The sequence below is a fragment of the Flavobacterium sp. GCM10023249 genome, assembly GCF_042653365.1.
In the GTDB taxonomy this organism is placed as follows: Bacteria; Bacteroidota; Bacteroidia; order Flavobacteriales; family Flavobacteriaceae; genus Flavobacterium.
Genome location: NZ_JBHSHZ010000006.1, coordinates 173,015 through 288,357 on the forward strand (window position 1 = coordinate 173,015; position 115,343 = coordinate 288,357).

Sequence of the window (115,343 nt, forward strand, 5' to 3'; positions counted from 1 at the left end):
TTTTTCGGTCGTTTCTCTCTCTTTCTTAGCAACTACCTTTTTAGTTTCTGTTTTTGCTTTAACCACCTTATCGTTCGCTTCAGCCTTAGTTGTTGTAGCTTTTGTCTTCGCTTTATTCGACTCGTCTTTCACTTTGGCATCCGCCTTATTTGCAGTTGCTTTGGCTTTTCCAGCTGTCGACTTCGCTTTTCCAGTTTCTGAAGCACTGTTCTCTTTCACTTTAACAGCAGCTTTGTCTGCTTTAGCTTTAGTTTCTGTCTTTTTAACCGTTGCTTTTTCCTTAGTCTCCTTCGCATCAGCTTTTTTCGCTGCTGCCTTTTCTTTAGCTTCTTTTGCCTTCTCTTTTTTGGCATCTGCTAATTCTTTTTTGGCTTTCTCAGCTTTCGCTTTTTCTCGCTTTTCTTTTGCAGCTTTTGCTTTTTCAGCCTTTTCAATTTCTGCTTTTGTTTTCTTTTCAGTTGTAGTTTCCTGAGCATAGAAGCTATTTGAGAATACAAACATGAAACACAATACAAGTAACTTTTTCATTTTCAATTCGTTTAGATGTTATAACATTAAAAATACTAATTTTTTAAAGCAAAATACATACCAAAATTAAAAATAGGCCCTCAACTGAATATTCCCGGTATGAATAGCATTGATGGATTCACTTTTGCGTCCTTGATAATTGATATTGATATCCAAAAACTGAGTCAAACTTTTCTGCAACAGTAAACGCCAAGTACTATTTTTACCTGCCTGCAACCCTTCTAACATTTGAAAACCTACAGGAGAAAATTGATTCCCTGTAAATTGATTACTTACCAATGCAATTTCACCATTCAATGTCAATTTCTTTTCGCTCGCCAAATTAAATGACAATCCAAACGTATTTTGTTGCAACGATTCCAAACCATTCAATTGATTTTCTTTGTTTTGGTGTTCATAAAAAACATCCAAACTGGCATTCTTATTGAACAAATACGAAATTTTCGACTCCAACTGTTTCCCTTCGATACTGAAATTACGTGAAGCATAATTCTCGGAAGAATTCCCAGAAGTGAAGCTTTTCCCCGCAGCAGAAATCAACCATGTTTTTCGCAATAAATGAAGGTATTGCAACTGATGTGAACTATTTTCAGCTTCTTGAATTCCCGAAGTCTGTAAACTCTGAATTGAATTGGCGATATAAGTATAGGTAACGGAATGCTTTTGTTTCCCCCGATTGAAAAATAAACTGTTTCGGAAACTCGAATTCAATCCTAGCAAGTCGTCGTCATTTTTTTGAAACGGATTCAAATCAAAATTATCAGCATCTCTTCTAATTTTCCTTTCAATAAGATACGAAGTCTGATTATAGAAGTGCGAAACCAACTTTTTAAATCCTTTTTTATTTTGCCATACTATCGGACTTAAAGTTATCGATTGTGAAAATTTATTCTGATGTGTCTTTACAAAAATCTGATTGGGCAAAAACACTTTGACATATTTTGCCTGATCCGGAAACAAAGCCACTTCAAATTCTTGAATTTCCTGTATTCCGTTATTGTTATAGTCATTCCAAGCATATACACCTCGACCAGGTTCTACTTCCAAAAAAGTAAACTCCTGTTGTGGTAAGGTGCCAGAAGTGGTCTCATACGCCGTCGTAGTTTGCAGGAATTGGTTAAAAAAACGATCGTTGTATAAAATTCTGGAATTTAAAGACGGTTCATCACCTCGTTGATCTTTGAATTTTAAGTTGCGATAATTTACAAAAACAGACAAATCACTTTTATCGGTTTGAATCAATTTCGACTTAATATAATACGATTGTGACGTGTTTACCCGTTTCAATTCACCTAGTTGCAAACTATCATTCACTCTATTTAGAAATCCCAGTTCCATATATACTTTGGTTGAATCACCACGCCCTATGAACATTCCCATTTCGGTGAATTTCTGACTCAAGTCCGACAACAGCTGTGTGTTTTTATCTTTTTGCTGATTGTCTTCTAATCGAAGACTTCCTCCTACCCAATTTTTTTTAAAATGAAATTTGGTTACAGTCTGATTGCGAAGAAAATTGGATTTCATCTGATTGCTCTCACTATTCATCCAGCTACCATCATTCGTGAAAATCCAGTTTTTAGTCTTATAAAAACCTCCAACCACGTGACGCTTACCGGAAAAATTTTCGGAAAAATCCAATTGCTCCAATTGATATTTCCAATTCGACCTTCCATCTAATGAAAACTGCAAACCTGTTACAGCCAAACTCTGATTGCCTAATGGATTAAGAAGATTCCAGTCTCTGTCAAATTCAATCGTAAATAAACGTTCAATAGTTTTAAAATTTTTCTGTATCCACTGGTAATTCCCAAAAGCATCCAATGTCCATTTTTTGGTCCATAGCCGTTGCCTGAAGTTAATTTTCCCAGCCAAACCTCGGTTGTCATCATCATCAATTTCAGAGAATAAGTTTTTATCGTTATTACTTACTCCAATTTCAAAATCAGCCATAGTTTTTTCGTTGGGATTGTATTTGCCCATAACCGTTGCTATCTGAATTTTTGTAGGAGCAATTAAACGAACAACAGGTTCATAATTTCCCTGAGGAACACCAGCGACAGGAGTAACAAACTCGAATACACGACCGTTGGTTGTCGAATTGGAAATAATATAATTGCCTAAATTATTGCCGACATTACTAAATTTCACATTGAAAAGCTGATCATTCGGATTGGTAGAATACTCAAAAGCATCTATGCCATCGATAACCACTTTTCGGTACAATATTTTATTTTCCGAATACGATTCCTCAATGGCTGAAGATGCCGTCATTAAAGCACTATCATCTCCGGCAGCCGCTAAAATTTGAGCTTGTTCAGAAGATAAATTTTGTTGCACCGGCTGATTCTTGACATCATTTTCTGAATACACATAACCTGCCAAACTCCATTTTTCCTGTTCATGATTCACTCCGGCATAGGTAACAAATCGGGTATAATTTCGATCCGAATATTGGTATTCGATACTGATTCGCATCTCGGAAGTAATAGGAAATAATGAAGTAAAGGTGATTTCACCAGCATTGTAATCGATTACATAATCATTATTTTCACCTCGTTTAAGTAGGATTCCATTCACAAAAACCCGTTCCGAACCCGAAATTACGAGTATGTACAACTCTCCGTTCGGTCCTTTAAGTTTGTACGGTCCTTGATTCCCTTCTTGGCCAACAAATGTACTTTTGGCGTATTGGCCTCTCACCAATGCTCCAGAAGCAAAAACTTCTGTCTTTTTTTCTTGCGGTCCAAACACAAAATGGGAAGCTAACCCTTGCACTTTTTTGTTAAAATTGAGGAACTTTGATTTTCTGTTTTCAAGAAACAAATCTCCGGCACGAATATTCCATCGGTCCGAAAACAATTCAATAAAAATTTGGTCGAATTCATCCAAACGTTGGGAATAGCCTCCTTCCTGTAGCGGAATATTGCTATCCTGAATGGATGCTCTCAAACTCACTTTATCCGATAACTTACCAGTAATTTGCAAATCAAGGTTCGAATTTACCGATGCATTTTGATTGTTCCCAATAGTAATTCCTCTGGAAATGCTTCCCGATGTATTCAGCCCGTCAAAAGGAGTTGATTTGTTCAGCGATCCATTCGACACTTGATACAGCTGACCAATATTGTCTGCTGTGGTAACTACTCGACTTTTATCGTAAATGGTGTATTCTTTGGTTAAAAACTCAGGAAATTTCAAATAACGTACCGTCAATGTATCCGTTGATTTGAAATTGTTTTTAAAAACAAGGAGACCTTTTTGAAAATCCATTCTATAAAAAGTCGTATCAACAATTGCACCTTTGCCGTCCAACAGCTTAAAAAAACTTTGGTTGATACTTACTGTGTCAATTCGAATACTGTCTTTTATCGCTACTATTTTTTTGGAATGGTACGGAGTTTCTTGTGCCAATAGAGGTATCGACCATAAAAAGAAAATAAAAAACGCATAAAAAGCAGGCTTTTTAATCATATAAAAAAAACTCCAAAGAGTCAAAGATATTGCAATTCAGGATAAAAAGCTATTGCGTGGTCTAATTAGAGAGTGCGATATGTTCAATTTTGGAATTCTTTTTATCAAAGGAAACAATCAACGAACAAGTTCCATTAGTACAAGAATTATTAGAAATAATTTTCTTTGAGGTTTGAGCACTGTTTACTCCGTTTTCTGAGATTCCCCATGAAAGCGAGAAAATATTCGATTCAAAATCCTCTTTGGCAAATGAATTAACCGTAAAATTGGAAAGTAAAAAAGGTTGATAATCTCGTTTATGCAAAGGAACTATTGTCTTATCCTTATTGACAAGTACGGGCTGTAGCATAACCAATGTGTTTTGAGGCAATTCTTCCCAGTCATTCCAATTTACTTCTTTAACAATCCACGATTTTTGATTATTAATTTCAATAAAAAGTAACTTTTCCTGAGCAGGAAAAAGTAACAGATGTTCATTAACCATACTCATCTTATCCATTTCGTTTCCCACTTTGCGCCCAAAAATCTTAATATTCCTATTATTGATTTGAGCGGAAACCATAAAACAACCGGATAACAGAAAAACAAACAACCAACCGAATGTGAATTTAAACCCCATAATTCTCTCGGAATAAGTATTTTGCATTCTAAATGTAAGAAAAATTAAAGAAAGAAGGCTCAAAAAGAGTAATTATTTGACAAAACGAAAAAATCCCCAGAAGATAAAATTGGTATTCAAATCTTCTGAGAATTTAAGGTATCCTGAATTACACTTTATTTCAGGAGAATTTATGTTCTGATATTGCCTTTACTTTGGACACAAAGCTTGGCCTTGAATGCCTACTCTTTGGTAACCACCTGAAGTGTTTCACGACTCATTTGACGCAACAAAACCGTTTTATTTTGCTCCACCATTTTCATCGCTTTGTCATCAAAATGACGAATGGTGTACAAAGACACATTCTCATTGTAAGACACTTTGAATTTTTTAGCCAGGATTTTGTGCATTTCTTTGAAGTTGCCGAATTTATCTTCTACACAAACAGAAAAACTAATTGCCGAATTCTGAATCAAACTCACTTTGATTTTGAATTGATGCAACAATCCGAAAATTTCACTGATATTTTCTTCCATAATAAATGAAAAATCAATCGATGACAACGAAATTAACAATTGGTCTTTCTTAACGATAAAACACGGTAACTTTGGTTCTAAATCTTCTCCTTTGGCAACACTGGTTCCCGGCAATAAAGGATTGATAAATGATTTCACAAACAGAGGAATTTCTTTTCTTTGAAGTGGTTGCAATGTTTTCGGGTGAATCACACTTGCTCCGTAAAAAGCCAATTCAATAGCTTCGCGATACGAAATCTGATTCAGTAACGTAGCATTTTCAAAATAACGTGGATCCGCATTCATTACTCCGGGAACGTCTTTCCAAATGGTTACACTTTCCGCATTCAAACAATAGGCAAAAATAGCCGCCGTATAATCCGAACCTTCACGTCCTAAAGTTGTCGTGAAACCATTCTCATCGGCACCAACGAAACCTTGTGTAACAAACAGCGATTTCTTTTTCGCAATTTTTCCAATCGTCTTTTGGGTAACTTCCCAATTCACATTGGCATCACGATAGGTATTATCCGTTTTAATATAGTTTCGAACATCTATCCACTCTGTTTTTATTCCTTGAGAACTCATATAATGACTTACAATCGTAGTAGAAATAATCTCACCAAAACTCACAATCTGATCGTATACGAAGTTATAATTTGGCGATTTATTACTGCGTAGGAAATATTCCAAATCTGCAAAATGATCACGAACATCCAAAAACACTTCATGCTCTTCATCTTCAAACAAATCAAGTAGAATTTCGTTATGGTATTTCTTAATTTCCTGTACCGAGGCATTCAATTCTGAAGATTTTTCGAAATAGTGCTTTATCACTACCTCTAATGCATTCGTTGATTTACCCATGGCAGATACCACTAACAAAACATCTTCATAACCTACTTTTTGCAAAACGTCAAAAACGTTTCTCACACCGGCAGCATCTTTAACAGACGCACCACCAAATTTAAAAATTCTCATAGTTGTTCAAATTTCAAAGCATACTGACTTTGATTGTTGTTATTAATTATAATTTATTGATGAATACATTAATTCCTTCCTCACTCATTTGGACTACACGCCAGTCGTCCAATATTTTTGCACCCGATTTTTCATAAAAATCAATAGCATTCTGATTCCAATCCAACACATTCCATTCGATGCGGCGCACATTGTCTTTCTTACCTTGTTGGATAATTTCCTTATACAATGCAAAACCGGCACCAGTACCGCGTTTATTTTCTTTAACAATTAAATCTTCCAAATGAATGGTCTTCCCTTTCCAGGTAGAATAACGATAATAGTACAACGCCATTCCTATAATTTCACCCTCATCTTCTGCAATGAAAGTATGAAACAATGGATGCGCTCCAAAACCATCACGTTCCAAATCGGCCACCGTTACCACCACTGCTTCCGGTTCTTTTTCAAAAATAGCTAGCTCTCGAATGAGTTCCAGCACTTCTGTCATGTCATTTTGAGTTCCTTTACGGATAATCATATTATTTTTTCTTTTTAGCCGTTGTTTTTTTCTTCGTTGCTTTCACATACGGTTTATACAAACCTTCCGCCATTGCTCTTTCTTTTGCTTTCAAAGCTCTGTCCTTTGGATCAGGGTGCGAACTCATCATTTTGGTAATAACATTCGACTCTGCTCCTTCATTGAGTTTCGCCAAAATCGTAAATGCAGATTCCACAGCATTCACATTATACTTATTTCGCTTCATGAATTCATACGAATACATATCGGCATCACTTTCCTGTTTACGGCTATGTGCATTGGACAATAAAGCACTTCCAATTTTACCCAATTGCCCATCAGTCACTTTAGCTACTTTATCAGATTGTGAGCCAACTGCATCCATTAAGGCTTCATTACGATACGCAGCCTTAATTGCATCACGCGAATCGTGATTCACCACGTGGCCAATTTCGTGACCAATAACCGCTAATAACTCATTATCATCCATGATATCCATCAAGCCCGAAAAAACTCTCACACTACCATCAGCCGTTGCAAAAGCATTTACTTCTTTTATCTTGTACACTTTGTAATTCAAGACTAATCCATTCTCGTTTTTATGTTTTCCAAACAATTTATTCAAACGAATGGTATACGGATCCTTAGGACCAGCTACAACATTTTCCTTATCCATCTTGTCTACAGCTTCTTTCGATAATTTAGCCGCATCTTCATCACTAAAGGTGAAACTGGTTACCCCTTTTTGTAAAGCTCCAAGTGCCTTATCTCCTAAATTAATCTGAGCCTGTACCGAACAAACTCCAAGCAGTAACAATGAACAAAATAGCGTTTTAGTTTTCATAATCGTCTTTTTTATTGATTAACAAAGATAAAATAACTTAAGGTGATAAAAATAACCTATTTACAAGTTTTTTGTTATTTCACCTCCTATTTTCAGAACGATGAAATTAGAAATCAAGTATGGCTAATCTTTGAAAATAAATTAGGATATTTGTGCCACTAACTACAACGATTTCTTACATGGAAGAACGCAATAAAACCCTTGGTGAATTTATTATTGAAAAACAAAACGATTTTCAATATTCCTCGGGAGAATTATCCAGAATCATCAACTCAATCCGTTTGGCTGCCAAAGTAGTCAATTACAAAGTAAACAAAGCTGGCCTTGTAGATATCGTAGGTGCCGCAGGCGACCAAAACATTCAAGGGGAAGATCAACAAAAATTAGACGTTTACGCTAACGAAGTGTTCATTCAAACCCTAATCAACAGAGAAATTGTTTGCGGAATCGCTTCTGAAGAAAACGACGATTTCATCACCGTAGCCGGATCAGACAACAGCCACAACAACAAATATGTAGTATTAATGGATCCTTTGGACGGTTCATCTAATATTGATGTAAATGTATCCGTAGGAACCATTTTCTCTGTATTCAGAAGAGTTACACCTATCGGCACTCCAGTACAATTGGAGGATTTCTTACAACCCGGCGTAAACCAAGTAGCAGCCGGTTATGTTATTTACGGAACATCTACCATGCTGGTATACACTACCGGACATGGTGTAAACGGATTTACATTGAACCCTGCCATCGGTACTTTTTACCTTTCACATCCCAACATGCAATATTCAGAAGATGGCAACATCTATTCCATTAACGAAGGTAACTATGTCCACTTCCCACAAGGCGTGAAAGATTACATCAAATATTGCCAGCTAGAGGAAGGCGATCGCCCATACACCTCAAGATACATTGGAAGTTTGGTTTCCGATTTCCACAGAAACATGATTAAAGGCGGTATTTACCTATACCCAACCAGCTCAAAAGCACCAAAAGGAAAACTTCGTCTGCTTTACGAATGCAATCCAATGGCTTTTATCGCCGAGCAAGCCGGAGGGAAAGCATCCGACGGATACCAACGTATCATGGAAATTCAACCCACCGAATTACACCAACGCGTTCCTTTCTTCTGCGGAAGCCGCAATATGGTTGAAAAAGCGGAAGAGTTTATGAAAAACAGCAAATAAAGACAAAAGCCGGAAGAAATTCCGGCTTTTTTTATATCCCATGCAAAAAGTAGTAAAAACAAAAAAGCCCTGATTGCTCAGAGCTTTGTTTGTTGGTCCACTAGGACTCGAACCTAGAAAGACGGCACCAAAAACCGTAGTGTTACCATTACACCATGGACCATTTTTTTTTGCTTAATTCTTCAACACCGTCGGCGTTAATTCCTTATTGCGAGTGCAAATTTACGACGTTTTTTTAATCACGCAAGTTTTTTTTCAAAAAAAATTAAAAAAATGTTTTTTAACCTTTTCTTTAGATAAAAAAATAGTTTCTTTGTGTAGCAAATTACAAACCGATACAGGATCATATGTCATTCAATTTCAACAAGTGGAACACCATTCTCGGGTGGATTTCCTTCTTTATTTCTCTTTTAGTTTACTCTTTAACCGTTGAACCTACCATGAGTTTTTGGGATTGTGGCGAATATATTGCTACAGCTGCCAACCTTGAAGTAGGTCACCCACCAGGAGCACCACTATTCCAAATGATAGGTGCCTTCTTCTCTATGTTTGCCATAGGAAAAGAAAACGTCGCTTTGATGGTTAATATGATGTCGGTATTTTCAAGCGCCTTTACCATCTTGTTTATGTTCTGGTCATCCACCATTATTATTAGAAAAATAATTACCCCTTACACCGATTTAAACAAAAATAATTCAATTGCCATTTTAGGAAGTGCTTTTGTTGGCGTTATGGCTTTCACATTTTCGGACAGCTTTTGGTTTAATGCAGTAGAAGCCGAAGTATACGCTATGGCAACCTTCTTAATCGCTCTTTTATTTTGGCTTGGATTACGCTGGGAACAGGAAATGGACTCACCAAGAGGCAATAAATGGCTTTTAGTTATTGCATTGGTAGTAGGACTTTCTTTTGGAGTTCACTTTATGGCTTTACTAACCATTCCATCTATCGGATTTTTATATTATTTCAAACACTACAAAAAAATCACCGTAAAAAACTTTATTATAGCCAATGTGGTGGTAGTTTCTGTTTTGATGTTCATCTTCAAACTATTACTACCTTGGATCATGACATTTTTCGGAGCTACGGAAGTCTTCATGGTAAACAGCCTTGGACTCCCTTTTAACTCCGGAACTATTTTCGTTACCATTGTATTGGTTGCTTTCTTCTATTTCGGATTGAAATACACACACGAAAAAGGAAAAGTTTTCTTCAATACATTGCTATTGTCTGTTTTATTCATATTAATTGGATTCTCAACTTGGTTAATGTTACCAATTCGTGCCAATGCCCAAACTCCTATCAACGAAAATAAACCTTCAGATGCGCGTGAAGTATTAGCCTATTATAACCGTGAACAATACGGTGAGCAAAAACTATTCTACGGACCACAGTTTTCAGATACGTATGCCGGTTTGGACGAAAACAATCCTTATAGCGATGAGAAACCCAACTACGAACGTGATGAAGCTACAGGAAAATATGTAATCGTTAATAATTTCAAAAACGGAAAACAAAATACTGACGATAACCACAAAGCATTCTTGCCTCGTTTATGGAGCAGTGAACACAATGTAAATTATATGCGCTTCACCAAGCCTTTAGAATTTACCATCAATCACCAAGCTTTTGAAGACGAAAGTGAAATGGAACAAATGACACAAATTGTTTCTGAATTCAGAGCTGCATACGCTTCAGGTAAATTAGATATTGAAGATTACGACAAGTTCCTACGATCTTACGGCCAATACCTAATCGTGGAAAAACCATCCACTTGGGACAACTTACAATTCATGTTCGAATACCAATTCGGATACATGTACTGGAGATACTTGATGTGGAATTTTACCGGAAGACAAAACGACAAACAAGGAGAATACGACCTTAAAGACGGTAACTGGATTAGCGGAATCAACGCGATCGATTCGATTCGCTTAGGTTCTCAAGACAACCTACCAGCCGACTGGAAGAACAACAAAGGAAGAAACACTTACTTCTTTTTGCCTTTCATCCTAGGCTTAATCGGTTTCTTCTTCCATGCTAAAAAAGATTTAAAAAGCTTCTATGTTCTTTTGGCTTTATTCTTATTTACGGGTTTAGCATTAAAAATATACCTGAACGAAAGACCTTTCGAACCACGCGAGCGTGATTATGCTTTGGTCGGCTCATTTTATGTTTTCGCAATTTGGATCGGAATCGGTGTCTATGCCATTTATGATACCATCAAAAAATACATCACACCAAATATTGCTGGGCCACTTGCTATTGGTGTTTGCTTCTTGGCAGCGCCGGTTTTAATGGCATCTCAAAACTGGGACGATCACGATCGTTCTAACAAATACACAGCAACCTCATCAGCAAAAGCGTATTTAGATTCATGTGCACCTAATGCCATTTTATTTACCATTGGAGACAACGACACTTTCCCATTGTGGTACTTACAGGAAATAGAAGGCTACAGAACCGACGTCCGCATTGTAAACACCAGTTTATTAATGACCGACTGGTATATTGACGCTATGAAACGTAAAGCCTATGATTCAGATCCGGTACCGATTTCTTTCGAACACAAAGACTACGTGGGTGAAAAACGCGACTATTTGATTTTTGACAAAGCAACCGATGAGCGAATGGACGTGAATGCCTTTTTTAATTTCATTTCCAGCGACGACCCAAGAACATTGGTAGAAATGCGTAACGGACATAAAATTCAATTCTATCCAACAAATAAAATCCGCATTCCTGTTGATAAAAAAGCAGTATTGGCAAACAAAGTGGTCAACCCAACTTTAAGCGATTCAATCGTTCCGTACATTGACTTAGACATCAAAGGTGATGCGATTTACAAAAACCGATTAATGATGTTGGATATCGTTAGAAATAACAACTGGAAAAGACCTATCTATTTCTCACCAGGCGCTTTCGGCGATGACGATTATATCTGGATGAAAGACTTCTTACAATTGGACGGTATCATCTATAGATTGATCCCAGTAAAAACGCCACTGGATAAAGACGCTTACAGCTTTGAAATGGGAAGAATCGATACGGATGTAATGTACAAAAATGTAATGAAATGGACATGGGGTAACGGAGAAAGAACCGATATCTATCACGATCCTGAAACTAGAAAAAACAGCATTTCATACAGAACTAACTTTACCCGTTTAGCAAACGCACTTATTGCAGAAGGCAAAACAGAAAAAGCAGAGAAAGTGGTAGACTTAGCCATTGCTAAACTACCTCTCGATTATTACGAATTCTATAGCTTGGTAGATCCGTTGGCCGACAATTATTACAAACTGAACAGAAAAGAAAAAGCACGTAAAGTTTTGAAAGACTTGGTAGCAAAATATCAGGATGAACTAAAATATTTCACCGCTCTAAATCCTTCAGAACAAAATGATTTCGCTGTAGATATCGTTACAGACATCGAAAGATACCGCGGCCTATTAGAAATTGCCAAGGAAAATAAAGACCAGGCTTTCTACAATGAGTTAAAACCAACATTCAACAGTTTTGCGCAACGATTTGAGCGTTACGGTGTTGAATTAGAATAAAACAATCCATAAATTTCACTATAAAGCTTTCGGAAGTTCTTTCGAAAGCTTTATTTTTACATTATGTTTTACTGGATAAAAACCCCCGGAATAGTAAAATGGTTATTTCATAATCAAACGTGGTCTATTCCAAACATCCACAATAAAATCTACCTGACATTTGATGACGGACCAACACCGGGGGTCACAGAATGGGTTTTGGATTTATTAAAAAAAGAGAACATCAAAGCTACTTTTTTCTGCATAGGCAAAAACATCGAGCTATACCCTAACCTTTTTCAAAAAATACAACAGCAAGGCCACACCATCGGTAATCATACGTTCAATCACCAAAACGGCTGGAAAACCAAAACCTCTGACTATTTACAAAATATCGAGCAATGCAAAGAAGCGATTGAAACATTTGAAAACACCAAAACAACAACCAAATTATTCCGTCCTCCTTACGGCAAGATAACCACAAAGCAATCTGGAAAACTGCGAAAATTAGGTTATAAAATTATCATGTGGGACGTTCTAACTGCAGATTTCGATACCACAATCACACCAGAAAAATGTTTAGAAAATGCCATTCAAAAAGTGGAACCCGGAAGTATAATTGTTTTCCACGATAGCATAAAAGCAAGAAACAACCTTGAGTATGCCCTACCCAAAGCTATTCGTTTTTTAAAAGAAAAAGGATATGTGTTTGAATTGATTGGATCGGATTAAAGTTGATCTTGAACCAAAGTGATTAAGGTGTTCGCATCCAATTCACCAGATTGACGCCATTTCATCTGACCTTCTTTATAAATCATCAACGTAGGCAATCCTTTAATACGAAGTGCTTCCGCCAATTCTTGATTTTTATCCACATCAATTTTAATGACTTTAGCTTTATCTCCTAACGCCGCTGCCACATCTTTGATAACAGGATGCATGGATTGTGACGATTCGTTCCAATCGGTATAAAAATCGATTAAAACAGGAACATGGGCGTTAATAAGCTCTCCAAATTTTGACATAAGTTTATTATTTTAATTAAACTTTGTTATACAAATATAGTGTTTTTACTAAATTACACTGTATTTTGACCTTTTTTTAACCTAATAACCGTAATTTCCGGCATAATACCAACGCGCCCAGGATAAGCATGATAGCCAAAACCTCTGTTCACATACACATATCTACCCAAATATTCATAACATCCTGCCCATTGTTTGTACATGTATTGGGCTAAACTCCATTTGAAAAAACCCGGTATCTCTATCCCAAATTGCATCCCATGAGTATGACCGCTTAATGTTAACTGATAATGCTTATCGTCATGTTTTACAATTTCTTCCCAGTGACTCGGATCATGACTCATCAACACTTTAAAATCAGATTTAGATAAGCCTTCGGAAGCCTTGACCACATCACCCATAGATCCAAAATGCTTTCCCCAATTTTCCACACCAACAATAGCAATCTCCTGATCGTCTTTCGTCAACTTAATATGCTCATTCAGCAGTAGCTTAAAGTCAATCTGACGATGCAAATCTTTAATCTCCTCAAAATTCTTTGCTTTTTCCTCTTCCGATTTCCAATCCAAATACGCACCGTAATCATGATTCCCTAAAATAGAATACTTCCCGAACTTAGGCTGTTCCAAACGATTAAAAGTAGTAATCCACGGATGCATTTCTTCTGCTTTTGCATTTACAATATCTCCCGTAAACAAAAGCACATCTGACTGTTGCTCGTTGATCAAATCAATTGCATAATTGATTTTTTCGGCATTGTCAAAACTACCCGAATGAATGTCGGAAATATGCGTAATCGTAAAACCATCAAAAGCATCGGGTAAATCAGGAAAGAACAAATTCTGCTTGATTACTTTGTAATTGTATCTTCCAACGGTCACTCCATAAATCAAAGACAAAAAAGGCACCGAAGCCAAACCCAATGCAATCTGACTCACAAATTTTCTGCGCGAAGGCAAAAATTCAGTAGCCGTTTGATTGTTTTTGGAAAAAAACTGCACTACTCCAAAAAACAATCGGAAGACATCTTCAATAAACAAGGTCGAAACGATAACCAATTTCGGCAGAAGAAACAACAAGAGTAAACCTAAAGTAAACAAAGAACTTCTCGTTTGTCCAACACTTCTGTCAAATTTAGCCAGTCCATATACTATCAATACAAAACTGACTATGGAAACAATCCAATAGGCATAAATCAATAACTTATTCTGAAAAACAGTCTTGAATATTAAAAAAGAAGAATATTCTATAATAAAATAGATTTTTACCACAATCAATACTGTCCCAATTACATAAAACAGCTGAAATACATTTGACAATTCCCGTAGTGTGGGAAAAAATCGCCCGGTAACAATCACTAAAAAAAACAAAGCCGAAGTCGCAAAATAACCAACCAACAACCCTTTGTTATTAAACAATGCCTTAAACGCATTGTAGGCATACACCTCAACCAACAATAATAATACTATATAGATGAATTTAGACATTTTAGAAAAATTTAGACAAAATAACGAAGAAAGTCAACACAATAGGTCTTTGTTAATCAAAATTTAACTATTGAAAAACAAAACAATGGAAAACCACAACACCATTCTTGACACATCCTACACACAACCACTACCAAACTGCTCTACTTTTTTTAAAAAACAGATAGATCTAGCGCTGTAGTAGTACTGCAAAGTGTTGCTCAAAGGTTAGACCATTTGATTTTTAATCTTCCCTAAGTTGAGCTTCTTTACCGAATAACTTTCAAACAATCAACATTCAAACAGGACAAACAAGTAACCATAAACTACAAACGGCAAACCCTATCCAACTTAATAAAAGTTTTGTACTTTTGAATGCTTACAAAATAACAATCATGTCAGATCAAAAACGCCTATTCTTACTCGATGCATACGCCTTAATCTTCAGAGGTTATTACGCTTTTATTAAAAACCCTCGTATCAATTCCAAAGGAATGGACACCTCGGCTATCCTGGGTTTCATGAACTCTCTAATTGATATAATCCGAAGAGAAAAACCCAATCACCTAGCGGTAGCATTTGACAAAGGTGGAAGCGATTACCGACTTGAAATGTATACCGAATACAAAGCCAACCGAGATGAAACTCCCGAAGCCATCAAAATTGCCGTTCCCTATATTCAGGAATTGCTTAGAGCCATGCATATTCCTATTATCGAAAAAGCTGGCTTCGAAGCCGATGACTTAATCGGAACATTATCCAAACAAGCAGAAAAAGAAGGCTATCAGGTGTTCATGGTAACTCCCGATAAGGATTTCGGCCAATTGGTTTCCGAAAACATCTTCATGTACCGCCCAGCCCGTTTAGGGAACGATATTGAAATCTGGGGTGTAGAAGAAGTAAAAGCAAAGTTTGAAGTCCAAGATCCGTTACAAGTAATCGATTTCTTGGCAATGATGGGCGATGCCGTAGACAACATTCCTGGATTACCTGGTGTTGGAGAAAAAACAGCTAAAAAATTTATCGCCGAATACGGTTCTATAGAAAACTTATTAGCCAACACACACCAATTGAAAGGTGCGATCAAAGATAAAATTGAAGCCAACAAAGAACAAGGTATTTTATCTAAGAAATTAGCCACCATCCTACTGGATTGCCCGGTTACTTTTGATGCTGAAGACTATGAATTATCCAAACCGGATGTTGAAAAAACAGATGCTATCTTTCAAGAACTGGAATTCCGTCAACTCAAAGCACAGTTCGATAAATTATTTGGCTCCGGTAAAGAATACGACGAAATTGACACCAACGGCAATGGAGACTCTTCTAAACCCGCTAAAAAAACAGCTCCTAAAAACGAAAACCAATTCGACTTGTTCGGTTTTTCAGATGAAGACTCCGACGCTCCTGTTTCCCACTCTGCTTATGCTACTTTAGAGAATACGCCGCATTTGTACCAAATCGTTCAAGGTGATTTACCTATCAAATTATTAATTCAAAACTTAACGAATCAACCTTCTGTATGTTTTGATACTGAAACTACAGGAATTGACGCCTTAAATGCCGAATTGGTTGGTATGTCTTTCTCTTACGAAAAAGGAAAAGGTTTCTATGTACCTTGTCCCGAAAACCAAGAAGAAGCAAAAGCTTTAGTTGAAAAGTTCCGACCGTTCTTCGAAAACGAAGCCATAGAAAAAATCGGTCAAAACATGAAATACGACTTGAAGGTTTTAGCGAATTACGGCATTGAAGTCAAAGGAAATCTATTCGATACCATGATTGCGCATTACCTGATCAATCCGGATATGCGTCACAACATGGATGTACTATCGGAAACCTATCTGAAATACGCACCCAAGTCTATCGAAACATTAATTGGCAAGAAAGGAAAGAACCAATTATCCATGCGTGATGTCGCTTTAGAAGACATCAAAGAATACGCTACCGAAGATGCCGATGTGACTTTACAACTGAAAGAACATTTCCAGCCTATCCTTGAAAAAGTAGGTACTAAAAAATTATTCGACGAAATTGAAATTCCGTTGGTAAAGGTTTTGGCCGACATGGAACGCGAAGGAATCAACCTAGACGAAAACTTCCTAAAAAACATGGCGATTGACATGGAAAAAGAAATTGCCATTTTTGAAGAGAAAATATACGAAACAGCTGGGGAGAAATTCAACCTGGCTTCTCCAAAACAATTGGGTGATATTCTATTTGACAAATTAAAAATTGGTGGTGCCAAACAAAAGAAAACCAAAACAGGTCAATATGCCACTGGTGAAGAGATACTATCCTATCTAGCCAATGACCATGAAATTGTTCGTGATATCCTGGAGTGGCGTCAACTGGTAAAATTAAAAAGTACATATGTAGATGCCTTACCAACACAGGTAGATAAAAAAACCCAACGCGTACACACCGACTATATGCAAACGGTTGCCGCTACAGGTCGTTTGAGTTCCAACAACCCGAACTTACAGAATATTCCAATCCGTACCGAAAGAGGTCGTCAAATCAGAAAGGCTTTTATCGCCCGAGATGAAAACTACACCCTGCTTTCTGCCGATTACTCGCAAATTGAATTGCGCATTATTGCGGCACTTTCTGGAGAAGAGAACATGATTGCAGCTTTCCAAAATAACGAAGATATTCACCGCAGTACAGCTGCCAAAGTGTTCAACGTAGCTTTGGAAGAAGTTACCAAAGAACAACGTAGCAATGCCAAAACTGTAAACTTCGGAATCATATACGGGGTTTCCGCTTTCGGATTATCCAACCAAACGAATTTATCCCGCAAAGAAAGCGCCGACTTGATCGATGCCTATTACAAAACCTATCCGAAGCTAAAATCCTACATGGCCAACCAAGTGGATTTCGCCAGAGAGAACGGTTATGTGGAAACCATTTCCGGAAGAAGACGTTATTTGAAAGATATCAATTCCGCCAATGCCATTGTCCGTGGTGGCGCTGAACGTAATGCCGTGAATGCTCCTATTCAGGGAAGTGCCGCCGATATCATCAAAATCGCTATGATTAACATCCATAAAAAACTGAAAGAAGAAAACTGGCAGTCAAAGATGTTGCTACAGGTACATGATGAATTGGTGTTTGATGTTCACAATTCCGAACTGGAGAAAATCCAACCCATGATCAAACACGAAATGGAAAACGCCTTCAAAATGGCTGTACCGTTAGAAGTGGAAGTTGGACTGGGAAGAGATTGGCTTGAAGCACATTGATTCTAACACATGAAGCATTTCCTTTTCATATTAACAGTAGTATTTCCAATGATTACCTTTGGGCAAACCATTGGAAATACCGACTTGTATGAAAACTACAAGAAAGCACTAAAAACTTCTGATTCTACTGCACCTTCATTTTTAGTGATCACTTACAAAGACCTCAATCAAAACACTACAAAGGAAGTTTGCTTGGAATCACCTGATTTGATTTACGCAATCATGGAAGAGCTAAATCTCAACGATTACACAGTAGAGCAAATGCAAACAGCTTTTGATTTTGCATTAAACAAAAAAGACAGGTATTTTGAGTTTTCAAATCCAAAAACTATTGAAAGAATTTCAGCTTATCAGTATACTCAGGATGAATTAAAAATGTTCACAATCGAAAAGGACATAGTAAAAATTGCAAAGAAATTCCATAGACAAAAGAATGGAAAGATCTTTCCTAAAGACGAATTGGAAACCATGAAGTACGCTCATAGCTTATTTAATCATGGGATCATTATGGGAATCAATAATTGTCAAGGAATGACTATTTTCTGCACTAATTGGAGCAACGAGTAAATCAACAAATATGAAGTATCTTGTTTTATTTTTAAAATTCTCACTTATCCAAACTATAGTTTTTTTTCTATTGCTTGTAGCTGGTTTATGGTACATTGGTGAAATAAAAATCAACAAAACGGTAGGATGGGCCTCTGACATCAATAATTCAATATTTTTTATTTTACCCTTAGGATTGTTCTATGTTTCTCTGCACATCACCACTTTCATTTTCAAATTAAAAACAAATGTGTATTTCACTATCCTAAGCATTGCCTCACTTCTTAGCTGCTACTTCATAAGATACGACCTACTTTTATACATTATCCTTTTTGGATTTAGCATCACTCTTTTTGCAAGCAATATCATTTACTCGTTATGGTCAAAAGCAAAGACCAAATAAGTTTATCTCAACAACAACTCTGATTATTCCTCAATTTTAACTTTAGTAAAAAACCTAATCCTTTTTTTATCCCACTTTATAGAATCAGGATTATATACTTTTTGGTGTTTTTTGTAATACAACACAGAATCTTCTTCTTGAGTTGTTGGATAAACAAGATAGATGTCATTATCTGGCCTAAAACTAAGATATTTATCCAGAGCATGTCTTATTTTAAAATATGCCTTTGAATTCAATGTATCCTTTTGGGAAGCAATTTTAACTTTATTCTTAATACCTCTTCTAAAATTCAACTTAACGAACGCGGCTAAGCTTTCTTTAGGTAATTGAATTAACAAATCCGGTTCCAACCCCTGAAAATAAGGTATATCATCATCCTCAAATGGAATACAACTTTCATATATTTTCGGCTGGAAATGATAATAAAAAACATTCGAACTATCATCTAAAATAAAATTTTCGCTCCCATAAAAATACTTTGGTAAATTCATCAGAACAATTTTATCAATCTCTCCTTTCTCATATAACTCATCCTGCATTTCATACTTTCTTCTTTCTTCTGAAATGACATAAGGCTTATCACTTGACTCACCTACCTTCTTCCCACAGGAAATCAATCCAAAAACAGCACACAAAAAGAAAAGGACTCGCATAGAAAAGGATTTAGAAAATTAAACAGGCTTCCTAACCGAATCACGGTAACGCAATTCAGTTTTTATTATAGTCGTTTTATAAACATTTTTCGCCGCCTTTTTCTCAATACGGTCAATGAGTAGCTTCGCGGCTTCGGCACCAATCTGTGGTCCGTGCTGACTGATAGTCGCTAAACTTGGTGTTAACCTTCTCGACCATGCACCATCGGCAAAACCAACCATTGATAATTCATCCGGTATTTTGATTCCTTTCTTCACGGCCAATTTCATGGCTAAAGTCGAAGCATGTTCATCCAACGCAAAGATGCCGTCCACTTTAATAGTATCAATTAAGTTAGCCAGCTTTTCATCGTATTCTTTTACAGAATTTACCGCTATGATTAAATCTTCATCTCTGGCAATATCATTTGCTTTTAACGTATCCAAATAACCATTGATACGCAATTGCGATACACTCAGATTGGCTTCACAAGTTAATAAAGCAATACGTCGGCAACCGGTGGTAATCAAATGCTGTGTGGCATGTACCGCCGAATCATAATCGTCCACCACCACTTTGTCACAATCCACTATATCCGAGATACGGTCAAACATCACAATAGGCACACCTTCTTTAATCACTTCCTTGAAATGGGAAATCTCATTTTTCTTTTGAGTTTCTTCGGCAATCGACAAGATAAAACCATCCACCGTACCGTTACTCAACAAATCAATTGCCTGTTGCTCTTTGGCAAAAGATTCATTCGATATATAAGTAATCACATTATACCCTTTAGTATTGGCATACTTTTCAATACCACTAAAAACCTTCGCAAAAAAAGGATTCAAAATATTCGGGATAATTACACCTATTGTATTGGTACGCTGTCTTTTTAAGTTTTGTGCCATGCTGTTCGGTTTGTAATTACGGATGGCCGCATATTCTTTGATGCGTATTTTTGAAGCTTCGCTAATTTCCGGACTATCACTCAATGCCTTTGACACTGTTGATACTGAAACTCCTAAGTCTTTCGCTATTTCTTTTAATGTCGCTTTTGGCTTCATAGACTACTTATATATGTTGTAAAAGTAACAAATTAATCATTATTGCCTCATTAATAAAACCTATTGAAAAGCAAGGCAGTTTATTCAAAATAATCCAAAACACCTAACCGATTGAAAAGCAAGGAAGAAAGAATTTTTAAAATGCTATTTGCTTTATAAATAAATAATTGTACTTTTGCACTCCCTTAATTGGGAATGGAATGTTTAATTAAAAAGTAATTATTGTGAACACATTAAGCTACAAGACAATTTCGGCAAACAAAGCTACTGCAGATAAACAGTGGATCGTTGTTGATGCTGAAGGTCATAACTTAGGTCGTCTTGCTTCAAAAGTTGCGATGCTTTTAAGAGGTAAGTACAAACCAAGTTATACACCGCACGTGGACTGTGGAGATAACGTAATTGTTATCAACGCAGAGAAAATCAACCTAACTGGAAACAAATTAGATGACAAAACTTACGTTCGTCACACAGGTTACCCAGGAGGTCAAAGATTTTTAACAGCTAAAGTAATGCAACAAAAAAACCCTGCATTATTAGTAGAAAAAGCTGTAAAAGGAATGTTACCTAAAAACAAATTAGGTGCTCAATTATTCCGTAATTTGAATGTAAATGTAGGTCCAGAGCACAAACATGCTGCTCAAACACCTAAAACCGTTAATTTAAACGATCTTAAGTAATGGCAGTTATTCACAAAATCGGTAGAAGAAAATGTGCCGTGGCACGTGTTTACGTATCAGAAGGTACAGGAAACATCACTGTAAACAAAAAAGCATTTAATGCTTACTTCCCTACTGCAACTTTACAGTACAAAGTAATGCAACCTCTTGCTATGACTGAAAACGCTTCTAACTATGATGTAAAAATCAATGTTTATGGAGGTGGTACAACTGGTCAAGCAGAAGCTGTACGTATGGCTATTGCAAGAGCAATGTGCGAAGTTGGAGAAGGAAACAGAGCAATCTTAAAACCAGAAGGATTATTAACACGTGACCCTCGTATGGTTGAGCGTAAGAAATTCGGTCAGAAGAAAGCTCGTAAGAGATTCCAATTCTCTAAACGTTAATATTTATTATTATTTATTAAAACTAAGTTATTGTTGCTTTTCCGCGCTGAGGCCGGAGACTAGTTTAGCATCTAAATGGTTCAGACCGAGACAATCGCTACTCAACCATTGCTAATTCAACAGAACGTAAACTATTACAAAATGGCAAATAAAGTAGAAGTTAAAGACTTACTAGAAGCAGGTGTTCATTTCGGACACATGACTAGAAAATGGGACCCAAACATGGCTCCTTACATCTATATGGAGCGTAATGGTATCCACATTATCAATCTATATAAAACTGCAGCTAAAATTGAAGAAGCTAACGAAGCTTTGAAAAAAATCGCTGCATCTGGTAGAAAAGTACTTTTCGTAGCTACCAAAAAACAAGCTAAAGACATCGTTGCTGAAAAAGCAGCGGCTGCAAACATGCCTTACATCACTGAAAGATGGCCAGGTGGTATGTTAACCAACTTCGTTACTATTCGTAAAGCTGTTAAAAAAATGGCTTCTATCGACAGAATGAAGAAAGACGGTACATTTGATACTCTTTCTAAAAAAGAGAAATTACAAATTGAGCGTCTACGTGCAAAATTAGAGAAGAACTTAGGTTCTATCGCTGATATGTCAAGATTACCTGCTGCATTATTTGTAGTAGATATCAAAGCTGAACACATCGCAGTAAAAGAAGCTCAAAAATTAAACATTCCTGTTTTCGCAATGGTAGATACAAACTCTGACCCACGTCAAGTTGACTATGTAATCCCTGCGAACGATGATGCTTCAAAATCAATTGACAAAGTATTATCATTAGTTACTGCTGCTATTACTGAAGGTTTATCAAACAGAACTTCAGATAAAGAAGTAGAAGCTACTGAAGAAGCAAAAGTTGAAACTCCAACTGCAGCTTCAGAAGAATAAATAAAATAGATTCCAATCTCAATTCCAAGTTCCAACGAATTGTCAAATTTGACGATTTATTAAAATTGGAATTTGGAATTTGAAGATTGGAATTTTTTACTTTTAAAAAAACTTAAAAATTTAAAACACTATGGCAACAATTACTGCTGCAGACGTAAATAAATTAAGACAAACTACAGGTGCCGGAATGATGGACTGTAAAAAAGCTTTAGTTGAAGCTGATGGAGATTTCGACAAAGCAATTCAAGTTCTAAGAGAAAAAGGACAAAAAGTGGCTGCTAACCGTTCTGATCGTGAGTCTTCTGAAGGTGCTGCTGTTTCTTTTATCAATGCAGACAATACTAAAGGAGCTATCATCACTTTAAACTGTGAGACTGACTTCGTAGGAAAGAATGAAGCTTTCGTAGCTTTAGCTAAAGATTTAGTTGAAAGAGCTATCAACTTTTCTTCTAAAGAAGAATTTTTAGCATCTGATTTCAACGGAATTACTGTTGCTGAAAAACTAATCGAGCAAACTGGTGTTATCGGTGAAAAAATCGAAATCGGTGGTTTTGAAATTTTGGAAGGTGCTTTCGTTGGATCTTATGTTCACGTAAACAAAATTGCTGCTTTAACAGCTATTTCTTCTCCAATTGCCAATGCTGATGTTTTAACTAAAGACATCTCTATGCAAGTTGCTTCTATGGGAGCTGATACTTTATCTTACAAAGATTTTGATCCTGCTTTTGTTGATTCAGAACTTGCTGCTCGTATTGCTGTAATTGAAAAAGAAAATGAAGAAGCACAACGTTTAGGCAAAACATTGAAAAATGTTCCTAAATACATTTCTTACTCTCAATTAACTGAAGAAGTTTTAAAACAAGCTGAAGAAGATGCTAAAGCTGAATTAAAAGCTGAAGGCAAACCAGAACAAATTTGGGATAAAATTATTCCTGGAAAAATTCAACGTTTTATCTCTGACAATACTACTTTAGATCAAGAGAAAGCTTTATTAGATCAAAACTTCATCAAAGATGACAGTAAAAAAGTAAGTGATTACGTTAAAGAATTCAATGTTGAAATTACAGGTTTCAAAAGAGTTACTTTAGGATAATTAATATCTTAAATCAAATACAAAAAACCTCAGTTATTGACTGAGGTTTTTTTATTTATGCAAAACTTATATCTTTGAGAAAACATAAATCATGTTCAAGACTAAAAAAGATATTGTATTCATCATATTAGCAGGTATCTTCATAACTAATGCAATAGTTGCTGAATTAATTGGTGGCAAACTAATACAAATTGGCCCTTTTTTAATGAGCATAGGCATTCTACCTTGGCCTGTAGTTTTTCTCACTACCGATTTAATCAACGAACACTTCGGAAAAGATGGCGTAAAAAAATTATCCTTTATCACAGCTGGACTAATTGCCTACTGCATCCTACTTTTATTCATTGGAACTAAAATCCCAGCATTTGAAACAGGCCAAACAGTGAACGATTCCCAATTTTATGCCGTGTTCGGACAGGGTTTGTTCATTATGATTGCAAGTATTATCGCGTTTTTGGTTTCGCAATTGATTGACGTTTCTGTTTTTTGGATGCTCAGAAATAAAACCGGAAAAAAAATGATCTGGTTACGAAGTACCGGCTCAACTATTGTTTCACAACTAATAGATAGCTTCATCGTATCTGGAATTGCATTTTGGCTTACGGGAAAAGTCACAACAAAAGACTATATCAACATGTCATTCTCTGGATATACATTCAAATTAATTATAGCCATCGCATTGACACCAATGATATATTTAGGACATTTTCTAATTGAAAAATATTTACATTCTGAAGAAAAAAGTACCTAAAAACAGTATTTCTAAAATCACAGATTATCTCTATATTTGCAAGGCAAAATAAACAATCATGAAATACAAAAGAATACTTTTGAAACTAAGTGGCGAAGCACTTATGGGTGAACGTCAATATGGAATTGATCCTAAAAGATTAGGCGAATATGCTGACGAAATCAAACAAATTCATGATTTAGGCGTTGAAATTGCCATTGTAATTGGAGGCGGAAACATCTTTAGAGGTGTAGCCGGAGCTAGTAACGGAATGGACAGAGTGCAAGGTGATTATATGGGAATGCTTGCAACTGTAATCAACGGAATGGCGTTACAAGGCGCATTGGAAGAAAAAGGAATGCTTACACGTTTGCAAACCGCTTTAAAAATTGAAGCTATTGCTGAACCTTACATCAAACGCCGAGCAGTTCGCCATTTGGAAAAAGGTAGAATTGTTATCTTTGGTGCAGGAACCGGAAATCCTTACTTCACTACAGATACCGCTGCTGTTTTGAGAGGTATCGAAGTAGATGCAGATGTTATTTTAAAAGGCACACGTGTTGACGGTGTTTACAATGCAGATCCTGAAAAAAATGCGGATGCCGTAAAATTTGATTATATTTCATTCGAAGATGTATTAAAAAAAGGCTTAAACGTAATGGATACGACAGCATTCACATTAAGCCAAGAAAACAAATTGCCAATCGTGGTTTTCGACATGAACAAAGAAGGCAATTTGCTTAAAATTTGCAAAGGCGAAAACATAGGAACAGTAGTTAATATTTAATGTTTATAGTTTATAGTTCTTCGTTAGGAATTAACTAAAAACAATAAACCAGAAACAATAAACTTATAAAAAATGACTGAAGAAATTAATTTTATACTGGACAGCACAAAGGAATCTATGGAAGGTTCAATTGCCCATTTAGAAAAAGAATTTTTAAACATTCGCGCAGGAAAGGCGTCACCACAGATGTTAGGTGGTGTTTTTGTAGATTATTACGGATCTCAAACACCTTTATCACAAGTAGCAAACATTAACATTCCCGATGCTAGAACCATCACGGTAACACCTTGGGAAAAAAACATGCTACAACCTATCGAAAAAGCGATCATGATTGCAAACATTGGCTTCAACCCAATGAACAATGGTGACAACATTATTATATCTGTACCACCATTAACAGAAGAGCGCCGTAAAGACTTAGTTAAACAAGCAAAATCAGAAGCAGAAGATGCTAAAATCGGTATCCGTAATGCTCGTAAAGATGCCAATACAGATATTAAAAAGTTAGAAAAAGACGGCACTTCAGAAGATATTTGTAAAACTGCTGAAGAGAACGTTCAAAAGTTAACTGATGCTTTCATCAAAAAAATTGACGAGCATTTAGCTATCAAAGAAGCTGAAATCATGAAAGTTTAAGTGTCTTCCGACATACAATGTTAAAAAATCCGCATTTTGCGGATTTTTTTGTTGTTGTATAAATTAATTACTATTATTAACAAAATTTTAATAATTTTGATAGCCTTACAAATGAACCAATAATAAACTGAAAACCCAATGAAAAAGACCAAATTACAGCTATTAACCGTATTTTTACTTGTTTTCCAAACCTACCTATTCGCTCAAGAAAACTTATTTGCAGGAATAGAAATTGGAAGTAAAGGAATAAAAATGTCGGTTTTGGACGTGTATAACATCAAAAAAGGGAGTTATAACATCAAGTCCTATTGGACAGAAAATATTGGAATTGCGAAAGGAATTTCAATCGACGGTAATTTATCCAAAGAAGACATCGACAAAGCTGGAGCTGTCGTATTGGAAAATTACAAAAAATTCAAAAATGAAATCAATGTTCCCGACTCCAACATTTTTATTGTAGGATCATCAGGAGTTGCAATGGCTAAAAACACACAAGAATTAGTCGACAAAGTAAAACTTCTCACCAACAAAGATTTAGAATTCATTGACGCTCAAACAGAAGGGCGAATGTTACTAAAAGGATGTATCCCGCCAGTTGATTATGAAAAATCGATGGTATTGGACATCGGAGGCGGAAATACCAAAGGCGGCTATGTAGATGTTTTTAACAGTGATAATTTTGTTTTCTTTCCATTAAGCTTAAACTACGGAACCGTAACGCTAACGGAGGCTGTTATCAAAAAAACACGAAATGACGAAATTGGAGAATTCAACATCAAATCATTCGGATTCTTACCTACTTTAAGAGAACAAGTAAACGCAATGTATGGCTCTAAACCAGTTGCTTTGGAAAAAGAAAAAGTCTTTATGTCAGGTGGTGCCGTATGGGCTTTCTATACTCTTGCCAATGGTGAAGCCAAAGAACACTTCAACGAGTTCAAATTAGAAGATGTAATCAATTACGACGCTGTATTGAAAAACAATTTCAAACGTTTTGAAGAATTGGCAAAAACAGATAAAAATGTGGATAAAGTATTGAAAACGTATTCTCAAAAATACCTTATCTCTGCCAGCAATATCTTATTGGTTTGTTTAGAAGCCATTCCAGATATCAATGACAAAAAACTATACTTTGCTAAAGAAGGACAAATTGCATGGTTGGTATCTTACATTGCCGATCGTTCTAAAAAAGTAAAAAAGATACACTAAATACAATCTACCATTGCTCATGGTTCCCCCAAGCCATGAGCAATACAAAACCTACGGCATGAAAAAGTACTTAAACTCATACTTTGATAATTTCAAAGGGTTCTCAAGAGAGGTTTGGGTACTCACGCTGATTACTTATATCAACCGAACCGGAGCAATGGTTATGCCGTTTCTCACCAAATACCTCAGCGAAAATTTTTATTTCGACATCACAGAAATAGGCTGGATGCTTGCTTGTATTGGTGGTGGATCATTAGCAGGCTCATGGTTAAGCGGGAAATTGACTGACAAAATTGGCTTTTACACAATCATGCTATCAAGTCTATTTCTCACAGGCTTTGGCATCATCGCATTGATGTTCCTATACGATTTTACAGAACTCTGTATCGGTTTATTTGTTATCACTGCTATAGCTGATATGTACAAACCAGCAATGTATGTTGCGGTTTCTCATTTCACAACCGACGAAACCAGAACTAGAGCATTGACTTTAATTCGATTGGCCGTTAATCTAGGAATCGTATCCGGTCCAATGATTGCCGGTTTGTTAATTCGAGATAGAAATTACGACCTGCTTTTTTGGATTGATGGTCTGACGTGTGTTATCGCCATCTCCACTTTTATGTTACTGATAGATGAAAGCAAAATATACAAAGCGAGAAAGAAAATTCAAAGAAGCAAAAAGCAAAAAGAAATTATCTTAGAAAACAACAAGTATGACAGTAACTTCATCTTGTTCCTTTTTGCTAGTTTCATCACTGCTTTTTTGTTTTTCCAATTGTTTACAACCATTCCGCTTTACAATACACAGAAATTAAATCTAAGCGAGTTTCAGATAGGAATGCTCTTATCCTTAAATGGTTTATTGATTTTCCTTTTCGAGATGCCTCTCATTGGTTATCTTGAAAAAATGAAATACGAAGCAACAAAAATTATTTTGGCCGGATCTATTTTCATGACAACAGGCTTTTTTTGTCTACTCATCTCAAAATCCATTGGGGTTATGGCTATAAGTATTACCTTTATTACCATGGGACAAATTCTTTTGTTTTCCTTTTCAAATACTTTTGCCTTTACCAGAGCCTTAAAAGGGCATGAAGGAAAATACATGGCCTTATATACTATGAGTTTTAGTGTAGCGCAAATTACGAGCCCAAAAATAGGTCTTACTGTCATCAAATCTTTCAGTTATTTTTCCAATTGGCTGTTGATGGGTGTAGTGGGACTAATCGGGATTTCACTCTATTATCTTCTGGATAAAAAAGTAAAAATGGAAGCTATTCAAAAAAATATAACCTAAATTGCACAGCGGTAAAATCACCATAAACCATGTCAAAGAAAACAAGGAAACAAATCAACAATAGTTTCAAGATTATCATTATTCTGTTAACCACTACACTCTTAGGCAGTTTTTTTTACATCTATAAAATATCTGACCGTACGAGAAATATGGTTATTTCCCTAAGAGAACAAAAAATGGAGATTTTAAAGGATTTGGAAAAATCAGAAACGGTACTCAACCAAACTTTGACTTCCAACCATTCGCTTTCCCAAAAATTGGAATCGGAAAAAGCAAAAGTCAAGAAGCTTATCGCCGACTTAAAAAACAAAGACGCTACTGAAAAAACCATCATTGTTTACCAAAAAAATGCCAATGACATTGATGGAAGAATTCAGTTGTTGACCAACGAAATTGAAGAATACAAAAAGAAAATAGACAGCACCAAAACGGCACTTAAAATAGAAAAAATAAAAGCTGACACCTTGGTTAAGGTCAACAAAAAACTGGAAACCAAGCTAACCTCTGCTTCCAAATTGTATTACTATAACTTACAAACAGCTACTTTAAAAGTTAAAAGCTCGGGGAAAAATATAGAAACTCAAAAAGCAAGAAGAGTAGATCTTCTAAAAATTAGTTTTATGATTGCTGAAAATGAATTTGCCAAACCGTCAAAAAAAGACATTTACATTCAAATCATAGACACGAAAAACAACGTCATCGGCACAAAAAAAACAGAAAAATTCGGTAAGGACATCCTAACCTATAGCGCTTATAGCAGTGTAAAATACGAAAGTAAGACTACAAAAATAGAACAAGAAATACCTGTTTCCGAATTGGAAGAAGGCACTTACTTCGTCAATGTTTTCGACAGATCAAAATTAGTTCTCAAAACCTCATTTGTCCTAGAGTAACCCGAAACGTTAAATAATCTGAAATACAAAAGGTTATTTCCTGCAAATACCGTTATATTTGCTCTATAATCCCACATTTTTAATGAGCGTTAAGAATACTACATTTTTTTGGGTACTGCTTGTGCTGGCTTCCTGCCAGATTTCTTTCGCTCAGGAAAGTAAAATTTCCCCAGAGAACATCATTAAAAAATGCATTCTTTCCACCAACCAAAACAACCATAATTTTGAAATACTAGCGTATACCAAACTTATTATTACAGCCGATCCCGAAAAGGTTGAAGGAAAAATTGACTCTATTTTCAAAACGAAAAGAGGAAAGAAAGTCTTGGTTGAACTTGACTCTTCCGATTATAATTTCAAACGAAAAATTAGCAAACAACACCTTTACCAAACCGAAAAACTTTCACGTTTTTACCACGAAAAAAACAAAAACAAAGAAAAGGTTTTAGCCACCAAAATGGCTGGTTTTCAAGAACCCATATACGAATATTTCGCATTACAGCTTCAGCCGTTTTCACCCTATGAAAACAAGTTCACTTTGGCTGAAAAGGATTTTGCCAGTCCAATTTCAAGATCTGGCTTAAAGCAATACGACTATACCTTCGAAGAACTCACCCAATTTAGCGATCGAAAAGTCATCGCCATTAATTTCAAACCCAAATCCGGAAAGAAAAACAATATGCTTACCGGAAAACTATACATTGATGCCGAAAAATTCAGTATTGCCAAAATGCAACTACAATCGGTAGGCATCATCAATGTATACTCGGTTCATGACTATTTTTTCGATACTCAAACTAATAATTGGTTTCCGCTAAAATCATCCTTAACCATCAAAAAAGGAAAAAGCAAAAATCCGGTAAAAATATTAGGCGAAACCATCACTTTTGAAGGCAACAACCCTTTGTTTCTTGCGGAAAACAAAAAAAACGCATCCGATTTTATTGAAATACGTTTCAAGACCAAATTTTACGGCCTTAAAACTGACCATCTTCAACCATTGAAAACCAAAGGAATTTCAGTAGAAATCAGTGAAAGAGCTATTGGTAAAAAAGAAAATCTATGGTACGCCCATCTCAACGACACTATTGATTTGCGCAGCAATCCAACCTATGTCTCAGTAGACAGTTTAGTAGAAGCTAAAAAAATTGAGCGTAAAATTAGAATTGGTCGAAAAATAATAAAAGGATACTACCCGGTTTCCTTTTTTGATTTCGATTTACGTTACCTATTCAAATACAACAACTACGAAGGCATTAGAATAGGTTTAGGCGGCGTTACAAATGAAAAACTATCGAAGTACTATAAATTGGAAGGCTATGCTGCTTACGGAACAAAGGATGGCTATTTCAAAGGAATGCTATCCAATTCTGTTAAACTCAACAAAAAAACTGAAACATGGCTGGGCATTTCTTACAAAGACGACGTTTCCGAAATCGCTAATACGGGTTTTGAAATCGACAAAAAAGTATTCAAAATATACGACCCTAGACCCTTCAACATTAGTACGTTCTACAACCATGAAACCTGGAAAGCATTCATAGAAACTAAATTCGTACCCAAAACCGAAAGTATCTTTCAGATTACACAAAGTTATATCGAACCTAAATTCAATTATCAGTTCGAAAATAACAACCAACTTTATACCGATTTCCGAGCGACAATTTTTACCGCATCCCTACAATGGAATCCTTTCAGCAAGTACATGCAAACACCGAATGGCAAGATTGAAATTGAAAAAAAATATCCTAAATTTACTATTCAGTTTTCGAAATCGATTCCAGGTTTATGGAGAAATAACTTTGATTTTGGAAAAATCGATGTACGATTCGATTTACAGAAAAAATTCAATTCGAACCACAAATTGCTTTTCTTGGCCGAAGCCCAATATACTTTTGGTGATGTTCCTCTAACTCATCTTTACAATCATTCACCAAACAACTTGACCAAAGAAAGACTTTTGCAAAGACTTACTTTTGCAGGGCATGATAGTTTTGAAACCATGTATTTTAATGAATTTTTCTCTAACAAGCTTGCTTTTTTCCAACTGGAACATCAATTTCCAAAAATAGAAATCAGTCGGCAGGTAAAACCCGTTTTCTCACTCGTAAGCCGATATGGAATAGGAACATTAGACAACAAAGAAAAACATTTGAATATCGCCTTCAAAACACTTGAAAAAGGATATATGGAATCCGGATTTGAATTGAATCAAATCTTTAAAGGAATTGGATTTAATGCTTTTTACCGCTATGGTCCAAATCAACTTCCCAACTTCGAAGACAACTTAGCCATAAAACTAAGTGTTCAAATCAATTTAGGGTTTAATAATTAAGACCGAAGGCAAATTGTCCAGCCACTCACTTTGCGAATCCACTAAATTTTTCCAACTGTCCAAGCTAATCACCATTAAATCTTGTTTGATTAAAAATGGCTTTGATACATTTTCTTCATGTACTAGCGTAATATTATCAGGGTGTTTTTGCTCCAAAGTATCGATAGCACTTTTAATTAAAAAAGTGTTTTCTATCTGATTTTTCACATCCACAACATTCACCTTGGAATTATTATTGAATATAAACTTCTGTATATAATCCACCAGAAAGGCGTCTTCTGATGTAAAGAAAGGCACAAAAACTTTATCTGCGTTGTGAAGATCATTATCCACCAAAATACCAAGTGGCGTTTTATTTTTGGCAATAATCTGACGCGTACGTTCATCAAATATCGAATTGGCAAACAAACCCTCTTTACCAGTCAGTTTATCCAACAAACGATCCGGATTTATAATTCTTGTGGTAAACCCGATAACCTTACCTAAGATAGATCCTTCGAAGATGGATTTCCCTAAACCAACTAAAAGTAAATCATAATCCCCTTTGGAGGCAATTTCGGCAATATCATTTTCAATATCAGTTGTAGCTTTGAAAATAGTACTTATTGGTTGATTCAATGCTACCGATTCTTCGATGATAGGTACAAATGTTTCTTCTTCATACTCTTCAATATTATACCCATGCATTTCATCACTCACCGACAAGTGCATCGCTGTAATTGTAGAAGCCTCTTTTTGCTTTTTCACCATACTATTGGCTAATTTCAACAACGATTTACCCTTTTCGTAATTCCCGAAGGAAATCAAAATTTTGTACTTATTATTTTCGCTGGTAACCTCTTCCGGCAGCACTACTTCTTCCGATCTAAAAATCCAATTGATCAAATCCAAAGCCGGACCTGTCATAAATGTCGTCACTAAGGCCATTATAACCATCATAGTAAAGATCTCCGAAGTTAACACACCTAAATCGTATCCGATATTCAACACCACCAACTCCATCAATCCACGGGTATTCATCAATGCACCAATTGTCAAACTTTCTTTCCAGTTTTGGCCCACAAATTTAGCAGCCAAAGCACTACCTATAAATTTTCCAACAACAGCAACTAGAATAATAAATCCTGTTATTTTCATAAGATACGGATCGTTAATCAACCCGATTTGGGTACGCAATCCCGTAAAAACAAAGAACAACGGTAACAATAAAATCACCGCCACGTCTTCTACTTTTTCGATAAATATATTTCTGAATTTCGAGATATCAGGCATTATTGCTCCCGTCATAAAAGCACCAAACAAAGCATGAATCCCAATAATCTCAGTAGCATACGAGGACATAATTAACGTCAGAAAGAATATCGCCACAACCGGCTTACTCAAATTACCATTGTTCGAATACAAATCCCCTACTCTTTTCAAGAACGGTTTTACCAAGAAAAGCATCGCCACCACATAAATAATAGCCAAGCCAATTACATAAAGCGAACTCACAAAGCTTCCCGCCTTTACGATGGCGATTACAGCCGCCAGTAAGCACCAAGCTGTAATATCATCGGCTGCTGCGCAGGTGATAACGATTGTTCCTAATCGGGTTTTATGAATTCCACGTTCCTGGACAATTCGAGCTAAAACCGGAAAAGCAGTAATACTCATCGCGATTCCCATAAACAAACTGAACGAAAGAAACTCAACACCTTCAGGCGCAAATTGATGGTATATAAAATAAGCAAGACTAATTCCCAATGCAAAAGGAAATACAATACTCGCATGACTAATCACAACAGCGTCGTTCGCTTTATTTTTCAACACTTTCAAATCGAGTTCCATTCCGATAACGAACATAAACAAGATTAATCCTATTTGGCTTAGAAATTGTAAATTCCCCAAAGATTCCTTCGGAAATAATGCCTGTGAAAACTCAGGAAAATAAAGACCAATAAGTGATGGCCCCAAAAAAATACCTGCTATAATTTCACCGATTACAGAAGGTTGGCCTATTTTTTTAAATATCCAGCCAAAGAAACGAGCAACAATAATAATGGTAATAATTTGCGCCAGCAAAATAGCCAATGGATGATGCACATTATGCATCAACGACTCTAAAAATTGATGCCATTCCGTATTTCTGGAAGTCGGTGCAATCACTTTACGTCCTATTTCAAGAGATTTCCCCTGTCCTACAATCCAATACATTAGAGCAATGAATCCACCAGTGAAAACAAAATAAAAGATGGCGTTTTTTAACTTTTTCATAGTTGTGTCAAGTCGAGTCTATTGACAACAAAGATGGCAAAATAACCATTGAAATAAAAACAATCTATTAAATATTCATTATAATTTAAAAAGCATATTCATAGCATTGGAAAAAATCCACTTCAACTTCTTAATTCTTTAGGTTTTACTTACCTTTGTCAACCACTTTGGTTATATGAAAAAATTACTCAGCATAGGTTTTTGGGAACTAATTGCCCGAATCATTTTAAGAAACAGAATTATTATTTTACTTGGTGTTCTTTTGATCACGTTCCTTTTTGCTACACAGTGGAACAAGATTCGATTTACCCAATCGGAAGCCAATCTAATCCCCGCAGACGACAAAGTTAATGTAGACTACGATAAATTTCTGGACAAATTTGGCGAGGAAGGCAACCTAATTGTTATTGCTACTAAAGACCCCAACTTATTTACCCCAAAAGTATTTAAAGCTTGGAACGAATTAATGCAGAGCATCAACAGCCATAAAGAAGTAGATTTAATCATATCGGTAGATAATCTTAAAACACTGACCAAAAACGACACACTCAAATCGTTTCAGTTAACGAATTTAGTCGACTCTAATAAAATCAATGACCCGAACTATTTACAAGAAGTTCGAAAAGAATTACTCAACAACCTTCCTTTTTACGAAGGACTGCTTTTCAACAAAAAATCAGGAGCCATTCGCTCGGCCATTTACATCAACAAGAAAATTGTCAACACAAAAGCTAGAAAAGAATACATTCTCAACTCGTTGATTCCTGAAATAAAAAATTTCAAAGACAAGACCAATATAGAGCTTCATGTCTCTGGAATGCCTTACATCCGAACATTGAATGCCAAAACAATCATTGACGAAATCGGATTGTTTATTGGTGCCGCATTACTTATAACCGGACTAATATTCTTTTTCTTTTTCCGATCGGTAAGAGCCACTATCATCTCTTTAATCATAGTAATTATTGGTGTAATGTGGTCTTTTGGGCTTTTAGGATTACTAGGTTATGAGATAACTGTTTTAACCGCCTTGGTTCCTACTTTGGTAATCGTAATCGGAATTCCAAATTGTATTTTCCTGATCAACAAATACCATCAAGAATACCAAAAGCATTCCAACAAAGCCAAAGCACTTCAACGTGTAATTACCAAAACCGGAACGGCAACACTAATGACCAACCTAACAACAGCATTGGGTTTTGCTACTTTTATAGCCACCAACAATGTATTATTGACAGAGTTTGGTGTCGTAACATCAGTGAACATCATTACGCTGTATTTATTGTGCTTGGTCATTATCCCTATCTTCTTTAGCTATATCCCAGCACCTATCCCAAGACATTTAGGACACTTGGAAAGAGAATACCTAACCTCATTTTTCAAATGGATTGTCAATACCGTAAAATACAACCGTGTAGGCGTGTATATCGTAGCTATTTCGTTATTGATTATCGGAATGATCGGCATCCACCGCATGAGAATATCCGGAAGCATCATTGAGGATATGCCTAAAAAGACTGCCTTTTTCGAAGACATCCGTTTTTTCGAAAAAGAATTCGATGGCGTAATGCCTTTAGAAATCATGATTGACACCAAACGTAAAAAAGGGGTTATGAAATTATCAACCCTGAAGCGTATGGAAGAATTGGAAGAAACCATCATGGAAATTCCTGAGTTGTCCAAACCACTTTCGGTAGTGAATTTGGTAAAATATTCCAAACAGGCTTACTACAACAATAATCCTGATTTTTACGAATTGCCAACAGCACAAGAACAAGCTTTTATCTTATCTTATGCTAAAAACGCAACGCAGAATTCAAAGGAAAACCTAATGAAAAGCTACGTCGATTCTACTGGACAATATGCTAGAATCACAACTTTCATCAAAGACGAAAATGGCGAAAAAATGGAAGCAATCGAAGCGCAAATTCGCGCCAAGGCCAGCAAAGTATTCCCATCACCTCGTTACGAAGTAATCATCACAGGAAAACCATCGGTATTCCATAAAGGAACTAAATACTTGCTAGACAATTTACTTTCCTCTTTGCTTATGGCTTTTGGATTGACCGCAGCTTTAGTCGCTATCATGTTCCGTTCTTTTAAAATGGTACTGGTATCAATCATACCGAATCTATTACCACTATTAATGACCGCTGGTTTAATGGGCTTTTTGAACATTCCTTTAAAACCTTCTACTATTTTGGTTTTCGGTATCGCTTTTGGAATGTCTGTAGACGACACGCTCCGTTTCTTAGCACAATACCGTCTCGAATTATCGCGTAACGACTGGAAGATAAAAAAATCGGTATTCGCCACTTTCGATGATGCCGGCATTAGCATGTTCTATACATCAATTGTACTGTTTTTCGGATTCTCGGTATTTATGCTCTCTAGCTTTGGAGGCACAGTCGCACTTGGAGGATTAGTTGCGTTAACGCTCTTCTTCGGAATGCTTTCTAATCTGGTTTTATTACCTTCGTTAGTCCTTTCACTAAACAGAACTTTAGCCAACGAACAAGAATTCATCAAACCAACCATAGACATTCTCGAACCTAGCGACGAAGAAGTCGAAGCAATAGAAAAGAAAGAGAAGTAAAAAATCTATACTTGTTCAAATAATAAAAAAGCACCAAATATTTTGGTGCTTTTTTATCTAAATTATATTCTTACAATACGATTAAACTAGATATTTGACACGACTATATTTCAAAAAAAACGAGAAACAACAATTGAAGCCAAACTATCGTGATGAACAAAAACCAACATTACAACCAAACAAATTGAAACAAAAAAAACACCGATGCTATCGGTGCTTTTTTCTATATTAAAAACTATTAATTGAAAAACGAGGCGTCTAATTCATACTTGAATACTCCATTATTCAATTGAAATGGTCCTACCAATTCAGTTCCGCTATCAATCATATAAGTAAAAGCAAAAGTACCTTTTACAACTTTAGTAGCCAGATCAAATTCGGTTATTGTCAAAGTTCCGGAAACAGACTTGGTTTTCTTACCTTCACCAATGTGAACCAAACCCGCAACAATATCAGATCCGTTAATACCCGTAGTAATCTCGTCATTAATCGTATAAGTTCCAACAGCCCATTTCGACTGAGGAATTCTGATATTGATTACAACCGAATTACTCGATGGAGTATCTGCTAGAGTGATATCCGAACCCTGAAGCAATAAATAATTATAATCTAAAGTTGGATTCTTTTTGTAATTTTCAACAACAGTCTGAAAAGAATTGGCATCAATATACGTTTGAGGCTTTAAATTTGTATAAGCAACATTGTTAATATCTCCCGACATAAAGGTAGGTTCAACTATGTTTTGGTCATCCTCAGGTTCAGGACTACATGATGATAGCAATACTATCATTGAGGTAAAAATTAGGGCTAAATTTTTCATTTGTAGACGTTTATATTTTTTTACAAAGATAAAGTCCAAACTCCGCTAGAGATATTTTCTATTTGTTAAAAAAACGTTAATCGATGAATAATTATCAATAACGTAACGAAAAATCGTATTTACTTTAAATAAAATTCATAATAATTTTTTATTTATTAAACATTATTTAACAAAAGTGCAAAGTTTACTCAAAATAGAACAATTCAATATTCTTTATGTTTTTTCATAATTCGCTGACAAATAATCAATTAAATCCAAACTAGGATGCAAAAAAAACACACAAAAATCACAACTATCTGAAAATCAATTTTTTAGTGTTTTGCATTCCAAATCAGAAAAGAGCATAAAAATACATCTGTAGCTCTTTCATTTCTACCTTTCACTTTTCACACAAATCCACTATATTTGCTGATTATTAAGAAATTGTTTTTTAGATTCAGCCTCCTGAATTCTAATTTTTTAAATTCCTATTTTAAATGAGACATACAAAAGTTAAAGACTTACTAAACAGTACGAAGACATTACAAGAAGTAACAGCTAAAGGATGGGTAAGAACTTTTAGAAATAATCAATTTATTGCGTTGAATGACGGTTCAACAATTCATAATATTCAGTGTGTAGTCGATTTTGAAAACACACCAGAAACCACGCTAAAAAGAATTACAACCGGTGCAGCAATTTGCGTAAGCGGTGAGCTTGTAGAAAGCCAAGGCGCAGGTCAGAAATACGAAATCCAAGTAAAAAAATTGGAAATCCTAGGAGATTCTGACGCAGAAAAATTCCCGATGCAACCCAAAAAACACTCATTGGAATTCTTACGCGAAAATGCACACTTACGCGTTCGCACCAACGCTTTTGGCGCGATCATGCGTGTACGTTCCGTATTATCGTTTGCTGTACATCAGTATTTCCAACAAAAAGGGTTTGTTTACGTTAACACACCAATCATAACAGGTTCGGATGCTGAAGGTGCAGGGGAAATGTTCAAAGTTAGCGCATTACCGTTTGATAATACGCCACGAACTGAAGACGGAAAAGTAAACTTCAAAGAAGATTTCTTTGGAAAAGAAACTAACTTAACCGTATCAGGCCAGTTAGAAGCTGAAACCTATGCTATGGCTTTAGGTCAGGTATATACCTTCGGACCAACATTCCGTGCTGAAAACTCCAACACTTCACGCCACTTGGCGGAATTCTGGATGATCGAACCGGAAGTTGCTTTCAATGATTTGGCAGACAACATGGACTTAGCCGAAGATTTCATTAAATATGTAATCAAATACGCTGTAGAGAACTGTGCAGACGACTTAAAATTCTTAGAAGGTCGTTTGGCAGACGAGGAAAAACAAAAACCTCAAGCGGAACGCAGTGAAATGAGCTTGTTAGAGAAATTAAACTTCGTATTAGACAACAACTTCAAACGTGTTTCTTATACTGAAGCTATCGATATTCTAAAAGACTCAACACCGAATAAAAAGAAAAAATTCCAATACCTTATTGAAGAATGGGGTGCCGATTTACAAAGTGAGCACGAACGCTTCTTAGTGGAAAAGCATTTCAAATGCCCGGTAATTTTATTTGATTACCCAGCTAAAATCAAAGCGTTCTACATGCGTCTAAACGACAACACCGAACCTGGAAAAGAAACCGTACGCGCTATGGACATTTTATTCCCTGGTATTGGCGAGATTGTTGGTGGTTCACAAAGAGAAGAGCGTCTTGATGTTTTAATTGAAAAAATGAAAGCATTAGGAATTGACGAAGAAGAATTATGGTGGTACCTTGACACACGCCGATTCGGTAGTGCAGTTCACTCTGGATTTGGACTAGGTTTTGAACGTTTGGTTTTATTTGTTACAGGTATGGGTAATATCCGTGACGTAATTCCTTTCCCAAGAACACCACAAAACGCAGAATTTTAATAGTACCGTTCCATGTTTACAGTTTGATGTTAGTGGCCGAACCACTAATATCAAACACAAAACAACAAACACAATAGAATGCTTAAACAAAACTTACAATTCAAATTATCACAGAAGCTTTCTCCACAACAAATTCAGTTGATGAAGCTCATTCAATTGCCTACCCAGGCTTTTGAACAACGCTTGATGGAGGAAATGAATGAGAATCCGGCATTGGAAGGTGGTGATATCGATAGCGAAGACAAGTTTGAGAAAGACGAATTCGACAACAATGACGAGTACGATGATTTTGATGATAGCGACAGCATTGACGCCAACGAAATCAATATCGACGAATACTTAAGCAACGACGAAACACCTGACTACAAAACACAGTCCAACAACTATAGTGACGATGACGAAGACCGCGACACCCCTTTTGCAGCACCGGTTAGTTTCCATCAAGACCTAATCAATCAGCTGAACACGTTCATCCTAACCGATGAACAAAGAGATATCGCCGAGTTTTTAGTCGGAAGTATCGACGACATGGGCTACATTCGCCGTAGCATCCAGGATATTGTAGATGATATGGCGTTTACGCAAGGTATTTATACCGATGAGAAAACTGTCGAGAAAATCTTATGCATCATACATGAATTGGAACCTTCAGGTGTGGGCGCACGTGATTTGCAGGAATGTTTACTGTTGCAGTTGAAACATAAAACACCAACAGAATCTGTTGAATTGGCCATTAAAGTCATCGAAGATCAATTTGATGCGTTCACCAAAAAACACTACGAAAAACTATTGCAAAAGTTCTCGGTTACCAAAGAACAATTGAAGAAAGCGATTGATGAAATCGAAAAACTCAACCCAAAACCGGGTGGCTCTTTTGCAGGTAGTTCCAAAATAACCGAACACGTAGTACCCGATTTCGCCATCAGAATCGTGGAAGACGAACTGGAATTAACCCTAAACGGGCGTAATGCTCCTGAGCTGCACGTTTCGAAGGATTACCAGGACATGATGAAAACCTACAAGGACTCGAAAGACAAATCGAATGCCCAACGTGATGCAGTACAATTCATCAAACAAAAACTGGATTCGGCAAAATGGTTCATCGACGCCATTAAACAACGCCAGGAGACGTTATTTGTTACCATGAATGCCATCATGCACTTCCAACAGGAATATTTCCTTGACGGCGATGAAACCAAGCTAAAACCAATGATCTTAAAAGACATTGCCGATATGATTGGCTTGGACATTTCCACCGTTTCTCGTGTAGCCAACAGTAAATATGTGGACACGCCATACGGAACCAAGTTATTGAAAGACTTTTTCAGCGAAGCCATGGTCAACGATCAAGGTGAAGAAGTATCCACTATCGAAATCAAAAAGATACTGGAACAGGTTATTGCCGAAGAAGACAAAAACAAACCATTGCCCGACGATCAGTTGGCCGATATGCTAAAAGAACGTGGTTACCCGATTGCCAGAAGAACCGTAGCCAAATACCGCGAACAATTAGACATTCCGGTAGCAAGAATGCGGAAGAAAATATAAAGTATAAAAAAAGCCCTGCAAATGCAGGGCTTTTTTTATACTTTATATTTACAGCCTTTTAAATCCTTATACTAACGATAAATCACCATTAATAATTGACTACTCTTACCAAGGACTATGGACTTGCAGCTAAAAGTATTTACCGTTTCAACGCAAAATGTCCTTTCAAAATACGGCCATCAGTCAATTCTACGGTATACCAGTAGTCGGTAGCCGGCAATGGATTCCCAAGGTAAGTCCCATCCCAACCTTGACTTTGCGGACTGATTTGTTGAAGCAATTTACCAAAACGGTCAAAGATTAGGATCTTAGCATTCATTCGCTGTCCAAGTCCTTCCATGTTCCAGTAGTCATGATAACCGTCTCCGTTCGGCGTAAAGTAATTCGGAATACCCAACACACTAATTTCCATAGTCGCCGTACCGCAGCCGTTCAAGTCCTGAACATACAAAGTATACACATCAGCCGGGACATGATCAAAGGTAGCGGAGGTTTGGAAATTTACACCATCCAAACTATAAACATAATTCCCATTGCCCGACACAGTCACTACAACGGTATTGTTGGCCGACAAATCACGCACTTCTACATTGGTAATAGCAGCCAAATCAGAAGCCACTACAGTAATCGTTCTCGTTCGTGAACAACCTTCTGCATTGGTCACTGCCACAGTATAGCTTCCTTCCTGATTTACATTCAGCGTATAGCCAGTTTCGCCAGGAATTACAACACCATCTTTAGACCATACATAGGTATAATCGGTGATTGGAGTAGCATCTGTAATTGCTGCATCCAAGTTTTTGGTAATCGTCAGTTCGTTACATACAATTTCATCACCATTCAAATTGATAGCAGGCAGGGGATGTACAACAAATGGAATCGTATAAATCGCCTTGCAACTGGTGTTTGCCGGATTCACCACTTCTACGCGTACATTTTGGGTTCCGGTAACAAAAGGATTGGGTAACGGACTTGGCAGCGGAGTATTGTTCTGATCGAAGTAGTTCACCGTCATTCCAGTTTGACTTCCCAATAAGGTATTCTGAAACATAGAAGTATCAAAACCATACTTTCCGTCCTGACTGGCCGGACTCACTTCATCATCACAAACAGTAGTCAATGAAGTTGGAATAGCAAAAGCTTCCGGCAAATCATCCACGATAAACTGAATCGTCGTGCTATAAGTACAAGCAGTTGCCGTAGCATTAGTCACTACCGCACGGATGGTTTGTGATGCTGTAACAAATGGATTCGGTAACGGGCTTGGCAACGGATTGTTGTTGGCATCAAAATAAGCCACAGTCACATTCATTAACCCATTCAATAAATTACTTTGCAAATTCGTAGTATCAAACCCAAACTGTCCGTCCTGATTGTCATCACAATTTTGCAATACTTGCGGCTGCACAATCGGAATGCGCTCCACATTCAAAGTGATATGCTGTCCCAGTCCCAAACAATCGTTATTTACAGCACTGTCGACACGGATGTAAATGTTTTGGGAATTTGGATAGCCTATATTTCTATAATTCGCTGTATCGGCAATCGGATTTTGTTCCGCCAACGCATCAGCCAGATTCCGGTAATACGTAATAATCAATTGCTGACCCACCGGGAAAATTCCCTGTATCTGACCCGTAACACTACTAAAATCGAAACTACTGATACCATCATTATTTGTACCTTGAACAGCATCGTCACAAACCGTGAAGCTCCGTGTGAAATTGGGCGGTATTTGTGTAGTGGATACATTCAGATTCAATTGTGCCACTCGGAAACAACCAGAAGTATTCGTTACTTTTACATAAACTACATCATTACTCACCACTTGGTTAGTATAAGCCGTAAAGTTCGCAATAGGATTCACATTATTTTGCGCATCCGCTGCCGTTTCAAAATAGCTGAATGTCTCATTTTGGTAATTGGTTGAAACCAAGGCATTGGCCTGCGTTAAATTGAAAGCACTGAAACCATCGGTATTGTCGTCGCATTGTTTTAAAGAAACAAGAGGAGTAACTGTTGGCAACGAAAACACTTCGATAGCAAAAGATGTGGTTGCAAAACAGTTGGGATTATCAGTATTCACCACTTTAACATATATTCTTTCGGTAGGATTCGTATTGACATAGTTATTGGGAGCAGCAATAATATTCGTCATTCCCGCATCGGTATAATAAGCAATACTAAATTGCGATGCAGACTGTCCATTTAAAATTGCAGTCGCTTTTTGCGTCAAATCAATTCGTACGCGTCCGTCGGTATCGGTTCCAAAACTAGTAGTATCGCATGAAGTCAACGGAGCAATTGTTGCTGCAGGTCTTGGCATATCAAACACATCAATAGCAAAAGTTGTTGTGGCTTTACACTCCGGATTAGCCACATTATACACTTCAGCAATAATCGTCTGTTGTTGGTACGCTGTGGTAATAGGATAAGCATTCGGGGTAGCAATCGGTACATTATTCGCATAATCCGTCGCATTGGCAAAATAACGAATCAAATATTGATTGGTATCCTGTCCATTTAGAATGGCCGAATTTCTTGAAGTCAGATCGAAAGTAAACAATCCATTGTTGTCGCTGTCACATATCAACATATCTGCCGGTTGCGTAGCAGTTGGCAAGGCAGAAATAACAATTGTTCTACTTTTGGTCCCTGTAGTTCCCACATTACTCGTAGCCGTTACGGAAACAGTGTAAGTACCGGGAGCGACATAGGTATGATTCCCAGCAATACTGTTTTGAGTTGATGACCCATCCCCAAAATCCCAAACGGCATTCACTAACGTCTGATTGGTAGTTAGTGTAAATTGAGCATTGGCTCCCACGCAAGCATTGGTTAAATTAATGGCGGGTGTAAAGAAAAAAGACTGATTGAAAGCCGGCAAACCAGATTTTGACAGCCTTCCTGCCAAATCAACATTATCCAAAGCAACATTACAGCCTACACCAACCACATCTGGATTTTGAACAGAACTGAGTTTATTAGAAAGTAATTGAGCGATATAAATTTTCTTATCTGGTCCTAACTGTAAAGCCCCTAATCTATAAGGGAATTGATATAAAAAAAACTGGGTAGAATCAATATTGACAGCCGTTAGATCAAATTGATAAAGAGATTGTGTACCTTCAACACCAACATACAACACTTGGCTATTTGGCGAAAATTCCACACCATACACATAATTGGAATCGTTCATTACCGTAACCGGGTTGGAAATCACTCCTGTGGCATTGTTAAAGTCAAACAATTCCACAGTATTCAAAAACATATGACAAGCAGCCAATTTAGATCCATCGGGAGATACTTTCATATACCCCATAGAATTGTAATCATTGGAATTGCTGACAAAAGAACCCGCATTACTTTGAATCGGAGTTGTATTCAATCCACCAGAAGTAAGCTGATAAGAAAAAAAAGTACTACTGTTCCAGCCATGAGTGACAATCCAAAAATCGATATTATTGGCATGACGCACTACGGAAATTTTCTCACAGGAAGGCACATAAACCAGTACATTTTTAGCAGAAGCAACCACATCGCCCAATCCACCATTTAAATTCAAGTCAACTATAGAATAGCGAAAACCACCAACACCGGTCACAATATCAAGCGTAAAAACATAATACAAATGGGTGGATCCCGGCAGCGGCACTATGGTTGCTGATTGTGTAGAGGAATTATGTCCTAACAAGCCGGTACCGTTTGGCATAATCTGATGGTTTTTATTATAAATTGTTCTCCCGTCAGTATAAAGCAACAACTGCCCACTACCATTAGAAATAGTCGCACACCCTTCTAATGTGTTTAATTGCCCATCAGTCAAAGCAACCGGACTCCCGGAATTAAAATCCAATCCGGCCTTGTCACCAAAATACCAGATATTGGCTTCCCCTTGGGAATACGCAATAGACACTGTTAACAACAACAATAGGGCAATTTTCAATTTCATGGGGTAATTTTCTTATAAAAAAAACTCTGTAACAAAATGTTACAGAGTTTAACGGTGCAAAGGTATCATTATTTTCCCACGAAAATAAAGCCTTTGTCATTATTTAACTTAAACAAGGCAAGTATTGCAATAGGATAGAAACCAAACGTCACGCTATTTTACCAACCTGTCTTTTTTCTAGTTTAATCTGCTTGAATTTATGATTTGTCAATTTAGCAATACAACTAATTGTAGTCTCAATCATAAAAAAAGCTATAACTTAAGTTGTAGCTTTTTGTTTTATTATTGCTCAAAGTCAGGAGACTTTGCCTTTACTTTGAATTCGATAAAAAACTTTACTTTGTGTACGAGCTAGAAGCTTGCGCCAGCGTGGTGGATTATCGGTTTTCCAGAATTAAGAATTATTCTATAACCTTAACAGGAATAGTATTCTTACTCCTTATAATACCATGGTAAACTTTTACATTGTTATTTTTAATCGTTTGTAAAATATCTCTAGGCAAAACTCTTTGATAATTTGTACTATCACTTGAAATTGTTAAATTACACCTATAATCAACGCTTTCTTTAAAGTCTACGAACCCTTGTCTTACCCTATCAAAATTCGAAGGTTTTTTTAAACTTAAAACATCATAGAAATATAACGTCTCATTTGGATGAATAAAAAAAATATTGTTCCGTTCATAAAGTCCAAAAAATTTAATACTTGAATTATTCCCCAATTTTTTTTCTCTTTCTACAAAATCATCCATCATAAAATCAACATACTCACCTAAATGAGGATTAGAGCTATAAAATTTTTTTATGTAATATTTTTCTTCCTTATGATTTATATCAAAAATATGCAAATTTATTCCATTACAAAATACAGCATTATTTCTTAATGATTTCTCTTCTGTTAAATTATTTATAAATAAAATTTTATCGGAATAATTTTTTAAAGAATATTCAACAATATTAAGAGTGTCTTTCTCACTATTTTTTGAATACGCTAAAATACTATTATTCAAAATTTCCAACTCCAACTCACGCTCGGTCTTTTTATTTCCGCAAGAAAATAAAAAATAAAGAAGAAAAAAAGGCAAGATTTTCATCATTTTCTTTTGATTATAGTTTAAAATATATTTCATAAATCTTAAATAACTTAATGTTTAAAATTAGGAGACGCATCCACAGCTTTTTTATATTCACTCAAAATAAACGAATTATCTTCTCCCATTTGTATCTGATACCAATAAGCATCTCTTTCTATAACAGCCCAAACACCTCCATATCCCATCCAGCCTCTACCATATTTATTTTCCCAATATTGGAATGCAGTTTTAAATCCTCTGTAAGGAGTAGTATATTGCCAAGAATGCCTATATTCAATAAAGAGTACACTAGCATAATGAAAGTTATTACGAATCTTCGCTGCTTCAATCCTAACACCATGCACATCTGTGAATTATAATAATTTTGAATCTCATACTATTTTTTTGTATTAGTTAATCTAAATGTGGTCCTAGGTAGATGACCGTCTCTCTGTATAATACTTCTTTGCAAAATTATCTGATTTGCATTTACACCCGTTACGCAAAGTCTGCCTGCTTTGAGTTTTTTCAAATATAATAAATCACATTTTTAAATAAAAAAGCTACAACATTTCTGTTATAGCTTTTTGTTTTATTATTGCTCAAAATCAGGAGACTTTGCGCAGCGGGCAAAACCTTTGGTATACAATTTTTTATTTCTCTATTCTTCTTAAAAAAATTTCAGTACCCATCAATCCTGTTAAACCAACATATCTTTCCTGGCTATATTTAATATGCATGGTTTCTTTTGTAAGTGAAACCACTTTACCATCAAACATTGTTGTACAGTTTTCAAGCATTCTTGTGTCTTCGTAGAGAAAGAAAGAACTACAACCACCCGCATCTCCAGGAGTGTCCTCACAATTATAATGCATACGAGCATCCATATATCTTGTCGAATAAAAATCGAAATAATCATTTTTAGTAGCACAGAACGCCGCATAAGGCACTTTAGTACCATCAGCCTTAAGCACCGATTCAATAATCCAGCGTCCCGCCATATTCTGATAGGTTAACTTTACCTCTTTGCTTTCTGTATCATCGCTAGAACAAGAAGTCAACAAAAATACTGTCGCCAGTACTAAAACAATCTTTTTCATTAGAGTTTGGGTATTAATTATTTATTTAATCAAACAACATCAAGACTTGGGTTGTATGCTATCTATTTATAACACAAATCCTTTCGTAATTAGTTTGCAAACATAGCACTTTATTCTCAAATCGTTCATTCCTTAAAGTAAGAAATTACTTAAAAAATGCATTTCTACATTGTATTTATCCAAATACGTTCAACAAAAAAAGAAAGCGCCTCTCCCTTCTAAATACCCCCACGATAACTATGGTTTTATAATTATGATTAAGACAACTAATTATTTTTTTTTATTTTTAATAATCTGAGCTCATTCTGTCTAACAGAATCAATATATATTTTTAATTCTGTGCTTGTATAAAGGTCTAAACATTTCATTAGTATCAAACTATTATTCGGATCATGAGATTTATATTTTTTGTTTTGCCAATTTTTAATCATAGCCCAATATTTTTTATCATTAATGATATAAACACCCCTAAGATTAATTATTTGAGTATAAGTTGAACCATCATTATCAACATCATCACAATTTTGATATAACTCTTCTATGCAATCACAAACTGCTTGTTTTTTCAATTTTTCGAGTTCTTTTTCAATTGTGCTACTGTTTTTTTGTCCAAAAATGGTGTAACATGAAAGAAGTATAAACAGAATTAAAACATTTTTTTTCATAAAAAATTTTTAAAATGAACATTTTGTAGTACTACAATTAGGATAAGAATGAATTCCAATACGGTCATAATAAAACACATCAACATGTCCACTAGCATCACTCCAACCACAACCTGTTTGTATAATTAAGCCATAATTTTTCATACTTGAACCAAAATTATACGTTTGCATCAAATATGGTCCCATATATTTAGTAGAAAAATAATAGTTTAAGTTGTTTTCACCTGACAAGGTATAATCTGATTTTGCAATTGTGAAACCTGAATCGTTTAACGCTTTACTCAATCTAAAACAACAAGTATTTTTATATGAGCTTTTAAGAGTGCCGTCTTTTTTGAGTCCGTTTTGTAAAACATCTTTATAAATATCTCCTCCAATAGTTTTATACAATTCAAGTGCAGACATTTTATCAGCTGTGGGATATGCGTCCATAATTTTTTTAATATCTGCCTCTGACAATGATTTTTTAAGTGTCGAAATATCTATACCATCCTCTTCATAAGCCATCTGATGCAACGCGTGATTCAATCCAGCCACAATACCACCAGTAACTGCGCCTTGCCAAAAATTACCTTTGGCTAATGATGCACCAGCTCCCCCCATTATAGCGCCAAAAACAATTGTTCCTACACTATTCTGAGCAAAACTACCGCCTAAACCTTTAACAACTTGATTAAGTACTTCAACTTTTTGTCCACCAAAAGTATGGACTGCATTCGAAGTCTTACCACCACTCCAAGCACTTGAAGCAATACTTGCCAAAGCACCGCTCGCAAAGCCAACCCAAAAGTTCCCACCTTGGATACCACTCATACTTCCTTGAAAGAAGCCATGAGCCAAAGCCTGCATTGCCGCCCTTGAATAAAAATTGGTAATGGTATTTTGCGCCCATTCACCAATTCCAAAAGTAACCAAACCACTCAAACCTCCAATAAAAGTAGCTTTAGCCGCGCCCATGAAGGTAAACGGTTGGTGGTTCAAAAAGGCAGTCACAAAATACGAGCCCAACCCTACAGCAGCACCAATCAATATCGGTGCCAAAATTTCGCCACTTGGGTCCGTATATTTCAACGGATTGTTCAAAACATAACCGTAACGGTTGTAATTCTGGGTATTGTACGGATCCTGTACATAATTGTCCGGTTGTAGGAATCGGTGCAATTTCGGATCGTACAATCGACCATTCATGTGAATCAAACCTACACTCTGCAAATGCTCATGTCCGGTATATCCTCTATCCAAGAACGTTAATTTGGTCAAGATATTGCCTGCCCCATCTTGTACTTTAGCTATAGAGCCCCAAGCATCAAAATGACGTTTTTCTACAATCGCACCCGTTGCATTGGTTACCGCTACGATACTCCCCTGATAATCACGATGCAGATAAAAATAATTTTGAGTCGTGCCATTACTTTTGAGTACAATTGGCGCACTGTAAGCATTACCACCCACGTAGGTAACCAATTCTACTACACCATTGTTGTAATTGATTTCCATACTACCATCGGCACTATAATAACGACGGTTGGGACGGGAAAGTTTATCGGTAGCGGTACTACCGTAGTACATGGCGCTTCGTCCCAACATACCATTGTAGGCGAAACTCAGCTTATCCTTATTGACTTCTTCAATTTGTACCGGTGCTTTGAAAGCATTGTACGTGATATTCAGATTGCCTCTTGCTTCAAAATAAGCCTTATCTTCGGCACTCATCGATTTGATACCGGTATTCTGATACGGATGCGCCGTATCGGAATACGTATAGGTTCCTGTTCCGTTTTGAGTAATACGACCACGGTCATCATACTGTTGCGTCACCACACTGGCTTTCTCCAGTTTGAAATTATCAACATAGAAAGTTGTATTCGGCAGAACCATACCACCACCGTTGGTACCTTCTGGGCTAGATTCATCCACTACAAATTTTATAGATAGCAATGGATTCGGGGAAACAAAATTGTTAACGGTATAATTCTTATCAAACGATCCGTTTTCAATCGGGCCTAAATAATATTCCGCCCAACTGTTGGCATCATTCGGATCGGTTTCCACCATAATCGCATTCACAATCACACCACTTGTACCTGTTTTATTGGTAATCGTCGCCTTAACATTCACAATATCATTGGAAACAAATCCTGTTGGCAAAGTACGTTGTGCTGCTACCCATGGGTTTTTCAATACCACTTTTAAGGTCCCTGCCGAATTACTTACCGAACCTGTCGTACTGGTACCGTTGAATGTAAAGCCATCCGTAGTTGTATTGAACGGTAAGGTCAAAATATTTACATTGGCACCGTTCCAGGTGACCAAACGATCCAAGGTATCATACTCAAATTTCTCGGTCAAATCGAACAAACTCGTATAACGTTGGGTCAAATTCCCGCGCTTCACATCATACACATTGTTCAAAGTCATCACATTCACTGGGTTTGTAGTACCCAAATCATGTTTAATCTGCGTCGGGAATCCATACTGGTCATAGGTATTGGTAATAGTAATCCCGTTACCTAAAGTAGCTCCCGTCAATTGTCCTCTGGTATTAACCGTATTGGCTTGCCAGATCACAGTCGTACCGTCGAGCATCTTCCATTTGGCACCATTCTTATATTCGTGTTTGATGGTTTTGGCACTGGTTTTCCCGTGTGCCACACCAATCGTTTCTTCGGTAGCTACTCTTCCAAATCCGTCAAAAGTCAAATTCTTGGTAAAAGTCGCATACGGCAACGTCTCAATGGTCTGCTTCAACTGTTTGGTTGCTGCATCATAAGCATACGCATAACTGCTATTCCCGTCATTCGGGTTCACCACATCAATACGGGTCAACCATTTGTAGGTCGGATCGTAGGTATACGTATTGGTAATATTGGTAGCCTCTGCCGCTGTTGCTCCCAACACCGTTTTACTTACCGGTTTACCTACAGCGTTAAGTACATAAGTAGTATTCCCTTTTGGCGTGGTTTCTTTCAGTAGCTCTCCAAAAGCATTGTATTCATAATTATACAATCCTGCTGAAGTATCGTTCAAAGACGTTTTTCTTCCCCAAACATCAAAAGTGGTTGTTATTTTTATCCCCGCATAATCCGATTCGATTTGATTACCCAAGGCATCGTATTTAAATTGTATTGTTCCTCCCGGTGTATCAGTAGTGGCAACCACATGACCATTAGCATTTACAGTCTTCGATTTAGCCATCACTTCATCGTTTACCGTTGTCGTCAATCCCGAATAAGTCGTTGCAATCACTTTACCGGTTGGCTGTGTCACTTTTACCGGTCGCTGGTACTCATCATACTCGTAAGCAGTCCACAAATTCGCTGATGTCGAATAAGGCTCACTCACTTTGGTTTGTTTCCCTAAATAATCATACTCACTGGAAACATAAATCCAATTACCGTTCAAATCTTTAGCGCCTTTTTTAATCACACGGGACAACGCATCATTTTCGGTTATACTAGCACTTCCGTCATCACTAGTTTCCGTAGTTGTATAAACATTACCTGTTCTTGTATAAGTATAGACTATGTTCTTTCCTAAAAAGTTAGTAATTTTTGTATTCTTACCCCAATTATCGTATTCCTGGGTAGTGATTTGCCCCAAGGCATTGGTTTCACTCAAAACCAATCCATATAAACTATGATACGTATTTTTTGTTGTCACCAATCCTTCCGGATCTGTTAATGTCTTCACAAAACGATTGGTCGCATCATAGGTATACGAAGTAGTCCTTGGTGATACGGCATTTTGGGATGTAGTACCCGTGGCACTGACTGTTTTGTCTTTAAGTAACCCATTGTTAAAATATACAAAGTCTTCCACAATGACAAAAGAAGAACCGGTTACTGATTTTTCTGTTTTGGTCAAATTAGCCCCAGTGTACGTAAATTTATCAGTACTGATTTTTGTATCACCATACGCAGTTGACGTTTTCGTAATTTCTTTTGGTTTTCCAAGCGTGTAAGCACTACCCGTTCCACCCACATTGGCTGGATGAAAATCCGTACTAACATTTGTTGTGCCTTGAAGAGTACTACCTAAATAATTCTTTGTGGTTACACTAGTAGGTAAAAAATAATCCGTCGAATACGAATCATTTACAGTTTCTGTAATCACATTCGTCAGAATATCGGTATTTTTCGTTTTATTCAACAACAACACATACCTTTTGGTCACTGGATCTACTGTTGGTGGATAATATGTCTTCTCGACTTTAGTCAACAGATTGGTAGTGGCGTCCGAAAATGTAAATTCCGTACTCAACAACTGCGTATACGTCTTCTTATTGGCGCCTCGTAATAAAGGGTCAATTTCAGAAACATTCCATAATTTCTTATCTCCAAGTTTATACCAACTACTTCTGGCTGTCTTCAAAAAGCCCAAAGGTCCATTTCCACTTAAATCTAAGGCGTAACCGTGGTAACGGTAATCTTGTAATTTTTGCACACCCAAAGAGGTATTGGTTACTTTTGACACCAACAAACTAGTTGGAATTCTTTTCAATTCCACTAACGGATAGTACAAGCTTTCAGTAGAAGAATAAAAATCATTCTGAGAACCCAAATCGTTAGTTCCTTCAGCAGGAACCATAGATTTATATTCAATCTCATCTACAATCGCACCATTGGATTGCGTTACTTTCTTCAGAAGGATCTCTTTTGAGTTGTCTTTATTAAAATCAACAAAATAAACTTTCTTAGCAAAAGCATCATGCTCTCTCACTACAATCAAATCACTCTCCAATCCGCCATTTCTAAAATTGGAAGCAATTGGAATAGGAAACGTATTCTGTTCATCTCCTTGTACGGGATTAATAGGCGTTACATAATCTTCTGTAAAAGTATTAGTGCCGTACCCTAAATTATTAATATAGCCGTATGCTCTCCATTCGGTATCTTTATCCATGTAACAAGTCTCACACGGAATGTATAAGCGCATCCAAACTTTTACAAGGTCAGACTTTCCATCTTTATTAATATCCAAAGCATAATAAGTGGTTCTGTGCCATTGAGTAGTATAATCACTATTATCAGTATAAGGTCTATAAGAAATAGTATTGGTTATCGTTTCCTTTGTAAATAAAGATCCTCCTGCCGGGTTTGGATTACTGTAATAAATATGCCATGTTGTACAACTATCACATCCTTTTCCATCGGCATCCGGCATCATGATATCTGTCTTACCGTCACCATTGAAGTCCCCAAAAAGTTTGGCTTTTTGAACACTGTAATTTTCCATGGTTCCGAATCCCAAAAGTTCAAACTCAATCCAAGGCGCAGATGTCAATTGTTTCAGTCCAAAAACTTTGTAACTCTTATCCTTGTTTATCACAAGAATATCTGATTTACCATCCGAATTGAAATCGGCCACAAAACGTTCACCCGAGCCCAAAACCAAACCGTTAGGAATACTTAAATTCCCAACAGAACCTAATACAGAACTGGTATTTGGATTAAAATCCACCAATCGAACTTCTACTGGATAATCAGAAGTAGAACGAGTCCATTGACATCCTCCAGGAGGTTGATCTATCCTATTTTGCTGATCTGAACCTTTTTTTACTTCTCCAACTTTTAAGCTGGGCTCGTCAGGATTGTATGCATCTAATTCCAGAAAACTTAAAATCAACACTTCCGATATTCCATCACCATTAAAGTCCCCTTCTAAATACCGTGTACTGGTTTTCTTTTGAGGAACCACACCTTGACATTGTGAAACCGGATAACCCGGGCCAACCAATATATTTCCATCGATATCGTATTCAAATACGGTACAATTATCAGAACATTGTGTACTATTGTCTATATCAATAGTCTTATTGTATGAATTGACAAACGATCCATTATCCAAGTTGTGCACTTTAAAAGTGGTAGTACCAAGAGTTTCATCAACACTCACTATGGATTGTTTTTGATTTAATTTACCATTACTTAAAGTAGTTGCAGCAAACTTATAACTATTCTCTGCATAGGCAGGTAAAGTATAAATTAAACTATTATTTTCACGAAACAATTGGCTAAAAACATTTTTACCATCAACGATATCCATCCGTCCGTCTCCGTCAAAATCACCTGTAACGTCTGGCTTCTCATTCAAATCAAGCTCAACACTGTCATTATAAGGAGTAGTAACAACCGTCGCTCCTGAATTCGTCGTATTGTATTCAAACTGTACTGGATTGGCTGCCTCCAAAGCCCCATTAAATTCCTGTATCTGAGATACACGCTGATACCCCTGAGCATCTGTCAAATGAGTAAGTACATATCGCTTGAAAAGTTGGTTATTAGTATAAACTTCAATTTTTCTTAAAATCTCGGCTTTTTCTACCTTGATTCCTTTAACAAAAGCATTTTCTTTTCGAGTCAAGGGATCATAAGTAAAAACTATCTTATTCAAAGTAGTGGGATTAGTAATCGTATTTCCACTAAATTGTATTTCTGTAACACAAAGAGCTTTATTTTGAGGTTTCCCATATACATAATTCATGAAGTTACCATTGGCATCCTCAAAGCGAACTACATAAAAAGCAGTAGCATCCGTTGCATCCATTCCTCCATAATTCCCATACCACGTTCTCGAACCGTCTGGTGTCGTCACGATAAAATAAATCGCTGTGCCATTTTTTTTCAATTCAATCTTGGTATTCGATTGCACTTCGGTCTCATAGATTGAACCATCTGCCCAATAGCTACCTGATTTCAACAACAAACGCTGGCCGTCTAAAGCCAGTTTATCATTGTCATCAAAATCAACACCATCCTTAAACCCATCTATATCCTGACGTGTCGCCATTCTGGCAATTGTCGAAATACTGTTGATACTCCAGCCTTGTCCGGCTATACCACTGGGTTGACCACTAGCATAGATCAAATTAATCACTGGTCCAACATCAGCAATACTTGGCGGCATAGCGATGGGAAGGGTATACATTGCTTGCCCTCCAGATGAAATCTCAAGTTTTCCTTGAGTATCATGGAAGCTCTGCGCAAAAATCAGGTTGGTAAACAAGGCTACCAACGCTAGTAAACGTAATTTCATTCTTTAATTCTTATTTTTGATAATTTTGATAGGCTCTTGTTTCCCATTGGTATACGTCAAGTTTAGAGTATAAATACCCTCCGGTAACGTCTGAAAAGGAAAAAGATAATGATCGGTATTCTGAAGATTTTTTACCGACTTGATCAATTGACCGTTGCTATTGTATAAGTTAATTTCCACCATTCTCTTATCATCCACAAGCGACCACTTTAAATACAATTGCTCTTGAACAGGATTTGGATAATACGATACGATGTCTTCCGGATGAAACTTCTCCAAGTCCTCCTCTGTAATGTCTTCTTCATTTTTGGAAACACCTCCACTTGACATTTTCCCTGGACAAAGTGCGCACCAAGTTCTGCTAATCTGGTTGCCGGCTGAATCATAACTAAAGCTAACTGACTGAGCTTCTGCAGTAACTCCTGACAAAAACAGCAGGAAAAGTAAAATATATTTCATTTGATTTCAAAAAATTAGCCGCAAAAGTACCACTATTTCACAGACCTAGAACTATTTAGATGAAAATTTAACAATAAAAATAATACACATTGATAATCAATGACTTAAGTAACAAAAGCGAAAATAAAACCTACTAATTTTTAACTATGACTGTTTTTGCCTAATAGCAATAAGAAAAAAGAAGCTACTGAAATAGAACAGAAAGTTTGTAAAACCAATCACTTTGCAAACTTTTTAGAAATACCCTAACAACATCATGTGGTCAACACGAATAATCCCAAAGTCAGTAAAAACATTCTGCTATTTTCAACCACTGCATATAGAATTTGTTACATATATTAGAGCCATTTTCAGGAATACTTCTATTCTTTTTTAGTAGTAGAAACACTCAACTTAGTAAAATTATGTTCCATTGCAACTAGAAAAACAAACCCAAATAATGCCACACTTGCAATTAGGCCTAATGCTATGATTTAACCATTTAAATTGGAATTTTCTGTAACCAAAACGGTTCTATTTTCTTCTACAAAACTATTTGTACCAATTGGAACGTTGTAAACTTCATTGGTGTTGTAACTTTTCGAATGCAAACCCGAATAATAGAAGAGTAAAAAAACACTCAACACAAATACAAATACCAGAGCTCCTTTAAGGATAGTCATTTTTTTCATTTATAAATTATTTACATTAAAATGTATACAGTTATGCGCAATTCTGACTTCGCCGTATCTAGTATTTCCCGACATTGAGCTAAAAAATCATCTGATCTGAAGTTAACCTCAAAAAGGTTGCCTTTTGAAAACTAGTACAGAATTAACGCTCTCTTTAGTACTATCATTGATACGACCATAAAAGAGAGAGAGAGTAAAATATATGAAAACAATAACCACCCATGAAATTTAACTTTACTAGAGGGCATAAAATGGTTCAATTCTTCTTTAGTGATGAATTTCTTTACTACATACATCCCTACCACGAATAAAACAATTAAAATTGAACAAGTGTAGATTCTATTCTTTAAAAAAATTGTCCTAGCTGGTATAGGCCAAAAAAACAATGCTATTGAAGTACAGTTGATGTAAATCAAAAATAACAAACAAAGTAATGACCTATCGTAGGCAATATTCTTTTGAGTTAAATTGGAATGATAACGAAAAAAAAGATAAACAATATATTTCATTGTAAACATTATTTTTTTAGTTGCTAAACTAAGTACCGAAATACGCTAACCAAAATTTGACTAAGACGATTCTAGGATTTCCCGACTTTGATCCCTTCAATCAATTAACTCAAACAAATGGAACTAAACAATGGCTAATATCTTGCAAACTTATATAGAAAAGCAAACTGCCACCTTAAAATGGTAAAATATAATTTCTGAGTTGGTACAAGCAGCTAAAAGCTTATGAAAACCCGAGAAAACAAATTACTACTTCATTCTATCTGAAGATTCTTTTTTGTTTTTACCCAAAATATAAATATCATAAACTAAAGTTATTGTAAATCCCAAAGTGATCAGAAGACCAAACATAGCGTAATTAAAACCATAGCTATAAATATCCCTACCTTCAACAACCATGGTTATCTCCGATTTACTGGCAATCCATCCGAAAGTGAAAGCTACAATAAATATTAAAAAATAAATTTTAACCCGGATATAATTGTTTTCTTTCATATTATTTTTAATCGTATTAATGGTGTGATAGCTATATTTGATGTAATTCCTACTGTACTCTTTCCAAGAACAGTAAAAGAAATAATTACTTTAATTATAAGTTTTCATTTCAACGTGGAATTCCACTGCACATTGAGTCAATCGTACCTCTCCGGAACCAACTACAAAAGTAATCGAATAGTTGTTGGAATGGCCAATAACAAAGAATTCACCACAAAGAGTACAACATCAAAAAAAATGGTAACTTTGGTCAACTAGTACCAACAGCCTTGAAAAAGATATTGCCATTCTTCTCCTACGCCTTCCATCCGATATTCATTTCGGTCATGGGTGCACTATTTTATTTTTTTACAACCCATGGTTACTTCAACTATGAAACAATTTATTTGTGCCTCGTACAAATACTCATCGTTACTGTATTTATCCCATTGGCTTGTTTCTATCTTTTGGTTTCTTTACAAAAAATAGATTCGATTATGGTGACAAAGGTCGAACAACGAAAGATTCCACTTTTCTTACAGTCGTTACTATTAAGTACACTTATTTTTAAAAGCGTCACAATAACCACATTTCCGGAATTATTCTATTTCTATTTGGGAAGTATTCTAAGTACCTTTTTAGCGTTGGTTTTGGCACTGTTTCATAAAAAAGCCAGCTTACACATGTTGGGCATCTCATCATTAACTGTATTCTGTATTGCTTGTTGCATCCACTTTCAGTTCCGAATGCAATTGCTCATCGCGGTTATTTTACTACTAAATGGTGTAGTAGCCTCTTCCCGATTGTACATGAAAGCACATACCCTATTCGAATTAACGTTGGGATATATCATCGGAGCGCTACCGCAATTAATTTTACTGCTGTTTTGGTTATAAAATATAAAACATCAAACCAATATTGATGGTACTCAAGTTTAAAGGTTGTCCGTTCAAAGAACCATTCTTGAAAAGATCTTGAAAACCATAATAAGCATACACATTGAAGGTATTGTATCCCGCACTCACATAAGCACCATAATGAAACTTATTCAAATCCGGGTTATTGGATACAGAAAATCGATCCGTAGAAGAAACAAACTTCGATTTACTGGCTAGTAAATAACTCATCTTAACACCAGTGTAAATCCTCCAAAACTTATGTGAATCGAAGGTAGAAGTACGCCAACGAAATTCAATCGGAACGTCTACAAAATACAAACCTAGCTTGTTATTATCAAAATCGGTCGTTGGTATTGCTGTATAGGTAATTTCATTATTATTCTCTGCAATTACAACGTTACTCTTGTAGTTATTGAATGTAAACCCTAAACCTGGAGCAATGGCCACAGTACGTTTCTTATTAAGAGGGAAATCACGTAGAAAACCAAAATTCAATCCTGCAGAAAAGGAGTTTTGAGACACCGCCTGCGGTTTATCATTCAAAATATTATACGTAACCCCAAAATAGAACTGATCTTCTCTGTACAACGAATCAATAGCCTCAAAATCGGGCACAGTCTGAGAAAAGCAAGACAAGCTGAAAAGACAAGTAAATAATAAGAAAAACTTTTTCATAAAATTTGTTTGGCTAAAGGTAATAAAAAAGCCTTTCTTTCGAAAGGCTCTTTAGTATTGTATGTTATTAGGAGTGGTGTAACTCTTCCTCACCTTCCTTCATAGGAACAGTTTGAGGTACGAAGTCATCATCATGTCCAGGCTTACTGTAATCGTAAGGCCATCTGTGTACTGTTGGTAATTCACCAGGCCAGTTACCGTGCATGTGCTCTACTGGAGCTGTCCACTCTAATGTATTCGATTTCCATGGGTTTTGAGGTGCTTTTGGTCCTTTGAAGATGCTGTAGAAGAAATTCCACATGAACACCAATTGGAAAGCAGCTCCGATTAAAGCGAATGTAGTAATCAATACGTTAACATCAGCTAAATCGTCAAATAATGGGAAGTTCGAGTTGGTATAGTAACGACGTGGCAAACCAGCCATACCGATGAAGTGCATTGGATAGAATACACCATAAGCACAAACTGCAGTTACCCAGAAGTGAATATAACCTAAAGTTTTGTTCATCATTCTACCGAACATTCTTGGGAACCAGTGGTATACCCCAGCGAAGAATCCGTACAATGCAGAGATACCCATTACTAAGTGGAAGTGAGCCACTACGAAATATGTATCGTGAACGTTAATATCTAATGTACTATCTCCAAGGATGATACCTGTTAAACCTCCTGAAATGAATGTTGAAACCAATCCAATTGAGAACAACATCGCAGGATTTAACTGTAAGTTACCTTTCCAAAGCGTAGTAATATAGTTGAATGCTTTTACCGCAGAAGGAATCGCAATCAATAATGTTGTAAATGTAAATACCGATCCTAAGAATGGATTCATTCCAGACAAGAACATATGGTGACCCCATACAATCGTCGATAAGAATGCAATTGCTAAGATAGAAGCAATCATCGCACGGTAACCGAAAATTGGTTTACGGGAGTTAGTAGCAATAATTTCAGAAGTGATACCCAATGCCGGTAATAATACGATATATACCTCAGGATGACCTAAGAACCAGAATAAGTGCTCAAACAATACTGGAGAACCACCTTGGTAGTGTAATACCTCACCAGAGATAAAGATATCAGATAAGAAGAAAGAAGTACCAAAACTTCTATCCATGATCAATAACAACGCAGCAGATAATAATACCGGGAACGATACAATACCGATAACTGCTGTAATGAAGAAAGCCCAAACAGTAAGTGGCAATCTTGTCATTGACATCCCTTTAGTTCTAAGATTGATAACTGTAACTACATAGTTCAATGAACCCATCAAAGACGAAGCAATGAAGATAGCCATTGATACCAACCATAAAGTCATACCTGTTCCAGATCCTGGAATTGCTTGTGGTAAAGCTGATAATGGTGGATAGATTGTCCAACCTGCAGAAGCTGGTCCAGACTCAACGAATAAAGAACAGATCATTACAACAGACGACAAGAAGAACAACCAGTATGAAATCATATTCATAAAACCAGAAGCCATATCACGTGCACCAATCTGTAATGGAATTAACAAGTTACTAAACGTACCACTCAAACCAGCAGTTAATACAAAGAATACCATGATAGTACCGTGGATAGTCACCAAAGCAAGGTAAATATCATTTCGCATTACTCCTCCTGGAGCCATTTTCTCTCCCAATAAGAATTTAAAAATCCCGAAAGACTGCTCTGGCCAAGCGATTTGCATTCTGAACAATAACGACATCACTACCCCAACGATTCCCATAATAATACCTGTAATCAAGTATTGTTTAGCAATCATTTTGTGATCAATACTAAAAATGTATTTAGTGATGAATGTATCTTTATGGTGATGTGCGTGATCGTGATCGTGTGCGTGATCGTGGTCGTGTGCTGCTGCTCCCATATTATTTATCTAAATTTAAATTTAATTATTTTTTTACTTCCTCTAATTTGTCATCTGCCGTAGCAACTACAGTAGAATCAGCTACTTTAGCTTGTGCTGGTACCGCTACTGGAGCAGGATTCTTTTCAGCTTCTTTAGCCGCTTTATCATCTTTTATAGCTTTGACAATAGTCCCTTTATCTTTCAACCAGTTTTTGAATTCTTCAGGAGTATCCACAACAATTTTCATTTGCATGTTGTAGTGAGAAGCTCCACAAATTTTGTTACATAATAACAAATAGTCGAAAGTATATGGATCAAGAGGTGTTTTACCTTCTGCAACTAACTTAGCGCTGTTAGCAGAACGTATTTTGTTGATATTGTTAACTTTCTCAACAATAGCAGGATCTTGACGCATTTCTTCAGTTGTCAATGTTGGTGTGAATGCAAATTGAGTCACCATACCAGGCACACAGTTCATTTGCGCTCTAAAGTGAGGCATATAAGCTGAGTGAAGAATATCTTGTGAACGTAATTTGAATAATACTTTTTTACCTTTTGGTATATGCAATTCAGAAACAGCGATATCATCTTGAGCGTTAGGATCGTTTACATCCAGACCCATTGTATTTACTCCTTCGATTAAACGAACATTAGCTTTACCCAACACGTTGTCTTTACCAGCGTAACGCGCTTCCCAGCTAAATTGTTTTGCATACAATTCAACAACAATAACTTCTTCATCTTCATCAACAAACATAATGTTTGTCCAAGTGTACAATCCGTAAAGAATCAAACCTGCCAAAACAATTACCGGGATGATAGTCCAGATAAATTCTAATTTATCGTTATCTGCATAGTACAATGCTTTTTTCCCTTTTTCACCTCTATATTTGAAAGCGAAGTAGTGTAATAACAACTGAGTGATAGCCTGAACAAAGAAAATGATACCAAAAGAGATATACATTAAATTGTCATAATCAGTACCGTGTTGAGAAGCTGGTGTACCTAAAACTAAGTGTCCCCATTTAAACAATCCATATATCGTGAAGATATAAAGGAATGCAAGAAAACCGAACATTAAATATCCCTGTACATTATTATCATTATCAGTAGCGATTTGCGAGTCATCTTTAGAAACGCCTACCTGAGTTAAGTCGAAAATTTTAGTCATTTGCCAGATTGCAATTGATAATAAGACTAAAACTATAATAACCAACAAACTTGTCATCTGTTTTCTTGTTTAAATATTAATAATGGAAATGCTTACTTTCTTCAATTAGCGGATTTCCTTTTGCCAATAATGGTGCTTTAGTTAAAGCGTTGAATACAACAAATAAGAACAATCCTGCAAAGAATGCAACTGAACCAATTTCAGCAGCACCAATAAACCAATTTTCACCAACTGTTGCAGGGAAAATCATGTTATGGAAGTCTAAATAGTGACCTGATAAAATGATGATACCCGCCATAGTGATAATCCAAGGTACACGTTTGAAATCTGTATTAATCAAAATTAATACTGGGAAAATGAAGTTCATAGCCACCATTCCGAAGAAAGGCAAGTTATAGTGCTCAATTCTAGTTTTGAAATAGGTTACCTCTTCAGGGATGTTAGAATACCACATCAACATGAATTGAGAGAACCATAAGTAAGTCCAGAAAACTGAAATACCAAACATGAATTTCGCTAAATCATGGAAGTGACTATTATTGATAAAATCTAAATAACCGTTTGATTTCAAGTGTAAAGTAATCAACGCAATTACAGTGATACCACTTACAAAGAAACTTGCAAAAACATACCATCCAAATAATGTACTGAACCAGTGAGGATCAACAGACATTACCCAGTCCCAAGCCATCATAGACTCAGAAACTAAGAAGAACGCTAAGAATCCAGCAGATGCTTTGAAGTTCTTTTTATAGAAAGACAAATCACCAGTTTCATCTAAGTTGATCGAGTTTTTACGAGTGTAAGTACGGTATAAAATCCAACCTCCTAAATAGATTACAGCTCTAATTAAGAAGAAAGGTACATTCAAATACCCTGATTTTCCTTGAATCAAGTGATCATTTGCTACAACATCTTTATCAGACCATACAAACAAATGATTCAATTGATGATCTCCAAAATAAAGTGTTGACAATACCAAAATCACAAACACAATGATACCTCCAGGTACAATATATGCGGTGATAGCCTCCATTACTCTGAATAAAGCTGGTGACCAACCTGCCTGTGCTGCCCATTGAATAGCATAGAATGCCAATACTCCTAAAGAAATCAAGAATACGAACAATGCTCCTACGTATAATGCAGACCAAGGCTTATTTTTTAATTGAGTAAATACATGCTCAACATGTTTTTTATGCTCATCAGCATGTGCATCATGATTAGCTGCCACTTCGTGACCTTTCTCAGCATGTGCAGGTGCAGCATGAGCTTCTGCATGAGTCTCTTCGGTAGGTGCTACAAGTGAGTCAGTTACATGAGCTACTTCTTTAACTTCAGCTACAGAAGAATCATGAGCAGCTTCTGTTTTGTGTTCAGTTTCAACATGAACTTCTTTTGCTTCAGCATGAGCCTCTTCTTTTTCTTCACCGTGTGCTACAACAGCTTCACCATGAGCATCAGCTGGAGCAGTTTCATGTGCAGCTGCAGCACCATGATGTCCACCATGAGTATCAGCAGCTAATATTTTTTCTACATCTTCAGTATTCTTCGGTGCACTGAAAAAACCATATCCAATACCCAATAGTCCTAAAACCATAAGGAAAATTGAAAGGTTTTTTATTTTGCTTGATAATGTATACATAACTTATATATCGTGTGTTTTACAATTATAATTCAGACTTAAGCTTCATTACATATTCTGCAACTTGCCATCTTTCCTTCTTAGACAATTGGTTTGCGTGAGAACCCATCGCATTCAGACCATAAGTCTCAACATGGAAAACGCTTCCCACTGTTACAGCTCTGTCTTTATAACTAGGTACACCTAAGAATTTTTCTCTTTGAACTAATTTCCCTTTTCCATCACCTTTTTCACCGTGACAAGAAATACAGTAAATATCAAACAACTCTTTTCCTTTTTCAAGGTTAATAGCTGAAGGCTCAAGAGGAGAAACAATTGCTTTTGAAGCTTCGTAACCAGCAGGAGTGTTCGGTAAATCATAAATTTCAAAACCTCTCTTGATAGTACCTTGAGCAGGTAATTGACCTTCTTTACCTACCAAACCATTTGGCGATTTAAAAGCATCTGATTCTGAATAAGTTTCATATGCAACCGATTCATACATGTTCGGGAAGAACTGATAGTTCGGTTTTTTATCATTTTTACATGAAACCATTAATGAAGCTAACCCCATTAAAGCTGTTAATGAATATACTACTCTTCTCATAATCTAATTAATGCTTTTCAACTACTTTAACTTCAACTGCACCTGTACTTTGTAGGAAAGAAGTTAATTCGTCTTCATTATTATTGACAGCGATCTCCATTAAAAAGTGATCATCTGTTGTACGAACATCTGGATTTTCAGCTTCTTTGAATGGCCATAATTTACTTCTCATATAGAACGTAATTACCATTAAGTGTGCTGCAAAGAATACAGTTTCCTCAAACATTACCGGCACGAAAGCAGGCATATTTTGAATATAACTGAAACTTGGTTTACCACCGATATCCTGTGGCCAATCACTAATCATGATATTATTCAATAACCATGTTGCAAATGACAAACCAGTAAGACCATATAAGAAAGCACAAATCGCAATTCTTGTTGGTGCTAACCCCATTGCTTTATCTAAACCGTGAACAGGGAATGGAGTATAAACCTCTTCAATATGGTGATGTGCTTTACGAGTTTGCTTTACAGCATCCATCAAAACATCATCATCAGTATATAGTGCATGTATTACTTTATGACTCATGACTTCTTAGTGATTATCGTGATTATGACCGTTTTTCTCTCTATCTGCTTTGTAGTTATCTCCTGAAGTTTTCAAGATTGTTTTAACCTCCGCCTGTGCAATTACAGGGAATGTTCTTGAATACAATAAGAATAATACGAAGAAGAATCCAATAGTACCAACGAAGATACCGATATCAACGAATGTAGGTGAGAACATTGTCCAAGATGATGGTAAGTAATCACGGTGTAACGATGTTACGATGATTACGAAACGCTCAAACCACATACCTATGTTTACCACAATTGAAATGATGAATGAGAACATGATGCTAGTTCTTAATTTTTTGAACCACATGAACTGCGGAGAGAACACATTACATGTCATCATCGCCCAGTATGACCACCAGTAAGGACCAGTTGCTCTATTCAAGAAAGCATATTGTTCATACTCAACTCCTGAATACCAAGCTACGAATAACTCGGTGATATAAGCACATCCTACGATTGAACCCGTAATCATGATTACAATGTTCATTAACTCGATATGCTGAATTGTAATATAGTCTTCAAGGTTACACACTTTTCTCATGATGATAAGTAAAGTATTTACCATCGCGAATCCTGAGAAGATCGCTCCCGCAACGAAGTATGGCGGAAGGATTGTCGTATGCCATCCAGGAATTACTGAAGTAGCAAAGTCAAAAGATACAATAGTGTGTACTGAAAGTACCAATGGAGTAGCTAAACCTGCCAATACAAGAGAAACCTCTTCGAAACGTTGCCAGTCTTTTGCTCTTCCTGTCCATCCAAAAGAAAGGATAGAATAAATTCTTTTTGTAAAAGGAGTTACTGCTCTATCACGTAACATTGCGAAGTCGGGTAATAAACCAGTCCACCAGAAAACTAATGATACTGATAAATACGTTGAAATAGCGAATACGTCCCAAAGTAACGGTGAGTTAAAGTTAACCCATAATGATCCGAATTGATTTGGTATTGGCAATACCCAGTATCCTAACCATGGACGACCCATGTGGATGATTGGAAACAAACCTGCTTGAACTACCGAGAAGATAGTCATCGCTTCTGCAGAACGGTTAATCGCCATTCTCCATTTTTGACGGAATAATAACAATACAGCTGAAATTAGCGTTCCGGCGTGACCGATACCAACCCACCAAACGAAGTTAGTGATATCCCATGCCCAACCAACTGTTTTATTTAATCCCCATGTTCCAATACCTTCGGTAATTGTGTATAACATACAGCTTAAACCCCATAAAAAGGCTGCAAGTGCTATATAAAATACTGTCCACCATTGTTTATTAGCTTTACCCTCTACCGGACGGGCCACATCGACAGTAACATCGTGGTAGCTTTTACTTCCAAGTACTAAAGGTTTTCTGATAGGTGCTTCGTAATGAGACGACATAATCCTTTATCTTATTTCTTATTAATATTAATTTCTAACTTTTACTTGGTAAACAACATTTGGTTTTGTTCCAATGTGCTCTAATAAATGATACGCTCTATTATCATCAGCCAATGCTGCCACTTTAGATTCTTTATCATTTACATCACCAAATACCATTGCTCCAGAAGTACATGCATTTGAACATGCTGTTTGGAATTCACCATCTTTCACTAAACGTCCTTCGTTTTTAGCTTTCAAAATAGTCGCTTGTGTCATTTGGATACATAACGAACATTTTTCCATAACCCCACGAGAACGAGCGTTAACATCTGGATTCAATACCATACGACCTAAATCATCATTCATATGATAGTTGAATTCGTCATTGTTGTTGTACAAGAACCAGTTGAAACGACGTACTTTATACGGACAGTTGTTTGCACAGTAACGAGTACCCACACAACGGTTATATGCCATATGGTTTTGACCTTGACGACCGTGAGAAGTAGCAGCAACAGGACAAACAGTCTCACATGGAGCGTGGTTACAGTGCTGACACATTACTGGCTGGAACACAACTTGAGGATTATCTGAAGCAGATTCCAATTCAATATATTTATTTCTTGAATCTAATAATCCAGAAGCAGATTCTTTTTTCTCAAGATCTCCTTTGAAACTTTCTTCAGAAGAATAGTATCTATCGATACGCAACCAGTGCATGTCGCGACTTCTTCTTACTTCTGACTTACCAACTACTGGTACGTTGTTTTCTGCATGACAAGCAATAACACAAGCTCCACATCCAGTACAAGCATTCAAGTCAATCGATAGATTAAAGTGGTGACCTATACTACGATCAAAAGATTCCCATAAATCAACCGACTCAGCCGGAACTTCTTTATGATCTAAAGAAACTACTGGCATGATATTCCAATCGGCAGCATCTTTAGTATTAAAAATTTCTAAAGTAGTCTCCTTAATGATGTCTCCACGACCCATTAATGTTTTTTGCAACTGTACACAAGCAAATTCATGCTCACCATCTGCCTTAGTAACAGAAACCGTTTGTACATTGTTGAAATTATTATATAATTTGTAAGCATTAACACCTACTTGCATTTCTTCTTTCAAAGCAGCTTTACGTCCGTAACCCAAAGCTAAACCAACAGTTCCTTTTGCTTGACCAGGTTGGATCATAACCGGAACATTTTCCAATTTAGCACCGTTTACTGATAAAGTAACCAAGCTACCGTTCAAACCACCGTTAGCAACATTCCAGTTCTCTAAGCCCCAAGCCTCAGCATCTGCTTTAGCTACAGTAACATAATTATCCCAAGAAGCTCTGGTGATTGGATCTGGAAACTCTTGCAACCATGGATTGTTCGCTTGTTGCCCATCACCCATACCTGTTTTAGTATACAATACTAATTCAGTACCGTTTGATTTTGCATTTCCTAAAACAGCTGCTGCCCCATTGAAATCAGCACCTGCACCTGCACTTGCTCCAACCTCAGTAAAAGCAACACCATCATGTACTAATTGGTTCCAAGATTTTGTTCCTGCCCAAGAAGAACGGATATAATCGTAATAGTTTTGAACATTTCCAGTCCAAGACAATAAAGCATCTTGGAATTGTACCGTATTGAATAACGGACGAATAGTAGGTTGAGTAACCGCGTATTGTCCTTTCACAATACTTACATCACCCCAAGATTCTAAATAATGTGGAGTTGCAACAGCAATACTAGAAACCAAAGCCGTTTCATCTTCTTTCATTGAGAAAGCTACAGAAAGTTTAGTTTTCTTTAATGCTTCAGCAAATTCAGCACCATTAGGTAATGAATATACTGGATTTACACCACTCATAATTAAAGTATGTACAGAACCCGCTTTCAAATCTGCAATTAATTGCTTCACTTCAGCAGCATTTCCTTTTCTGATTTGACGTGAATTAGCCGGATTAAAAGCCTCACTCGCTAAAGCGCGGTTGATTGCTAATACAACCAATTGAGCATTTTTATCTTCAATACCCGAAACCAACACACCTTTGCTACCAGCAGCCTTCAACTGTTGTGCTGCTTTAGTCACTGCATCTTCTCCTTCAAACTTAGAAGTGGAAACTGCAGCACCAGTAACAATACTATATATTTTAGCTAATGCTTGTTTTTGAGTCGCAACATTCATCGGCACACGCTTATCAGCAGCAGCACCAGACAATGTCATGTTTGCCTCAAACTGGAAGTGACGAGACATTTTTCCATTTTGAGGAATACGTCCTTGTGCATAACCAGCATCGAAGTTTCCACCTTGCCAGTCTCCTAAGAAATCAGCACCAACAGAAACAATTACATTTGCTTTAGAAAAATCATAATCAGCTAAAGCTCTTTCACCATAAACTGTTTGGAAAGCATCCAAAGCTTCTGTTGAAGAAACAGCATCATATACTACATGTTTTGCATTTGGATTTGCAGCCAAGAACTGACCAATTAATCTGTCAGTTGAAGGCGAAGCAGAAGTATTAGTCAACAATACTACTTTTCCTCCTTTAGCTTTAGCCTCAGCAACGCTAGCTTTAATTTTAGCATTTGCCTCACTCCAAGAAGCATCTTTTCCTGCTATTTTAGTGTTTTTCAAACGTAAGCTATCGTATAACGATAAAACTGACGCGTGAACACGAGCGTTTGCATGGAAATTAGCTCCCTCAATTTTATTATTTTCAATTTTGATAGGACGACCTTCGCGAGTTTTTACTAAAATGTTAGCAAAATCGAAACCATCAGAGAATGATGTAGCATAATAATCTGCTAAACCAGGGATGATTTCTTCCGGTTGAACTACATAAGGAATTGACTTATGCACTGGACCTTCACAAGCAGCTAAAGTAGCCGCTGCAGTACTGAATCCAACATACTTAAGAAAATCACGACGTGTTGTGTTAGAAGATGCCAACGATGCAGCATCACCTAAAAATTCATCCGTTGGAATTTCTTCCACAAACTCGTTATTTCTAAGCGTCTCAACAATAGAGCTATTTTCGTTTAGCTCCTCAACACTTTTCCAGTATTTTTTGTTTGATGACATATTGTATATAAATATTAGCTTCTTAATAAATAATTAGTAGTGACATTTACCACATTCTAAACCTCCCATTTGCGCTGCAGTCAATTTGTCTACACCATATTTTTTAGAAAGTTCTGAGTGAATTTTTTCGTAGTAAGCATTACCTTCTACTTTTACATTCGTCTCACGGTGACAGTTCACACACCATCCCATAGTTAATGGAGAATGTTGCTTCATCACTTCAAAAGTCTCAACAGGTCCGTGACATTTTTGACACTCAATTCCTGCAACCGAAACGTGTTGTGAGTGGTTGAAGTAAACGAAATCCTGCAAGTTGTGAATTCTCACCCATTTCACAGGCTTTTCTTTACCTGTATACTTTTGAGCTGTTTTATCCCAACCCACTGCATCGTATAATTTTTGGATTTCTGCAGTGTAGAATTCTTTAGTATACTCTACATAGGTAGAATCTTTATCTCCTTGGAATTCTGAAATATTTTTATGACAGTTCATACAAACATTCAACGAAGGAATACCAGCATTTTTACTAACACGCGCTGCAGAGTGACAGTATTTACAATCGATACCGTTATCACCAGCGTGAATTTTATGCGAATAATGAATAGGCTGAATTGGAGCATAATCTTGATCTACACCTACCTGCATTAAGTAACCATAAGCAAAATAAGCACCTACCAACAACATTAAAATCGTTGAAACCAGAACTAAAAATTGATTTTTAACAAAGGCATTAACCAAAGGCATTACAGCAAATTTCTTTTCCGCTACCTCTACTCCATTAGCTTTAGCAATTTTAGACAACACATTGTTCACCATAAACAACATACCAACTAAAACAGCCAACACTACAGCCAACAGACCTAAAACCATGTTATTTGACAAACCACCTTCTGAAGAAGCACCAGCTTGAGCATCTTGTCCAGTTGTTACTTTTGGCTCTTCTTTTGGCTGAGAAGTATACGCTAAGATATTATCAATATCCGCTGCAGACAACTGAGGAAATGCTGTCATTGGAGTTTTATTGAACTCCTCAAAAATTTTCACTGCATCAGCATCACCAGAAGCAATTAACTGAGCCGAATTGTTAATCCATTTCCCTAACCATGCTCTATCACGACGTTCAGCCACACCCCTCAAGGCAGGACCTGTCATTTTAGCATCTAACTTGTGACAAGCCGCACAATTTGCATTGAACAAAGCTTTACCCGCAGCTACATCACCACCAGCAGCAGGAGCCGCAGCAGTTTCCGAAGCCGGAGCCGCCTGAGCAGGCTCTTGAGCAAATGAACTTAAAGAAACAGATAATAATAACGAAAGACTTAACGTTACTATTTTAAAGATCGATTTATGGTTTCCCACCTTTTTCATATATTAAATGATTATCATCTAAATTCGGCATGATTTTTTCAGTAGTTGAACACTGAATACAATATGCCATTTAAAAAACTCCGACAAAAATACGACTTATGAACTATTCTCAAAACCTTAAATATATCTTAATTATTAATTTATAATTATTCTAAATAACTTTTTATTCACACAGTATTCCTGATTCCATTACTTTTGTACAAATTTACATTCATTATGAGATTTTTAGATTTTTTTAAGAAACCACAATACCTAGTCTTAACCGTTTTGTTTTCAGCTTTTTGTTATGCACAAGATGGAAAAACATCTGTAAAACAAGATCCAAGATTTGAACAACTGCTCGCAGAAAAAAGAAAAGTCAACAGTTCATTAAATGTGAACGAACGATTCAAAATACAAATCTTTACGGGAGAAAGCGAACCAGCAAAGAAAACATTGACCGAATTCCGAAAGACCAATAAAAACACAGATGCAACAATTGTTTTTAACACACCTATCTACAAAGTTTGGGTTGGGAATTACAAAACGAGAATTGAAGCTGAGAAAAAACTTTCAGAAATCAAGAAGAAATACCCCAATGCATTTCTGGTAAAACCCAATAAATAGTCCGAAACTGAGTTTCGGATTTTTTATTTCAAAATCATTATATTTGGTAATCAATAACAAAGAAAATGAATTCAAAACACAGCATCATCGCAATAGCAACGGCATTCTGTCTTCTTTCTTGTAAAGAAGAACTACAACCTCAAGCCGATTCGTCAGCAGTAAGAGCAGAACAAAACCAAACACCATCGACGCCTAAAACAACTACAACCCAAAACACTCAAAACACACAAACAACACCAGCAGCAACTACAACACAAGCAAAAGGACCGGTAAATCCAGCACATGGACAACCAGGCCATCGATGTGACATTGCAGTTGGCGCTCCATTAAACAACAATACACCAAACACGTCACAAGCACCCGCAGTCACCAACAAAACTGCGACTCCTCAAAACGTAAAATTCACACCACAAATGACAACCACTCAGGTAAAAACCGCAAAAGGCATGAACCCGCCCCACGGTCAACCTGGTCATCGTTGTGACATTAGTGTTGGTGCTCCTCTTAACTCAAAACCCAATACAACTACAATCACAACCAATAACAACACCAATTCATCTTATACCGTAACACCCAGCACACCACAAGGCACCACCCCTAGCCTTTTAACACCAACTACAGCAACTCCTGCTGCTTCAACAGCAACCGCACCCGGAATGAATCCTCCACATGGACAACCAGGCCATGTTTGCGGTATCGCAGTAGGCGCACCATTGGATAGTCAGAAAAAAGAGGAAAAGAAAACAGAATAAAAAAGAGCGCCAATGGCGCTCTTTTTTATTCTGTAAGACATGAAAATTTTTAATTAATCATATCCTTATCGTTCGTTTCAATTTCTTGAATCTTTTTATAGTCATCATTCATTTTTTGCTCTAAGTCCTTTTTATCCTTTTCATTTTTAAGGTACAAAAAACGAACAAGAAAAATAACGAATATTAAAGCTATTGCTATGTAAAAATAGTTGCTCATACTAATTGATTTATACTACTAAATATAGACACAATTTAGCATATAAAGGTTATGCTAAGGTTAAATAAACAAAAAGTTGCAAAAGTATCATAAAACAACAATTTCAACCATCTTTAATCATTTCAATTTTAATAAAATCAGAACAACTTCGTTTTATAACAAACGACATACTATACTACCTATCCGATTATTAAAAAAACTTTCAATTGCAGCATAAATTAGAATTAGCAACTTAAAGAATTTGACTATTCAACATGACAACCAAAGAGAACATTACACTAAATGATACATAATAATTATAACTTCATTTCCAACAAACCATAAACAAACGCTGTTTGACGCAACAATTAATTAAAAAGGCACTCTTACAGAGCGCCTTTTTAATTAATTAATTTTCTTTTCTAATTTTTCAATCCTTTGATTTTGTTCTTGAATTAACTTATTCTGAGCTTCAATTTTTTTATTTTGCTCTATAGTATAAAGCGTAAGCTCTTCGATTTTTTGTAATAATTTAATTTGGAATTCACCTACATTTACACCTTCTTTTTCCATTTGTTTCGCAGAAGCAATTTCGGGTAAATGTTTCTTTTCCTTGATATGTTTTTCTACATCTTCCAATTTGGGAAGATTATAATCTTCTTCAAAAACGAAATCGGCAGTAGGCGTATTAGTTACTTTAATTTCTTTAGCTTCTATTTTTGCATCGACTTTCATGTTATCACTAAAAGAAGATTTACCTATAACATCAAGTTTAACAGAAGGCGTTGTTGTACCAATCCCAATATTCCCATTGTCTTTCACTACGAATTTAGCCGGTTGATAATCTCCTTTTGAAATTCTCCATTCTTCTGTTCCTACATTACCGAAAAACCAGTTATTCGTTCCATCAAGTAATTGTGTCTGAATACCCTCAATATATCCACCTGTAGTTGTATTTCTTTTCAATGTCAACATAGGAGAATAACTCTGAATAGTATGCGCTTCTGAATAAGAATCCCCAACAACATGTAATTTATAAGTAGGAGACACTGTCCCAACTCCAACATTACCATTATCAATTATTTTCATTCTATTTGTCCCAGCTGTTAAGAAATTTATGGAACCAGTTCCTCCGGTACTGTAGGTGGAATTAATTTTCGCCCCATCTGTATCCGCAAAAAGTTCAATTCTATTATTTCTTGTACTATTATTATCAAATAATGAAATCTTACCACCTGAACCTTGGGTCGTTGAAATATTACCATTAACATCAAGCTTAGATCCAGGATTTGTAGTTCCAATACCAACATTACCAGTTTCTCTTACAGAAAAATATTCGTTTAGCGACACAGTTGTACCGTCAGCTACAGCTTGATTAGCAGGATTAGCATACACATGAAACCCTCTGAAATCAGTAACAATAGCAGACTTAGCAGGTGTAATAGGTGTACTAGATGCCCAAGCACCTGCAGTTCCTAATTTTGCTTTCACACCATAACCCATAAAAGCACCACCAGAATCACAAAGCGCGCCCCAATTCACTACCGTACCATTACTATATCTTCCCGACAATATATTTTGTCCTTCCGGAGTTCCTCCAGCACCGGCAAGGATAGTACCTCCTAAATCAATATTTCCAGCATCATTTGTTACTAGCAACTGTCGCCAAGTGCCCCAAGCGGCATCCTGCGGATTGGCATTTCTGTAAAATATCCCAGTATTATTAAAATTAAGTTGGTGGTTTTTATTACCGGTATTATCAGACCAAGGCGCAATGGTAATATTTGTTCCATAGGATCCTGTTGCAATACCATTCAGACCAACAGCCGTGATAGTCTTGAAATCTGCTCTAAATTTAAAAGGACTAAAATTAGGTGCGTCAGTTGTAGTTTCCGAACCACTGTTTATCCCTAAAGCAGTGGGTGTTTGAGCATTTGAAACAATGCAAGACAATGTTACAATAGCAACGAGTAATTTTTTCATGAGAAGTAATTTCTTATTTTTTTAGATATAATAAACCAAGAAAATTCGCAAATTGTATTCATAGTCGTAAGCACACAGCTATGATCAATCAAACTGATAAATTATTGATATAGTATACAAGGGAATAATTCGGGTGCAAAAATAGTTTTTTAGTCAATACTAGAAACTAAAATCAAAAAATAATTTTGCTTTTTGGCATTCCATTTATTGATTGGAATATTTTCATTTATTCTCCATTAGCCAATAACACTGCTCAACTGAAACATTGGTAAATACATTGCAATCAACAAAACAGCCACCAACCCACCGACAATTAAGATAATGAGCGGTTCAAGCACAGTTGACAATGTTTTGGATTGCGTTAAAAGCTCTTGACTAAACTGCTCATTCAATTGCTTAAAGACATATTCCGTTTGATTGGTTTCTTCTGCTACTTTTACTAGAGAAATAATTCTGTTGTCAAACAACATCTCACCTTTCATACTTTCGCTCAAAGAATTCCCCAAGATAATCCTTTGTTTGATCCTTATGAGAGATTCTTGCAAAGGCACAAATCCTATCATTTCTGAAACCATTTCAATACTAGTCAACATAGGTACTTTGGAAGCAGTTAAGAGCGCAACAGCCTGAATAAATTGCGCCATATAAACTTTAACTACAAAGGTTCCTGCCAAAGGGGTTTTAAGTAAAACATTATCAATGATTTTTTTATAAACTGGATTATTCGCAAAGAACTTTACAGAAAACAAAAAAGACAAAATCAATACCAAAAAATAAAGACCAAACTCTTTTAAAAGATAGGATAAGCGAACCACCATTTTAGTCAAAAATGGCAACTCCATATTATTTTGCCTGAAGATATCTTCAAACATCGGCACTACATAAGTAAGCATAAATACAACAACCAACATGGCGGTACACAACACGATAGAAGGATAAGTCAAAGCGGCAATGATCACTCTGTTTTGTTCATTTTTACGAGCATAATACACCCCTAACTCTTCACAAATCCTGTCAATATTACCCGTTTCTTCACCAATTTTCAATGATTGAACTTCATATTCAGAGAATTGACCCGTCTTTTTCAAAGAATCAGAAAAAGATGCTCCTTGTATCAAATCATTCAAAACACTTTCGATACGTTCTTTGTCATTTTTCTTTTTAATGGATTCCGATATAAGTCCCAAACCATCTTTAAGACTAACCCCTGCTTTTAGCAATACTGCTAACTCCTGATAAAAATATTGTTTCTTTTTTGAACCGAAGCTCTTACCGAAAATTTCAATTTCTTTCTTTAGAATACCATCTAGTCCACCATCAAAAGATTTCCCACCCGATACTTTTGCTTCCGTGTTTTCTATTTTAAAAGCCATCTATAATCTCCTTTCTTGAAAAAACCAAATCATTCTTCTTAAACACAAATATCTTATATCCTTTTATCTCATTTTCACAAGAAACCGAAACAGCATCAATTGTACCAGTTCGAGTGGTAACAGATTCAAAGAAAACATTCTCTATGGTTGCCTTAACGCGAATTGTATCTCTATTTCTAAGCACAAAATCTTCTTTAAAGTCATATACAACACTATCCAATTCTGACTTCATCTTCAATTGTCTCAAGTGTGTTGTTTCAACGATTTGCATACGATTGAAATCACTCCATAACATTTGTTCAAGAAAAACAACTTCGACAGCTTTCTCATTATCCTTACCAATAACTTCGATTTGTTTCTGAATGATGCGCAATACTGAAAATGCTAAACCGACCACAATACCGGTGATAATCATTACGACTATCAATTCAGCCAACGTAAAAGATTGTAGTTTCTTACTCATAAACTCTCTCCCTCTTTACTTCATTTCCTTTGGCATTAACAGCTATAATTTCATACGTGGTAATTCCATTTATAATTTTGCTATTAATCACAATTTTCCAACCTTGATATTCCTCACTATACGGAACAGGTCGTTTATGATTCTGCAGCTCATATTCTAAAACATTCAACCGATAATTCACAATAAATTCCTTTTTAGAATAGGTATTCAGAACAAGATTATTCAAAATAGTACTGGCCACCATGAAAATAACTACAATTAACACCGTTGCTATAAGAGCTTCTACAAGCGTAGCCGAACGTAATTTCCTCAATACAACCATTTCACTACTCCCTTCTTTTGTTTCGCAAACAATAAACCAGAATATATCTCCGGAATAGTTACATTTTCGATAGTCCCGTTATTTATGTGATTTACAAAAACAGAACCTGCCTCATTCACCACAAACTGATTTACAAATGCAGCTCCTGATATCTTCCCTCTAATTTCAAGATTTCCATTACAAAAAACATGACCGGTTACCCTTACCCCTTTTTCAAAAAGCACATTAGTCCTAAAATTACTCATTTGCTCATATTGCTTCAAAAAGCAAACATTCCCGTTTACTATAGCATTTTCAGCCAGTTGGAGAATTGCTTCATTTTCATTACTATCACTAACTGCATTATCATTAATTAGGACTAAAGCAGATGGGTACTCTAATTCAGCACCTCGTCCAATTCTAATTGTACGGGAAGCAATAACTTGAAAACATCCTTTAACATTATCATCAATAATTACTTCAGGAGCAATGATAATAATATCTTTTAGTTTCGCTGATGCTTTTACATGCACTACTTTATCAGATTTGAGAATGAAATTACCCGTAACACTTACATTGTCAATTATAATTTCCGAATTGGAATACAAGAGGCGTGTAGCTTTTCTGAAAGAATTACTATGTATACCTTGAATAAGATTTCCTATTGGTTCAGAAGGTTGATTCGTAGTAAAATAACCTTTTAATACTTTAATAAAATCAACATTAAACTCCGGAAGTTTTGGCCCATTAACCTTAACTGTTCCATTAATTAATTGTCCACCATAAAAGCTGTTGCCGTTAATATATCCCGGCTTGACACCTTGTGATGGCAAAAAAACATTTCCTTTTATTATAGTTTGACCCACAACCGTTAACGGATTATAGTTTTCTTTAAGACATAATGTTGGTGATGTTTTGGCGTTAAAAATACCGGAAATAAGAGCTACTTTTTCAAATACCTTTTTTCTGTTGCTTGTTCTGACAAATGCTTTTTGAAAACTACCCCATTGTGAAAGATAAGATTCACTAAGAAAACCATGTTCTCTAAGTTGAACTTTAGCAGTATCGGTAGATATTTTTTCCTGATATAGCAATGAGGCAATCCCATTATTTGCCAACTGCAAATTTTCGATAGAAGCTTTGGATTGTTGTTTGAAATACCCAAGAGTATAAGCATACAAAATCATTCCCGACAGCAACAATGCGATAAGTACCGCAATAAAAACCGTAAACTGAAGAGCACCTGATCTTAACCTTTTGAAAATCATTTTCATTCTTCAATTACGAACAAATTGACTTCATTTTTATATTTCACATCAATGGTTTCACGGTCACCTTCAATCAAAGTAACCTCATTCTCAGTTGAGCCAATCTTCATCAAATAAGTACGCCCATTGATAACAAGCATAAAAACCTTATTCTTGTTTTTCGTATCAGAAACAATTCCTTTGTATTTGATCTCTGGCCAAACCAAAGGTTCTTTAATTTTAATCTGTGGCTTCACCTTTTTAGCACTTTTAACGGGTCTACCATTTGAAGAAGTTGAATTTGTTGATACAGACTGATAACTCCCTCCAAGAAATGGGTCTCTGAAATTAACATCTATTTCACTAGTATCGGCTGCAAACTTTTTAATTGGAGAAAGATTTACAGGATGAACCGACCCAGTGTTTAACTGTTCTTCCTGCTCTGAGAATGAAAAGAATTGATATAATACGCTTCCCCAGATACCTAATACCAGAGGCAACAATATATAAATACTTTTCTTGTTCTTCATTTTAATTGATTATTAAACTATATACAGTACTTCTGTTTCCTTCATTACCAGCAACATCAAATCCTTTCACAAACCAATAATACGTCCCTGATGGCAATGTAGTAGTATATCCACTAGTCGCCTGTGTTTCAGAATGCAAATCGGTTAAAGCACTATTCTTATAAATATAAATTGTATCATATTCGGCACTGCCAGAAATATTCGTTCTTGACCAGCTAAAGGTTAGACTGGTCCCTGAAGTGGTACTTGCATTTGCTGGCGCTAATAAAGTCGGAGTATTGGGTACAGTTGTATCTACTTGTATTGAATTAGCACTATACAAAGTATTTTCTGAACCATTACTGGCTCTTACCCTCCAGGTAAAACTACCATCAGGAAAAGAATAGTTAAAATTAGTGGCGCTTAAAGTCTGATTCGTTACAATCGTGTTAGTAGAATCATAAATCTGTAATTGATAATTTGTAGCACCAATAACTGACTGCCATTGAAGATTGTGAGTGGGTACTTTGGTAATAAAATTATTGGCAGGTGATGTTAACAACACAACATTATCCTGAAAATTAGAATTATCTGCTATAGTAATAGTTCTGGTCTTAAAAGGTGTTGAAGTATTTCCGCTAATTGCTCTTACCCTCCATTGATAGGTTCCGATATTCAACTGAGTTGTGAACGTAAGCGTGGTCACCTCGGTATCCACCAAAATTTGGGAAGGAGCATCGAAGTTAGGCTTAGCAATTTGGATTTGGTATTTTTTGGCATATTGAACAGCCTCCCAATTCAAATTCACAGTTGTTGTATTAAACTGTGCGTTATCCTGTGGTGCCACCAAAACGATTTCTTCTTCTGAAATATCATCTTCCAATAAAATTTCTTCGCATGAAAGAAAAAGAAAAGAAGTAAAAAAAGCCAACAACCTAACAAGCAATTTCTCTTTGTTCATCATCATTACATTTTAAATAAACTCTCTTCTCTTTTGTCTTCCTTGATTTTTGAAAAGCTCTTCCCTTGGCAAGAGCTTCCGGAATTAACCACATCGGCAATATACCACTTCCCTTTAGCATTCGAAGACCAGCAAAATGAACCGGATTGATACCCTAATACACGATCCTGCTTCAATTCGAGCGTTCCGGTCTTTTTCCCTTCATTAAACAATGCAACCGTATATTTCTTGTCCAGATTATTCACCAGATAAAGAGCATCAGCCTGTTTGATTTTTAGTAAATCTTCATTGGAAAGGTAAACTGCTATGGAAGAAACCACCTTAACATCCGAAGTATTCGACAATAAAGTAAAAACCTTTTCATTATAGGTTTCATTCAATTCGTTGACATAACCCAGTTTATCGGCTATTTTAAGAACCACCATTTCAGGTTTCACATCTAAACTATCAACATAATTCAACTTCGCGGTATTCTGATTGTATTTATTTTTCTTAAGATAACTTTTGGCCGTCTTTTTGGAAAACGGAATTATTTCAACACTTAAGCGGATTTTATTTTCCAATACAGGAAAAGCAGTACTTTCAAAGGTATTTTTAGTAAACGACGATTTTACCGAACCAACACTTCCCAATTCAACAGTGCTGTTGGTTACATCGTAATTTTCCTTATTGATTTTTATAGACTGACAAGCCATCAGCAAAACAAGCAACAAACCGGATGCTATTTTTTTCATTTTTAAAAATTTGGGCGTAAAAGTACGGATTAAAAGGGATAACGCAAAACTATCGTTTCAGGACTGAACATCATCAAAACCTAGTCCAATATCTTTTCTAATACAAGCAACCTACATTGAACAATAATCTGAAAAATACCCATTAGTTGGTAATAGTGTAGGGAAGAAAAATCAGTAAAAAGAAAATGCAATCGCTTTTTGGAATTTTTGGCTGGTATTCATATTCAATTTAAAATCGTGATTCTAATCGTTAAGCAATTATTTTTCATTTACGGTTTTACATTTTCAAGAAAGCAGCATCTGTTTCTAAATCAAATAATTGAAGTAAAAACCCTGTTAAAAAGTTACTAAATTCAATAAAAAAGGCAACTTGGGATTGCCAGAATAGTAAAACCGGAAGCAAAAATAAGATATTGAACTTCTTAAGCACTATTTTTTTGTAAAAAAGTTCTTGCTTTTTTAGCATTCCATTTTACAAACATTTTCAAACAAAAAACCCGCTTAAAAGCGGGTTAAATGCATATGAGTTTATTTTTACATCCATAAAATGAAAATTATTAAGTTTTCAAAAAAACTTTCCTAATAAATTTTATCATAAATAGTATTGAGTGTGACGCTCGCAGTATGGGTGGAATATATCAAACCACGCAATAAAGCGGAGAAAATTTTTAAAAACAGCATGTTTTTGATATTTTATAAATACCTTTTTCATTAACAATCGTAACATCGAAAGTTGTCTTTTTATACTCTGAATCTAATTCATTTAGAGGATACTCCGCAATAAAAGATACTGCATAAGTTTTATCCGTTTCTTTTTTTTGATTAATTTCTAAGCTATTCAAAGATTGTTCACATATAAACTCGTTATTGGTTATATAATCAAAATCTTTATTAAAATCTTCAATTTGCTTATTATAAAAATTTTGGGTGCAATTTTTTTTCTTAATTGAATCTAACTCCTTAAAAAAAATTGTTGTTTTTGATTTGTCTTTTGCATTTGGAGAATTTAAATAAAAATCAATATACTCTGAATAAAAATTAATTAGCCATTTTTTTTCCAGATGAATACTATCTACAGATTGATCTATCGAAGAGATTGTATCATTAATCTTACTCGATTTTTTCACATTTTCAATATTTGACAATGAATTTGTATCGTGGTTTTTACATGAAAATACACCCAAAATTATTATTATGTATAAAAATTTTCTTTCCATTATAAATGACATTTAAGTTATTAATTCCATCTGTAAATTTTATACGGTGAATTATGTTTACGATATCCTGATCCTGCATATATGCTATTTTGATACCAATAAGATACCCATTGACTCCCATTATGTATAGCAATATGTCCATAAGGAACCCCATTTTCATCTGCAGTACCACCTGGATAACCTTGCATAACCACAATATCTCCCTTGAGATAATTTGTTGTTCTTATTTCTTTAAATCCTAACCCCACCAGAAATGGTCCCCAATCCCTTGCTGGTATTGGTGATCTGGGATTGAGTGTTGTTAACTTATCCCTAGGCATACCAAATCCGTCTTCAACACCATACCTTACATATCTCGCGCAAGCACCTCTTTCCCCTTTAGGGACTAAATCATGAGTGCTGTAAGCATTAGAATTCATTGTTGCAACTGCACTATCAATATTGAAGTCTCCAAATGATCCGTTACCCCTCCCCATCGTCGGCACCTCTACAACTGCTGTAAAATTTTTACCGGCAACCCATTCGGTTCTATTATATAAATCAAAAGACATGCTGTCATGTGAAACTATTTTACCAAATGAACTAGTTCCCCAACTGCCATCCGGGGATACAAAATTAGCTCCGTAACATTTAAAACCACTCAATTCTCCTGACACGTCCATCCAAACTAATTCTCCTGTAGGATTTCCATTTGCGTCTAAACGTCTATAAAAATCATCCGTATGTCCTCCATCCGGATCAATCTTACCTACCGGGTTATTCCCCATCCCTAAATAAGGTGAGAAAAATTCACCTTTAGGATCCGGGTTCAGCCATCTTCCTATTCGGCCATCCCACAAACGCAATTGAAAAGCCTCCATGTTTGTATCTTTATCATACTCCTGTCCTTGGTAAGCATAACGATAATCACTAGTCATCCCTACATCTCTTCCGGGAAGTTTTTCTCCAAAAGGATAATAATCAGCATAGAGATAAAATGTCCCGTTAACTTTCTTTTGTGCTACTGCCCTAACATTACCAAGATGATCAGCAATTTCATAATTCATATAATTACCTCCCTGATCTTTCACAAACATTCCCAGACGGGATAAACCATAAATTGGCAATTCTTTCTCTACAACGCTTCCTCCTGATGGCTTATTATAAATTGCCATTACATTTCCTCCAAAATCCAAGGCATAATAATCTGTATACAAAAGCACACCACTGGCATTATATGACTCTTTTTTAACTCTTTGTCCACGTTCGTTATAGTAAAACTTTACAGCTGTATTAATTCCTTTTTTAACTTCTGTAATCAACCCCTGAGTGTTGTAAAAATATTCCAGTCCTTCAGTGGTATTTTTCTCCAATTGTCCAATGGCATTATACGCATAAGCCGTATTTCCTTCTAAATCCAAATTATTTGAAGGCGTTACAACCCCAGTATCATTGACATTATTCAGTCTGTTTTTTCCAGCTACATAACTGTAATTCAGAACATCTGTAGGTTGTGAACTATTATCTGTACGCTGAAGACTTTTAATATTACCGTTTGCATCATAGCTTAATGAGCCTTCTTTAAACATCCCTGAAGGTGTAATAGCACCTGTATTATCAGTACTGCCAAAAGTAGCATCAGTCAACCATCCGTTTCGGTTATAATTGTACATGTAAGCTTTTTGATTAGCCACGCCTCCGGTTATATCATCTTTGTTAGCCCAACGCATCGCCTTGATATTCCCATTAAAATCCTGATTAGCTCCTGTAATAGTAGGTGAAGACGCAATACTGGTATTAGATCTCTGATAATCTCCGTCATGATAGTCCAAAATAACCCCAAATATATCATTTGCATCATGCCCCGGATCTTTAGACTGCTCCAAAGATGGATGGTTGACACTCTTGAGCTGACCTCCCAATGTATACACATAATCCAATCCCTGTACACCCTGCCCAATATTGGTACGTTTCAATTCTCCGGTGACATAATATTTATAATCAGCATGGGTAATAAAGGTAGTGTTGTCTGTAGAGGTTTCCACTTTGACCAATGCATTATTCAGATTATAGCTGTATCGGTGTATAAATAGTTCTGATGCTTTATCCTTCTGATAAATCACCTTACTTGGATTTCCTTTATAATCATACTCATAATGAATTGTTTTTGCCCCCAATCCTTCGGTGTACTGCACCAGCCAAATCACTCTCCCGTAGACATCATAACTGAACCAACTTATCACATTAATAGTTGATCCTGTTTTACCGAAACTACATACTACGCTACCTTCCAGGTTTTCCTGCGCATAATTTGCAGAAGCAATACCTTCAGCAGTCAACACATTGGCTAATGTCAAATTCGATGGGATTACAATAGACGTAACATTGTTTTCAGGATAATCATAAATCGTACCGGTTTGTTCTGAAGTGGTACCCGATACCAAAATCCCATCCGGATTAGCCGAAGCCTGCGCCCACACACCAGTCGCAGCTGTTATCACACCACTCTCGACTGGGCGTGCCAATTCATCATAATTAGTATAAGAAACTTTGTTATCAGCCTGTAATTCATTTTGCGAATAACGGATTTGTCCGTTATTACGGTAAACAAACTTACTGATCCCCTCATCAGGGCTCTTTGCTTCTTTAATTTTTCCTTGGTCGTTATATGTAAAAGTCGAAATAAAGGCTGTTGCTCCGGTTTGCATATGAGTTGGAACATCTTTAATCACCGCATTGAATTCATATCCGTTTGGCTGAATGCTCTTTATCAATTGACCTGTTTTATTATATACACTAACAGCATATTCATAATAGTTCACATTATAAGAAACACCTTTGGCACCAGAATCATAAGTAATTGATCCTCCAGAAGGAGTCTGCCCTATATATACTTTAGGATCTACAGTTGGGATTGTTGTCGCTTCAACACGATAGCCTTTACCTGAAACCAAAGTCGTAGGTGTTGGGATAATCTGCAAACCGGTTTTCAAATCAAACACTTTATAATCTGTAGTAATATTGCTACCAAGAAGAACCCCATCAGGAGCTCCTGCAGGAATATGCACATCTACATATCCTTGTGTTCCGATAAGTGAATACACTGGATAGCTTGTTGGCCCTCCGGAACGGGCTATAGCCAATGCCTTTCCTTCGCCGTCAGTAAAAGTCACATTCTCCACTCCGTTAGCATCCACACTCACCGATTTGAAGAATTTAGTAATCACTTCTTCTTTTCCGTTATTTATGGCTCCGTCATAGTAATTATAACCGTATACATAATACATTTCCTGGGCTGCAGGTACTGTATACGAATAACCTGTTTTCCATTCGTTGCCGATTTTATTACCTCCAACTACATTAATGGTATTGCCCGGGTTCAGGCTGTTGTCATAATTAATCTCAGAATAGGTTTGTTGGGCAGTAGCCTGATGGGTTTCGTAGGTGTTGTTATCACTGTAATACTTATCTACAAACTGTGACTTGTATCCCGCATCTGATAAATACTTAACATTGTCAAAGTTCATACAGGTTGGCACTGAAAACGACTGTTTCCATTGTCTGCCGAAATCATCATAAACTGTTTCTGAACCCCAGGTCAGGTTCGTTTGAAAATCCTTGCTAACCGAAACTTTAGGCTTACCCAAATCATCAAAATAAGTTTTGGATTGCGCTATCACACTTCCGTCCTTGATATCATATGCAATGGACTCGGTATTGTTATCATTGTTCGGATTCACAAATGTGGTCAAAGTCATGTTCGGATCCAATGGCATCAAGGGAACTGCAACTTGCGGGCTCTTACCCGGTGAAGCCGTAGCTATAGCAAAAGTCGTTGTTCCTCCAGCATAATAACCCTCGACAGTCGAGCGGTAAATCGCTTTTCTAAGATTATCGTCAATTCCCGTATAAGTTCTGTTTCCGCTACCATCCAATATATAACTTCCGTCAGGGTTTCGCGCTGGGATACCTCCTAAGGGCCCTTTAAAAACTCCTCCGTCATCATTACTTAAAAACGGGCCTATTTCAACCCAACCATCATCATCATAACCTACATGCAGATTGTTCACGGGATCCTGTCTGTAAACAACCTGATCCACTAGTTTACCGTTAGGAGCATGAAGCGATACTTTATCTTCATTATTAAACAACACCATGGTGTTTTGTAACACTATGCTGCTGGATGCATTATAACCGCTTGTAGCTAATACATCAGGAAACAATTCTTCGAATTTAGCCCTGCCACCAATGGCATTCGGCGCTCCACCTGCTGTCTGTCCCGGATATTGATCTGACATTGCTCCATACCACTTGAATCCACCATAAGTAATAATTTTATGACCCCCAGGCGGAATAATGAAATCCCCGTTAACAGCATCAGCCGTGAGGGTAAACTCCGTATGGTTATCCTTGATAATCCAACCTGTTAAATCAATTGGTGAAGTTGAAGAGTTGAACAATTCAATATATTCTCCGAAATAGTGGTACTTATCCTCAATACGTTCATTAAAATGCGTATCAAAATGAACTTCCGAGATCACCACTTTACCATATTGGTTACACAACAAAGGATTACCTGTCGAACCTTGGTTATTAATTCTCGCTATAAAAGTAAGGTTCGGATTGGTTATCGCACTGGCTCTGAAACCGGGCTTCATACTAACCGTTTGTGCGTCCTCTACAGTTTGCGACCAGGTAACCGGTGTATTAAGAACGGTTTGGGCGTGAAGACCGAAACTTAAAATGGATAACCCTGCTAGTAAAAGTTTTTTTATCATAAAAACAACGTCTTTTGTTGTTGATTGTTAGTTGCTATTTTTTAATTTCTCTTTTGGACAAATTGATCCTTCGGATTGAATTGTTTCAATTGTGCCAGGATCCTTCCGCTCTGCTCCCTGTCCCCTGCCGAGTGGTGCACTTTGTAAAGCAGGTGGTACAACGGGATTTTATGCTTGAACGATTCCTTTTGTTTGTTGTCCGAAAGGGTTTTCAGTTTTGTGAAATTGTCTCTTGAAACCTCGCCTTCCTTAAGTCCGATCTCCAATACTTCCCTCGCCTTCTGCAAATTACCCGAAGCCAATAACACACTTGCATAACGGTAAATCAATTTGTTTACCACAGCCGGTGAGTTAGTCGTTACAATTGAAATGGTGTTCTCCAGCATGCTGATGGCTTCCGTATAATTTCTTTGGGCCACATATAATTTACCCAGTTTATCCAGTACGTCAACTGCTGTCTTGTCTACCAGGTTGTAGTTCTCCAAAATCATTTTAGCGATCGAAACACCGTTATTCAAAGATTCAGCCGTTACTTTCCCTTTTCCGTAAGCCTCCTCGATGGCATCCACCACTCCAAGGTAACTGTAAACCGAAGGGTGTTTGTCAGCGAACTTCTGACGCTCTTTGATCAGTTCAAAGTACTTCCCATTGGCATGGTAAGCCTTCTTCAGGTGGAAAAACGACAGGGAGTCTGATGGGTCCAGATCAAAAAGTCTTTGCGACAACACAAGGCTTTTCGAAGTATCTTTCTTATGTCTGTCCAATAAAACACGCAAGTGTTTCTTTTTCTCTTTGGTGATATGGAAGGCTCTTTGGGTTTGTTCCGAAGCTATAAACAATGGGGTCCTTCTTTTGCTATCCAACTTGGCAATCACAGCCTCGATTTCAGCATCGGTCTTAACCGCTACAGTTGCTTTGATCTTCTGGTTAACCTGTTTGGCATGCGCATGTTTTTGCTTTGCAGCTTCCTTAGGCGCGACTTTAGCTGAAAGGGATTCTTTGGCTTTGGCGATCTTCGAAGTTCCTTGGGTCAAATAAGGCTTGACACCTTCCAGGGAAACTGCCTTGCGGTATAATTCTTCGGCATCGTTTACAAGCGACACGCTCTTCTTATTCTGTTTTTTGAATATTTTGGTCTGTTTCTGGTTCCCTTGTTCTAAACGCACCAATGAACGCGCAGCACGGTCATAGAATTGTCCTTTACTTGGGTTTTTCAAAACACCCTGCCTGAAGAGTTCGGCTGCAGCCAAATGGTTATTTTTAGTACCATATACATTGCTCAGCGCATCGTAAAACTGGATATAATTAGGCGCCAGTTTGATGCACTCCAAGTATAATTCCTCAGCTTTCTTATAGTCTTTTTTATAGAAAAATTCTTTGGCCTGTTTTGCCAATTGCTGTGCTTCTTTAAAACCTCCTTGGGTAGGAACGGAGTCTGCACTGAAAACACGGTTGATCGCGCTCAGTTCCGAAACCGGTAACATCGCTGCTATAAATCCCCATGAACTTAACTTGATAAAATCTTTCCTGGAAAGATGGTCCATAATTATTTATGAATTGAGGAAAGAAAAGGAGAAGAGCTATTTTGTGAAAAACAACCAACCTAACATCGGAAGATAAGCTCCTTAACTATTGTTTTGGAATCTTCTCCTTGAGCTTTCAAAATTAATATATCTTTTTTATTTACAAAACTATTTCTATGGCTTTTTACAAATTTTTGTAATGCATCTTGTTCTCAGATGAAATCTTAAACCCGCCCGTCAATCCATTAGGCTGATCGTCAAACACTTCCACGTAGGTCTTAACTAGTCGGCCCGCCGCGTCATATTCGAAGCGCGTTGCCAGACCATTGTTGCCTACAATATGAGACAACTCATCCCACTCATTATAAACATAACCGGTAACGGATGAAGCGATTGGTCGTAGCATGATGTCGTCGTAATATACTGTCGCCCCTGTCTTAGCAATTAAGGAAACCGTAGTCGCCGCAGTGGTCATGTCAAAATAATGTGTTTTTAAAATCCAGTCACCGGCCTGTTTGCTCGGCCCGTTAAAACTAACCGTAGCACCATTAATCAAAAGTCTTGCATAACCTGCATTGTCTTTATGTACCCAAACATTCAACTTATACCTTCCGGCTTTGTGCTGGTTGTCTTTAAGGTCAATATTAAGTTTACCAGGACTGTTTACCGCCAAACTGTATTTACCCGAATGCGATTTTGTGTTATCACGGGTGGCACCGTTAAGACTCATCCCCGGTTCCAACCAAACACCATCAATATTTTCAAGGCCCGAATAATACAATTCGTTGTATTTAGCATTACCCACGGCTGTGATCTTCGTTTCCTTGTCACCCATCTTGGTGGCTACATGATTATTGTTGACATCCTTAACTTCCAATATTATCGAATAATGATCGTACTTGGTCACTTCTGAAATCTGCTTCCATTTCACAGGTTGCGAACCTACACCTACTGTCCAGTCGAAACCGTCATCGGTAGCACTGTTGTAATTTTGGAAGATACCTTCATTATCTTTCATTCCGTTCCAAACATAGTTTTTATGTTTACGCCAGATTTTCTCATTATCAGTTGAAGCGGCTGTCAAATTACCTTGTATGTCCTGATAAATCCACTCATTGCTCCAGGTCGTGATTCCCACACCGGTTTCTTTCCATGGCTTAACTGCATCTGTCGGATCATAGATATACGAATACTCTACTGCCGTTTGTGACAACATGTTGCGGTTATTGACATCAACAACCTTGGAACCCATCGCGCCATATTTGATATAAGCAGGGACAACTTTGGTTTTAAAGATCTTACCGTCACTTGAAGAATAAATCTGTTCTTTAGATATACCGGAAATCAAATCCCAGTCTTTAAATTCGGTTGTGTATTTATAACCACCTCTCTCTTCTGTCGAAGATTTAATGATACTAGGATATTTGACTCTTGTCGAGGAATTAATTACCCATTTATCTTTAATATTCGTATTATCCTTATAATCAACCTCCTTGTAACTCTGGTAAGATTCCTGTGTCACTCCAATATTACTAGGAATGCTATTGATATCATAATAATTACTGTAAACTTTGTTCAATATGTGCCCTTTGTCATTCAGGCTTACTACTTCTAACAACTGTCCCAAAGCCGCAAAATTCTCTTTTACGACATAAGAGTTAACACTCACATTCTTATTAACACCGGTATTTACAAAACTATAATTTGATGTCTTTTCAATTTCATAAAAATCACCAAACTTAATTTTAGCAGGATCCTTTTCTTTCATAATATTGAAACGGTAACGCATTTTGCCTTGGGAAACCAAACCTTCTTTGTGGGAACTAACAGTTATATAGTCAAACATAATTCTTGGAGAAGGAAGTTCTGAACTGTAAGGAACTTCTTTAGCAACATTCTGTGCAAAAGGAATATAGCTAACATAACCAATACCGTCTTCATCTTTGCCATATTTATAATCCATAACATAGGTATTAACACCGTCAGAAACCTTAACCTTTGAAACTCTAGGAGATGATTCTGAGAAAACATCGTCACCTCCTAATTTAATTGAACAGCTAATTATTGCTGAATCACGCCAAAGATCCAAATCATCACTTCCAAGAATTCTTCCAGTTCTAATAACAGTATATTGTCCTGTAATGGCAACTTCATAATTATTAGCATCCACTTTTCGTATTATTCTTCCAGGCCCTTTATATTTATACTGGATCATCTCATTATTCGAAAAATCTTTCCCATAAGCATCATAATCTATACTCACATCTCTATTTAAAAGATTAGGAAATCTATTCCCGTCAACCAGCTTAATAAAAAAAGAATCTGCCCTACCATCAATATGCGCAGAATACCCGTAAATTTTATATGCAGGATTATCTCTTGTAAAATCCAAAACATACGGCACCAACGTTTTAAATTTATTTCTTTCATACTCCATACTGATTTCCCCCCCTTGTGGAGTGATAATCTTTTTCAATGAGAAAAATGAAGGATTTTCAAAATTATACCCCCAACCATCTTTATTGTCAGGATTAAAATTTTGCGTATCATTTAAATATTCAAATTTATACGCAGGCAACACCTTTTTCCCTCCTTTGCCTTTAAAATCAATTTCTTTTAAAGTAAGACGGTTATCTCCGGGCACCAAACTGTAATCATAAGTCAAATCAATTACTTTAGACGATTTTGGAACCATTGCCTCCCAATTATCATTAAGATCTAAAACATTGTCAAAACATTGATATTTGGCTGGTTCATTTTCTTTGGTTCCAGATTGATTGTATTTAATAAGAACAGTCTTATTATCATCAGGTCCAAAATCTTTATTTACATTTTTGGCATCATCATTTTTCAATAAAACAATTTTTTCCAACCTTAATTGCTTCTGCGACGGCACAACAAACCTTCCATACACAATAGAATTATTTTCCAAATCATCTTTATGAACAGCAGAATCATAACTCCACGTTGATGACATTGCATCTTCACGTTCATTTTTTATAAATAACGCTGTATGCGTTCTTGTCTTGATTTTATCTAGATAGTATAATTGCTTCCTTCCCCTTATCCATGTTTTAATTTTAGGGTCTTTTTCATCGATTATATAATCTTTCTTATATGGATTTTTCCAAATAAAAGCATCAGTCCATTTACCATATTCAAACGCAGTCCAATACCCTAAGTCTCCCTCTCCGGCAACACCATCACCATTATCAACATAATCCGGGCCTGTAACCGCAGTCAGCAACCAATGCGTTGCAAACGGCTCTAATTGTCTTTTTTCAAAGTATGAATCTTTCTCTTCCGGACTTTTATTCAATACCCCGAAAGTCCTGGTAATAACTTCATGATTGTAAACCGGTAATGAATAGTGATATGTTTTTCCATCTATCGTAGTCACCTTAAAAGCCCCAACTCCGTTTTTTGGCATTTTACTTCTGTCAAAACCTGTTCCTTCAGGCAACAAAAAGCCTTTATCTTTAAGACCGGAATAATTATTCAATATTTGATCATTTGTATAGTACTCAATATAATGAGACGTTGTTCTTCTGGGCTTATCATTAACGTCAACACCACTTGAGTATTGGCTTAAAACATTAGTAATAGATGCATTGTTATTGAAAGTTGCAGCATTAACACCCAAATAGCTCGTAATTTCATTATCAAACTCAAATTGGGGCATGGAATTGAACTTTGTAATATTATTATTTGAGGCCGCAGTATTACGCACTGTATATTTCAAACTATAACCTTCCTTATTTTCTTTATCGTTTAATCCAAATAAGGCCCCATTTTTATAATGGACTGCTGACATACTTCCCGAAATACCCTGAGCACTTAAACTAAAATTATCATAAGCAGGAAAAGTCATATTATCACCTTTTACATCGGTCCCTTTGGCAAAATCGTTACCTTCAAAACTGGTCTCAACAATATCCATGAATGCGTTTTTAGTATCCTTTACATAAGAATAACCAGCAGCATTATGAGGCCCATTGTATGTCGCTAAATCATACGCACTACCATTACACGGAAATGAACCATAATGCCATTTTTGATAACCATGCGGACCATATTGTATATCATTATATTGACAATAACCCGTATTGTTTGCATTATAACCACACAGAGCGTTTACAGTATGAAAAGCATAATAAGGAGGCATATAACCCCATATAAGAACATCTTCAATACTTTTATCAAAATTCAATGCTCCCAAAACAACATCATACTTATTCTTTCCCATCCAGTACTTAAATTCCTGTTTTCCGAAACTGGCACTGAAAACACCGTATTGTGTGGGCACAACAATAGGAATTGTCCAACCCGACGAAGAGGTGGAATAATCTCCCATTGAAACAGTATTACCAAATGCTAAAGACATACCTGATCCGGAATTTCCATATTTCGTCTTATTATTAACGTCTATACCGATACTTGATCCTCTAGAAGAAATTGAATAATCCAAATTTACAGAACTGCTATTTCCAGTATTTAAATCTAATCCCATTGAAAAAGTTCCATTACTACTATAACTTACAGAAAACCCTTCACCATTATTACTGAAACCTGCCTTAACACCAACTTCTCCATTAGAATTAGCATTTAATCCAACTGTCAGCCCGCTAACAGTTGTCAAACCTATTCCAATGGAAGCCGTCATGTCTGAACTCGCTGTTGCATTTACCCCAAGAATACCAACGCCTGCTATTCCTAATCCAGCACCGATACTAACCTGTCCGCTCAATGACTGATTATTACCCCAACTAAATCCAACACCTACTGAAGCAAAACCACTGGAATATCCAACTGAAGCAGTATATCTTGTATCGGTATGGGTTTTGTCCCAAAAATATTCATTCAATTCTGATGCATTATAATCATCAGGATAACCATTAATACCTCTGTCAATAGCTCCCGGATTTATATTCCATCCCAATCCGGCCCAAGATGATTCCTGATCCATGGCAATACCGGCATGATATCCCATTGCGATCGGATATCCACCTTCTGGACTCGGTACGTTCAACAATGGCAATACATAACTATACTGCCCTGTAATTAAATTCACCATATCTGTCGCATCTACCGGCTCAAAACTACCAGCTTCAGGAGATTTAGGTCCATTATTTGAAGCATACAAATTAGCAGGCACTAACGTTGGTAAAAAAATCAATAAGAAGAACGTAGCAATCGCCCTTCTGAATTTATGACTCGTATTCATATAATATATTAAAATCGTAATTGGGGTTCGTCTTTCAGCTCGCTGGTTTTGACTTTGAATTTTATTTCACCGGTATCCAGTCCTAAATCTTCAATCGTGAAATTCAGGTACTCTTCTTCCATGAATTTTTCATCTCTCGGATACACAATCATCAAGGTAGTAGCATCAGTCATACCATACATACGCGGATAAATGAAATCAGCCATGGCTAATGTATCCTTCTTAGGGGTAAACAAATGAACTTTCTCCTCCATCCCGAATGCAAGATCATTAACCATCTGCCCGAAGCGTTCTTTATCACGCGCCAGGCCATTAAGAAGTTCCTGGTTGTTTTTCGACATCGACAAATTGAAATAAAGGTATTTCCCGTATTGGGCACGAAGTTCTTCTACCTGTTTATCAGTATACTTATCTGACAACTCTTGCTTAACCAGTAAATCGGTAGGACGGTATTGCAATGTATAATCAACTCCGTTCACCGTTTTTTTGTACTGATATCCGTTATCTTCATCAGTGATAAAAGCAGTCATTTCTTCCTGCGAATCAAATGATTTTCCGCAAGAAGAAATGAATAATACGCAAAGAAAAAGTAAAATACTATTTTTTACCTTCATACTCTGCATTCAAACCTTTTAATACATCTTCGGTCAAATCACTTGACTCATCAGCATACATGATGTTTCCTCCTCCGCTTGCTCCAAAAATGATTTTGTAACCGTGTTTTTTTCCGTATTCTTTCACGTAATCATTGATTTCATTGATTACGGTTTGTGTAATTTTCTTATCCTCTTCTTGGATTTGTTTTTGGATTGCTTCCTGATATCCGTTGATTTGCTGTTGCTTGTTACCTAACAATTCCTGCTTCAACTTCAATTCTTTTGGAGATAAAGAGGCACGCTCTTTTTCGTAAGCTTTCAATTCATTTTGCCATCCGGCTACCAAAGAGTCAATATTAGCCTTCATGGTAGCTGCTTTTTTATCGAATTCAGCTTTGGCACCAGCCGTTCTTTTATATCCTTGGATCAATTTATTTACATCAACATAAACTAAATCCGAACTGTTATAACTCTTGAACAACCCGAACAAACTCAACAATAATGCGACTGTCCCTAAAACAATTGGTAATTTATTCCCTGCTAATACTCCTTTCAAAAAACCTAACTTTTCCATTCTATTAATTTTTGCGCAAAACTAGTTCTTATAAAATTCATTCGCAATGGCATGATTGAATATTTTTATTAAAATTTCCTTACATCAAGAAAAGAAAAAAGCAAGATTTTACCTCTTGCTTTTTAATTATAATATTAGTCTGGGAACCATTACATTGCTATCCATTTCATAGGGAATTTTGATTAAAAATCAAGACCTGATTAAAAGCCTTACCATGGAAGGATTAACATTTTTTTTAATTTCTTGTCAACAAATATAAATTGAACAGAAGAACTCCCTTCATCATCAACAATTGAAATTGTATCAGAAAAAGAATCTTTCTTATTAACTTTAAATAAATTTAAAACTTCATCTTTATTCATACCTATATCAACTCCGAACTTTAAAGTCACAAAACTTTTATCAGAAACATTCAGACTGTCCAACATCACTTTTTCATTAGTTTTATAAAACCTTGCAGAAGAGTTTCTTTTTTGAAAAGTAATTAACGTATCAATACCATCTGTATATTTATTGACTGTCGTAGTCTTGTGCACATCATAGGTGCCTTTAAAAAATGAAGATAAATTTTTATCAAAAAAATCAAACTCTCCTAAAGGCGCATTTGCAAATTCATTATTTATTATCTCTGTTTTTAAAACAAGACTATCAGTAGATACAACCTTATTACTCAATGAATCTTTGCTTTTTACGGGCGATAATTCTACATTTTTTTTATTTTCAGAGTTATTATTACAACTAACTAGAAAAATTAAAATCATCACTGTTCCTAGTACTTTCATATCTTTTATCGTTTTGGTAAATTATCAACAAATGGATTGTTGCTGGATTTGGCCTATTATTACTATTTCCCTTTTTCCAAATTTCATAATGTAAGTGGGGTCCACTACTTTTCCCTGCAGAACCCACTTGCATATGATAGAAAGCATGCTCATTCCCATTTGCATCTCGTATTCGAACTCTAACACCTCCGGCGTTACCGTCCTCAAAAGTGATCAATTTCACTATCTGCCTACTTACTGGCGCATATACATTGGCTCCATTTATCTCACCTCCAAATTTACATACTATATCTTATCCATTATGATGTCGCGCTTGCAAGTCACCCCAATCATCTGTTAGATACATTTCTCCATATACAGGCGCTCCATAAAAACCATTATCTGGCTTTACATTAGTAACTATAGTCTCTTGATTAACAGGATAATAACACCCACCTTTCTTATTACCCATCCATTTGATATCTATTTGTGTAACTTTCCCTGAATCACTGTTACCAAAAGCTATCACATTATTATAACTATCTTTAACTGAATAAGCTGATCCAATATTATTGTAACCATCAATTTTATCGCTACCATTAAACCAAACGATTTCTCCTGTAGGATTACCATCAGCATCTAATTTCTCATAGAAGTCATCTGTATCACCACCATTCGTATCAATCTTACCTACCGGGTTATTACCCATCCCTAAATAAGGCGAAAAATACTGCCCCATAGGATCCACAGTCAACCATCTCCCAAATCTTCCGTCCCATAATCGCAACTCAAAAGCTTCCATCTCTGTTTACCACACAGACTCTTATTTACATAAGTGTTCGGTGAGTGCTTCGCAATTCAGGGTCTTTCTCCTGTCCTTGGAAAGCGTAACGGTAATTGGCATCGGTGATTTGCTGGTTGGACAACGACATCCCGAAAGAACGTAAAACAAAAATACTTTTTTTACAAACAATCCTGACTACTTACCAGAATATATTTAATTTCATTAAAAGACTTTTTCAGGTAGCTGTGTAATACAATTTTGTTTTCAACATCCTCCTTTTCAAAAAAGTGAAATACAAAAAACATTAACTAAAAGATAGTCTCAAAAAAATTATATTTGCAGCCAAATTTACCGTCATGAAAAAATCATTCAGAAAAGTCGCTTCTTTCAACCTACAGGAAATGCTTATTGTACTGGCTATCATAGGAATACTGCTATTGATTGCCCTGCCGAATCTTATGCCACTAATCACTAAAGCAAAAAGTGTTGAAGCACAAACGCAGTTGAAAGCTATTTTCAATGCTGAAAAACAATATTTTTTCATGAACTCAAAATATAGCACTAGTCTAACTGAACTCGATTTCGAAACGCCCAAAACAGTAAAGGAAAATGGAAGTGCAAACTACCATTATGAAATCATTCAGGCCTCAAACACAAGCTTTAAGGCACGCGCTACTGCAGTTACTGATTTCAACGGCAACGGAACGTTCAATGTTTGGGAAATTGATCAGAACGGAAATCCAAAGCAAACCGTAAACGATTAATGGTATTCGTCAAGATCTTCATAGTAATCTGTTTCACGGGAATACTCGTCCAGGATTACAAATCCAGATTTGTGTATTGGTTTTTGTATCCATTAGTTGGTATAGCCGCTTTAATACTCCATATTGAAAAGAACGGAATAGAAATCACATTATTGAACAGTGCTTTGAACCTAGGATTCATTACAATACTACTGTCTATAGCTTTCCTATATGCTCACTATATAATGAAGGTCAATTTTCTAAAAGAAGCTTTTGGAATTGGGGATGTATTGTTTTTTATTTCTATTGCATTTGCATTTGCACCGTTCTCATTTGCAATTCTTTTAGTATTCTCCATGTTGTTCTCATTGGTAATCCATTTCTTTCTGAAAACGAAACAAAAACACAACTCTTCTATACCATTAGCAGGCTACATGTCTTTATTTTTTGGCGCACTATATATATTGAGTTTTTTCACAAACCTTGCTGTAATTTATGCATTTTAGAAAATGAAAGAGAATTTAATACCTGTCGAACTCCTGCAGCTCGTATCTGTTGACCAAGCATACCATTACAGAATTGTACCATACAAAAAAGAAGGTGATAAAATCACTTTCAAAACAGACGCCATTGATTTAAACCAGTTACAATCTGAACTTGAAATCATATTTGGACTCAAGGTGATTCTTGATGAAGAAACCACCGAAGCCATCAACAGGAACCTATCATTAAACTACCGAAAAACAACGGCAGATACCGTGTCAGAAATGCACTACTCAACTGATTTCCTGGAAAAGATATTAATGGAAGCCAAACAGATTGGAAGTAGTGACATTCATTTTGAACCTTTTGAAAAATCAGCCCGTATCCGCTTCAGACTCGACGGAAAACTAAAGGAACACTACCTCATTCCTTCAGAAGAATATCCGGTACTAATTAACAAAATCAAAATCAGAGCACATCTCGATATCGCAGAAAAACGATTACCTCAAGATGGTAGAATAACAATCAATACACCTAATGAAGATTTTGACATCCGTGTTTCGGTACTACCTTCTTTGCATGGTGAAAAAGTAGTACTGAGAATTTTAAACCGCGATGCCAATCATATCAACCTATCTTCATTAGGATTTACAGAGAAGGAATTGACACTTTATAATGAAGCCATCCGAAAGCCGAACGGTATTCTCTTGATTTCTGGACCAACCGGATCAGGTAAAACAACAACGTTATACGCCACTTTAAAAGCACTCAATCAACCCAATGTAAACATTCTGACGGTAGAAGATCCTATCGAATACACCCTTGAAGGAATAACTCAAGTACAATTAAAAGAAAACATCGGACTTGATTTTGCCGCTACGCTGAGAACTTTTCTTCGTCAAGATCCGGACATCATCATGGTAGGAGAAATCCGCGATGCCGATACCGCCAACATGGCCATAAGAGCTGCCTTAACTGGACACTTAGTTTTATCCACCATACATACCAATTCGGCCTGGGCGACAATCTCGAGATTGATTGACATGGGAATCCCTCCGTTTTTGATTGCCGGCACACTCAACATGAGTATTGCTCAACGATTGGTCAGACAGTTATGCAACCACTGTAAAGTGAAATCAGAAGTCTCAACGGATATTTTCCCTAAAAGCTTCAACATTCCAAAATCACTCACACATCATTTTGAACCAGTGGGTTGTGAACATTGCCATCAAACAGGATACACTGGTAGAAAAGCAATTTATGAAATACTACCCGTCACTGCTGAACTTAGTAACGCGATAAAAGACAATCAGTTCTCAATTGAAAACTATGTCATCGAGAAAAACCTAACCACATTGCAAAAAAATGCAGTGGAACTTATTAGTAACGGAACGACTTCAATTGATGAAGTTTTTTCATTACTTCTATAATTCAATTATATTTGCCGACTTTATACAAAATTTATGAAAAAAATAATAGGGCTTTTACTTTTGATTTCTAGCCTAAATGTCTTTTCACAAGACGCAAGAATTCAAAATATAAAGAACAATATTGAAGCAATTTCAGCCGACTCTCCAGGATTGACCGAGAAAGTTAACATCAATATCAAAGAAACCACTTTGACAAGCTTTCTATTGGCAGTTTCCGAAGTACATAAAATAAACCTGAGCGTAGCTCCTCAATTGAACCAAATCAACATTGTCAATAACTTTACCGATGTGACCGTGGCCGATCTTTTGGTGTTTTTATGCAAGGAATACAATTTAAGTATCGACTTTACCGGAAATATTCTTTCTATAAAGACCTACGAAAGACCGGTTGAAAGACCAACAATAAAACCAATTCTTGTCGATTACAATGCACAAGAAAATCTATTGTCGGTTGATCTAAAAGACGACAAATTATATGATGCATTCAAGAAAATAATGGATGCAAGTGGAAAAAACCTGGTTTTTGCACCCGGACTTGAAAACAAGTTACTAACCAGCTACATCAAAAACATGCCTTTTGAAGCAGCACTGAATAAAATTGCCTATGGTAACAATTTGGCAGTAACAAAATCAAAAGATAACTTCTACCTAATTGATGAACTAGAAGGCAATTACAACTTCGACCAAAATACAGAAAAAGGAAACACTACAGCTGCCAGACAAAACAAACCAGTACGCTCTAGAAAATCCAATTTCTTCTTTAATGTAATCGATCAGGATAAAAAACTATTAGAAGTAGACTTCGAAAACACGCCGGTTTCAAATATTATCTATGATATCGGAAATGAATTAGGTATCGACATGTACATCTCCAACCCAATGGAAGGCGCAGGTAACGCTACTTTCAAAGCAAAAAACATTACTTTCGATAACTTATTGACTAAATTATTTGAAGGAAGAAATCCTGCATCTTCAAACCAGTCGGGCAGTGAAGACAATTATGGCTTCAAGAAAAACGGCCTTCTGTATTATTTCGGATTGAAAAATCAGTTAACCCTGAGAAGCATCCGTACGGTTCCGCTTATGCACCGCTCTATTGAACTTTTAGGCAATCCGGGAGGTTCTGACGGCAGAAGCTCAGGAAGACTTAGCAATAATTCGGGCAATTACACCAATTACTACGGGAACAGCAGTAACAGTCAAAGAAATTCCGACACAAATTCATCCTACAACAATACCTCTTCCTATGGTAACAATCCGTCAAATCAAAATACAAATTACGGTAGTTCTTCAGGAGCATCTGGTGGTTCTTCTTCATCTGAATCGATCATATCCATCGTTCCGGATGAAATTAAAAAGGATTTGGATATCCGGGTAGACAAAGAGCTGAACAGCTTTATCGTAAGTGGACCGGAATTGAACATCGCCCGTTTTGAATCGTTTGTCAAATATATCGACAAACCAGTTCCTGTAGTACTAATCGAAGTAATGTTACTTGAAAACAATAGAAACGCAATAGTAGAAACTGGAATCAGTGCAGGTATTGGTGACAAACCGGTTACTACTAAAGGTAGTGTTTTCCCTGGAGCAGACATTACTTTAGGTGCTGAGACAATCAATAAAATAATTAATAATTTTGATGGATTCGGATCACTTAACATCGGCAGTGTAGTCCCTAACTTTTACCTTAGCCTTAAAGCATTGGAAGCAAACGGAAATGTAAAAATCAGATCCACTCCAAGACTTTCTACTTTAAACGGTCATAAAGCCTTTTTATCTATTGGTGAAACAACTTATTACGTAGTAACTAACCAAAATTTCTATGGCTCGCAAATACCTCAGGCTTCGGAAATTAAAAATTACCAGCCTATCGATGCAGAACTCTCCGTTTCAATCATGCCTTTGGTTTCAGGTGACGGACAAATAACCATGGACATCAAAGTAATTCAATCTAGCTTTAACGGCCAAAAAGTAGACAAAGACGCTCCCCCTGGTATAAATTCAAGGGAATTCACTTCGATTATCAGAGTGAAAGACCAGGATTTAGTAGTATTGGGTGGTCTTGAAGAAAAAGTGAAAAACGACTCAGGATCGGGCGTTCCTCTATTGTCAAGAATTCCAATTATAAAATGGTTCTTCAGCTCAAGAAAAAGGGAAGACTCTAAGAAGAAACTAACAGTATTAATCAAGCCAACTGTTATTTATTAATGAAATCTAACGGATTAAAAAAAAGCTTGCTTGGCAAAAAGTATATAGGGCTCGAGCTATTTTCTTCTGATGCACAGGAGAAAATAGCCGTACTTGAAGTCGTGCAGAAAAAAGACGAGTTGTCTATCTTTAAAGAAGACATGAGAACTTTTAACGACACTACTCTAAAAAGTCTCGACAACAAAACGCCTTATTTCCTAACAATCAATACCAATTTAGTAATCCAAAAGGAAGTAGCTGACAACGACCCAAACGATTCTAAATTACTTCAAAAGCATTTTCCCAACTTAAATTTCAATGAGTTTTATTATCAAATATGGCGCTTAAAAACCAAGAGCATCATTTCGATAGGTAGAAAATCACACATAGAAGAGATTCTAACGACTTTCAAAAAAAACGATATCCCGATCATTCATCTGAGTCTAGGAAATTCCAACATGCAGCTAATCCAAAAATATTCAGAGGCTACCAGCATAACAACCAACATTCATACAATTGCTTTGATTGGTGAGGACAACATCTTGACTAAAATAGCCAAAACAACCGCTGTATTGTATCATCTAAACGGACTAGAAATCAGAAACACGCAACTATTGTCTTTTGCAAGTATTGTAAGTTACTTATCAGCTACCGCCAATTCGGGTGAATTACAAATTAAAAACGGAGAACTGGAAGACAACTTCCTTCAAAGCAGACTGTTCCGAAAAGTACTAACCGGAGCGGTATATTTTCTTCTGGTAGTACTATTGGTGAATTTTCTGGTCTTCAACAGCTATTTCAAAGCAAACTCAGAATTGGACAAACAGATAGAAAGTACAAACTCCTCAAATCTGAACACCAGTCAAATCAAAAAAAGAGTGGCGCAAAAAGAACTTTCAATTGAAGAATATTTCCATAACGCCACGGTAAAGAAATCTGGCAAAATTGCTTCAATCACCAGACTGGTGCCGGGTACAATAGCACTGACTACTCTGCATTTTAATCCTATGGAAACAAAAAATGAGGATCCCACCAATCTTCTTTTCAAAGAGAATACTATCAGCATTTCGGGGACTTCAAACAGTACTGCCGATTTTACAAAATGGATCGGAAAATTGGAAAGTCTGGATTTTATCTCAAAAGTCAATATCTCCAAATACGGGAAAAACGAAGAAAACAAAACACTTTTCGAACTACAAATAGGAATCGATGAAAATAAACAATAAAAATAAAATTCTTTTTTTGGGTGTTTTCACTGTCTTTTATCTTGCTTATCATTTTGCAATTTCAAAGACAATGGATTCCCGTAAGGAAAATAAAGAAAAGAAAGCACTGGTGGAAAACGCACTGAACGGAATTTCTGTAGAGCAGTTACTGCAAAAGGAAAAACAGGCAGACGCACTGATTCAGCAATTCAAAATTACCGGAACTAAAAAAGAAAACTTCCAGAATTTCCTCCTGAAAGAGATTGATAGATTATGTCTGGAAACCAGAATAAACATTCATGATTTCAAGGAACCCACAGCAACCAAGGACAACAAAAACACCTTCTACTATATCCTGACTGTTGAAGGGAAGTTCAACAATACCCTGAAATTCATCAACAAACTAGAAAACAACCACAATGTGGGCAAAATAAAGAGCATCGCATTCTCTAAACTATCCGATTACAACACCAAAAGCGAAAAACTTTATACCGAAATTGTACTTATAAACTAGCACATATCTGCTTGTGTACAACTTATACGAAAGCGATAATTCTTTACCTATATTTTTATTGATTTGTTATCAGTATAAAGATTAAAACCCGGCTTTACTGATTTCATCCTGATCCGTTACTTCCTGATCTAAAAAAATCCTACAATACTTCGGGTGCTTTGAAGAGAATTCAATTTTGAAATATTTATTCCGATAGTCTTCACCCTCTTCATCGGAAGGCAATGTCTCACTAAGTTCATACATCAACCTTTCATGAATGACATAATATTTTATATTGTCATTCTTGCCTTTTTTATCTATGGCAAAAACCATCCCCACACTGCATACCTTATTCTCCTGGATTTCTTTTTGAATTCTGTCGCTATGCTCACGCATTAAAAAATAAGCAAAATAAAGAATCCCAAAAACTAAAATAAGAGATATACTTTTTTTAATCATTTCCACTTAAAAAATTATAAATTTATTGATTGGCAGGATCCGTCAAAAAATCCCGATAGTGCTGATTTACTTCATCAGTTCGCTTCACTCGGATGTAATCCGTGCTACTTCACAAAAAACCGATAACGCTGATTCGTAATTCTTAGTATCGTTTCTTTTTAGCTATGGAAACAAATCAATCTCCTGCTTGTTTAAAATCTCGTTCATACTGAATCCAGCTTTTAATAGTTCTGTAGTATCCGTCACTTCTTCACAATACATCGGACGTACACTTCTGGGATCCACCTCTGAATACAAAATTCTGAAAAATTTCCTAATACTGCTATAGTAAAAACCATTAGGACCGTCCCCACCATCAGCTCTGTATTTTGTGCCATTTATATAATATGAAAAGTAATTAGATGGGTTTTTCCCAGATCTGTCACGGGCAACATATTTACCTATGGTGCACTTTTCATTTTTGCCTGCCTCTACGTTGCAGTAATCTTTTTCCCCAACAAACATAAACATAAAAATCACAAGAAGACCAACTACAATTTTATCGGTATATTTTTCCATAATACATTTTACTTTTACAAACTTTATTGTAATGAAATAAAGATTCTTAATTCATTCTTTTGAGGAGTATTCAGAAGAGACAGTAAAAAGATTCAGTATATCGCTCTCAGCACTCTCCAGTTGAGTTACATCTACAGATACTAACTGGCTCCTAAACAAATTCACATCGACAACCTCCCACTCATCCTGATCATACCAGCCACCTACCGAAGTGTTATAAATCGAAAAAAAGTATTGAGCAAATGCATGTAATCCTGAACTTGAATTGCTTTGATAAGATACCCGAAATAGGTTTCCCACATCCTGAAAGCAACAATCTCATTCCCGTTAACAAATGAGAGCACAATCTCATTTTCGCCTTCAAAACCACTATGAAAATCAATTACCTCCATCAAATTCAAATCCATTCCTATTGAACAATTCCTGTATAACAGACTCTCATTTTTTTTCCGAATTAAAGAACAAAACTAAACAAACAATGTAAATTTAAATCAGTAGTAAAAGAAAACTTCAAACCTTAAAAACCTCTTCTTTCAAACCTCTTCTTTTTATTCTTACTCTTAAAATAGTCAACTGCATTACCTCTCTAGTAAATCTGGAATAACAGTAACAGACAAGTTTGATATATGTCGTGTATATGCCATTTATGCAAAACAAAAACACACACTGCAAGTCTTACCTCCATTCCTAGCAAATACAAAACCATTCATGCCCCATAGCCCAAAACACTTAAAGTAAAACATTCCAATCAGGAAAACAAAAAAGCCCGACAATTACGTCAGGCTTTCACTTTGCAGAGAGGAAGGGAGTAACTACGTTCATCCCTGAAAAAGTAAAAAACACAAAGTCAAAACAAGTAGCTTTTTCAAAGCCACCAACTTTTTTGTTCCCTGGATGCTTTAGAAAGTAAAACTTTCATCACATTCCGGAAACAAAAAAGCCTGACTGTTACGTCAGGCTTTTACTTTGCAGAGAGGAAGGGATTCGAACCCTCGATGCAGTTACCCACATACAAACTTTCCAGGCTTGCTCCTTCAACCACTCGGACACCTCTCTATTATGGGATTGCAAAGAAATCTATTTTTTTTCAGAAAAAAAAGGACAAAACGAATTAATTCATCTCACCACGTAAAGAAGTTTCAAATATGGTTTTAAAAACCGATGGCGCTACATTTTGCCCTAACAAGTACATCAACTTCGTAATGGCCGCTTCTGTAGTAATATCTTGACCAGAAATCACACCAATTTGTTTCAATTGAGAACTGGTTTCATAATGCCCCATGTTTACGCTACCACCTGAACATTGTGTTACATTAACCACATATATTCCTTTGCGGATTGCATCGGCTAACAAATCTACAAACCAATCTTCGGTTGGCGCATTACCTGCACCATACGTTTCCAGTACAATTCCTTTCAAGTTTTGAGCAGAAAGCAGCGCTTTCATGACATTTTGATTGATTCCAGGAAACAACTTTACCACCGCAACATTATCATCAAATTGCGTATGTACATCGAGTGGCTTCCCATTGGCCTTCAACAGAATTTCTTCATTTACTTTCAAATGCACACCGGACTCTACCAAACAAGGCAGATTGGGTGACGTAAATGCATTAAAATGTTCGGCACTGATCTTCGTAGTACGGTTTCCGCGATAGAGTTTGTATTCGAAATAGAGGCAAACTTCAGCAATTACTGGTTTTCCCTTATGCTGTAGCGAAGCCACCTGTATCGCAGTAATCAAATTCTCTTTGGCATCGGTACGCAAATCACCAATAGGCAATTGTGAACCGGTAAAAACAACAGGTTTACCCAAATTTTCAAGCATGAAACTCAAGGCCGAAGCTGAATACGACATCGTATCAGAACCGTGAAGCACCACAAATCCATCGTATTCGTTATAATTGGTTTCAATAATCGAAGCTATCTTCACCCATTCCTGAATATTCATATTGGACGAATCAATTGGTGTATCAAAAGACACCGTTGCAATTTCACAATCCAACAACTTCAGTTCCGGAATACTTTTCAGTAATTTATTAAAGTTGAATGCTTTTAAAGAACCTGTTTCAAAATCCTTAACCATACCAATGGTTCCACCGGTATAAATCAATAAAATAGTTGGATTAGAGGTTGTCATGGTACTTTAATTTGTTGACAACAGGATTCGCATACATCGCTAGGAAACTTTCATACATTTGTTGATTCTGTTTGTCGATACGCATATCCAAACGACGTTGGAACAACGACTTTTCCTGGTCTGTATATTTATCTTGGAAACGAGTTGTATTATTTAAAATATCGTAGGCGATAAAATTGGTAGGCCATAAACGATACGATTGTAATATAGAGTCGTCAATCAATTGGACTAAAGACTGAATTTGTTTATTTGTATTCAAATGTTCTTCCTTAATAGCATCCAACTCCTTATCCAAAACATCACCAACATGGATATGAATTCTTCTTTTTTGTCCTAAGACACCACGCAAGATATTATTAAAGTCTTCATTGGAACTTTTGATATACACTTCATTATTCGCTTCTGCCATTAACTGTGGCATTTTTAATGCATCGGTAGGATCGTATTCGTACGAAATGGAAATCGGCACAATCTTAATTTTCTTAAAATAATCAATCACATCTCTACCGGCAGCAGCCATGGATAACATTTTTAACACTCCCGAATGCGTGGCATCGTTACCATCTTTCGTTCTTCCTTCGCGTTGGGCAATCCAAACCGAACGGTTTTCACGAAGCAACAATTGTTCGATATATTCCGACATTAAGTGAGAGCTTTGTAGTAATTCTCTTGGTGACAAACCCCGTTGCACTACAAAGTTTCGGTTCAAGCGGGACAACGAACGTAAGAAGTCCTTTTTCACCAGATTATCGCCAATAGCTGAAGCCGTCATTACCAAACCGTAATCGAATAGTGCGATATTGAGTAACGAAGTATCCAATATAATATCACGATGGTTGGAGATAAACAAATAAGCGGTATTCGGTTCCAGTTTTTCGAAGCCTGAAGTAGTTAAACCGTCAGAACTTTTCTGTAGTACTTTTTGAATGGATTCATAAATAAAGTTGCATTGAAAATCGCGTATTGAGTGTGTTTTTCTCAACTGCGCTTTCCAAACTTCTTCATCAACATCAGGGAACGTGAACTGCATCATCGCTTTCATGATAGGATGATTGATTCCGTTTTGAATGGCCTGATTTACTTCGGCATCATAATAAGGTCGAATGGCATCGAATTTTGACATTTCCAGAATAATTACTACTACAAATGAACGAATAATTTTTGAAACCTTTGTAAAGGCAGCGTTATATTCCGAAAACGGCTTTTGCGTTTTCGGTAGTGATTCGAGCGATTTCTTCGATAGGAAGTTGGTAGATTTCGGCCAACTTTTGCGCCACCAAAGTTACATACGCACTTTCGTTACGTTTCCCGCGGTGAGGAGCAGGAGCCAAGTAAGGCGAATCGGTTTCCAGAACAATATGCTGGATATCGATTTGCGCTAAGAACTGATCGATTTTACCGTTTTTAAAAGTCACCACACCGCCGATACCCAACTTCATTCCGTAGCCAATTGCTTTTTGCGCCTGTTCCAAATCGCCCGAGAAACAATGAAAGATTCCGAACAAATCGTCACCTTTTTCCAGTTCCAGCACTTCAAAGATTTCGTCAAAAGCATCACGGCAATGAATATTAATAGGCAGTTTGTATTTTTTCGCCAATTGAATTTGGCGTTGGAAAGCGATCTTCTGTATATCCAAAGTTGTTTTATCCCAATACAAATCAATTCCGATTTCACCGACGGCAAAAAACTTTCTTTGAGCGAACTGTTCCTCTACGAAAGCCAGTTCTTCCAGATAATTTTCCTTTACATAACAAGGATGCAGTCCCATCATCAAGAAGACATTATTAGGATATTGCGCTTCCAAGTCGAACATTCGTTGCGCATAAGAAGAATCGATGGCTGGAATAAAAAAGCGAGTAACTCCTTTATCGATGGCATTCTGAATCATTTCAGCACGGTCATCGGCAAATTGAGAAGAATATAAATGGGTGTGTGTATCGGTAAGAATCATGGTGTAATATTTGAGCCACAAAGGTAAATTGAAAGATTTGAAAATGAAAATTGGGTTAAAAATACTCGAAATCAGTAGTCTACCATTATTTTTATCAAACAAAGTTGTCTATATAATAAAAAGTTGTATATTTGCGCACTTAAAATTTTAATAAACATTATTGTTATGTACGCAATCGTAGAGATAGCAGGGCAACAATTCAAAGTAAGCAAAGACCAAAAAGTGTATGTTCACCGTTTGGCTAGTGAAGAAGGTTCAAAAGTTTCTTTTGACAAAGTTCTTTTATTAGACGATAACGGAAACGTTACTTTAGGCGCCCCAGCTATAGAAGGTGCTTCAGTAGAAGCTAAAGTGTTACAACACTTAAAAGGAGACAAAGTAATCATCTTCAAAAAGAAAAGAAGAAAAGGTTACAAAAAGAGAAATGGTCACCGTCAATCATTAACACAGATTATTGTTGAGGGTATCGTAGCAGCAGGTGCTAAGAAAGCAGCTCCTAAGAAGGAAGCAGCTCCAAAAGCAGAAGCAGTAACTGAGGAAGCAGCAGCTCCAAAGAAAAAAGCTACTAAAGCCAAAAAAGAAGATACGCAAGAATAATATTAACTTATAAAACCAAAACATCATGGCTCACAAGAAAGGTGTCGGTAGTTCGAAGAATGGTAGAGAATCAGAATCGAAACGCTTAGGTGTTAAGATTTATGGTGGTCAAGCAGCTATTGCTGGAAATATCATTGTAAGACAAAGAGGTTCTAAACACAATCCAGGTGAAAATGTTTACATGGGTAAAGATCACACTTTACATGCTAAAGTTGACGGTGTTGTGAAATTCCAGAAGAAAGGTGATAACAAATCATTCGTTTCTGTAGTTCCATTTGAAGCATAGTCTTTACAGAACATAAAGTATAAAGCGTCCGTATTTGCGGACGCTTTCTTTTTTTATACCTTTGCATCAATATTTATATCATGAGTAAAATACGTATTACCAAGCAGTTTAATTTTGAAACCGGTCATGCCCTATTCGGTTATGACGGTAAATGTAAAAATGTACACGGTCACAGTTACAAACTATCGGTAACGGTAATTGGTACTCCTATAACCGATCGTACGAATGTAAAGTACGGAATGGTAATTGATTTTTCAGATTTAAAGAAGATCGTTAAGGAAGATATTGTGGACGTATTCGACCACGCTACGGTATTCAATGCTACTACTCCACACATTGAATTGGCCAACGAATTAAAAACACGCGGACATCATGTTATTTTAGTGGATTATCAGCCAACCAGTGAAAACATGGTGATTGACTTTGCTGCAAAGATTCAGAAAAGACTTCCGGAAAGTGTTAAGCTACATTCTTTACGTTTACAAGAGACCGAGACTTCGTTTGCGGAGTGGTTTGCTTCGGATAACCTGTAGAAGTTATGAATTATGAGTTATAAGTTATGAGTTCATAACTTGTTTTGGTTCTTAAAAACAAAGAAAATAAAATGCGTGACTTACTGCAATTAGAACAAGACAAAAGAGATCTACAGGAAGCGTTAGCACAACATAAAGGAACTAAGTACAAACTCCTGATTAAATTGTTTGTTGCCCTACCTGTTTTTATTTTCACCACCCTTCTACTTTCTATTATGCCAAGCAGAGGCAGAGGTAAGAGCATCCCTGAAACAGTGGGCCGAGAAAACTATATTTTTTTTGTAGGCACATTCTTTTGTATCATTTTTATTTGGGGCGCGTATAAGGAATACAACAATTACAAAAACACGATTTCTGATATTGAATACGACATTGAAGTTATTGATTCTAAAATAGCGAAGCTGAAAGAGGAAAACAGGAATTGAGTGACTAGTGATTAGTAAAGAGTACTTAGTACTTAGTAACTAGCACCTATTACTTAGTGTATAGCACCTGCATCTTAAAACAATTAAGATACAACAATAAAACATATTGGCTCCACAATAAAATATAGTGGCTTCACTAACGGCAATATTGTCTTCACAATAGACAACCGAGGCTCCACAAGCAGCAATATTGATTCCACAAGCGGCAATCGAAGTTCCACAAGCAGTACTATCCATTTCACAAGCAGCAATCGAGACTGCACAAGCAACAACATTGGCTCCACAAGCAGCAATCGAGGCTCCACAAGCAGCAATCGAGGCTCCACAAGCGGCAATATTCACTTTTCAAGAAAATTACAAGGCCAAACAACAACCGAATATATTTCGGCATAAAACAACCTATAAAAAAAACATCTCCCAAATACTATCAGTAGCACAGGGAGATGCATCACAATCAAATAAAAATGTTTAAATCTTCAGTTTTTTGACCAAGTTATATTCGCTTGAATTGAAACCATATTGAGCCTTTACATTTTCTTTAATCATAGTTGCTGTTTTGGATATAACCTCATAAGCATCTACCCTTATGTCATTATTACGGATAAACAGTGAATAAGCATCCATTACAGCATTATTGGTGTTAACTGCATTTTCATACAATCGGTTAAGATTTACGATGGATAGTTCGTTACGGCTTGGCGCATAATTATTTTCGAAGGTCGAAAGATTTGCAATCAAATCGGCAAAGAACTGAATTTTAGAGTTGTACGACTGCTGGGATTGGCTTACAAAATTCCCTTCGGTGCTTTTTATTGTTCTGCTGATAGAACCTCTTATTTTAGCAATGATACCAGCAACGTTAGTCGCCTCTTTAGCTTCTTTACCAAAATTTACTTTCACGGTGGCATTGATAGGAGAAAGAATTCGGCTAACAGAATATTGGTCTTTTTCGAAGATTTTAACTCTGGCTTCGACCGCCAGGGAGTAATTTTGTTTGTGGATAGCGATTTGGGTGTTTTGGTTTTTGAGATCGTTAATTAGGTTTCGGAAGCCTTCGATACTCAATTCGGGTTTGGGTGATTGGTAGTTGTTGAAGCCTTGTAGAGCGGTTACTAAACTTTCCGCATTCCCGATTCGGGCTCCATAACTGTTTTCTGTTGATGATTTCATAACTAATAGTTTTAAATTAATAGATTTATGAGCTAACCAACATTGTGCCAAAATTCTTACAAAATACCATTCGCTACCTATAATCGGATGAAAGGCAAATAATTTCGATGGGATGCAAGAAAAATGAAAACACAACAATCAAAAAGGCTGTCTGAATTACTTTCAGACAGCCTTGATTCAATTACACCATTACTTGACTACTTTAACAGTATAAAGTTTGCAAGTAACGCATTGGTTAGGATTTTATGAAATCTGATCGAATTTATAACAGCAGAAATCAGCACCTTTGATGTAAACCGGAGGACAAACTCTTAATGGATTCGAGCTACAACCTGCTCCACCCATGATTCCTTTTTGAGCGTCATTGTTTAATTCCTGAGCTCCTTCTAATTTTAAAATGCTTTTTAACATGTTTTTTTAGTTTAAATTTTACAAACACCCAATCTATTTAAAGACATTTGGGAACTATGTCTGATCCTTGGCCTGGAATATTTTTATGATTCAAACAGCGAACTGCTATGAAAGTTGTGCAATCTAATTACTACTAACTTGTATTCAATCCTTAAAAATAGCTGATAACAATGAATTAAGGATTGCAATACTGATGTCAAATATTTGATCTTTTTAGGAGATAAAAAAACGGTAGTTGTGACAATTTGTAAATTGTATACCCTTGTTTTGTATTGTAAGAAGCCGCTTACAAGCGGATTGAAGAAAAAAAAGTCGTTTCCCAAAAAGCCAGGTAAAAGCACTAGAAGGAAACATTAGAATGCGATTATACTGGTAGGATACAAACGGAAAAGTCACTTTTTACGAAAAGAGACATAAAAAACAGGTGCGATTGACTGATCCAAAAGAAAACAAAAAGCCTCTTTCTATAGAAAGAGGCTTTCAATAATCAATAACCTTATTATACAATTAACATTGCATATTAGTCACCACAAGGATAGTTGTATTTGCTTATAGGTGCACAAGGATCGTACCATCTATCAGCATTACACCATTGCGCTGGTTCTGCACATAAAGAAGGAGGTGTTCTTCCTGCACCAGAGATATTCAATTGTTCTTTTCTAGACAAGCCTTCGGCTCCGTCTAATTGTAAAATGTTTTTTAACATAGCTTCCAGAATTAACAAGGATAATTAGTTGGAGAAAATGGTGCGCATGGATCGTATGTTCTTTCATTAGAGCAAAGTAGTAGTGGTTCTGCACATAAAGAAGGAGGTGTTTTACCAGCACCAGAGATATTCAATTGTTCTTTTTTAGACAAGCCTTCAGCTCCGTCTAATTTCATGATGTTTTGTAACATAATTAGTTCGTTTTAATTGGTTCAAACTCCAAACATTTAAAGACACTTGGATGTTATGTCTGCCTTGATCAAGAGATTTTTTTTAAATGAATTCAGATTTTTAAAATGCCATTTTGTTTTGAATTCCAAGGCAAATATTGGTGAGTTTAGCAAGAAAAAAAAAGGAGCATTTCAACTTTTTATAAATTATAACTCCCATAATTTATAAATTAAAACAGGCTCTAAAATAGCGCAATTCAATGAAAAACATACTAGTAACAAAAAAAAGAAAATGTACGAAAAGACATATTGATTCAATTGCAGATTACAAACAACAATTGCGTTACATTTGACACATTAAAACTTATTCCGATGAACAAAAAAAAACCAACCTTATCCGACTTTACTACGGCGGCAGTAAACCGGTTAGCAATGCTTCATGTTAGAGGAGGAGGCACGACTGTACCTCCACAAGGAGACCCTGGAGACACTAACGATCCAACGGCACCACAAGACCCACCACCACCACCAAGAAAAGGTTTTATAGATCCGACACCGGATTTTATTACCAATCCATAATTAAACGTAATAATCAGATTCAATTTTATCTGCAAACTGAACCGGAGTTAATCCGGTTCTTTTTTTGAAAGAAATTGTAAAAGAGTTTGCTTTTTTAAAGCCGGCACTTTCGGCGATGGCTTGTGTAGAATATTTGCGATACGTTGGATTAGTGATCAATTCATTAATCACATAATTAATTTTCAATTCGTTGGCATACTCGCTGAAACTTTTTCCAAAACGTTTATTGACTACATGAGACAAATAAGCCGTATTTGTTTTGATCTTTTTGGCCACAAATTGCAGCGTAAAATCTTGGTTTAGGAACACTTTTTTCTCTTCTAGTTCCGTCAATTTTTTAACGATCAAATCTTCTTTTTCCTCATCTATACTTAATGTAGCGCTTTCTCTTTTGGGAAGCACCTCCTTTTCAGATTTATTTTGACTCTTTTCGATTTGGCGTTTGAATTCTTCGATAAGCAACATTGCCTTCTGATTGTCCTTTTTCTTTTGGTGGTTTTTCCAAATCAGAAAACCTATTAAAAGAATAACCAACATTACGGTTAAAGCAAACACTATTCTTTTCCAAAAGATATAATTCCCATTATTGCGTTCGATTTCCTGAATTTCTTGAATCGATTGCTTTTTACCGACACTAAAATTAACCTCCAAGGCTTCCTGCAACAATTTCGATTCGGTAGCATCATAATTGACTAGAAAAATCTTGGAATGTTCCAATGCTTTTTCATGATTCTTCAAAAGATTATAGATTTTCGCCTGAAAATAATTAGAACAATTGAATGCTACAGGACTGTTAGCGTTGATGACATGCACTGAATCTACTTGTTGGAAACATCTTAGCGCTTCTTGGTATTTTTTTTGCTTAAAATAAAGCTCTCCCAGATTCAAGTTAAGGTATTTGAAGTTATCCTGAGTTAAGCCCTCTTTGTTCATTTTCAACAATCCAAGGTATATTTTTTCAGCTTGAATAAAATCGCCTTTGTAGTTATAAATTTTACCCAAATTTAATTTGGCAGTCGTATTATTGGTCACTGTATGATCAGAATACACCAATGTACGTTTGTAATAATACTCGGCTGAATCCAGCAAAACACGATTATTTTCATGAATAAAGTACTCATTATCATAGAAAGAAGCTAGTTTATAACTTACGGTTGTTTTGCTCTGATTGTATTTTTTGGTATCGTAAAGATGAAAATTAGCATCGGTTAAGCGATCGGATTCTCTTGCTGTTTTTATGGCAAGCCGATAATTTTTGATATCATTATAGATAGAAGAGATATTGTTATAAAATTTGATTTCCTGAATGATATCGCCAATTTTTTGGGACAACTTTTTACCTTGATAATACGAAAGTAATGCCTCATTGAGGTTGCCTCTTTTCCATTCGGAAAGCCCTTTATAATTTAAAAGGTAACTTTCGAGTCTGTCCTTTTCAATGCCAGCCGGTACACTTTTAAGATACTTGAAAGCAAGAGAAGCATTGGCTTTGGAGGCAATACTATCCCCTTTATATTGTAGCAAATAGGACTTTGCACCATAAGCAAATGCCTTATGGGCACTGTTATTTGATTTTTCCATTCTGACAGCATAGACGAATGCGCTATCCGCACTAGTGTTTAACATACCTTTGATCTTATCTCGCAAGACAAGATATTCGGAATGATTCAGCGTATTACTTTGAGAAAAAGCTACAAAAGGAATACATAAGAAGGCGAATACTACAGAAAGTTTCATAGGAAAATTTTGGCAAATATACATTATCATGTTAAAAAAGTAAATATTCTATGGCATGGGAATAAAAAAGGCGCTCAAGGAGCGCCTTTAGAATATTTAAAATAATATTAACCTAGTAAATTGTAAACAGCACTTGGATAAACACCAATTATTAATGTAGCTGCAAATGCGATTACCGCAACGATATAATAAATTATAGGCATCGGTGCCATTTGACCTTCTTCTTCTTTGGTATACATTGCTAAAATGATTCGGAAATAGTATCCCACACTTATAATAGAGGCTATAATAGCGATGATAACTAGTACCAACCAACCCGTTTGCACCAATTGATTCAACAAGAAGAATTTTGCGAAGAAACCAGATAAAATTGGAATACCTGCCATGGATAACAATGAAGCAGTCATTACTAAAGCTAATAATGGATGTGATTTCCCAAAACCATTAAAACTATCAATTGTTTCATGTTTCTTTTCGCTTGTTACATATAAAAGCACCGCAAAGAATGCTAAACCAGCAATAGTATACGCTGTAGCGTAATAGAATAAAACATTGGCGGAATCGTTTGAAATCAACAAGGTTGACACCATGAATCCGGCATGAGAGATTCCTGAAAAGGCAAACATACGTTTCACATTATTCTGACGAAGTGCCATGATATTCCCGACAATCATTGATAACGCGGCAACCACAACAATAATCAATTGGAAGGCATACGTTTGAGAAGGCAATAAAATTACGACCAATTTGTAAAGCGCTGTCATAGCAACTACTTTAGCCAAAGTACTCATTGTAGCCGTGGTTAAAGCAGGAGAGCCTTCGTATACATCCGGAGCCCAAAAATGAAAAGGAACTGCGGCTATTTTAAATAACATACCAATTAACAACATGGTGATACCTAAGTAATACCATAATGGAAAGGTTGTTGAGTGCGTAATTTGATAGATTGACATTACATCAAAAGTACCCGTTGCACCATAAATAAGTGTTATACCAAAAAGGATGATACCTGAAGCAAAAGAACCCATTAAGAAGTATTTCATTCCTGCTTCGTTACTACGTAAGTCCATTCTTTTGCTTGCTGCCAGCACATATAGAGCTACCGATAAGATTTCGATACCTAAAAAGAACATCGCCAAGTTTCCGAAAGACACCATTGCTACAGCACCTGCCAACAAGAATATTTTGATGGCCACAAAATCAGAAATAGTTGTTGGTCTGTCTTTGTAAAACTCTTGACTCAGCGCAATCAAGAAAACAGTGATTACAATAAATAAACTTGTAAATGCGACAGAAAACTTATCAACAACTATCATGTTGTTGAAGAAAAAGCCATACGCATTCTGTTCACAAACATTGTATCCTAAAATAGCTAACAACCCAACAATTGCAACTGGAACAATAATTTTTCTCCCGTTAAAAATTTCGGCTATAAGGCTGATGACTCCTAATCCTGATATCGCTATTAATGTATTCATTCTTTCTCTATTATAAATCTGAATTCACTTCAGAAATTACATATTTAAATTAAAATTAATCTTGGCTACAATTTCCTGTAAAGCCGGTGTAATCAAGTCATTGATTGGTTTTGGGTACAAACCGAAAAACAATAAAACAGCAATAATTACAACAAACACTACAGTTTCCTGAACGGATATTGATGCGAAAGGTTTCGCATTCGCTTCACCTAACATTACATTTTGGAACATTTTCAACATATAAACTGCACCAAGTATGATCGTAGTTCCGGCAATTACTGCGAACCAAATATTCACATTATACAAGCTGTACAACAAGGTAAACTCACCAATGAAATTGAACGTTGATGGTAAAGCTACAGAAGCCAACATCACAATCATAAACATAGAAGCGAATTTATTGTCTAGAATTCGGATACCGCCCATTTGAGCAATTTCCTGCGTATGCAATCTTCTTTCAATCACTTCTACAGCAAAGAACAAACCTACCACTACAAAACCGTGAGCAATCATTTGTAGTACTGCACCTCTCAAACCGTCAATAGACAAAGTATAAGCACCCGCTGCAATCAATCCAACGTGCGCCAAAGAGGAATAGGCTAATAATTTTTTTAGGTTATGTTGTTTTAGCGCAACGATTGAACCATACACCACACCAATAATACTTAATGCCAAGAAAATATTCATATAGGTTTTAGCAGCCAAAGGCGCTAAAGGCAATTGCCAACGAATTACGCTGTACAATCCCATTTTCAACATAATACCCGACAACAACATGGTACCTACAGATGGTGCCATTTGATAAGTATTTGCCTGCCAAGTATGGAAAGGGAAAATAGGAATCTTAATGGCATAAGCTAAAAAGAAAGCACCAAAAATCCAGAATTGTTCTTGCTCTGTTAACTGTAATAAATACAAATCACCTATCATCAAACTACCCGCTTTTTGGAACAGATAAATGAAAGCTACTAACATGAACAAAGAACCTGCCAATGTGTAGATAAAGAATTTAATGATTGCTCTTTTACGTTCTTCAGCATCGCCATTACCCCAGATTAGAGCGATAAAGTAAATAGGCAATAACGCCAATTCCCAAAAGATATAATACAAGAATGCATCTGCACTAATAAAAGTTCCAACCATTGCAAAGGCCATGAACAATACTAATGCGTAGAATGTTTTACTGTTTTTGTATTGATTCCCGAAGGAAGACAATATAATCAAGGCGGTTAGTGCGGTTGTAAGAAGTACCATTGCAAT

General features: G+C 36.3%; 94 protein-coding genes and 2 tRNA genes (2 of these 96 running past the window's edge). 34 read left to right on the plus strand and 62 right to left on the minus strand.

All coding sequences use genetic code 11. From position 1 onward, the window contains the following. The 6 genes from ACFO7M_RS02365 to ACFO7M_RS02390 all read right to left on the minus strand — a co-directional run. Positions 1–528, minus strand: partial view of a hypothetical protein gene (locus tag ACFO7M_RS02365; RefSeq protein WP_379733833.1) — the 5' portion only. It extends 135 nt beyond the left edge of the window; the window shows 528 of its 663 coding nt (coding positions 1–528); it begins with the start codon at positions 526–528; the stop codon falls past the left edge of the window. Positions 529–594: 66 nt separating this feature from the next. Further along, complete coding sequence (locus tag ACFO7M_RS02370) at positions 595–4,002, minus strand: hypothetical protein (RefSeq protein WP_379733835.1); 3,408 nt, start codon at positions 4,000–4,002, stop codon at positions 595–597. A 61-nt stretch (positions 4,003–4,063) separates the two neighbouring features. Further along, positions 4,064–4,648, minus strand: coding sequence for a hypothetical protein (locus ACFO7M_RS02375; protein WP_379733837.1), 585 nt, complete (start codon positions 4,646–4,648; stop codon positions 4,064–4,066). A 194-nt stretch (positions 4,649–4,842) separates the two neighbouring features. Next, positions 4,843–6,096, minus strand: a complete 1,254-nt coding sequence (locus ACFO7M_RS02380) for an aspartate kinase (RefSeq protein WP_379718538.1) — start codon at positions 6,094–6,096, stop codon at positions 4,843–4,845. 46 nt (positions 6,097–6,142) lie between these two features. Continuing rightward, the gene (locus tag ACFO7M_RS02385) at positions 6,143–6,616 is read right to left on the minus strand and encodes a GNAT family N-acetyltransferase (RefSeq protein WP_379718535.1); all 474 of its coding nucleotides are present in this window, start codon (positions 6,614–6,616) and stop codon (positions 6,143–6,145) included. A 1-nt stretch (position 6,617) separates the two neighbouring features. Next, positions 6,618–7,439: a M48 family metalloprotease gene (locus ACFO7M_RS02390; RefSeq protein ID WP_379718531.1), complete on the minus strand. Its 822-nt coding sequence runs from the start codon at positions 7,437–7,439 to the stop codon at positions 6,618–6,620. Between the two features lie 179 nt (positions 7,440–7,618). On the opposite strand from ACFO7M_RS02390, the gene fbp reads away from it, so the two are divergent. After that, complete coding sequence (gene fbp, locus ACFO7M_RS02395) at positions 7,619–8,626, plus strand: class 1 fructose-bisphosphatase (RefSeq protein ID WP_379719042.1); 1,008 nt, start codon at positions 7,619–7,621, stop codon at positions 8,624–8,626. A gap of 92 nt (positions 8,627–8,718) precedes the next feature. Here the strand turns inward: fbp and ACFO7M_RS02400 are convergent. Next, positions 8,719–8,789: transfer RNA gene (locus ACFO7M_RS02400), tRNA-Gln, on the minus strand. A 184-nt stretch (positions 8,790–8,973) separates the two neighbouring features. Between ACFO7M_RS02400 and ACFO7M_RS02405 the strand changes: the two genes are divergently transcribed. Then, a complete protein-coding gene (locus ACFO7M_RS02405) occupies positions 8,974–12,186 on the plus strand; it encodes a protein O-mannosyl-transferase family (protein ID WP_379733839.1) in 3,213 nt (1,070 codons plus the stop codon). Between the two features lie 60 nt (positions 12,187–12,246). Next, positions 12,247–12,897 (plus strand): polysaccharide deacetylase family protein, encoded by a 651-nt coding sequence (locus tag ACFO7M_RS02410; RefSeq protein WP_379734495.1) that lies wholly within the window; start codon positions 12,247–12,249, stop codon positions 12,895–12,897. Here ACFO7M_RS02410 and ACFO7M_RS02415 read toward each other — a convergent pair. Beyond that, positions 12,894–13,190: a thioredoxin family protein gene (locus ACFO7M_RS02415; RefSeq protein ID WP_379718525.1), complete on the minus strand. Its 297-nt coding sequence runs from the start codon at positions 13,188–13,190 to the stop codon at positions 12,894–12,896. The two genes, ACFO7M_RS02410 and ACFO7M_RS02415, sit on opposite strands and share 4 nt — an antisense overlap. Positions 13,191–13,243: 53 nt before the next feature. Beyond that, positions 13,244–14,677: a metallophosphoesterase gene (locus ACFO7M_RS02420; RefSeq protein WP_379733841.1), complete on the minus strand. Its 1,434-nt coding sequence runs from the start codon at positions 14,675–14,677 to the stop codon at positions 13,244–13,246. 374 nt (positions 14,678–15,051) lie between these two features. On the opposite strand from ACFO7M_RS02420, the gene polA reads away from it, so the two are divergent. Both polA and ACFO7M_RS02430 read left to right on the plus strand, forming a co-directional pair. Continuing rightward, positions 15,052–17,898, plus strand: a complete 2,847-nt coding sequence (gene polA, locus ACFO7M_RS02425) for a DNA polymerase I (protein WP_379718519.1) — start codon at positions 15,052–15,054, stop codon at positions 17,896–17,898. A gap of 9 nt (positions 17,899–17,907) precedes the next feature. Then, entirely contained in the window at positions 17,908–18,465 is a 558-nt protein-coding gene (locus ACFO7M_RS02430) for a hypothetical protein (protein ID WP_379733843.1), read from the plus strand. 405 nt (positions 18,466–18,870) lie between these two features. Here the strand turns inward: ACFO7M_RS02430 and ACFO7M_RS02435 are convergent, their stop codons facing one another. Together ACFO7M_RS02435 and ACFO7M_RS02440 are read right to left on the minus strand one after the other, a co-directional pair. Further along, the gene (locus tag ACFO7M_RS02435) at positions 18,871–19,500 is read right to left on the minus strand and encodes a hypothetical protein (RefSeq protein ID WP_379733845.1); all 630 of its coding nucleotides are present in this window, start codon (positions 19,498–19,500) and stop codon (positions 18,871–18,873) included. A gap of 18 nt (positions 19,501–19,518) precedes the next feature. Next, the gene (locus ACFO7M_RS02440) at positions 19,519–20,544 is read right to left on the minus strand and encodes a LacI family DNA-binding transcriptional regulator (protein ID WP_379733847.1); all 1,026 of its coding nucleotides are present in this window, start codon (positions 20,542–20,544) and stop codon (positions 19,519–19,521) included. Positions 20,545–20,768: 224 nt separating this feature from the next. Here ACFO7M_RS02440 and rplM point away from each other — a divergent pair, with 224 nt between their 5' ends. From rplM to ACFO7M_RS02495, 11 genes are all read left to right on the plus strand, one after another. Next, positions 20,769–21,224: a 50S ribosomal protein L13 gene (gene rplM / locus ACFO7M_RS02445; protein ID WP_136667823.1), complete on the plus strand. Its 456-nt coding sequence runs from the start codon at positions 20,769–20,771 to the stop codon at positions 21,222–21,224. Continuing rightward, complete coding sequence (rpsI, locus tag ACFO7M_RS02450) at positions 21,224–21,610, plus strand: 30S ribosomal protein S9 (RefSeq protein WP_379718508.1); 387 nt, start codon at positions 21,224–21,226, stop codon at positions 21,608–21,610. The genes rplM and rpsI overlap by 1 nt, the downstream gene beginning before the upstream one ends. A gap of 141 nt (positions 21,611–21,751) precedes the next feature. After that, positions 21,752–22,510 (plus strand): 30S ribosomal protein S2, encoded by a 759-nt coding sequence (gene rpsB, locus ACFO7M_RS02455; protein WP_379718505.1) that lies wholly within the window; start codon positions 21,752–21,754, stop codon positions 22,508–22,510. 130 nt (positions 22,511–22,640) lie between these two features. Beyond that, entirely contained in the window at positions 22,641–23,603 is a 963-nt protein-coding gene (tsf, locus tag ACFO7M_RS02460; protein WP_379718502.1) for a translation elongation factor Ts, read from the plus strand. A 91-nt stretch (positions 23,604–23,694) separates the two neighbouring features. After that, complete coding sequence (locus ACFO7M_RS02465; protein WP_379733849.1) at positions 23,695–24,354, plus strand: queuosine precursor transporter; 660 nt, start codon at positions 23,695–23,697, stop codon at positions 24,352–24,354. Between the two features lie 58 nt (positions 24,355–24,412). Further along, positions 24,413–25,120, plus strand: coding sequence for a UMP kinase (pyrH, locus tag ACFO7M_RS02470; protein WP_379718496.1), 708 nt, complete (start codon positions 24,413–24,415; stop codon positions 25,118–25,120). Positions 25,121–25,192: 72 nt separating this feature from the next. Next, on the plus strand, positions 25,193–25,756 hold the full coding sequence (frr, locus tag ACFO7M_RS02475) for a ribosome recycling factor (protein WP_379718493.1): 564 nt from the start codon (positions 25,193–25,195) through the stop codon (positions 25,754–25,756). 138 nt (positions 25,757–25,894) lie between these two features. Further along, a complete protein-coding gene (locus tag ACFO7M_RS02480; protein WP_379733851.1) occupies positions 25,895–26,965 on the plus strand; it encodes an exopolyphosphatase in 1,071 nt (356 codons plus the stop codon). 58 nt (positions 26,966–27,023) lie between these two features. After that, the gene (locus ACFO7M_RS02485) at positions 27,024–28,265 is read left to right on the plus strand and encodes an MDR family MFS transporter (protein WP_379718487.1); all 1,242 of its coding nucleotides are present in this window, start codon (positions 27,024–27,026) and stop codon (positions 28,263–28,265) included. Between the two features lie 29 nt (positions 28,266–28,294). Next, positions 28,295–29,158 (plus strand): hypothetical protein, encoded by an 864-nt coding sequence (locus ACFO7M_RS02490; protein WP_379718484.1) that lies wholly within the window; start codon positions 28,295–28,297, stop codon positions 29,156–29,158. Positions 29,159–29,240: 82 nt separating this feature from the next. Continuing rightward, the gene (locus tag ACFO7M_RS02495) at positions 29,241–31,493 is read left to right on the plus strand and encodes a DUF5686 family protein (protein ID WP_379733853.1); all 2,253 of its coding nucleotides are present in this window, start codon (positions 29,241–29,243) and stop codon (positions 31,491–31,493) included. Here the strand turns inward: ACFO7M_RS02495 and ACFO7M_RS02500 are convergent. Further along, positions 31,476–33,749 (minus strand): cation:proton antiporter, encoded by a 2,274-nt coding sequence (locus ACFO7M_RS02500; protein WP_379718478.1) that lies wholly within the window; start codon positions 33,747–33,749, stop codon positions 31,476–31,478. The two genes, ACFO7M_RS02495 and ACFO7M_RS02500, sit on opposite strands and share 18 nt — an antisense overlap. Before the next feature lie 175 nt (positions 33,750–33,924). On the opposite strand from ACFO7M_RS02500, the gene ACFO7M_RS02505 reads away from it, so the two are divergent. Next, positions 33,925–36,345 (plus strand): efflux RND transporter permease subunit, encoded by a 2,421-nt coding sequence (locus ACFO7M_RS02505; RefSeq protein ID WP_379733855.1) that lies wholly within the window; start codon positions 33,925–33,927, stop codon positions 36,343–36,345. Between the two features lie 238 nt (positions 36,346–36,583). On the opposite strand, the gene ACFO7M_RS02510 is transcribed toward ACFO7M_RS02505, so the two are convergent. After that, on the minus strand, positions 36,584–37,165 hold the full coding sequence (locus tag ACFO7M_RS02510) for a hypothetical protein (protein WP_379733857.1): 582 nt from the start codon (positions 37,163–37,165) through the stop codon (positions 36,584–36,586). A gap of 476 nt (positions 37,166–37,641) precedes the next feature. Between ACFO7M_RS02510 and asnS the strand changes: the two genes are divergently transcribed. Next, positions 37,642–39,087 carry an asparagine--tRNA ligase gene (gene asnS, locus ACFO7M_RS02515; RefSeq protein WP_379718469.1) on the plus strand — a complete coding sequence of 482 codons (1,446 nt, stop codon included), beginning with the start codon at positions 37,642–37,644 and terminating at the stop codon, positions 39,085–39,087. Positions 39,088–39,165: 78 nt separating this feature from the next. Continuing rightward, positions 39,166–40,635, plus strand: coding sequence for an RNA polymerase factor sigma-54 (gene rpoN, locus ACFO7M_RS02520; protein WP_379733859.1), 1,470 nt, complete (start codon positions 39,166–39,168; stop codon positions 40,633–40,635). A 139-nt stretch (positions 40,636–40,774) separates the two neighbouring features. Here the strand turns inward: rpoN and ACFO7M_RS02525 are convergent, their stop codons facing one another. The 9 genes from ACFO7M_RS02525 to ACFO7M_RS02565 form a co-directional block, all read right to left on the minus strand. Continuing rightward, the gene (locus ACFO7M_RS02525) at positions 40,775–44,587 is read right to left on the minus strand and encodes a T9SS type B sorting domain-containing protein (protein ID WP_379733861.1); all 3,813 of its coding nucleotides are present in this window, start codon (positions 44,585–44,587) and stop codon (positions 40,775–40,777) included. A gap of 401 nt (positions 44,588–44,988) precedes the next feature. Further along, positions 44,989–45,717, minus strand: coding sequence for a hypothetical protein (locus tag ACFO7M_RS02530; RefSeq protein WP_379733863.1), 729 nt, complete (start codon positions 45,715–45,717; stop codon positions 44,989–44,991). A gap of 14 nt (positions 45,718–45,731) precedes the next feature. Then, a complete protein-coding gene (locus ACFO7M_RS02535; RefSeq protein ID WP_379733865.1) occupies positions 45,732–46,025 on the minus strand; it encodes a hypothetical protein in 294 nt (97 codons plus the stop codon). Positions 46,026–46,313: 288 nt separating this feature from the next. Beyond that, the gene (locus ACFO7M_RS02540; protein ID WP_379733867.1) at positions 46,314–46,760 is read right to left on the minus strand and encodes a hypothetical protein; all 447 of its coding nucleotides are present in this window, start codon (positions 46,758–46,760) and stop codon (positions 46,314–46,316) included. A 266-nt stretch (positions 46,761–47,026) separates the two neighbouring features. Further along, the gene (locus ACFO7M_RS02545) at positions 47,027–47,425 is read right to left on the minus strand and encodes a hypothetical protein (protein WP_379733869.1); all 399 of its coding nucleotides are present in this window, start codon (positions 47,423–47,425) and stop codon (positions 47,027–47,029) included. 9 nt (positions 47,426–47,434) lie between these two features. Continuing rightward, a complete protein-coding gene (locus ACFO7M_RS02550; protein WP_379733871.1) occupies positions 47,435–54,460 on the minus strand; it encodes an RHS repeat-associated core domain-containing protein in 7,026 nt (2,341 codons plus the stop codon). Between the two features lie 3 nt (positions 54,461–54,463). Then, on the minus strand, positions 54,464–54,919 hold the full coding sequence (locus tag ACFO7M_RS02555) for a T9SS type A sorting domain-containing protein (RefSeq protein ID WP_379733873.1): 456 nt from the start codon (positions 54,917–54,919) through the stop codon (positions 54,464–54,466). Positions 54,920–55,392: 473 nt separating this feature from the next. Beyond that, positions 55,393–55,590, minus strand: a complete 198-nt coding sequence (locus ACFO7M_RS02560) for a hypothetical protein (RefSeq protein WP_379733875.1) — start codon at positions 55,588–55,590, stop codon at positions 55,393–55,395. Positions 55,591–56,348: 758 nt separating this feature from the next. Beyond that, on the minus strand, positions 56,349–56,594 hold the full coding sequence (locus ACFO7M_RS02565) for a hypothetical protein (protein WP_379718445.1): 246 nt from the start codon (positions 56,592–56,594) through the stop codon (positions 56,349–56,351). Between the two features lie 476 nt (positions 56,595–57,070). On the opposite strand from ACFO7M_RS02565, the gene ACFO7M_RS02570 reads away from it, so the two are divergent. Continuing rightward, positions 57,071–57,469 (plus strand): hypothetical protein, encoded by a 399-nt coding sequence (locus ACFO7M_RS02570; protein WP_379733877.1) that lies wholly within the window; start codon positions 57,071–57,073, stop codon positions 57,467–57,469. Here the strand turns inward: ACFO7M_RS02570 and ACFO7M_RS02575 are convergent. The 9 genes from ACFO7M_RS02575 to ACFO7M_RS02615 form a co-directional block, all read right to left on the minus strand. After that, positions 57,464–58,147 carry a porin family protein gene (locus tag ACFO7M_RS02575; protein ID WP_379733878.1) on the minus strand — a complete coding sequence of 228 codons (684 nt, stop codon included), beginning with the start codon at positions 58,145–58,147 and terminating at the stop codon, positions 57,464–57,466. The two genes, ACFO7M_RS02570 and ACFO7M_RS02575, sit on opposite strands and share 6 nt — an antisense overlap. A gap of 67 nt (positions 58,148–58,214) precedes the next feature. Beyond that, on the minus strand, positions 58,215–60,020 hold the full coding sequence (locus ACFO7M_RS02580) for a cytochrome c oxidase subunit I (RefSeq protein ID WP_379733881.1): 1,806 nt from the start codon (positions 60,018–60,020) through the stop codon (positions 58,215–58,217). Between the two features lie 25 nt (positions 60,021–60,045). Then, on the minus strand, positions 60,046–61,230 hold the full coding sequence (locus ACFO7M_RS02585) for a cytochrome c oxidase subunit II (RefSeq protein ID WP_379733882.1): 1,185 nt from the start codon (positions 61,228–61,230) through the stop codon (positions 60,046–60,048). A 19-nt stretch (positions 61,231–61,249) separates the two neighbouring features. After that, on the minus strand, positions 61,250–62,818 hold the full coding sequence (locus tag ACFO7M_RS02590) for a quinol:cytochrome C oxidoreductase (RefSeq protein WP_379718430.1): 1,569 nt from the start codon (positions 62,816–62,818) through the stop codon (positions 61,250–61,252). Between the two features lie 25 nt (positions 62,819–62,843). Next, on the minus strand, positions 62,844–63,404 hold the full coding sequence (locus ACFO7M_RS02595) for a c-type cytochrome (RefSeq protein ID WP_379718427.1): 561 nt from the start codon (positions 63,402–63,404) through the stop codon (positions 62,844–62,846). Between the two features lie 7 nt (positions 63,405–63,411). Then, entirely contained in the window at positions 63,412–63,936 is a 525-nt protein-coding gene (locus ACFO7M_RS02600; RefSeq protein ID WP_379718423.1) for a DUF3341 domain-containing protein, read from the minus strand. A 6-nt stretch (positions 63,937–63,942) separates the two neighbouring features. After that, positions 63,943–65,349 (minus strand): NrfD/PsrC family molybdoenzyme membrane anchor subunit, encoded by a 1,407-nt coding sequence (nrfD, locus tag ACFO7M_RS02605; protein ID WP_379718420.1) that lies wholly within the window; start codon positions 65,347–65,349, stop codon positions 63,943–63,945. Between the two features lie 27 nt (positions 65,350–65,376). Next, positions 65,377–68,412 (minus strand): TAT-variant-translocated molybdopterin oxidoreductase, encoded by a 3,036-nt coding sequence (locus ACFO7M_RS02610; RefSeq protein WP_379733884.1) that lies wholly within the window; start codon positions 68,410–68,412, stop codon positions 65,377–65,379. 33 nt (positions 68,413–68,445) lie between these two features. Next, positions 68,446–69,780 (minus strand): c-type cytochrome, encoded by a 1,335-nt coding sequence (locus ACFO7M_RS02615; protein WP_379733885.1) that lies wholly within the window; start codon positions 69,778–69,780, stop codon positions 68,446–68,448. Between the two features lie 216 nt (positions 69,781–69,996). On the opposite strand from ACFO7M_RS02615, the gene ACFO7M_RS02620 reads away from it, so the two are divergent. Together ACFO7M_RS02620 and ACFO7M_RS02625 are read left to right on the plus strand one after the other, a co-directional pair. Then, complete coding sequence (locus ACFO7M_RS02620; protein ID WP_379718410.1) at positions 69,997–70,386, plus strand: SPOR domain-containing protein; 390 nt, start codon at positions 69,997–69,999, stop codon at positions 70,384–70,386. 65 nt (positions 70,387–70,451) lie between these two features. Next, entirely contained in the window at positions 70,452–71,138 is a 687-nt protein-coding gene (locus ACFO7M_RS02625; protein WP_379733887.1) for a hypothetical protein, read from the plus strand. A gap of 49 nt (positions 71,139–71,187) precedes the next feature. On the opposite strand, the gene ACFO7M_RS02630 is transcribed toward ACFO7M_RS02625, so the two are convergent. From ACFO7M_RS02630 to ACFO7M_RS02710, 17 genes are all read right to left on the minus strand, one after another. Beyond that, positions 71,188–71,355, minus strand: a complete 168-nt coding sequence (locus ACFO7M_RS02630) for a hypothetical protein (protein ID WP_379718404.1) — start codon at positions 71,353–71,355, stop codon at positions 71,188–71,190. Between the two features lie 384 nt (positions 71,356–71,739). Then, positions 71,740–73,317: a hypothetical protein gene (locus ACFO7M_RS02635; protein ID WP_379733889.1), complete on the minus strand. Its 1,578-nt coding sequence runs from the start codon at positions 73,315–73,317 to the stop codon at positions 71,740–71,742. Positions 73,318–73,553: 236 nt separating this feature from the next. Next, positions 73,554–74,690 (minus strand): type II secretion system F family protein, encoded by a 1,137-nt coding sequence (locus ACFO7M_RS02640; protein ID WP_379733891.1) that lies wholly within the window; start codon positions 74,688–74,690, stop codon positions 73,554–73,556. Continuing rightward, on the minus strand, positions 74,680–75,153 hold the full coding sequence (locus tag ACFO7M_RS02645) for a type II secretion system protein (protein WP_379718395.1): 474 nt from the start codon (positions 75,151–75,153) through the stop codon (positions 74,680–74,682). The genes ACFO7M_RS02640 and ACFO7M_RS02645 overlap by 11 nt, the downstream gene beginning before the upstream one ends. Further along, a complete protein-coding gene (locus tag ACFO7M_RS02650) occupies positions 75,146–75,475 on the minus strand; it encodes a hypothetical protein (protein WP_379718392.1) in 330 nt (109 codons plus the stop codon). The genes ACFO7M_RS02645 and ACFO7M_RS02650 overlap by 8 nt, the downstream gene beginning before the upstream one ends. Continuing rightward, positions 75,463–76,722 carry a hypothetical protein gene (locus tag ACFO7M_RS02655; protein WP_379718389.1) on the minus strand — a complete coding sequence of 420 codons (1,260 nt, stop codon included), beginning with the start codon at positions 76,720–76,722 and terminating at the stop codon, positions 75,463–75,465. Before ACFO7M_RS02655 ends, ACFO7M_RS02650 begins: the two co-directional genes overlap by 13 nt. A gap of 2 nt (positions 76,723–76,724) precedes the next feature. Then, positions 76,725–77,231 (minus strand): hypothetical protein, encoded by a 507-nt coding sequence (locus tag ACFO7M_RS02660; RefSeq protein WP_379718386.1) that lies wholly within the window; start codon positions 77,229–77,231, stop codon positions 76,725–76,727. Between the two features lies 1 nt (position 77,232). Continuing rightward, positions 77,233–78,171 (minus strand): hypothetical protein, encoded by a 939-nt coding sequence (locus ACFO7M_RS02665; RefSeq protein ID WP_379733893.1) that lies wholly within the window; start codon positions 78,169–78,171, stop codon positions 77,233–77,235. Between the two features lie 5 nt (positions 78,172–78,176). Then, positions 78,177–78,905, minus strand: coding sequence for a hypothetical protein (locus tag ACFO7M_RS02670; protein WP_379733895.1), 729 nt, complete (start codon positions 78,903–78,905; stop codon positions 78,177–78,179). A 668-nt stretch (positions 78,906–79,573) separates the two neighbouring features. Beyond that, entirely contained in the window at positions 79,574–80,122 is a 549-nt protein-coding gene (locus ACFO7M_RS02675) for a hypothetical protein (RefSeq protein WP_379733896.1), read from the minus strand. Between the two features lie 20 nt (positions 80,123–80,142). Beyond that, on the minus strand, positions 80,143–84,879 hold the full coding sequence (locus tag ACFO7M_RS02680) for a lamin tail domain-containing protein (protein ID WP_379733898.1): 4,737 nt from the start codon (positions 84,877–84,879) through the stop codon (positions 80,143–80,145). A 41-nt stretch (positions 84,880–84,920) separates the two neighbouring features. Further along, entirely contained in the window at positions 84,921–86,423 is a 1,503-nt protein-coding gene (locus ACFO7M_RS02685; RefSeq protein ID WP_379733900.1) for a tetratricopeptide repeat protein, read from the minus strand. A gap of 163 nt (positions 86,424–86,586) precedes the next feature. Beyond that, positions 86,587–91,626 (minus strand): RHS repeat domain-containing protein, encoded by a 5,040-nt coding sequence (locus tag ACFO7M_RS02690; protein WP_379733901.1) that lies wholly within the window; start codon positions 91,624–91,626, stop codon positions 86,587–86,589. An 8-nt stretch (positions 91,627–91,634) separates the two neighbouring features. Further along, positions 91,635–92,240, minus strand: coding sequence for a hypothetical protein (locus ACFO7M_RS02695; protein ID WP_379718365.1), 606 nt, complete (start codon positions 92,238–92,240; stop codon positions 91,635–91,637). Continuing rightward, the gene (locus tag ACFO7M_RS02700; RefSeq protein ID WP_379733903.1) at positions 92,224–92,796 is read right to left on the minus strand and encodes an OmpH family outer membrane protein; all 573 of its coding nucleotides are present in this window, start codon (positions 92,794–92,796) and stop codon (positions 92,224–92,226) included. Before ACFO7M_RS02700 ends, ACFO7M_RS02695 begins: the two co-directional genes overlap by 17 nt. 209 nt (positions 92,797–93,005) lie before the next feature. Then, positions 93,006–93,578, minus strand: a complete 573-nt coding sequence (locus tag ACFO7M_RS02705) for a hypothetical protein (RefSeq protein WP_379733905.1) — start codon at positions 93,576–93,578, stop codon at positions 93,006–93,008. 292 nt (positions 93,579–93,870) lie between these two features. Beyond that, entirely contained in the window at positions 93,871–94,359 is a 489-nt protein-coding gene (locus tag ACFO7M_RS02710) for a hypothetical protein (protein ID WP_379733907.1), read from the minus strand. Between the two features lie 338 nt (positions 94,360–94,697). On the opposite strand from ACFO7M_RS02710, the gene ACFO7M_RS02715 reads away from it, so the two are divergent. The 6 genes from ACFO7M_RS02715 to ACFO7M_RS02740 all read left to right on the plus strand — a co-directional run bounded on the left by ACFO7M_RS02715 (position 94,698) and on the right by ACFO7M_RS02740 (position 100,903). Next, the gene (locus ACFO7M_RS02715; protein WP_379733909.1) at positions 94,698–95,105 is read left to right on the plus strand and encodes a type IV pilin protein; all 408 of its coding nucleotides are present in this window, start codon (positions 94,698–94,700) and stop codon (positions 95,103–95,105) included. 71 nt (positions 95,106–95,176) lie between these two features. Next, positions 95,177–95,590: a hypothetical protein gene (locus ACFO7M_RS02720; RefSeq protein WP_379733911.1), complete on the plus strand. Its 414-nt coding sequence runs from the start codon at positions 95,177–95,179 to the stop codon at positions 95,588–95,590. A gap of 3 nt (positions 95,591–95,593) precedes the next feature. After that, on the plus strand, positions 95,594–96,997 hold the full coding sequence (locus ACFO7M_RS02725) for a GspE/PulE family protein (RefSeq protein ID WP_379733913.1): 1,404 nt from the start codon (positions 95,594–95,596) through the stop codon (positions 96,995–96,997). A gap of 33 nt (positions 96,998–97,030) precedes the next feature. After that, entirely contained in the window at positions 97,031–99,205 is a 2,175-nt protein-coding gene (locus ACFO7M_RS02730; protein WP_379718347.1) for a type II secretion system protein GspD, read from the plus strand. Next, a complete protein-coding gene (locus ACFO7M_RS02735) occupies positions 99,205–100,410 on the plus strand; it encodes a hypothetical protein (RefSeq protein ID WP_379718345.1) in 1,206 nt (401 codons plus the stop codon). Before ACFO7M_RS02730 ends, ACFO7M_RS02735 begins: the two co-directional genes overlap by 1 nt. Before the next feature lie 70 nt (positions 100,411–100,480). Continuing rightward, the gene (locus ACFO7M_RS02740) at positions 100,481–100,903 is read left to right on the plus strand and encodes a hypothetical protein (RefSeq protein ID WP_379733915.1); all 423 of its coding nucleotides are present in this window, start codon (positions 100,481–100,483) and stop codon (positions 100,901–100,903) included. 81 nt (positions 100,904–100,984) lie between these two features. Here ACFO7M_RS02740 and ACFO7M_RS02745 read toward each other — a convergent pair whose 3' ends face one another. From ACFO7M_RS02745 to ACFO7M_RS02775, 7 genes are all read right to left on the minus strand, one after another. After that, positions 100,985–101,278 carry a hypothetical protein gene (locus ACFO7M_RS02745; RefSeq protein WP_379718339.1) on the minus strand — a complete coding sequence of 98 codons (294 nt, stop codon included), beginning with the start codon at positions 101,276–101,278 and terminating at the stop codon, positions 100,985–100,987. Positions 101,279–101,503: 225 nt separating this feature from the next. After that, positions 101,504–101,899, minus strand: a complete 396-nt coding sequence (locus ACFO7M_RS02750; protein ID WP_379733917.1) for a hypothetical protein — start codon at positions 101,897–101,899, stop codon at positions 101,504–101,506. A 203-nt stretch (positions 101,900–102,102) separates the two neighbouring features. Beyond that, the gene (locus ACFO7M_RS02755) at positions 102,103–102,306 is read right to left on the minus strand and encodes a hypothetical protein (protein WP_379733919.1); all 204 of its coding nucleotides are present in this window, start codon (positions 102,304–102,306) and stop codon (positions 102,103–102,105) included. Between the two features lie 562 nt (positions 102,307–102,868). Continuing rightward, positions 102,869–102,955 (minus strand) — tRNA-Ser (locus ACFO7M_RS02760). 55 nt (positions 102,956–103,010) lie between these two features. Beyond that, positions 103,011–104,039, minus strand: coding sequence for an asparaginase (locus tag ACFO7M_RS02765; protein ID WP_379733921.1), 1,029 nt, complete (start codon positions 104,037–104,039; stop codon positions 103,011–103,013). Then, the gene (locus ACFO7M_RS02770; RefSeq protein ID WP_379733923.1) at positions 104,026–105,162 is read right to left on the minus strand and encodes a 1-acyl-sn-glycerol-3-phosphate acyltransferase; all 1,137 of its coding nucleotides are present in this window, start codon (positions 105,160–105,162) and stop codon (positions 104,026–104,028) included. Before ACFO7M_RS02770 ends, ACFO7M_RS02765 begins: the two co-directional genes overlap by 14 nt. Before the next feature lie 61 nt (positions 105,163–105,223). Next, positions 105,224–105,991 (minus strand): TatD family hydrolase, encoded by a 768-nt coding sequence (locus ACFO7M_RS02775; protein ID WP_379718326.1) that lies wholly within the window; start codon positions 105,989–105,991, stop codon positions 105,224–105,226. 165 nt (positions 105,992–106,156) lie between these two features. Between ACFO7M_RS02775 and rplU the strand changes: the two genes are divergently transcribed. The 5 genes from rplU (at position 106,157) to ACFO7M_RS02800 (ending at position 108,304) form a co-directional block, all read left to right on the plus strand. Further along, positions 106,157–106,588 carry a 50S ribosomal protein L21 gene (gene rplU, locus ACFO7M_RS02780; RefSeq protein ID WP_379718324.1) on the plus strand — a complete coding sequence of 144 codons (432 nt, stop codon included), beginning with the start codon at positions 106,157–106,159 and terminating at the stop codon, positions 106,586–106,588. Positions 106,589–106,613: 25 nt separating this feature from the next. After that, positions 106,614–106,874, plus strand: a complete 261-nt coding sequence (rpmA, locus tag ACFO7M_RS02785) for a 50S ribosomal protein L27 (RefSeq protein ID WP_023573269.1) — start codon at positions 106,614–106,616, stop codon at positions 106,872–106,874. A gap of 80 nt (positions 106,875–106,954) precedes the next feature. Continuing rightward, positions 106,955–107,407, plus strand: coding sequence for a 6-pyruvoyl trahydropterin synthase family protein (locus ACFO7M_RS02790; RefSeq protein ID WP_379718322.1), 453 nt, complete (start codon positions 106,955–106,957; stop codon positions 107,405–107,407). Positions 107,408–107,478: 71 nt separating this feature from the next. Continuing rightward, positions 107,479–107,832, plus strand: a complete 354-nt coding sequence (locus ACFO7M_RS02795) for a hypothetical protein (RefSeq protein ID WP_379733924.1) — start codon at positions 107,479–107,481, stop codon at positions 107,830–107,832. Positions 107,833–108,022: 190 nt separating this feature from the next. Further along, positions 108,023–108,304 carry a hypothetical protein gene (locus tag ACFO7M_RS02800; RefSeq protein ID WP_379733925.1) on the plus strand — a complete coding sequence of 94 codons (282 nt, stop codon included), beginning with the start codon at positions 108,023–108,025 and terminating at the stop codon, positions 108,302–108,304. Here the strand turns inward: ACFO7M_RS02800 and ACFO7M_RS02805 are convergent. From ACFO7M_RS02805 to ACFO7M_RS02820, 4 genes are all read right to left on the minus strand, one after another. Further along, positions 108,301–109,002 (minus strand): hypothetical protein, encoded by a 702-nt coding sequence (locus ACFO7M_RS02805; RefSeq protein WP_379733927.1) that lies wholly within the window; start codon positions 109,000–109,002, stop codon positions 108,301–108,303. The two genes, ACFO7M_RS02800 and ACFO7M_RS02805, sit on opposite strands and share 4 nt — an antisense overlap. Before the next feature lie 243 nt (positions 109,003–109,245). Next, positions 109,246–109,413 carry a hypothetical protein gene (locus ACFO7M_RS02810; protein ID WP_379733929.1) on the minus strand — a complete coding sequence of 56 codons (168 nt, stop codon included), beginning with the start codon at positions 109,411–109,413 and terminating at the stop codon, positions 109,246–109,248. A 520-nt stretch (positions 109,414–109,933) separates the two neighbouring features. Further along, a complete protein-coding gene (locus ACFO7M_RS02815; protein ID WP_379733931.1) occupies positions 109,934–110,119 on the minus strand; it encodes a hypothetical protein in 186 nt (61 codons plus the stop codon). A gap of 11 nt (positions 110,120–110,130) precedes the next feature. Continuing rightward, complete coding sequence (locus ACFO7M_RS02820; protein ID WP_379733933.1) at positions 110,131–110,310, minus strand: hypothetical protein; 180 nt, start codon at positions 110,308–110,310, stop codon at positions 110,131–110,133. Between the two features lie 411 nt (positions 110,311–110,721). On the opposite strand from ACFO7M_RS02820, the gene ACFO7M_RS02825 reads away from it, so the two are divergent. Continuing rightward, entirely contained in the window at positions 110,722–110,868 is a 147-nt protein-coding gene (locus ACFO7M_RS02825; RefSeq protein WP_379718308.1) for a hypothetical protein, read from the plus strand. On the opposite strand, the gene ACFO7M_RS02830 is transcribed toward ACFO7M_RS02825, so the two are convergent. The 3 genes from ACFO7M_RS02830 to ACFO7M_RS02840 all read right to left on the minus strand — a co-directional run. After that, a complete protein-coding gene (locus ACFO7M_RS02830) occupies positions 110,869–112,605 on the minus strand; it encodes a helix-turn-helix domain-containing protein (RefSeq protein ID WP_379733935.1) in 1,737 nt (578 codons plus the stop codon). 107 nt (positions 112,606–112,712) lie between these two features. Next, positions 112,713–114,083 (minus strand): NADH-quinone oxidoreductase subunit N, encoded by a 1,371-nt coding sequence (locus ACFO7M_RS02835; protein ID WP_379718304.1) that lies wholly within the window; start codon positions 114,081–114,083, stop codon positions 112,713–112,715. A 36-nt stretch (positions 114,084–114,119) separates the two neighbouring features. Next, positions 114,120–115,343, minus strand: partial view of a complex I subunit 4 family protein gene (locus ACFO7M_RS02840; protein ID WP_379718302.1) — the 3' portion only. The gene runs 225 nt beyond the window's last position; only the last 1,224 of its 1,449 coding nucleotides appear in the window; its start codon lies beyond the right edge, outside the window; it ends in the stop codon at positions 114,120–114,122.

Excerpts from the sequence above, each read along its gene's own strand:
- ACFO7M_RS02370 (WP_379733835.1), bottom strand. The coding sequence starts at position 4,002 with ATGATTAAAAAGCCTGCTTTTTATGCGTTTTTTATTTTCTTTTTATGG.
- ACFO7M_RS02375 (WP_379733837.1), bottom strand. The coding sequence starts at position 4,648 with ATGCAAAATACTTATTCCGAGAGAATTATGGGGTTTAAATTCACATTC.
- ACFO7M_RS02380 (WP_379718538.1), bottom strand. The coding sequence starts at position 6,096 with ATGAGAATTTTTAAATTTGGTGGTGCGTCTGTTAAAGATGCTGCCGGT.
- ACFO7M_RS02385 (WP_379718535.1), bottom strand. The coding sequence starts at position 6,616 with ATGATTATCCGTAAAGGAACTCAAAATGACATGACAGAAGTGCTGGAA.
- ACFO7M_RS02390 (WP_379718531.1), bottom strand. The coding sequence starts at position 7,439 with ATGAAAACTAAAACGCTATTTTGTTCATTGTTACTGCTTGGAGTTTGT.
- fbp (WP_379719042.1), top strand. The coding sequence starts at position 7,619 with ATGGAAGAACGCAATAAAACCCTTGGTGAATTTATTATTGAAAAACAA.
- ACFO7M_RS02405 (WP_379733839.1), top strand. The coding sequence starts at position 8,974 with ATGTCATTCAATTTCAACAAGTGGAACACCATTCTCGGGTGGATTTCC.
- ACFO7M_RS02415 (WP_379718525.1), bottom strand. The coding sequence starts at position 13,190 with ATGTCAAAATTTGGAGAGCTTATTAACGCCCATGTTCCTGTTTTAATC.
- ACFO7M_RS02420 (WP_379733841.1), bottom strand. The coding sequence starts at position 14,677 with ATGTCTAAATTCATCTATATAGTATTATTATTGTTGGTTGAGGTGTAT.
- polA (WP_379718519.1), top strand. The coding sequence starts at position 15,052 with ATGTCAGATCAAAAACGCCTATTCTTACTCGATGCATACGCCTTAATC.
- ACFO7M_RS02430 (WP_379733843.1), top strand. The coding sequence starts at position 17,908 with ATGAAGCATTTCCTTTTCATATTAACAGTAGTATTTCCAATGATTACC.
- ACFO7M_RS02435 (WP_379733845.1), bottom strand. The coding sequence starts at position 19,500 with ATGCGAGTCCTTTTCTTTTTGTGTGCTGTTTTTGGATTGATTTCCTGT.
- ACFO7M_RS02440 (WP_379733847.1), bottom strand. The coding sequence starts at position 20,544 with ATGAAGCCAAAAGCGACATTAAAAGAAATAGCGAAAGACTTAGGAGTT.
- rpsI (WP_379718508.1), top strand. The coding sequence starts at position 21,224 with ATGGCAGTTATTCACAAAATCGGTAGAAGAAAATGTGCCGTGGCACGT.
- rpsB (WP_379718505.1), top strand. The coding sequence starts at position 21,752 with ATGGCAAATAAAGTAGAAGTTAAAGACTTACTAGAAGCAGGTGTTCAT.
- tsf (WP_379718502.1), top strand. The coding sequence starts at position 22,641 with ATGGCAACAATTACTGCTGCAGACGTAAATAAATTAAGACAAACTACA.
- ACFO7M_RS02465 (WP_379733849.1), top strand. The coding sequence starts at position 23,695 with ATGTTCAAGACTAAAAAAGATATTGTATTCATCATATTAGCAGGTATC.
- pyrH (WP_379718496.1), top strand. The coding sequence starts at position 24,413 with ATGAAATACAAAAGAATACTTTTGAAACTAAGTGGCGAAGCACTTATG.
- frr (WP_379718493.1), top strand. The coding sequence starts at position 25,193 with ATGACTGAAGAAATTAATTTTATACTGGACAGCACAAAGGAATCTATG.
- ACFO7M_RS02480 (WP_379733851.1), top strand. The coding sequence starts at position 25,895 with ATGAAAAAGACCAAATTACAGCTATTAACCGTATTTTTACTTGTTTTC.
- ACFO7M_RS02485 (WP_379718487.1), top strand. The coding sequence starts at position 27,024 with ATGAAAAAGTACTTAAACTCATACTTTGATAATTTCAAAGGGTTCTCA.
- ACFO7M_RS02490 (WP_379718484.1), top strand. The coding sequence starts at position 28,295 with ATGTCAAAGAAAACAAGGAAACAAATCAACAATAGTTTCAAGATTATC.
- ACFO7M_RS02495 (WP_379733853.1), top strand. The coding sequence starts at position 29,241 with ATGAGCGTTAAGAATACTACATTTTTTTGGGTACTGCTTGTGCTGGCT.
- ACFO7M_RS02500 (WP_379718478.1), bottom strand. The coding sequence starts at position 33,749 with ATGAAAAAGTTAAAAAACGCCATCTTTTATTTTGTTTTCACTGGTGGA.
- ACFO7M_RS02505 (WP_379733855.1), top strand. The coding sequence starts at position 33,925 with ATGAAAAAATTACTCAGCATAGGTTTTTGGGAACTAATTGCCCGAATC.
- ACFO7M_RS02510 (WP_379733857.1), bottom strand. The coding sequence starts at position 37,165 with ATGAAAAATTTAGCCCTAATTTTTACCTCAATGATAGTATTGCTATCA.
- asnS (WP_379718469.1), top strand. The coding sequence starts at position 37,642 with ATGAGACATACAAAAGTTAAAGACTTACTAAACAGTACGAAGACATTA.
- rpoN (WP_379733859.1), top strand. The coding sequence starts at position 39,166 with ATGCTTAAACAAAACTTACAATTCAAATTATCACAGAAGCTTTCTCCA.
- ACFO7M_RS02525 (WP_379733861.1), bottom strand. The coding sequence starts at position 44,587 with ATGAAATTGAAAATTGCCCTATTGTTGTTGTTAACAGTGTCTATTGCG.
- ACFO7M_RS02530 (WP_379733863.1), bottom strand. The coding sequence starts at position 45,717 with ATGAAATATATTTTAAACTATAATCAAAAGAAAATGATGAAAATCTTG.
- ACFO7M_RS02540 (WP_379733867.1), bottom strand. The coding sequence starts at position 46,760 with ATGAAAAAGATTGTTTTAGTACTGGCGACAGTATTTTTGTTGACTTCT.
- ACFO7M_RS02545 (WP_379733869.1), bottom strand. The coding sequence starts at position 47,425 with ATGAAAAAAAATGTTTTAATTCTGTTTATACTTCTTTCATGTTACACC.
- ACFO7M_RS02550 (WP_379733871.1), bottom strand. The coding sequence starts at position 54,460 with ATGAAATTACGTTTACTAGCGTTGGTAGCCTTGTTTACCAACCTGATT.
- ACFO7M_RS02555 (WP_379733873.1), bottom strand. The coding sequence starts at position 54,919 with ATGAAATATATTTTACTTTTCCTGCTGTTTTTGTCAGGAGTTACTGCA.
- ACFO7M_RS02560 (WP_379733875.1), bottom strand. The coding sequence starts at position 55,590 with ATGAAAAAAATGACTATCCTTAAAGGAGCTCTGGTATTTGTATTTGTG.
- ACFO7M_RS02565 (WP_379718445.1), bottom strand. The coding sequence starts at position 56,594 with ATGAAAGAAAACAATTATATCCGGGTTAAAATTTATTTTTTAATATTT.
- ACFO7M_RS02570 (WP_379733877.1), top strand. The coding sequence starts at position 57,071 with ATGGTGACAAAGGTCGAACAACGAAAGATTCCACTTTTCTTACAGTCG.
- ACFO7M_RS02575 (WP_379733878.1), bottom strand. The coding sequence starts at position 58,147 with ATGAAAAAGTTTTTCTTATTATTTACTTGTCTTTTCAGCTTGTCTTGC.
- ACFO7M_RS02580 (WP_379733881.1), bottom strand. The coding sequence starts at position 60,020 with ATGGGAGCAGCAGCACACGACCACGATCACGCACACGATCACGATCAC.
- ACFO7M_RS02585 (WP_379733882.1), bottom strand. The coding sequence starts at position 61,230 with ATGACAAGTTTGTTGGTTATTATAGTTTTAGTCTTATTATCAATTGCA.
- ACFO7M_RS02590 (WP_379718430.1), bottom strand. The coding sequence starts at position 62,818 with ATGTATACATTATCAAGCAAAATAAAAAACCTTTCAATTTTCCTTATG.
- ACFO7M_RS02595 (WP_379718427.1), bottom strand. The coding sequence starts at position 63,404 with ATGAGAAGAGTAGTATATTCATTAACAGCTTTAATGGGGTTAGCTTCA.
- ACFO7M_RS02600 (WP_379718423.1), bottom strand. The coding sequence starts at position 63,936 with ATGAGTCATAAAGTAATACATGCACTATATACTGATGATGATGTTTTG.
- nrfD (WP_379718420.1), bottom strand. The coding sequence starts at position 65,349 with ATGTCGTCTCATTACGAAGCACCTATCAGAAAACCTTTAGTACTTGGA.
- ACFO7M_RS02610 (WP_379733884.1), bottom strand. The coding sequence starts at position 68,412 with ATGTCATCAAACAAAAAATACTGGAAAAGTGTTGAGGAGCTAAACGAA.
- ACFO7M_RS02615 (WP_379733885.1), bottom strand. The coding sequence starts at position 69,780 with ATGAAAAAGGTGGGAAACCATAAATCGATCTTTAAAATAGTAACGTTA.
- ACFO7M_RS02620 (WP_379718410.1), top strand. The coding sequence starts at position 69,997 with ATGAGATTTTTAGATTTTTTTAAGAAACCACAATACCTAGTCTTAACC.
- ACFO7M_RS02625 (WP_379733887.1), top strand. The coding sequence starts at position 70,452 with ATGAATTCAAAACACAGCATCATCGCAATAGCAACGGCATTCTGTCTT.
- ACFO7M_RS02630 (WP_379718404.1), bottom strand. The coding sequence starts at position 71,355 with ATGAGCAACTATTTTTACATAGCAATAGCTTTAATATTCGTTATTTTT.
- ACFO7M_RS02635 (WP_379733889.1), bottom strand. The coding sequence starts at position 73,317 with ATGAAAAAATTACTCGTTGCTATTGTAACATTGTCTTGCATTGTTTCA.
- ACFO7M_RS02640 (WP_379733891.1), bottom strand. The coding sequence starts at position 74,690 with ATGGCTTTTAAAATAGAAAACACGGAAGCAAAAGTATCGGGTGGGAAA.
- ACFO7M_RS02645 (WP_379718395.1), bottom strand. The coding sequence starts at position 75,153 with ATGAGTAAGAAACTACAATCTTTTACGTTGGCTGAATTGATAGTCGTA.
- ACFO7M_RS02650 (WP_379718392.1), bottom strand. The coding sequence starts at position 75,475 with ATGGTTGTATTGAGGAAATTACGTTCGGCTACGCTTGTAGAAGCTCTT.
- ACFO7M_RS02655 (WP_379718389.1), bottom strand. The coding sequence starts at position 76,722 with ATGATTTTCAAAAGGTTAAGATCAGGTGCTCTTCAGTTTACGGTTTTT.
- ACFO7M_RS02660 (WP_379718386.1), bottom strand. The coding sequence starts at position 77,231 with ATGAAGAACAAGAAAAGTATTTATATATTGTTGCCTCTGGTATTAGGT.
- ACFO7M_RS02665 (WP_379733893.1), bottom strand. The coding sequence starts at position 78,171 with ATGAACAAAGAGAAATTGCTTGTTAGGTTGTTGGCTTTTTTTACTTCT.
- ACFO7M_RS02670 (WP_379733895.1), bottom strand. The coding sequence starts at position 78,905 with ATGAAAAAAATAGCATCCGGTTTGTTGCTTGTTTTGCTGATGGCTTGT.
- ACFO7M_RS02675 (WP_379733896.1), bottom strand. The coding sequence starts at position 80,122 with ATGGAAAGAAAATTTTTATACATAATAATAATTTTGGGTGTATTTTCA.
- ACFO7M_RS02680 (WP_379733898.1), bottom strand. The coding sequence starts at position 84,879 with ATGATAAAAAAACTTTTACTAGCAGGGTTATCCATTTTAAGTTTCGGT.
- ACFO7M_RS02685 (WP_379733900.1), bottom strand. The coding sequence starts at position 86,423 with ATGGACCATCTTTCCAGGAAAGATTTTATCAAGTTAAGTTCATGGGGA.
- ACFO7M_RS02690 (WP_379733901.1), bottom strand. The coding sequence starts at position 91,626 with ATGAATACGAGTCATAAATTCAGAAGGGCGATTGCTACGTTCTTCTTA.
- ACFO7M_RS02695 (WP_379718365.1), bottom strand. The coding sequence starts at position 92,240 with ATGAAGGTAAAAAATAGTATTTTACTTTTTCTTTGCGTATTATTCATT.
- ACFO7M_RS02700 (WP_379733903.1), bottom strand. The coding sequence starts at position 92,796 with ATGGAAAAGTTAGGTTTTTTGAAAGGAGTATTAGCAGGGAATAAATTA.
- ACFO7M_RS02705 (WP_379733905.1), bottom strand. The coding sequence starts at position 93,578 with ATGAAAGTACTAGGAACAGTGATGATTTTAATTTTTCTAGTTAGTTGT.
- ACFO7M_RS02710 (WP_379733907.1), bottom strand. The coding sequence starts at position 94,359 with ATGGAAGCTTTTGAGTTGCGATTATGGGACGGAAGATTTGGGAGATGG.
- ACFO7M_RS02715 (WP_379733909.1), top strand. The coding sequence starts at position 94,698 with ATGAAAAAATCATTCAGAAAAGTCGCTTCTTTCAACCTACAGGAAATG.
- ACFO7M_RS02725 (WP_379733913.1), top strand. The coding sequence starts at position 95,594 with ATGAAAGAGAATTTAATACCTGTCGAACTCCTGCAGCTCGTATCTGTT.
- ACFO7M_RS02730 (WP_379718347.1), top strand. The coding sequence starts at position 97,031 with ATGAAAAAAATAATAGGGCTTTTACTTTTGATTTCTAGCCTAAATGTC.
- ACFO7M_RS02735 (WP_379718345.1), top strand. The coding sequence starts at position 99,205 with ATGAAATCTAACGGATTAAAAAAAAGCTTGCTTGGCAAAAAGTATATA.
- ACFO7M_RS02740 (WP_379733915.1), top strand. The coding sequence starts at position 100,481 with ATGGATTCCCGTAAGGAAAATAAAGAAAAGAAAGCACTGGTGGAAAAC.
- ACFO7M_RS02745 (WP_379718339.1), bottom strand. The coding sequence starts at position 101,278 with ATGCGTGAGCATAGCGACAGAATTCAAAAAGAAATCCAGGAGAATAAG.
- ACFO7M_RS02750 (WP_379733917.1), bottom strand. The coding sequence starts at position 101,899 with ATGGAAAAATATACCGATAAAATTGTAGTTGGTCTTCTTGTGATTTTT.
- ACFO7M_RS02755 (WP_379733919.1), bottom strand. The coding sequence starts at position 102,306 with ATGGATTTGAATTTGATGGAGGTAATTGATTTTCATAGTGGTTTTGAA.
- ACFO7M_RS02765 (WP_379733921.1), bottom strand. The coding sequence starts at position 104,039 with ATGACAACCTCTAATCCAACTATTTTATTGATTTATACCGGTGGAACC.
- ACFO7M_RS02770 (WP_379733923.1), bottom strand. The coding sequence starts at position 105,162 with ATGTCAAAATTCGATGCCATTCGACCTTATTATGATGCCGAAGTAAAT.
- ACFO7M_RS02775 (WP_379718326.1), bottom strand. The coding sequence starts at position 105,991 with ATGATTCTTACCGATACACACACCCATTTATATTCTTCTCAATTTGCC.
- rplU (WP_379718324.1), top strand. The coding sequence starts at position 106,157 with ATGTACGCAATCGTAGAGATAGCAGGGCAACAATTCAAAGTAAGCAAA.
- rpmA (WP_023573269.1), top strand. The coding sequence starts at position 106,614 with ATGGCTCACAAGAAAGGTGTCGGTAGTTCGAAGAATGGTAGAGAATCA.
- ACFO7M_RS02790 (WP_379718322.1), top strand. The coding sequence starts at position 106,955 with ATGAGTAAAATACGTATTACCAAGCAGTTTAATTTTGAAACCGGTCAT.
- ACFO7M_RS02795 (WP_379733924.1), top strand. The coding sequence starts at position 107,479 with ATGCGTGACTTACTGCAATTAGAACAAGACAAAAGAGATCTACAGGAA.
- ACFO7M_RS02805 (WP_379733927.1), bottom strand. The coding sequence starts at position 109,002 with ATGAAATCATCAACAGAAAACAGTTATGGAGCCCGAATCGGGAATGCG.
- ACFO7M_RS02810 (WP_379733929.1), bottom strand. The coding sequence starts at position 109,413 with ATGTTAAAAAGCATTTTAAAATTAGAAGGAGCTCAGGAATTAAACAAT.
- ACFO7M_RS02815 (WP_379733931.1), bottom strand. The coding sequence starts at position 110,119 with ATGTTAAAAAACATTTTACAATTAGACGGAGCCGAAGGCTTGTCTAGA.
- ACFO7M_RS02820 (WP_379733933.1), bottom strand. The coding sequence starts at position 110,310 with ATGTTACAAAACATCATGAAATTAGACGGAGCTGAAGGCTTGTCTAAA.
- ACFO7M_RS02825 (WP_379718308.1), top strand. The coding sequence starts at position 110,722 with ATGCTTCATGTTAGAGGAGGAGGCACGACTGTACCTCCACAAGGAGAC.
- ACFO7M_RS02830 (WP_379733935.1), bottom strand. The coding sequence starts at position 112,605 with ATGAAACTTTCTGTAGTATTCGCCTTCTTATGTATTCCTTTTGTAGCT.
- ACFO7M_RS02835 (WP_379718304.1), bottom strand. The coding sequence starts at position 114,083 with ATGAATACATTAATAGCGATATCAGGATTAGGAGTCATCAGCCTTATA.